Origin of the sequence: Kitasatospora sp. NPDC048286 (assembly GCF_043201735.1) — a bacterium.
In the GTDB taxonomy this organism is placed as follows: domain Bacteria; phylum Actinomycetota; class Actinomycetes; order Streptomycetales; family Streptomycetaceae; genus Kitasatospora.
In genome coordinates, this window is sequence record NZ_JBICZE010000013.1 from 56,586 (window position 1) to 170,432 (window position 113,847).

Here is a 113,847-nt window from a genome sequence, read left to right on the forward strand (position 1 = left end):
GCGGCGCGCTGCTCGACCCGTTCACCGCGCGCACCATCCGTGACACCCCGGCGGATCTGATCAGCCTCAAACTCGGCATCAACGTGGTGAACGCCGACGTGATGCGCCTGCGTGCCTTCACCCCGGCCGTCCACGGCTTCCTGGACACCATCCGGGACGGCCACCCGACCACACCGCTGCTGGTCGTCTCCCCGCTGCTGTGCCCGCTCCACGAAACCGTGCCGGGCCCGCTCGCCCCCGACTTCAGCGGCGGCACCCTGCGCTTCCGCGCCACGGGCGACCCCGCCGATGTCGCGGCGGGTCGGCTGACCCTCACCGTCATCCGTGCCGAACTGGCTCGTATCGTCGCCGACCGCAGAGCCGAGGGCGACCACCACCTGCACCACCTGGACGGTCTCGCCCTCTTCGGTGAGCCCGACCAGGACGCCCACCCGCTGCCCGACGGCCTCCACCCTTCCCAGCGGGCGCACCGGCTCATCGCGGAGCGTTTCACCGAACTCGCCCTCGCCCCCGGGCGGGCGCTGGCGCGGTGAGCGCCCCCGGCCGGCTGGCGGGTGTGTGAAGGCCCGCCCCGCAGTCCTTGGCTCCACCCCCGGAGCGGGGCTGGGTGCGGGGGTGCGGGGCGGGCCTTCGTGGTACGCAAAGGGGGGCACCGTCGATCACGGTGCCGGGTGGGTCAGTTGAGGACGGCGAGCGCGGCGTCGTAGTTCGGCTCGTCGGCGATCTCCGCGACCAGCTCGGTGTGGAGGACGGTGTCGTTCTCGTCGAGGACGACGACGGCGCGGGCGGTGAGGCCGGCGAGGGGGCCGTCGACGATGGCCACGCCGTAGGTGTCGTGGAAGTCGCGGGCGCGCAGGGTGGAGAGGGTCTTGACGTTGTCGAGGCCTTCGGCGCCGCAGAACCGGGCCTGCGCGAAGGGGAGGTCGGCGGAGACGCAGAGCACGACGGTGTTGTCGAGCGAGCCGGCCTTGGCGTTGAACGCGCGCACCGAGTTCGCGCAGGTCGGGGTGTCGACGCTGGGGAAGATGTTGAGGACCTTGCGCTTGCCGGCGAAGTCCTTCAGGGACACGTCGGCGAGTCCTTCGCCGACGAGGGTGAATGCGGGTGCCTGGGTGCCGGTGGCGGGCAGTGCGCCGCCGATCTGTACCGGGTTGCCCTTCAGCGTGACCTGAGCCATGAAAAGTCTCCTACCAGCGGTATACGGGATACAACGCGCCGATCCTACTGCCCGCCCCTGTTCCCGCCAGGGGGCGGCCGCCGATCCGGACACCCTGGTACTCCTGACACCCCGGCCCCGTCGCTGGAGCACCGTCTCCACCCCGCGTTCCACAGCCGCCGGACGGCCGCCTTGGACCACGAGGTCGTGGGCGCCTTCGTCCGGACCACGGAGCGCAACGGCGTCAGGCGGCGCAACCGCTGTGCGGTTCAAGCCAAGTCGGGGTGCCGGCGGCGGTCGGTGGGCGGCTTCGCTTCCACGCGCCGGAGCGCGCGATCTCAGGCATGTCCCTGACAGGGGCGGTGCGGTGATGGTGGCCGGTCCGCTGGGGGAGCGTTCGGTGGCGGGCCCGACGGTGCGGGGATTCCGGCCAAGGTCCCGGCGCGACGACGGCGACGGCGCCGCAGTGGGTCGGGCACTTCACGGTCAACCAGCGGGTGGGCGATCCGGGGCCGGCGCCGACCGACCACCTGGGGCCGGTGACGGTGAACCTGTTCAACGGCAACGCACACGTCGAGGCCGCCGGGCCCGCGTTCCAGACCGTCGGCGGATCGGCCGGGGTGAACCTCGCGTACAACTCCCGGCAGGGCGCCCCGCACGGCGTGCGCGCCTCGTACTTCAACGACTCGCGGCACGCGGGCACCCCGGACGCGATCCCGGTGATGGTGCGCGGCGAGTCCCAGGTCAACCTGGACTGGGGCATCGCGTGGACCGGCAACCCGGACAACCTGCCGTGGCGGGACAACCCGATGCCGCCCGCGCTGGACAAGAACTGGTTCGTCGTGCGCTGGGAGGGTCAGTTCAAGGCCCCGGTGACCGGGGACTTCCGGTTCGCGGGCGCGCACACCGACGGTGCGCGGGTCTGGCTGGGTGACAAGCTGGTCTACGACAACCCCGACCCCGGCGATCCCGGCGACGACTTCCTGCTGCCCGGCCCGCACAGGGCCCAGGAGGTCGCGCTGAAAGCCGGTCAGCTGGTGCCCGTCCGCGTCGAGTTGTACCACCACTCCGACCAGCGCCCCCGCATGGTGCTGTGGGCCAAGAGCAGCATCGGCGCCGACGACCAGCGCAGCCACAACCTCGAACCGCGGATCGTGCCGACGGAATGGCTGCTCTCCTCGGACTCGGAGTCGCTGCCGCCGGGGTGGACGCTGTCGGCCCAGTCCAGCGGCTACAGCCACGCCGAGATGCTGGACGGCTCGGTCGTGCTCACCGATGCCGCCGGCGGCAAGCACACCTGGGCCAAGGCCTCCACGGGCGGCTACACGCCCCCGGTCGGGGAGGACGTTGTGCTCGCCTTCGACAGCGCGGGCCGGATCTCGGTCACCGAGGGCGACACGGTATCGCTGTTCAACCCCGACGGCACGCTGGCCGCCGTGGAGTCGGTGCTGGACGGCACGAAGCCCGCGGCCCTGCAGTACGTCTACAGCGGGACGCCGCCCCGGCTGACCCGGATCAAGGACCCGGTCTCCGGCCGATCGCACCAGCTGTTCTACAACACCGACGGCGGCGACAGCTGTTACGGCGGGGTGCCCCGCCCGCCGGGCTCGGACCCGGCCCCGGCGCAGATGCTGTGCCGGATCCGCTACTGGGACGGCAGCGAGACCCGGCTGTGGTACCAGATGGGCACCCTGGCCCGGATCGAGAATCCCGGCGCGGCCATGCAGGACTTCGACTACGTCGGCCGGGCCTCGGCCAAGGAGCGCTACGACCAGGCCGGCGACAACGAGGAGGAGAAGCAGAAGGCCCTGGACAGCATCGGGCCGCTGGCCACCCTCCGCGGCAGCCTGGCCTACGACTGGGTGGCCCGCCAGGCCCCGTCCGCGGCGAACGGGTGCACCAACACCGGTGACACCGCCGCCGCCTGCACGGTGATCGGCTACGACTCCGTGGTCGAACAGCCCCAGGAACCGTCCGCCCTGCGCGCGGTTCAGGTGCTGGCACCGGCCCCGGACGGCCGGTCGAGCGGGCTGCGGGCCGAGCACTTCTACCAGTACTATCTCGACCGGAAGCAGGCCACCGTGGCGCTGGCCGGGGTGTACGACTCGACCCGTTCGCGCACCGTGACCTACGACGACGCCGGCCGCGCCCTGGTCACCACCGACTTCACCGGGGCGAGCATCTCCGCGGAGTGGAACGCCAAGGACCAGGCCACCGCCGCGGTCGACAGTGCCGGCCGACGCTCCACCACGGTGTACGACCACGCCGACCGCCCGGTCGACAAGTACGGGCCCGCACCGGCGTCCTGCTTCAGCGGACCGACCCCGACGGCCGCGTGTGCGGCGAAGATGCCGCACAGCCACACCACCTACGACGAGGGGCTGACGGGGCTGTCGGCCGCCTTCTACGACAACCCGGAGCTGTCGGGTGTTCCGAAGGTCTTCGCCACCGGGGTCGGCGCCGCTGACGGATCGCTGGCCCGGCCGTGGGGAGCGAGCCCGCCGGTGGCCAACACCGGTGGCTGGTCGGGCCGGTTCACCGGCGAGGTCCGGTTCCCCGCGACCGGGGACTACGGCCTCGGGTTCACCGCGGTCGACGGCGTTCGTCTGTGGGTCGACCCGGCGAGAGCTATCTGCGCAAACTCGCCTCGGCCATGCCCGCCGGCGACATCACCGACCCCGACAAGCGCACCACGACCGTCTACTACGGCGACTCCGAGACCCGTGCCAACCCCTGTGATCCGAGCGCGACGGCCGCCAACCAGGGCGGCATGGCCAAGACCACCACCGCAACCAAACCAGGCAACGGGCCAACCCTCACCGGCGAGACGGTGTACGACGAGGCAGGCCGCGTGGTGGCCCAGCGCGTCAACGACGAGCCGTGGGCCTGTAACAGCTACGACGCACGTGGACGGGTGGTCAAGAAGAGCGTTCCCGCCTACGGGGGCAAGCCGGGTCGTACGGTCATCACGGACTGGGCGGTCGGCGGTGATCCGCTGGTCTCGAAGACGACCGACGAGAACGGGTCGATCACCACGGGGATCGACCTACTCGGCCAGGAGGTCCGCTACACCGACGCCAACGGCGTCACCTCGACCTCCACGTACGACCAGGTCGGGCGGCTGGTCCGCGACACCACCACCGTCAAGGGCGTGTCCAGCACCGTGGCGTACGCCTGGAACGACGCCAACCAGTTGACCAACGTCAAGGTGGACGGGGCCACCGTCGCCACGCCCGCCTATGACGCCGCCACCGAACTGGTCGGCGTCGCCTACGGCAACGGATCCCGCCTGGACTCGCTGACGCGCAACAGCACGGGCAAAGCAACGGCGTTGACGTGGAAGACCGCCGCGTCCACGGTCGTCGACACGGTCACCCGGTCCCGTGACAACCGTGTCACCGACGACGTGGTGACCGCGGACGGGAAGTCCGTCGCGACCTACGCCTACACCTATGACACGGTGGGCCGGCTCGTCGCGGCGAGCGTCCCGCACCACCGGCTCACCTACCGGTTCGACCCGACCGACGGCTGCGGGACAGCGAAGGCCGCCGGGCTGAACACCAATCGCACCGCGTCCACCGACAGCCTCGACGGTGCCCCGGCGGTCGCCACCAGCTACTGCTACGACGGTGCCGACCGGCTGACGTCCACCAGCGGCGGCACCGCACTGTCACTCGGCTACGACAACCTCGGCGACACGGTCAAAGCCGGGGGCGACACCCTGGGTTACGACGCCGCCAAACGGCACGTCCAGACCACGACCGCGTCCGGGACCACGATCTCGTACACCCGGGACCCGGCCGACAGGCTGACCGCCCGCACGGTCACCGGCGCCACGGACGTGTCGAAGAACGGGACCACCCGCTACTCCTACAGCTCCAAGCACGACGACGCGGACCTCATCCTCAGCAAGGACGGCGGACTGCTCCAGCGGATCGTGGCACTGCCCGGCGGCGTGCTGCTGACCAAGAACTACGACCAGAGCGCCAGCACCAACTGGTCCTACCCCAACATCCACGGCGACGTGCTGTTCACCGCGGACGGGGCCGCCACCCGCACCGGTGACATCCGCCTCTACGACCCCTACGGCCAGAACATCGACCCCGCCACCGGCTCCATCACCGACGTCCCGATCCCCGCCACCGCCGCCGGCGGGATGGACTTCGGATGGCTGGGCCGGCACGAACGGCCGGTGGAACACCTGGCCGACCATCAGGCCATCGAGATGGGCGCCCGCGTCTACCTGCCGGTACTCGGCCGCTTCCTCCAGGTCGACCCCGTCGCGGGCGGATCGGCCAACGACTACGACTACGTCAACCCGGACCCGGTCAACGGCCTGGACCTCGCCGGTACCTTCGGCTGGAAGTCCGTCGTCTCCACCGCCACCAAAGCGGCGGAAGTCGTGGCCTACGTGCCAGGCCCGATCGGAACGGTCGCCTCCGGAGCAGCCGCGGCCGGGCAGCTGGCGCAAGGACACTACAAAGAAGCCGCCATGGACGCGCTCGGTGCCATCCCCGGTGGCAAGCTCGCCGGCACTCTCGCCAGAACCGCCGGAAAGGAAGCCTCGACGGTAGGCAAAGCCGTGCAAGCCGCGGAGAAGTGCAACTCCTTCTCCACGGAGACCCCGGTGGTGATGGCCGACGGCTCGACCGAACCCATCAGCGTCATCCAGGTCGGCGACCGCGTCCAAGCCACCGACCCCAGCACCGGCGCAACCCTGGACGAACCCGTCACAGACGTCATCGTCGGCCACGGCACGAAACACCTCATCGAGATCGGTCTCGACGCCCGGACCCCCGGGACCACGATCACCGCGACCGCCAACCACCCCTTCTGGGTGGACGGCCCGGGCTGGACCGACGCAGGGGACCTGAGACTCGGCGACCGCATCCGCAGCGGAGGCCGCGTCGACGTCGTGACCGTCACCAGCGTTCACGATCGCGGTGACGTCGACGGCCAGACCGTCTACAACCTCACCATCGGCCACGTCCACACCTACTACGTACTGACAGGGCCCACCCCCGTCCTGGTGCACAACAACAGTTGCAGCCTGCCGCAAGGGGGCGTCTACGCGTTCAAGGACAGGGCGGACCCGCAAGGGCGAACGTACGTGGGACAGACCAACAACTTCGACCGTCGACTGGACGAGCACGCCAGAAACGGCAGGACGGATAAGGGGGACGACGTCCTGCTCGTCCACGTGCCGGGTGGCAAAGCAGATCGCGAGAAGGCGGAAGCCTCTCTCATCGTCGAACTCGGAGGCAAGGACAACCTTTCGAACAAGGTCAATTCTCCGGGGCGCAGGCCGTAAGGACCCGGCAGGTCACGGCGAAGAGTGCCCGACTCCCCTCGATCGTGACTTCGAGTCGGACGGCCTTTCACGTGATACAGGCGCTACGAAAGGAACGCACCGGTGACAACCGAACCATCAAGGCCGAGACGGACCTTCTGGAGGAGGGCCACCGTCATCGCAGCGGTGTTGTGCGCGGCGGTGGGGATCATGGTGTCCCCTGCCGCCGCACGCGAGGAGAGCGGCGCGTCGGTCACCGCACTGATCCAGCCGACGTTCACCAACGTCAGCAACGGAAGACTGCTGGACGTCCAGAACGGCAGCTACGACGACAACGCGCCCATCTCCGTCAACCCGGCGCCGGGGTCCGCCACGACGTGGCGGATCAACACGGGCACCAGCCTCGGCTCGGGCTTCGCCATCGTGAACACCACCACCGGCAAGTGCATGGACCTGACCACCGCCCGCTACCAACTGCGGCAACAGCCCTGTGACGGACGCGCGTCCGAACAGTGGTACTTCCAACCGGTCGGCGGATCGGCACAGAAGGCGTTCAGGATCCGCCAGGTCGGCGACAACTCCTGCCTGACCGTCCAGATACCTCCCGGCACCGACAACTGGGTGTACACGTACCGCTGCGACAACACGCCGTACCAGCAGTGGACACTGCCCACCGAGGTCTACCAGACGGCGTGGAACACCGCCGTGGACTACGCGGCCGCCCGGTGCAACAAGGACACCTCGACCTGCTCGTGGTCCACGACCAGCCAGACACCGCCGTTCACGCTGCCAGAGGCGTGCGTCTCCCCGATCTGGTTCAACGACACCTCCACCACGATCCCGTGGGAGTTCTCGCTGACCACCACCACGGGGTGGACCAACACCATCGGCTTCAAGCTGGGGGGAAGCCTGAGCGTCGGTGGCGACATCGGTCTCGCCAAGCTCCAGCTCGAAGTCACCGCCGAGGTCAACGGTGCGACCACGGTGGACCTCAAGCAGGAAATGGGCAACAAGCTGACCGTGAGCGTGTCCCCGCGCCAGTACGGGTGGGTCACGCTGTCCGAACTGGCCACCAAGGCCACCGGAACCTGGACGTTCGACGCCCAGGGCTTCCCGTGGACCGCCGACGACACCATCACCGTGCCCCTCAAGTACGACGCCAACGGCGGCGCGAGCATCTACAGCGCCCGCACCCGGCCGACGTTCACCAACTGCGCCGGAACGGCGTAACAGCGCGCCCGAAAGCCGCTGTTCGAGCACGTCGGCCCGACCGACCCGTGGATCGGGTCAACGACACCGGGCTGTCCGGCCGCGACCGGCCGGACAGCCCCGGGACGGGCGTCCTGCGGGCGCTGCGAAGGTGCTCGACGCGGGCGCGCACGCGCCGGTGTTCGGCGCTGGGCGGTCGCTGGGGGTGCTCCTCGGCGGTGGTGCCTCGGGGTGGTGCGCGTCGTCGGCGGGGTGGCGCGCCGTTACGCTGTGGTCAGCTCGGTCAGGTCGGCGATCATCTCGGAGGCGGTCACCGGGTCGAGTTCGGCGAAGGTCGGGAAGGTCCGGCCGCGGGTTCAGTAGTCGCCCGGGCGGACGTCGAGCCACACCGTCTCCACCCGCTGCTCGGGGTACGCGTCGTGCGCGCCGACGGCGATGCCGTCCTCCGGGGCGAGCACCACGTACCGGTTGGGGCCGACCCGGCGGGACAGCCAGCGCTCCACCCCGGCGTCCTGGGGCTCGCCGCGCTGCCAGCCTCGCCGTTCCATGCCGAGCAGCCGGGTGGTGGGCAGGACCGGGCCGTTCTCGAAGCGGGTCAGGCGGTGGCCCGCCCGCTCCTCGTCGCTGAGCGTGTACACGGGGCGGGCGAGCTGACGGAACGGCTGCGGGATCCCGTCGTCGGTGAACAGCTCCGACCAGGCGGCCAGGCCGTCGCCGAGCAGCAGCGGGTGGGCGATCCGGACGGCGGCCCCGGCGGGCAGGGTGAACGCCTCGTCCCGCACGTCCGCCAGGGTGCGGTCCTCGGCGACGCGGAACGCCGTGTCCGTGCCGTTCGTCTCGGCCAGCCACACCAGCCGGCGCACCAGGTGCCACAGCAGCGGGTGCCCGAGGAGGAACTGCTCGAACTCCTGCGCCGTCCACGACCGCCGGGTGACCATGGCGTCCTCCAGGCGGCGGATCTGGTCTGCCGCGACCGTGCGGACGTCCTTCTTCAGCGCGGCGAAGCGCTTGCGCCCGGCCGGCGCCAGCTCGGCGTCGTCCCGCGCGCCCGGGGCCGGCAGGTCCTTGCGACGGACGCCGGCCGCGTCCAGCACGTACGGCTTGAGCTGTTCGTCGAAGCCCACCATGAAAGTCCGGGCGCCGTAGTCGACGACGGTCGTCCCGTCGGCGTCCAGCCCGAGGTCCGGCACCAGGCGGTCGGACAGCTGATCGCCGGAGAGGCCGAGACCGGCGGCCACCTCGGCGATCTTCTCCTGCGCCCGCGCCTTGAGGGCCTTGAACTTCACCCGCTGCGCGACGCCGTGCAGGTGCAGCAGGGCGACGTCGCTGCCGATCCCGGCCAGCACCTCCAGGTCGTCCACCGCGCGGTGGTGCGCCCCCTCGCCCGGCCAGGCGCGGAGCAGCGGTGTCAGCCGGCGGACCGTTTCGTCGTCGCCCAGCCGGCCGAGGGCGTGCAGGGCCCAGCCGTCCTGGGCCGGCATGCCGGCCAGCCGCCACTGCTCGAACACGGCCCAGCCGAAGTCCGTCAGGGACCGGGGTTCGCACTCCTCGGCCACCTGGTCGAGGCCCGGGTAGAACTCCCTGGCCTTGGACAGCGCGAGCATGGTGAGCACGTGCCGGACCGTCTCGGCGGGCAGCGCGCCCTCGCCGCCGCGTACCAGCAGCTGGGGCAGCAGCACCGGATCCGCCCAGTCACCGGGCTGGGGCAGCTTCGTCGGCAGCGTGCTGAGCAGCGGATCGGCCGACAGCAGGGCGGCCACCACCTCCTCCGCCTCCGGTCCGTACTCGGCGGCCACCGTCCGCACCGCCGCGACGCTCTGCGCCGCGACGCTCTGCGCCGCGGCGATCAACCGGAGGGCGTGCTCGGCGTTGCGTCGGGCCGCCCCGGTCTTCCCGGCCGCGGAGGGGACGAGCACCCGGGCGGCGTCCAGCCCGTGCCGGGCGAACCAGGAACGCGCGGTGTCCCCGGCCGCCTTGAGGCGCGGCCGGGTTCTGCAGTGCGGCGGCCCGGATCGGCTCCAGTGCGTCCGGACCGAAGCGGGCGGCGATGCGGCGCAGGGCGTTCTCGGCGTCCCAGATGTGTGCGGCGCCGCGCCACTGCGGGATCAGCGGCCGGCCCAGCTCTTCGTCGCCGTAGGCGAACAGCGCCGCCTCCTCGTGCAGGCCGGAGCGGAACCGGGCGTTGTCGGACTGCCCGCTGCTGGCCCGTATCGTGCCGGCGATCCGCTGCCAGTCGCCGTCCGAGCAGCCGTCGTACCAGGATTCGGCCGCCGCCCAGGCCTCCCGCTCGCCCGGCAGCCACCGCAGCCGCGGCTCCTGCGGCGCGGTGAGTCCGGTCAGCATGCGGGGATTGCCGGTGGAGCGCGGCCGTGTCCACGGCGGGCTGGTGAACAGCTCTGGCAGCGACTCGGTCGGGACGTCCGATACCCGGTCGCCGAGTTCGGTGAGTGGCTCGACCAGGGCCGCCTGCTCCGGTGGCAGCCGCGGCAGCAGGTCGAGCGCGATGGCGCGGTGCGCGGCGACGTGGCCGGTCAGGAGCTGCTGGGCGAGCCGCTGCAGGGCCGGGTCGGCCGGGGCCGCCGCGGTCTCCGCGAGGAGGCGCAGAGCACGCTGGGGGAAGCGGCGCCCGGCGTTCAGCAGGGCCCCGCGGGCGGCCTTGTCGTCGTTCTGATGGGCCAGCAGCCCGCGGAAGCCGTCGTCGGAGGGGAGCTCGGCGATCGCGTTCAGCAGCTGCTTCCGCTTGTCGCTGTAGAAGCAGCCGGTGGCCAGGGTGTGCAGCAGCAGAGGGGCGGCAGCGCCTCCGAGGCCCTCCGCCACGGTGGCGACGATCTCGGCGGACCAGCCGTCCCAGCCCAGGCTCGGCAGCTGGGGGAGCTTCTCCAGCGGCTTGGCCGAGGAGAGCGAGCACAGCAGCATCGACCACTCGGCGGAGCCCAGCCGGACGGCCGACTCCACGCACTCCTCGGCCCAGGCGGACTCGGACGGCACCAGGTAGGCGGCCGCCACCAGGCGGGTCAGGCCGCTCCGGCGGCCGGCCAGGGCCTCGGCCGCCGCGCGGTGGGTCTGCTCGTCGCACGCCGCCAGCAGCGACCGGACCCGGTCCGCGGCGGGACGGTACACCGCGGTCCTGGGGTCGGTCCCGCGACGGACGCGGGGATTGACGCTGCGGGAGTTGTGCCAGTCGGTCTCGACGGACACCGTGAACAGCTCGACGGTGGCCCTGGCCGCGAACGGCAGACCGAACTCCGCTGCCCAGGCGTCCACGGCCGTCCGGATCTTGTTGTCGGCCGGGCTGGAGAACAGCGCGGCCAGCACCGCCGCACCGAGCGGGTTCCGGCTGCCGTACTGGTGGGCACGGGCGGCCTCGACCAGCTCCGCGTCGCTGCGGTCCGAGGTGAGCGCCTGCTCCAGCCAGTCGTCCATCTGCCGCAGCGCGGCGTGGTACGCGTTCACCGCGTCCTTCACCGGCGTGGCCGGCGGGCGCAGGACGCCGCCCCGGCGGGGGATCAGAACTCGACGCCAGGCGTCCGGCAGCACGAAGGTGTCCTCGTCGGCCGGGGCGTGGCCCGCTGCCCCGGCGGCCACGCAGCGCGCCCCTGCCCCGGCGGGCCCGCCGTCGCCCTCTGCCAAGGCGGCCGGTTGGTCTCGAAGCTTCCCGCACACTCCCGGCTTGTACGCTTGCGCTTGCCTGGAAGATCTGCGGTTCTTGGAGGGAGGGCCCGGTGCGCGTCCGTCGGTGGATATGTGGGGTCGCGGGAGCAGTTGCGCTGAGTAGCCCGACGGTCGCCTATGCCCGCGGTGGGGGCGGCGGTCACGGGTTCGGGGGCGGCGGGGGCGGTGGCAGCCATGGCGGTGGCGGCCTCCACGGGTCGACCGGCGGCGGTTTCGGATTCGGCTTCGGAGCCGGTAGCGGTGGGCTCGTCGCCGTGCTGGTGATCGTGGCCGTGGTCCTGCTGATCCTGTGGCTCAGGTCCCGGCGCCGCAAGGCGGCGCTGGCAGGCGACCTGAACACGGTCTCGGACCGTACGGCGCACCGTGCGGACGCGCAGGCGCGGGAGCGCTCTGCCCGGGTCTCTGCCCGGGTCGATGCCATCGCCGACACCGATGCGACCTTCGACCGCGCGGCGCTCGAGCGCCGCGCCGTGTGGCTGTACGAGACGGCCCAGCGGGCCTGGACCGGACACGATCACGCCACGCTGCAGCGGATCCTGTCCCCGGTGCTGTACGGCAAGTGGGCCGAGGAACTGCGCGACTACGAGTCGCGTGGCGAGGTCAACGTCGTGGAGATCGTCGACGGTCCGGTGGTCGAGCTGGTCGACGTCGCCAACCGAGCGGGTGAGGTGAACGACACCGTCACCTTCCGGATCACCGCGATGCTCCGCGACTACGTACGTCGCGGCGACGGCCGGCAGACCACACGCAAGGACGGCTCGACGCGTCCGGTCGAGTACTGGACGCTGCGCAAGAGCGCGGCCGGCGAGTGGATCGTGTCCTCGCTCGAGCAGGCCACCGAGGGGGCGCACCACCTGAGCAGCGCCATCGAGACCGACGGCTGGGACCAGAAGGAGGTCGCCCGGGACGCGGTGCTCGAGGTCGCGCAGAAGAGCACGGTCACCGGGGCGAGCGACATCCTCTCCCTCACCAACATCTCGTGGAGCACGGACGCCGACACCGCCGCCGGCGATCTGAGCGTCGTCGACGGCCGCTTCGACAGAGCGGTTCTCGAGGTCGCCGTCGAGCGGTTCCTCGAGGAGTGGGTCATGAACGACGGCAGCTTGGACTTCACCCCCGTCCGCACGGCCCGTCGGACCGTCCTGCGCGAGGCCGCCGTCACGTCGGTCACGGTGCGCTCGCTGGTCTCACGCGACCCGGTCGTCTTCCGCGTCGCGGTCGACACGCTGGGCGTCTACTACGAAGTCGACCGCCGAACCGAACAGGTACTGCGCGGTGACGCGCACAAGCGCAGGCCGATCGCCTTCACCTTCGACCTGCGGCTGGACGACACCTCGGCCCAGGCATGGACCGTGATCGCCACCGACACGCAATAGCCACACCTCCCACCGCCAGGGTCACCTCCCGCACCGGCGACGTGAAGCTGATCTCGGAGAGAAAGCGGCTGAGCCCGATCGGGCCACCTCCCCGCGGGAGGAGCGGACACCGCGGTGAGCCTCCAGCCTCTGACGCTCCAGCGGGCCACCTCCGCTAGTTCGGAGAAGCTTGTGTCCGTTGCTCGCTGCTCCGCCCAGACCCTGCCCAACGACCCCGTCTCGAAGAGATCCGCGATAACCTCATCGCCCGCATTGCCGAGGCCGAGCGCGAAGGCTGGCTCGGCGAGGTCGAAGGCCTCCGCGTCAGCCTCGCCGGCGCCGAAGCCAAACTCGCCCAACTCGACCGGGTCCCTCCGGCCGCGGTGCCGTCGAACTCGGCATCCCGAGATCACGTCCCCCGGCTCCGCCATCGGACAACCCCGTTCAGCGGAAGCGGACTGACGCCCGTGTCGGAGCAGCGGGTGCACTGCACGGAAATTCAGAGAAGCAAGATGCTCCAATCGCACTTACGTCTCCCCGGCTGTGACGCCTACTGTGAGCGAATGAGTGAGGAGTCGAATCCGCAGGTGTTCTCGAACCGCTGGGCTGAGGCCGCCGGGCCCGGCGGCCTCGGTTCGCCTCTCGATCTCTGCAGGTGCATCCAGCACATCAGCACCAGGCCGCAGCGACCGACCCGCTTCCATCGGGAACGCCAGGACACCACCGCACCGGGATGGATCCGCCTTCTCGAACTGGTTGAAGAGGCGGCAGCCGACGGACGGGAAGTCTTCAAGCCGCTGGCGGAGCTCACAGCGGAACAGCGGCGCCAGGTCGTCACACTCCCACCGACTATCGCCAAACTCACCTCGGTGAAGCACCTCGTGCTGTACGGCAGCAACCTGGTACGTATCCCACCTGAGATCGGCGCGATGAAGAGCCTCGAGGAGTTCACCCCGTACACCTCCTACCGCCTGCACTGGTTCCCGTACGAGATCACCCGGTGCCCCAACCTGCGGCGCAGCACGGTGAGTACCCGTGCCATCTACGGCAATTACAAGACGCGGCCGCCGTTTCCACCGCTGCCCGCCGCAGCAACAACCGGCACTCAAGGCGTTGACTTCGAAAACCTCGACCCCGGCGTACGGGGTGCCGCAGCCATCCGCACATGCAGTGTTTGCGATCAGTGCATCAAGGGCGTGAACCTCCGCCAGGTCTGGATCTCACTATGGACGTCGGGCGCTGACGTCCTGCCACTGCTGGTCAACGCCTGCTCGACCACCTGTGTTGAAGCGCTGCCCAGTCCGGCCGAAGGCTACGTCCAGACACCGCACGCCGGTGGGCTGAGCGTCGGCCAGCCACCAGCTGGCCGACGGCCTCGCTAACCCGGTCCGGATACAGGAGAGCCCATAGTTCAGAGAGGCCACTACCGGAACCGGGAGACATCCACCCGCCCGTCGCCCGCTCCGCCTCCCGCTGCCCTTCCCGAATCACCTCGACGAAGGGAGGATGACCCAGTGGACAACGAGCGACAGCAATCTTGGGACTGGCAATTCGAGTGTGCCCGAGACTTCGACGACAGTTGCGACAACGACCGCACATGGCCGCCTCCGATCCTCAGCGCCCTGGTCACCGCCGTCCACGCCACCACGCTGCGACGACTGCACCCGTTCACCAGCCACGCCAGACTGTGTCTGAGTACCAGTCCGCGCAGCTGGGAACCCGGAGTCAGAAACGCCCCAGCGTTCATCTCCCTGGATCCGGCAGGCCACTACAACATCTGGTCCGGCGATCCCTACACGAACTCGCCGACCTTGGTCCTTGAAACCCGAGATCCAGCACAAGCCGCCGCCCAGCTCGAACAACTACTTGCCGCGTGGGCGTGAGCCGCCGACAAGATCTAAACCTCCGACTGCCGTAGTAGGTCCAGGGTTGGAGCCCGCGTAAAAGGCGAGCATGCAGTAGCTCAGAGAAGGGACGGGACCAGGTGGTTGCGGCGGGACCACTCGGCGCGCTGCACGTGGCCGGCGCCGAGGAGCCGCCGGGAGCCGGCCCCCGGGGCGGGCGGGACGACGTGGCGCCGTGACCGCGGGGGCCCGGGCGCGCGGCAGGGCGCGGGCGACGGCGTGCCCCCCGGCGTCGGCCCGATGCCGGGGGAGGCGGGCCTCCGCTCGACGGCGCCACCCCGGCCGCGGGCCTCGCGTCGGGGGTGCGGGCCGTCCTCCTGCTCCAGCAAGCACGTTCACCTCGCCTGGCGTGAACCTCGCCGCGCCGAACAGCGCATTCTGTCAGCGGTTCTTGGCTGCGGGCTGGGTCTTCTGGTTGTAGATCTCCTTGCCGTCCGCGTTGTAGGCGTGGACGTAGGGGGCCGGGGGGAAGGAGTTCGCGTTGTGGCCGGTGGAGATGGCCGCGGTGTGGACGAACGCGCCGCCTGCCATGACGGCCGGGTACTGCGTCGGGTCGTCGCCGTAGCTGATGGTGACCTTGGCGACGTCGGGTGTGTAGTGTCCGGCGCCCAGCGAGAGGAACTGCCCGGCACCGGTCGGCGCGCTGAAGCTGTCGAAGAACTCGACCAGGTGACCGGTGCCCCACAGGCGATCGTTGATGAACGTCGCGGGCACGGACATGCTGTTGCCCTTGTGGCCCTTCGACTCGCATTGCACGTACTGGTTGGCGGAGTTGACGGCGATGACCACGCCGTCGGTGTCCGACGAGGCGACGGGAGCGCGGACCGCGATCACCGCGTGGTACTGCGACGCCTCGGAGCCCAGGCAGGAGGCCAGGATCTCGGCGGCGGTCCCGGCGTCGATCGGGGCCGTCGTCGTGCTGGTGACGGTGAAAGCGGCCGGGGGGCGGGGGGAAGCGGGCACGGGTGAGGAGTCCGTGGTGGCTGCTCCTTGTTGTGGTCCCGGTGAGTGTTGTGGCCCCGGCGAGTGCAGCACGGACGGGAGGACCAGGCACAGGGCTGCCGCGGTGCAGGCCGCGGTCGCGCCCAGCGCGTGCCGGAGGTGGCGGCGCCGGTCGGCGCGTCGGCGGATCTCCGCAGCGGGCAGGGTCGGTGCTGGCATCTGCGTGCCGAGCAGCCGCAGCCGGTCGGCGAGGGTGTCGTGGATGGGGTCAGACACGGAGCTTTCCTTCCTCGCTGGTCGGGGTTTGGTCAGCGAGTTTGGCCGCGAGCGCGGTCCGGCCGCGGGCGAGGCGGCTCTTGACGGCGCTGACGCTGGCGCCGGTCTCGGCCGCGACCTGCTCGACGGAGAGGTCGCACATGTGGTGCAGGACCAGGGCGCCTCGTTGTGCTTCGGGCAGGTCGCGGAGCGCGGTGACCAGCATCAGGTGCTCCTCGGTGGGAGGCTCGACGGTGGGTGGTTCTTGGCGGTGGTGGCGTCCGGCCAAGTGCAGGCCCCGGGCGAGACGCCGCCAGCGGGAGTGTGCCAGCCGCCGGGCCGTGGTCCGGATCCATGCCTCCGGGGCTTCGTCCGGGTCGAAGGTGCGCCTTCGGTCCCACGCGCGGATGAAGGCCTCCTGGACCACGTCCTGCGCTTCGGACCAGTTGCCGGTTAACGCGTACAGCTGCCCGGTCAGGCGGGAGAAGGACGCTGCGTAGAACGCGTCGAACTCCTGTGGCGTCATCAAGGGCCTCTCTTCTGGGGCTGTCCGTCAGTTCACGGCACAGGCGATGCGCGAGGAGGCACTCCTCGGTCGCGGCGGTGGAGCCGTGCGTCCTGGGCGGGGCCTCCCGCCCTGTACGCACGAGCGCCGTCCCTGGGTCGCACCGACGGCCTATGACCTGGATCACGTGTGCGGGGTGCGACCTGCCGGGCGTCGGGAGGCGTACAAGGGTGCCGGCGTCAACCGGACGCCCGCAGGAAAGGACACGGATTCATGCGCATCCGCCCGATCATGCTCATCGCCGCCACCGCCACCGCCGCGGCCCTCGCGACCGCGGGGGGAATGGCCACTGCCGCGACCGGCACCTCCACGGCTACCCCCACGCCCGCCGCCACGGCCACCCCCACGGCCCACGGCTCCGGCTCGGCCGGCGCCTCGGTGGTCTCCGGCAGCGGCTCGTCCGCTACCCCCGCGCCTGCCACCCCGGCTGCTTTCACCGTCACCAGCACGACGACGGCCCCGATCGACGCCGGGACCGCCGCCGAGATCCTGGCCTCCTGCCTGGGCTCCGAGGCGTCGCAGTACCACGCGGTGATCGCGGTCCGCGCTCCCGTCGCCTCGTCGGACACCGACGGCGTGGTCATCGCCGTCAACTCCGCCAACCAGTACGTGCAATGCGAGTCGAAGGGCCACAAGGGCAACAGCATGTCCGTGCCCGCGACGTTCATCAACGATCGCCTGTGGGGCACCGGTCACCTGGTCGAGTTCTTCGACAGCTTCAGCGCGCCGACCGGTGCCGGACAGTTCCTCTCGCTGGGCGCCGGGCACTACACACCCGACGTCGCCAAGGTCACCATCAGCTACGGCGACGACCCGACGCAGTACCCGGCCGTCATGGCAGGCGGCGCGTTCGTCCACACCGCGGCCATCTCCACCGGCCACAACGCGAACTCCTTCCCCCCGGCCCCCTACGTCCACGCCTACAACGCGGACGGCAAGGAGATCTACAACCAGAAGACCCAGCCCACGGTCAAGGGCGCCGCTCAGTAGGCGTTACCTCAGGCGTTCGGTGGTGGGGCGGTCATCCCCGTGGTAGCGCGAGGTCGCGCGGCGGATGAGCATACGCAGTGTGACGATGAGTGGATCCGCTCCACCGCCACCTCTTGTCGGCCTGGACCGGGGAGGGGACGCCCATGCGGCTGACGTAGAGGATCGCGTTCACGATCTCTAGCAGGGCACGTCGCCGCGGCAGCGCCACAGGGTCTCGCGGTCCGGGTAGACGTGGGCGTTCGGAGAGAGCATGTGGCCGACCCACTGCCGTCCGTTCCCGGCGGCGACGAAGGCCTCCGCCTGGTAGGCGAGCGGTGTGTCGCGGCGGGGGGTGACGCACTCCTCCGGGTCGCTGGTGAAGGTGGCCCCCGGGGCGACGGTGGTGTGCACGACGGAGCGCCCGGGGGCGCAGGAGTGCAGGACGCCCGACCAGAAGCCGGCCACCTTCGCGGTCACCTCGATCGGCGCGTCCGTCGGATTGTCGACCCGGACCGCGAACAGCACCTGGCGGGGCTGCACCATCGCGCAGGCGCGCAGCCAGGTGCCGGACGGCCCGGCCTTCGGCGCCGAGCAGCGGCTGTCCCCGCCGAGCGCGCCGACCTCCACCGCCTGGGCGAGGCCCTCCGCCGACTCCGCCGACTCCGCCGACTCCGCCGACTCCGCCGACTCCGCCGACTCCGCCGGGACCGCCGCCGGCTCCCGCCGGGCCGCGCCCGCGGACGGCGCCGTCACCACCGAGGCGGTGTCGTCGGGGCCGCCGTTCCCTGCCCACAAAGTCCCGCCGGCCACGGCCACGGCCACGGCGGCGGCGACGAGCGCCAGGGCCCCGGACGCCGCACCCCGCCGGCGCCGCCACTGCCGCGCGACCCGCCACACCGCCGGTCGGGCGTCCGGCGGCCCGTCAGCGACCACCGGACGCGCCGGGACCGGTACGGCGGCGGCCGCGGCGGTGGGGATGGTGGCGACGGGGACGGCAGTGGCGGTCCGGCGCGCCGCGCGGCGGTCGCGCAGCCCGTGCTCCGCCGCCAGCCTGGCCTGCCGGTGCCAGTGCTGCCAGCGGGCCAGCTCCGCCGGGTCCGTGCCGAAGATCCTGGCGAGTTCGGCGAGGACGGCGAGGTCGGGCAGCTCGGTGCGGCCCGGGTCGAGGTAGCGGCTGATCGAGGAGGTGCTCAGCCCCCGGACGTTGGAGCCGCTGAGCCGGTCCCGCAGCCGGGCCGCCACCCGGTCCAGGGACAGGCCGCACGCGCCGAGCCCGTCGTTCAGTGCGCCGACGAGCAGGACCCTGGGGTGCTCTCGTTCTTCCGCCGTGGCCCCCGCGGTCTCGTCCGACGGTTCGTCATGCATGCGCTGTTGTCCCAATCGCTGTCCCGGTGTGCATCGTTTCCGCAGGTCGGAGCGGTGGGACGGGAAGTGGGCGAGCTCTGGGACGCCGCGCCGGCCGAGGGGCCTGGTGACGGCCCGGGAGCGTCCGCAGGATGGTTCCCACGACATCGCACCGACTCGCTGACTCGTCGACTCCCGCCGTGCCACCGCCTCCCGGTCCCCGCGTGCCTCCGGCACGCCCGCCGACTGTAGGGCAGGCGACCGGGCGACGGGCAGGACCGGTTCACCCCAACGGAGGAGCTCTCATGAAGCCGTACAGGCGCACCTCGACCGCCGCCGCGCTGGCCGCCCTCACCCTGCTGCCGGTGCTCGGCGCGGCGACCGCCGCTCCGGCCGCGTCCGCCGCCACCGTGCGGGACCGCGTCGTCTCGGCGGCCCGGGGGGAGGTCACCCCCGACGGCGCCTCACCCGAGAAGACCGGTTCCTGCGACAAGTACTTCGCCTACCACAGGAACGGCGGATCCTGCGCGAAGACGCCGTGGTGCGCGGCCTTCGCCGAGTGGACGTGGCACCGGGCCGGGATCGAGGAGACGCCCGACGTCCTCGCCGCGCGCGGCATCGGCAAGTGGGGCAGGGAGAAGGGGCTGTTCCACGCGCGCGGCGCGTACACCCCGAAGCCGGGCGACCTGGTGATCTACGGCGAGCCGGACGGCGGCACGCCCGGCCACGTCGGCGTGGTCGCCGCCGTCCACCCCGACGGGACCCTCGACACCGTCGACGGCAACCTCGGCGACGCGGTCGCCCTCCGCACCGGCCTCGACCCCTCGAAGGTGAGCACCAACCACCAGCCCGTGTCGGGCTACGTCAGCCCGCCCGGCGCCTGAGCCCCCCTCACACCGCCCACCCCTCGAACCGGAAGGACCTCTCGTCATGGAACGCGCCGCCCGTCAGCGCCTCGGCCTGATCGCCTCGCTCGCCGCAGCCGCGGCCGCCCTGCTCGCCGCCCCGCAGCCCGCCTACGCGGGCCTGGACCCGTGGTCGTGCGTGGAGGGGCGCGTCTGCGCCTACAGCGGCCCCGACGGGACGGGACAGGTCTGCGCCTGGCCCTACGACGACCCGGACTGGCAGGCCGGGGACACCTGTAGCTGGTCCGCCACCACCAAGGTCCGCTCGGTCTACAACCACGGCACCTCCGGCAGGCCCGTCGGCTTCTACACCGGCGCCGACTACACCGGCCAGCGCGTGGTGTGCACGGCGGCCGGCGCCAAGGGCAACTTCTCGCAGAACGGCGGCACCGGCGTCCACCTCCGCTCCCACCGCTGGACCTGCTAGCCCTCCGGGGGTGTCCCGGTTCCCACCCCGGCGGGGACCGGAACACCCCCGGCCGCCGCCACGGCTGAGCCGGTCGGAGCCCTGGAGGAAGGTGTGGGTGTCGCGGGCGTAGACCGTCAGCGACCAGTACTGGCTGACGGGGACGTCCGCGGTGACGGTGAGCCGGTAGTTCTGGCCGCCGTCGAGGTCCTGGCCGTCCTGGTCGGCGATGGCCATCAGGTAGGACTGCCCCTTGCCGAAGTGGCGGGCGGAGAAGAGAGCCCCGAGCGCACCGGGTGGAGTCGGGCGCTCAGTCCTGAGGTACCGTCAGGGAGCGCAGCCGGCCGACCAGTTCCTCGGAGCGGGCCCGGTAGCGCGCGACCGATGCCATCTTGATCCCCTCGTAGCCGCGCACGGTGTCGGGCAGTGCGGCGATCTCGACGGCCAGGCCGTGAACGTCCTCGCCGAGGAGCCGGCAGACCTCGGCCACGGTGGTCTCGTACTCGACCACCAGCGCACGTTCCGTGCGTCGCACGCGCGCCGCTCCGAACGGGTCGAGGCGGGTGCCGCGCAGGCCCCGCATCGCCGCGAGGGCGCGGAACGCGGGTCTGAACCAGGGGCCGAGTTCGATCTTGCGGGTCATCCCCAGCGCCCGCAGCACGGGCGGATGAAGACGGTAGGACATCCGTGCGCCGTCCCCGAAGCGGGCTCTCACCTCCCGCTCGACCTCGGGGTCGAGGGAGAGCCGGGCCACCTCGTACTCGTCCTTGTACGCCATCAGCTTGTACAGGTACGTGGCCACGGCCTCGGCGAGTGCGGTCGAGCCGGGCACGCGTTCGTTCTCGACCCGCCGCACCCGTTCGACGAAGCGCAGGTACCTCGTCGCGTAGGCGACGTTCTGGTACGCGATGAGATCCGGGACGCGGACCTCCAGGAGCCGGGCGAGTTCCGACCCGGGGACGGCCCCGGCCGACGCGAGGACGCCGCGGGCCGCGGAGGAGAGGCGCCGTTCCGGCCTCGCCGGAGCGGTACGTCCGGGCAGGACGGCGGCGAAGGCTTCGGGGTCGGCGACGGCTTGACGGCCGAGGCGGAACGCCTTCAGGTTGGCTTCGACCTTGACGCCGTTGAGGGTGATCGCCTCCTCGATGGCGTGCGCCGGGACCGGCAGCCCGCCGCTCTGGTACGCCGCACCCGTCAACAGGAGGTTGGCGAACTGGTCCTCGCCCAGCAGGTCGGCGGCGAGCCGCCGCGCGTCCAGGAAGACGCTGTCCCTCACCCCGGCCCGGATCCTTTCCTTGAGTGGTTCGGCGGGCGGGAAGGACACGTTGGGGTCGATCACCATCCGTCCGGTCGGGACTTCGGTGGTGGAGACGACCGCCACCGTTCTCGCCGGGGCGGTCGCCGACAGGTTTCCGGGTTCCGCGGCCACGAGCAGGTCGCAGCCGAGGTAGAGGTCGCACTCCTCCAGGGCCGCCTTGCCCGCCTGGTCCGTCCGTTCCGTGGTGATCTTGATGTCGGAGACAACCGCACCGCCCTTCTGGGCCAGGCCGGTCTGGTCGAGGGTTCGGACGTGCAGGCCCACGAGCGAGGCCGCGGTGCTGAGGATCTGCGCGAGGGTGACCACGCCGGAACCGCCGATGCCGGTGATCCGGATGGTGTGGGACGCCGGCACGGCGGGTGCCGGATCGGGCAGGGCGGCGGTGTCCGGCATGGGGACGGCGTCCGGCATGGGCGCGGTGGTGAAGGCGCGCTTCCCCCTGGCGGGAACGACGGTGAGGAAGGACGGACAGTCCCCTGCCAGGCAGGCGTAGTCCTTGTTGCAGGAGGACTGGTCGATCCGGGTCTTGCGCCCGAACTCGGTGTCGACGGGTTGCACGGAGAGGCAGTTCGACTGCTGCCCGCAGTCGCCGCATCCCTCGCACACCCGCTCGTTGATCACCACCTGCTCGGCGGGCTCGGGCGCGAGGCCGCGCTTGCGCTTGCGTCGGAGTTCCGTCGCGCACTCCTGGTCGTGAATGAGCACGGTGACCCCGGGGGTCCGGGCGAGCACGTCCTGGGCCTCGGGGAGCCGGTCGCGGTGCCAGACGACGACGCCCTTCGGAAGCGTGACCCGCCGGTAGCGCTTGACGTCCTCGGTCGTGACGATGACGCGTCCGACGCCCTCCGCCAACAGCCCCCGCACGATCGCGGGCACGGGCATGACGCCGACCGGCTGCTGCCCGCCGGTCATCGCCACCGCCGAGTTGTAGAGCAGTTTGTAGGTGACGTTCACCCCGGCCGCGACCGCCGCCCGGACGGCGAGGCTGCCGGAGTGGTGGAAGGTGCCGTCCCCGAGGTTCTGGATCAGGTGGTCGCGGGCGAGGAACGGCTGCATCCCGATCCACTGGGCGCCCTCGCCGCCCATCTGGGTCATGCCGATCACGTCGCCGGCCTGGGCGGGGTCCATGAGCGTGACCATGGCGTGGCAACCGATCCCGGCTCCGACGGCGGCGCCCTCGGGCGCCTTGGTCGAGAGGTTGTGCGGGCAGCCGGAACAGAAGTAGGGGGTTCGGGTCGCCACGGGCAGGAGCGGAAGCGCCCGGCGCCCGGCCGCCGCCGGCCGCCGGGCGTCCGACCAGGCCCGTACGGTGGGGAACTCGCCCAGGCTGTTCAGCCGGCGGGCGAGCCGTGCGGCCACGGTGTCGGGATCGAGTTCTCCGTCGAACGGGAACAGGACCGAACCGTCGGGTGCGCGCTTGCCGGAGACGGTCGGCCGGTTCCCGTGCCCGTAGAGCAGTTCCTTGAGGGCGGTCTCGATCAGCGGCCGCTTCTCTTCCACGACGACGATGTGGCTCAGTCCCCGCGCGAACCGCTCGACGACCGTGGGCTCCAGCGGGTGGATCATGCCGAGGTGGAGCAGGCGCACACCCCGCCGGTTCAGTTCGGCGTCGTCGAGCCCGAGGATGCGCAGGGCCTGGCGGACATCGAGGAAGGTCTTGCCCGCCGCGACGATGCCCATGCGGTCGTCGGGCCCCGAAACGGTGATCCGGTTGAGGCCGTTGGCGGCGGCGTAGCGGCGGGCGATCTCCAGCCGGGCGCCCTCCCGGGTGCGTTCCAGATCGCCGAGCGCCGGCTGCACCATCCGGGCGCCGACGGTGTGGCGGTACGGCGCTCCGTCGACGACGAGGTCCGGTTCGACCGGCGAGATCCGGCCGGCGCTCACGTCGACGGTGCCGGAGCCGTCGGCGACCGCGGTGACGATCTTCAGCGCCACCCACAGGCCGGATGCCCGGGACATCGCCACACCGTGCAGTCCGAAGTCGAGCGCCTCCTGCGGGTCGGACGGGTAGAGCGTGGGCAGACCGAGGTCGGCGAGGAGCAGTTCGGAGGCGCCGGGGACGGTGGACGACTTGGCGGCGGGGTCGTCACCGACCAGGGCGAGCGCGCCCCCGGCCGGGTGGGTGCCCATCAGGTTGTTGTGTCGGATGGCGTCCGAGGCGCGGTCCAGGCCCGGAGACTTGCCGTACCAGACAGCCGTGATGCCGTCGACGCGCTTGTCCGGCTGCGCGGCCGCGAGCTGGGTGCCCTGGACCGCCGTCGCCGCCAGCTCCTCGTTGACGCCGGGGCGGAAGACGATGTCGTACTCGTCGAGGAGGGGGCGGCAGCGCGCGAGTTCCAGGTCGTATCCGGCGAGCGGCGAACCCTCGTACCCGGAGACGAATCCGGCGGTGCTGCGGCCCGCGCGGCGGTCGGCGCGACGGACGTCGAGGGGGAGGCGGGCGAGCGCCTGGATGCCGGTGAGGTGGACGCTGCCTTCTTCGCGGGTGTACCGGTCCTGGAGGGAGGGCCGGGGTCCGGTCGTGTTCTGAGAGGTCACCACTGTGTTCCTCCGGGATGGGGCATCGGTGGGCGGGGCGGGGCGGGGTGGGACGGGGCGGCGCGGGTACGGGCCCGTCGGCCCGCTTGCCGGTCGGCCGGGCCGCTGAGTGGGGGCGAGAGACCGGGGGAGGGAAGGAGAGGGGAGCGCCGGGCTCGGGGCCGGCGCTCCCGCACGAGGTCAGCTCCGGGGCGGGGCCGTGGCCGCGGCCACCGCCGCCGGGGACGGGACCTGAGGAAGCGCTACCGGGCGGGCCGCTCGGCTCCGCGGAGCAGGTCGGTGAGAGCCGACAGGGGAGTCGATCCCTCGGCGCTGTGCCACGCGATGTGACCGTCCGGCCGGACCAGGAGGGCTCCGTCCGCACCGATCCCGAGCAGTTCGAGGCAGCGGCCGTCCGGGCTGGTGACGTCGCGCCCGATGACGACGGTCCGTCGCGCCATGCCGCCCCCGGCCCCCTCGGGCCGCGCGGAGGACTCCTCGGGCCGCGCGGAGGACCCGGGGAAGAACGCCTCGAAGGCGTCCGCGAACGCGTCGGCCCACGCGGCCCCTCCCGGTCCGGCGATGAGGGTGAAGCCCGGTACCAGGAGGTCGTGGGTGGACACCCGCTCCCCGCCGCGTTCGACCCAGGCGTGCGGAAGTCGCGCTCCGCGGAGGGCGATCGGCGTGCGGTCGACGGTCGAGGACGGGGCGCCGCCCGCGCCGTCGGCCCACCGGGCCGCTCCGTAGACGTACCCGATCTCCTGGTTCAACGCGTCGAAGTGCGGGCGCTGCAGGGGGACGGCCTGCGCGATCCGCCGGCGTTCCGCCGCGGCGACCTCCGGGTCCGGGCTTTCGAGGCGTGCGGCGACGGCGGCCGTCCCGGGCCCGATGCCGACCTCGGCCATCTTGACGGCGTTCAGCATGCTGTGGCGGGCGTTGTCGACGGCGACGGGGCGGCGTTCCCGCTCGTAGCTGTCGAGCAGGGCCTCGGAGGCGCGGCCGCTCAGCACGGCGGCGAGTTTCCAGCCGAGGTTGTCCGCGTCGGCGAGGCCGCTGTTCATGCCGAGGCCGCCCGTCGGCGGGAACTGGTGCGCCGCGTCGCCGGCGAGCAGGACACGGCCGCTGCGGTAGGTCCCGGCGGTTCGGGCCGTCATGGTCCACGACCCCACGGAGCGGATGTCCACGTCGAGTTCGGTGGTTCCGACGGCGTCCCGGATGATCCGGGCGCAGCGCTCGGGCGGGTAGTCCTGCGGCGATTCGACGGCCGGGTCGAAGCTCCGCTGGAAGGTCCATCGGCGGGCGCCGTCCATGCCGATGAGCACTCCCGGGGAGACGCTGTTGATCAGCCAGATCAGCAGGGCGGGGTCCTGGCGGGTCCACGGGGAGAGGTCGGCGTGGAAGTAGATGTTCAGTTGGTGGCCGAGGACCGGGGCGCCGTCCATCGCGATGCCGAGCCGGTCGCGCATGCCGCCCGTCGCCCCGTCCGCCGCCACGACGTAGCGGGTGCGCAGGGTCTGCCGCCCGCCCGCTCCTTCCACGGTGACGTCGACGACGTCACCGTGGTCGGCCACCTCCGTGACGGTGGTGTCGTAGTGGACGGCGGCCGCTCCCTGGGCGAGGGCCGCGTCCAGGAGGTGCCGCTGCACCCGGTCCTGTGCGCAGGAGGCGAGTTGCTCGGCCGAGGCGTGCGCCCGCTCCAGGAGCGGGCCCCGGGGGCCTTCGGCGAAGTCGATCCGGCCCAGGGACTCCCCGGCGAGGGTCTGCTTCCACAGGATGGTGCCGGCCTGTGCAGGGTCCACCGCGTCCGCCCGGACGGCGTCCGCGATGCCCCAGGCGCGGAACAGTTCCATGGACCGGGTGTTGACGACGTGGGCCCTGGGATGGGGGTTGATCCCGCCGAACTGTTCGCAGACCACGCTGCGGACGCCGTGCCGGCCGAGGACGAGTGCGGTGGCCAGGCCCACGGGGCCGGCGCCGATGATGACGACCGGCGCGTCGATGTCCTTCATGCGCGCCGGACCAGGTCGGCGGGGGACTCGCCCGACTCGAAGCGGCGCAGGAGGTCGTCGGGGTCGAAGTCGACCCCGATCGGATTGGCCTCGAAGGCCCCGGACCGGAACCACTCGTCGAGGGCCTCCGCGGTGGCGAAGTTGTCGATCTGGAGCTCGATGTGGTTGCCGTCGGGGTCCTCGAAGTACATCGAGGTGGTCGGCCCGTGGTTGATGCACCAGAAGGGGTGGATGCCCTCGCCCTTCAGCCGCCGGTACGTGTCGAGCAGGTCCTTGATCGTCGCGTAGGTGAACGCCACGTGGTGGAGACCGGTGTGCGCCTCCGTCGGACGCTCGGACGCCCCGGTGGCGACCAGCGCGACACGGTGGTGCTCGTCGTCGTAGGTCAGGAAGGCGAGGGCCTCGTTGGCGAAGGCGACACGGCCTTCGAGGACGTTCGCGTACCAGTCGGTCATGACCGGCAGGCGGCCGGTGCGCAGGACGACGTGGGCGAGTTTGTCGGGAGAAGCCATGGGGTGGCGACCTCCTTCTCGGGAGCACGGCAGCCCTCTTGGCTGCCACACAAGAGAAACTTAGGAGTCTCTTGTATGACAGTCAAGAGGTGGCTCAGCGCGCCGCCGCGGCAGCGACCAGCGCTTCCATGAGGAGGTCGACGAGCTCCCCGGTCGGCCGGTCCAGCGTCCGCGTGCTGACCAGCAGCCCTTCGAAGAGCACGTGCGCCAGATCCGCCACCGGCGCGACATCCGCCCCCTCGGGCAGCCGGTCCGCGACGGCCGCGAGGAGGCGGGCCTCCAGCCACTCCTGCATGCGGTCGTAGGTGTCGGCCAGCGCCGGCGACTCGCCCATGCGGTCGTACGCCTCCCGGTGCAGCCCGCGGTAGGCCTCCAGGCCGACGAGGCACGCCACCAGCTCTCGGCGCGGATCGCCCCCGATCGCGGGATCCGCCTCGACGTGCTCCCGCTCGCGCAGGAACCTGCGGTCCAGCGCGGCGGCGAACAGGTCGTCCTTGGTCGGGAAGTACCAGCGCACGGCGTTCGCCGCGACGCCCGCGGCCCTGCCGACCTCGGCCAGGCTGGTCCCCTTGTAACCCTGGGCGGCGAAGAGTTCCCAGGCGCTCTCGACCAGGACGGCCTCGCGCTCGGCTTTCGGGATCTGTTGACGGTTCCTTGGCATGACAGCAAAGCCTAGGCGGCACCGCCGCACCCCCCGTCCGCGGCTCCGGGGCTCTTGGGAGCGGCTCGGGGAGGCGGGCCCGGGGAGTGGCTCCGGGGAACGGGCTCGGGGAACGGGTCCGGCGATCGACGGGCTCTTGACTCCGAAACAAGAAGGCTCTTGACTCTGAAGCAAGAGAAGTCCCTTCCCCGACCCGCGGGAGTCATTGATGCGCCTGTACAGCACAGCCCTGGGCATCGCCAGGGAGGACAGCCCCGGTGAGCTCTCCCTGCTCGACCTCCCCTTCGCCGACCTGGGCGCCCTCCTGCGCGGCCCCGGGATCACAGCGGCCCGCACGGCGGCGGTCGTCCGGCAGGTCGCCCTCGACGAGGTCCGCGTGCACGCACCCGTTCCCCGCCCCGGGAAGATCCTGATCGTCGGACTGAACTACCGCAGTCACGCGCAGGAGGCCCTGGAGATGTTCGCCGCGATGGGCCGGCCCGACATCACCCTGCCCACCGAGCCGAACTTCCAGGTCGTGGCCGGTTCCGCGGTCATCGCCCCCGGCGACGACATCCGCCTCCCGGCGGTCGCGTCCCGGCAGGTCGACTACGAGGGTGAGGTCGCCGCCGTCATCGGCGCGCCCGCGACCGCCGTCGACACCGCGGACGCGATGAGCCGCCTCGCCGGCCTGACCATCGCCAACGACGTCTCGGCCCGCGACATCCAGCAGCGGGCGGTGTCGGGCGATCCGACCGCCTCCATCGGCGTGTCCAAGAGCTTCGACACCTTCAAGCCGCTCGGCCCCTGCCTGGTCACCCCCGACGAATTCCACGAGCCGCTCGACCTGCGGCTGCGTACACGGGTCAACGGCGAGCTGCGCCAGGACGACCGCACCGCAGGCTTCATCCACGGCGTGGCCGAGCTGATCTCCCACCTCTCGCGCTACCAGACCCTCGAACCCGGCGACGTGATCCTCACCGGGACACCGCGCGGCGCCGGCGTCTTCTCCGGCCGCCACCTGCACCCCGGCGATGTCGTCGAGGTCGAGGTCGAGCGCATCGGCACGCTCCGCAACCGCGTGGCGGCCGCCCCCGAGGCGTAGAAGCGCGGGCGCGTGATCGCGGAAGACCACTGGTGCGGGCGGCTCAGGATGGTTCGAGGGGGAGGGGGAGCCGGGCCTCGTGACCCGGCTGCTCGGCCAACTCGGCGTCGGCGAGCTCATGCCACACCAGTTCAGAGGCTGGATGCTCCTGCGCTGTGGCCAGCCGGTGTGGAACGAGACGACGGGTCCTTCCCGGAGCATGGGAACCCTCCGGCCGAAGATCGGCAACCGGTAGCAGTCGGCCACCTGTCCGCTGCCAGCCCGTTCTCCGTGGCGCCCCGACGGGTTCCGGCGGGCAGGGTGGTGCTGATCCGGTGCGGTGTCGGTTCCTCCAGCCGACGCACCGGGTCTGCGGTCCCGGCCGGCCTGTCCCGCAGCGCCGGGGAGGTCGAGGCCTGGATGGCCTCGCTCGCTGGGTCGTGGAACGGTGAAGGGCCAGGCCTCCCGGGCAGCGGGAGGCCTGGCCCTTCGGTGTCAGTGCTGGATGGTGGGGTGCAGGGTGGTGGCGGCGCTGTAGTGGCCGTCGGAGGCGGCGCCGACCTCGATTCCGACGGGCGCGGTGGGGGTCCGCTTGAGGCCGACCCGGAAGGTGTAGGTGACCGGGTTGCCCTTGATCGCGCCGTCCAGTTGGGCCGGTGCGACGCCGAGTCGTCCGTTGCAGTCCTCGGTCACTTCGAAGGACTTCCACTCGTTGCCGACCTTGGCCTCGATCGTGACGTCCTGCCCGGTCAGGCCCTGGCTGGAGGGCAGGGACAGGTACACGGTCGGGCGCAGGCGGCCCGGGCCGTCGGGTGAGGTGATGTTGAAGGTGAACTCGGTGGGGGTTGTGCCGGTGACGAGTGGGGTGGGCTTGGTGGCGGAGGCCACGGTGGGGCGGTGGCTGTCGATGACGGAGGTGGTCACGGTGCCCTTGGTGAGTACCTGGTGGGTGGACGGTGTGACGGCGTCGGCTTCGATGAGCAGTCGGCCCGGGTGGTTGCTCGTGTCGAGGACCATGCGGTACTCGACGGTGCGGCTCTCGCCGGCGGCGAGGGTGAAGGCGGCGTCGTTGCCGGTGCCGGTGTAGTCCGTGCCGCCGCCCTGGCTGAGTGAGGGCATGGCCTTCCAGCCGGAGGCGTCCTTGCGCTCCAGGGTGCCCTTGGCCATGGAGAGTATCCGCTGGCACTGCGCGCCCTCGTACTGCTGGGTGGCGACCACCGGGGCCACGCTGCGGCTGCCGGTGGCGTCGTTGTTCTTCCAGGTGACCGAGAACGAGACCTGGTTGCCGACCTGGATCTTCTGGCCCTGGTGGAGGCCGTTGAAGGTGATCCCGATGCCGCCGGCGGGCTTGGCCGGAGCGGGCTTGGCCGGGGCCTTCGTGGCGGGCTTGGTGTCGGCCTTGGCGGGCACCGCTGCTGCCGCGGGGGCCTGCTCGGCGGGGGCCTCGGCGGCGGGCGTGGCGGTGGTCGGGGTCGCCTCGGTGGTGGTGTCGGCCGGGGCGGGGGTGGTCGGGACGGCGCCCGCGCCGGGGGTGGCCGAGGGGGTGACCGAGGGGGCGGAGGCGGCGACGGACGACCCGCCGTTGGTCGGGCCGCAGGCGGCGACACCGACGGCGGCGACGACGGCCAGCGGGACGATCTTCGCAATACGGGCGATAACGGACGCGTTCATGTGACAGTCCCCCCAAGGACACGGTGATGGTGGTTTCGATCGGATGAGCGGGCGCCTACTGTCGCGCCCCGAGGAGCCGGCCCGAGCCCCCCGGCTTCACCGGCTCGCTCTCCCGGCCTCTCACCCTGATAGACGTCCATCCCGCCGGGGGGTTGCAGCCGGGTTCGAAGAAATTTTTCGCGACCCTCCCCGGAACGAACGCCCCGGCCCGCGAGCGGATGGCTGGTCGGATCGTTGATCGCTCTGCGGAAGGCGTTCTACGGGCTGCGGGCCGTGCAGAGCCCGGCCGGAGATCCAGCAACGAACAAGGGAAAGGAGCGTTGCCGTGAGCGATACCCCTGCAGACCCGAGCCGTGACCCGCACTTGCCGCCGGGCGGCTCGCGGGATGACGCTGGAGGGAAGACGGCAACGGGTGTGGGAGGCGTCGCTTGTGGACGGAGGCGAGCCTGCGGGTCGGTCTGCCAGTGGCCACCGGAGTGTGCCGCACACGGCTGACCTGCGGGTGGAGGCCTGGGCGCCGACGGCCGAGGGCTGTATCGGCGAGCTGGTGTACGGCGTGGTCGGGAGCTTCGCCGACCTCTCCGGTGCGCGGGTCGTGGGCGAGCGGGGCTGCACCGTGCTCGCCGTGAGTGACCCGGACCTGCTCGCGAGCGTACTGGAGGAGGTCGTCTACCGGATGGATGTCGACGGCGAACTGCCCGTCGCCGTCGCGATCGGCCCGATCGAGGGCCTGGACGGTGCCCGTCGGGTGGCGGTCCGCTTCCGGATGGCCGATGCCGCGACGGCCGCGCTGGTCGGCGCGGTGCCGAAGGCCGTCTCACTGCACGACCTGGACCTGAGCGCCGGGCCGGACGGCTGGACCTGCCGGGTCACCGTGGACGTCTGAGCACCGGCCCGGGTAGGGCGGACCGGACCTGCGGGAGCGGGGTGAGCGAGGTGGAGATCGCACTGGCCGAGGCGGGCCGCAACCGCTGGCGGATCGAGCCGCGCCCGCCGATGCGGGTGCCCGGCGTGGTGTTCGCGAACGGCGCGCTGCTGCCGCAGGCCGCCGGGGACAAGGCGCTGGAACAGGTGGCGAACGTGGCGACGCTGCCCGGGATCGTCCGCGCCTCCTTCGCGATGCCCGACGTGCACTGGGGCTACGGCTTCCCGATCGGCGGGGTCGCCGCCACCGACGTCGAACGGGGCGGGGTGGTCTCGCCCGGCGGGGTGGGCTTCGACATCTCCTGCGGGGTCCGGCTGCTGGCGGCCGGCGTCGCCCGGGACGAACTCGACCGGGACCGGATCGGCCGACTGATGGACCTGCTGGACCACACCGTCCCGCGCGGCCTGGGCCGGGGCGGCCTGTGGCGGCTGTCCGGGCCGGAGGAACTGGACGAACTGCTGCTCGGCGGCGCCCGCTACGCCGTCGAGCACGGCCACGGCGTGCCCCGCGACCTGGAACGCTGCGAGGACCGCGGCGTGCTGGCCGGCGCGGCCCCCGGCGAGGTGAGCACCCGGGCCGTCGAACGCGGGCTGCAGCAGGTCGGCAGCCTCGGCTCGGCCAACCACTTCCTGGAGGTGCAGGCCGTCGACCGGGTCCACGACGCCGAGACCGCCGCCGCCTTCGGACTGCGGCCCGGCCAGGTCTGCGTCATGATCCACTGCGGTTCGCGCGGCCTGGGCCACCAGATCTGCACCGACCACGTCCGCGCCATGGATCGCGAACTGCACCGCTACCGGATCGAGGTCCCGGACCGCCAGCTCGCCTGCACTCCGGTCGACTCCCCGCGCGGCCGCGCCTACCTGGGCGCGATGACCGCCGCCGCCAACTACGGCCGGGCCAACCGGCAGCTGCTCTCCGAGGCGGCCCGCCGCGCCTTCGCCACCGCGCTCGGCGTCGGGCTGGAGCTGGTCTACGACGTCTCGCACAACCTCGCCAAGCTGGAGACCCACGAGGTGGACGGCGAACTGCGGACACTCTGCGTGCACCGCAAGGGCGCCACTCGGGCGCTGCCGCCCGGCGACCCCGACCTGCCCGCGGACCTGGCGGACGCCGGGCAACCGGTGCTGGTGCCCGGCACCATGGGCACCGCCTCGTACGTCATGGTCGGCCTGCCCGGCAACGAGGCCTTCCGCTCCGCCTGCCACGGCGCCGGACGGGTGCTGAGCCGTCACCAGGCGCTGCGCACCGTGCGCGGCGAGCGGCTGAAGGACGAGCTGGAGGCGCAGGGGATCGCGGTGCGGCCGGCCTCCTGGCGGGCGCTGGCCGAGGAGACCCCGCAGGCGTACAAGGACGTCGACGCGGTGGCCGCCGTCACCGAGGCCGCCGGGCTCGCCCGGCAGGTCGCCCGGCTGGTGCCGCTGGGCGTGTGCAAGGGGTGACGCACGGGAGACGTGCGCAGGGGTGGGGCGTAACCGCGGGTGAGTTCGCCGGACCGGTCCGGGCGCGTCCCTCGACTCGCCCGGCCGGGCGCGCTTTGATGTCGGACGCGTCCGTCACCGGATCGCAGCCGACACCGCAGCGCATCCGCCACAGGAGGTGGTCATGCCGGGCAACCCGGACCCAGCCGTCGACCGTCGGGGCACCGGAACCGGCCCGGTGATCGAACTGCGCTCGCTCACCAAGCGCTACGGCGAGACGGTCGGCATCGAACGGCTGGACGTGTCGGTCGAGGCCGGCGAGGTGTTCGGCCTGCTCGGCCCCAACGGCGCCGGCAAGACCACCACGCTGCGCTGTCTGGTCGGCCTGCTCAGCCCCAGCGACGGACAGGTGCGAGTGCTCGGCCTGGACCCGGTCGCCGACCACGGCCGGCTCGCCCCCTCCATCGGCTACCTGCCCGGCGAACTGCGCCTCTACCCCGAACTCACCGGGCAGCAGACCCTCGACCTGCTCGCCGCCCTCCAGGGCGCCCCGGTGCCGCGCCGGGACGAGCTGTGCGAGCGGCTGAAGCTCTCCCGGGCCGACCTGGCCCGGCCGGTGGGGGAGTACTCGCGCGGCATGAAGCAGAAGCTCGGGCTCGTCCAGTCGCTCCAGCACCGGCCGCCGGTGGTGGTGCTGGACGAACCGAGCGAGGGGCTCGACCCGCTGGTCCAGGAGGCCTTCTACGAACTGCTCGCCGAGGAGACCGCGGCCGGGCGGACCGTCCTGCTCTCCAGCCACGTGCTGCCCGAGGTGCAGCGGACCTGCGGCCGGGTCGCCATCGTCCGCCACGGCCGGCTGGTCACCGTCCGCTCGGTGGCCGAGCTGCGCCAGGCCCGGGCCCGCCGGGTCCGGCTGCTGTTCCGCGACGGGCGGGGCGCCAGGGCGCTCGGCGCCGCCGAGCGGTGGTCCCCGCGCTGGGACGGCCCACGGGTCGAGCTGCTGGTGCCGCCGGACGACGTGGTCGAGGCGGTGCGCACCCTGCTCGCCGAACAGCCGGTGGCCGACCTGACGGTGGAGGAGGCGGGGCTGGACGAGGCCTTCCTCGACCTCTACCGGTCCGTCGGCGACGAGGTGCTTCCGGACGGCAGCGGCCCGCCGGAACCGAGTGGGCTACGGGAGGCGAGCGGGTTGTCGGAACCGAGTGGTCTGCCGGAACCGAGCGGCGCGCCGGGACCGAGCGGCCTGCCGGAACCGAGTGGTCCGTCGGAACCGGAGGAGAAGCCGTGAACCCGGGCACCGCCAACCGCCGCCTCCCGCTGGTCTGGCTCGCCCTGCACCGGCGCCGCCGGATGCTGCTCTCCCTGCTGTTCGGCATGGTGGTCTTCGAGACCCTGATCGTGGTGATCGCCGGAACCGTCCCGACCAGTGACCTGTTCGGCGAACGCCGCACCCCGCCCGGCGCGTTCAAGGCCTTCAGCGGCTCCAACGGCGACATCTCCATCGCCAGCTACCCGGGCCTGCTCGGCGCCGGACTCACCCACCCGTTCTGGATCGCCCTCCAACTGACCGTGATCGGCTCGCTCGGCGCCGCCGCCGTCGCGGCCGACGTCGAGTCCGGCACCATCGAGCTGCTGATGACCCGCCCGGTCTCCCGCCGCCGGCTGCTCGCCGAGCGGGCCGGCGCCCTGATCGCCGCCACCGTGCTGCTCAACGCCGCCGCCACCCTGACCCTCGCGATCGGGGTGGCGGCCTCCCCGAAGCTGCGCGCGGCCGTGCCGGAGAGTGCGGTGTTCACCGCCGGACTGCTCGGCTGCGCCCTCGCGTTCTGCCTGACCGGACCGGTGCTGGCGGTTTCCGCGATGAGCCGGCGGCGGGCCCATGTGATCGGTGCGGCCGTCGCGTTCGGCGCGGTCGGCTTCGCGCTCAACTTCGTCGCGCTGGCCTGGTCCCCGGCCAGGTCGCTGCGCTACCTCAGCCCGTTCCACTACTACGCGCCGGGCGACGTGCTCGGCCACGGCGGGGTGCCGTGGGCGGCCTTCGGGGTGCTGCTCGGGGTGGGACTGCTCGGACTGGCGGCGGCCTTCGTGCTGTTGGAGCGGCGGGACCTGGCCGTTTGAGGTGGGGACGTGGCAGACCGTGGCGGTCCGCGGCTGGCAGCCCGGTCAGCCCCAGGTATGGGCCGCGGCCAGCAGGCGCTCGCGGACCAGGGCCACGTGCGGGTTGGCCGAGCCGGCCGGGCGGCGGACCAGGTAGGCGGTGTTGATCGGCGGATCGGCCGGCTCGTGCAGCAACCGCAGGGCCCCGGAGGCGAGTTCGGCCCGGCACAGGTAGCCGGGCAGCACGCTCCAGCCCGCGCCCGCCGTCACCGCCGAGAGCACCGCCCGCAGGTCCGGCACGGTGACCGCCGCCCGGGCGTGCAGCCGCCGGTCGAAGACGTGTCGCCAGTAGCGGCGGGCGATCGGCAGGTCCTCGGCGTAGCTGAGCAGCGGGACCTCGGCCAGCGCGCCGGGCAGCTCCCGGCCGGCCAGCCGCTCGGCCCAGACCGGGGCCGCGACCAGGACGAACTCCTCGTCGGCCAGGGGATCGGCGAGCAGCGTCCGGCCGCGCGGACGGCGGGTCGCGACCACCAGGTCGTGCTGCCCGGCCCGCAGTTCCGCCAGCAGCGGGTCGGTCAGCCCGGCCGTCACCCGCAGCCGGACGCCCTCCGCGACCAGCGGGGCCAGCTCCGCCAGCAGGACGGTGCCGAGGAACTCGGCGGGCCCGGCGAGGTGGACCGGCTCCGGTACGCCGTCGCCGTGCCCGTCGGCGAGGCCCGCGAGCTGGTCCAGCGGTACGGCCAGGCGCCCGGCGAGCTCGTCGGCGTACGGCAGCGGGCTGACCCCGCGGGCTCGGCGCTCGAAAAGCTCCCGGCCGAGCCGCTGCTCCAGCGCCCGTATCTGCGCCGTCACCGTGGACTGGGACAGGCCCAGCAGGTGCGCGGCCGCGGTGAGGGAGCCCGCCCGGTGCACGGCGAGGAAGGTCCGCAGCTGGTTGAGGTCCAGCGGGCCTGATCCGGTGGTCAGCCGATCGCTCATGCCGCCGAGCGTACGGGATTCCGATGGCCGGACGGCGGCTGGACGATCCGGGTGAGGTATCGGAATCCCGATGCCTCGCATCGCGTGGCCCATTGGTTTCCGGGGGCCGGGCGCGTCTAGCGTCTCCGGCGTGAGCGCCGCGGCGGACCGTCGCGGCGAGGACCGCGGCACCCTTGGAGGCACATCTCATGGCCGACATCCTGTTCGTCGTGACCGGCGCGAGGTTCTGGACCCTGGACGACGGCACCGCGCACCCGACCGGCTTCTGGGCGGAGGAGGCGGTCGTCCCGTACCGCGCCTTCACCGAGGCGGGCCACCGGGTCACCGTCGCGACCCCGGCCGGAGTCGTCCCGGTCGCGGACGGGGCCAGCCTGACCGACCCGGCGATGGCCGAGGAAGTGGAGAAGATCGCCGAGTTCCGGCAGCCGCTGGTGCTGGCCGAGGTCGACCCGGCCGACTACGACCTCGTGTTCTACCCCGGCGGCCACGGCCCGATGGAGGACCTGGCGGTCGACCCCGACTCCGGCCGGCTGCTCACCCGGGCTCTCGCCTCCGGGCGCCCGCTCGGGGTGGTCTGCCACGGCCCGGCCGCGCTGCTCGCCGCGCGGGCCGAGGGCAGTGGCTCGCCCTTCGCCGGGTACCGGGTGACCGGTTTCACCAACGCCGAGGAGACCCAGGCCGGCCTGGCCGACCGGGCGCCGTGGCTGCTCCAGGACCGGCTGGTGGAGCTCGGAGTGGACTTCGAGGAGGGCGCGCCCTGGGCGCCGCACGTGGTGGTCGACCGCAACCTGGTGACCGGTCAGAACCCGGCCTCCTCGGGGCTGGTGGCCGCCGAGTTGCTGAAGCTGCTGGACGCGTCGGCGGCGTAGCGGCCGAACGGGCCCGCCGTTCGGCTGCCACGCCATCGGTGTCCGGACCTGCCACGCCAAGGGTGTTCGGGCGGCCCGCACCGCGGGCCGGTGCCCGCCGTCAGGGGAGGTCGTAGGCGGTGAGGGGGTGCCCCGCCCAGATCCGGCGGGCGGTCTGCTCCGGGTAGTGGACGGTCTCCGAGTGGGCGTCCAGCACCCGGGTGAGCTGCCCGTCCGGCTCGAAGGCGGGCCACCCCGGGTCGCCGGTGGTGGCGAACCGGACCCAGGCCTCCCGTAGTTCCGCAGAGACCCGGACCGCCTCCGGCGGGGGCGGGTCGCCGAGGAAGTGCCGCGCCGCGGGGCTGTCCAGGGTGCCGAAGGCGAGCGGCACGTCCAGGCCGTGGCAGGCGCCGAAGACGCCGCCGAGGGCGGGGGCGGGCAGGGCGAGCTCGAAGAGGTACGAGGTGCCGCCGGCCGCCGCGTTGACCTCGGCGAGCCGGAGGGACGGCACCCGGAACAGGGCGTCGGAGCTGACGGCTTCGAGGAGGTCGGAGGGTGTCGCCCCCGGGAGGGCGGCCCGGTAGGCGTCCGGGCCGCCCGGCGGCGGGGCGAACAGCTCGAGCGCCAGCCGGGCCTCCTCCTCGGTGAAACGGCCGTGCCGACCGCTGAGGACACCGAACAGCCGGAACTCGTCCCGGGTGTGGCTGACCAGCAGGTCGACGCCCTCGGTGAGCGCCGACCAGGGCGAGCCGGGCAGCACCTCGCCGTCGACCACCGGGACGGTGGCGAGGCCGCTGTGCGCCAGCCGGCCCCAGCGCGCGAGATGTTCCGGCAGCGCGGCGCCGAGTTCCGTGACGGCCGAGGCCAGGCGCCGGGGGTGCACCTCGGCCAGCGCGGCGGCGGTGGGGGCCGTACCGACCAGCTTCGCGAGCTCGGCGGTGACCTCGGCGGCCAGGGCGGGGGTGCAGTGGGTGCCCGGCACGGTGTGGGCGACGGCCCGCCGGAACAGGCCGCGGGCGGAGTCCGTCGCCAGCAGGGCGGCGACCGACCCGGCGCCCGCGGACTGCCCGGCGACGGTCACCAGGGCCGGGTCCCCGCCGAACCGGGCGATGTTGCGCCGCACCCAGCGCAGGGCGGCGATCTGGTCGAGGAAGGCCCGGTTGGCCGGGGCGCCCTCCAGCAGGGCGAAGCCCTCGGCGCCCACGCGGTAGTTGACGCTCACCACGACCAGCCCGGCGGAGGCCAGCGCGGTCGGGTCGTACAGCGGGTCGTTGGCGCTCCCGGAGATGAACCCGCCGCCGTGGATCCAGACCAGGACCGGCAGGCCGGCCGCGCCGGGATCGGGCGTGCAGACGTTGAGGGTCAGCCAGTCGGAGTCCTCGGAGACGACGGCGCCCTCGCCGGATTCGCCGGATTCGCCGGATTCGGGGGACTCGGCGGGCAGCGGTCCGGACTGCGGGACCATCGGGCCGAAGGCGGTGGCCTCGCGGACGCCGTCCCAGGGCTCGGGCTCGGCGGGTGCGGCGAAGCGGAGGGCCCCGACGGGCGGCTGGGCGTAGCGGATGCCGCGGAAGACCGCGAGCGCGCGGCCCGCCGGCTGTTCCTGCCGCTGTCCGTGCTGCTGTTCCGGTCCGCGCGGCCGCTCCCAGCGGCCGCGGACGAGTCCCTCGGTGGTGCGGATGACGGGTTGCTCCGACATGTGGACGCTCCTCCCTCGGAAGGCTTTCCACGTTATAGGTCAGCTGTATTGTGTCAACTGTATGGAAAAGACTCCGCCGGGTGCGGGGAGAGCCGAGGAGCCGCCGCCCATGCCGAAGCAGGTCGACCACCGGGAGCGCCGGGAGGCGATCGCCCGTGCGCTGTGGCGGGTCGTGGAGCGGCGCGGCGCCACCCACCTGACGATGCGCGAGGTCGCGGGGGAGGCCGGCATCTCGCTCGGCCAGCTCCAGCACTACTTCGGCTCCCGGGCGCAGATGCTCACCTTCGCGATGGACTTCGCCGCCGAACAGGGCGCGCTGCGGGTCGGCCGGGCGCTGGAAGCGCTCGGCGAGCGCCCGCACCCGCGTGACGTGCTGCGGGCGATGCTGGTCGAGCTGCTGCCGCTGCACGCCGACGCGCGGGCGACCAGCCGGATGAGCGCCGCCTACGTGCTGGAGGCGCTGCACGACGAGGACGTGCACGCGCGGGCGCGCGGCGGCCTGATCCAGGGGCGGGCGATGGTCGAACAGGTGGTCCGGCAGGCGATCGCCGACGGGCACCTCGCGGCCGACCGCGACCCGGCGGTGGAGACGGACCTGCTGCTCGCGCTCACCGGGTTCACCACGCTGCTGGAGCTGGGCGTGGTCGAGCCCGCCGCCGTGCTCGCGGCCGTCGACCGGCACCTGGAGCGGCTGTTCGCGGCGCCGGGCGGCGCGGGCGGGACTGCCGGCGCTGCCGTCGGCCGTGGGTGAGGCGGCCGGTGGGGCGGCGGCCCGCCCGGGGAGCGGGTCGGGGAGCGAGCCCGGGCGTGGCACGCTACCCGGGTAGCACCGCCGTCCGCGATCAGGAGCACCGCCATGGACCGACCCGCAGCCCTCCGTCTCGACGCCACCGCCTCCGGACACCCGGCGGGGATCCTGGACGCCGCCGAGCGGGCCGAACGCCGGGGCATGGACCGGCTGGTGGTCGCCGAGACCGCGTACGACCCGTTCCTCCAGCTCGCCCGCGCGGCCGACCGGACCGAGTCGATCGAACTGGCCACCGGCATCGCGGTGGCCTTTGCCCGGACCCCGATGACGCTCGCCTACCAGGCCTGGGGGCTGCACGCCGCCTCCGGCGGACGGGCCGTCATCGGGCTGGGCTCGCAGGTCAAGCCGCACATCGAGAAGCGCTTCGGGATGCCCTGGGACCGTCCGGCCGCCCGGATGCGCGAGTACGTGCACGCGGTGCGGGCGATCTGGCACAGCTGGCAGACCGGCGAACGGCTCCGCTTCCGCGGCGAGTTCTACACCCACACGGTGATGACGCCGGTGTTCTCGCCGGACCCGGTCCCGTCCGGGGTGCCGCGGATCCTGCTGGCGGGCGTCGGACCGCTGATGACCCGGACCGCCGGGGCGGTGGCCGACGGCTTCCTGAGCCACCCGTTCTCCTCCACCGCCTACCTGGCCGAGCAGGTGCTGCCCGGCCTGACCGAGGAGCGGGCCCGGGCCGAGGCGGAGGGCGCCGCGTGGACGGAGCGCCCGTTCGAGATCGTCGGCAACGTGCTCACCGCCGCCGGCCGCACCGAGGAGGAGCTGGCGGCGAACCGCGCGGCCACCCGCGAGCGGCTCGCGTTCTACGCTTCCACGCCGGCCTACCGCCCGGTCCTGGCGCAGCACGGCTGGGAGGGGCTCCAGGAGGAGCTGCACACCCACTCGGTGCGCGGACGCTGGGCGGAGATGGCCGCGCTGATCGACGACGAGGTGTTCGACACCTTCGCGGTCTGCGGTCCGGTGGAGGAGGTCGCCCGGGAGATCCACCACCGGTACGCGGGCCTGGTCACCCGGCTGTCCGTCAACCTCCCCGAGGAGGCCGACCCGGAACTGGGCCTGGACGTCCTGGCGGCGGTACGGGCGCTGGGCCGACCGGAAGCGGACGCCGGGTGATCGTGGTGGGCGGTCGACCGGACAGGGGGTGACGAAGTCCGGGCAGATTCGCGCAATGCGTTTCCGGTGGTGAGGGCGGGCGGCAGGATCGCGGTGGCGGGCAGGGGTGTCCGGCGAGGGTCGGCGCCCCGGGGCCCGCCTCGTTCCGGGGCCTGTCGCGCCGTGCGGTCCGTCGCACCGTACGGCCTGCCGTGCCCCGGCCACCCGTTGCCGATCGTGGGGGGTGCCCGCGTGCCCGTGTCCGACGACCGCCCGGCCGACTACGACCTGGCGGAGTGCTGGGACCCCGTCGCGAACAAGTACGTCGACGCCCTGGCCGACCTGGACGAGTTCCTGCGCGTCTGCGCCGAGCTGACCGGCTTCGACGTGCCCGAACTGCGCTCCACCGGCATGGCGGACGAGCACCACCGCACGACGCTGGCCCACCAGGTGCGCGACGAACACGCCCTGGTCCACCTCTGGTACGTCGGCGCCTGGCCGGGCGAGGCGCCCTCCTCCGCCCGCGCCCACGACCAGGGACTGGTCTGGCGGACCTTCCACGCCGCCCCGCCGGGCGCCACCGCCCCCGGACACGGCAGCTGGGCCGCGGCACCCCGAGGGGCCGAGGACCGGGGAGGTGCCGGGGGCCTGGGAGGTGCCGGGTGCCTTGAGGCCGTCGACGCACCCGACGACGACCTCGAGGGCCGATGAGCCCCCGCTGGGACGCCGTCGTGGTCGGCGCGGGCTTCGCCGGGACACTGGTCGCCCACCGCCTCGGCGCACAGGGCTGGCGGGTCCTCGTCCTGGAGGCCGGACGCGCCGCGCCCACCGGCGCCGAGGCCTCCGCCGCCCACCGCGCGGCCGGCGGCGGACCACCCACCTCGCCCTACCCGCACAGCCCCGAGGCTCCGTCACCCGACGTCACGGACCTCACCGGAAGCCCGGACGGCGGCTTCACCGCCACCGGCCACCTCCGCCAGTACGGTCCGCTGCCCTACGCCAGCGGCTACCTGCGCGCCAACGGCGGCACCGGACTGCTCTGGACCGGGCTCACCCCGCGCATGCACCCCGAGGACTTCCGCACCGGCGACCTCGGCCACGGCCGCAACTGGCCGATCGGCTACCACGACCTGGAACCCCACTACCGCGAGGCCGAACGGGAACTCGGTGTCGCCGCCGACGCCCGGGAGCAGCGCCACGCCGTCGGACTGCCCATCCCGGACGGCTACGACTTCCCGATGCGGGCCGTCCCGGCGAGCTACCTCGACCGGGAGCTGGCCCGCGCCCTCGACGGCCGGACCGTCCGCGACCCCGCCGTGCCCGGCCCCGCCCGGCTCGCCGTCACCGCCACCCCGCACGCCCGCAACGGCGTGCCGACCAGGCCCGGCTCCGCCGACGGGCCGCTCTGTGCGGGCAGTGCCGGCTGCGTCCCGGCCTGCCCGAGCGGCGCCAAGTACACCCCGCTGCGCACCCAGGCCCGCTGGGCGGCCGGCGTCGAACTGCGCACGGAGGCCGTCGTCAGCCGGGTGCTGGCCGACCCGCAGACCGGGCGGGCCCGGGAGGTCGAGTACGTCGCGGGCGGCACGACCCACCGGGTGACGGCGGACCTGGTCGTCCTCGCCGCGCACGCGATCGAGAACGCCCGACTGCTGCTCCTCTCCGGTCTGGCCGAGCGCAGCGACCAGGTCGGCCGGAACCTGATGGACCACCCGGCCCTGCTCACCTGGGGGCTGATGCCCCGCCCGGTCGGCCCCTACCGGGGGCCCGGGTCCACCAGCGGCCTGGAGGCGTTCCGGTTCGGCCCCGGGCGCGCCCGCCGGGCGCCGTTCCGGATCGAGATCGGCAACTGGGGCTGGTCCTGGGCGGGCGGAGCGCCGGAGGCCGAGGCGGCGGCGCTGATCACGGCGGGCCTGCGCGGCAAGGAGCTGCGCGAGCGGCTCGGCGACCGGCTGGGCCGTCAGTTCTCGCTCCAGTTCGAGCTGGAGCAGCCCGCCGACCCGGCCAACCGGGTCACCCTCGACCGGGACCGGCGCGACCCGCTCGGTCTGCCGGGACCGGCCGTCCGCTACGACCTCTCGGAGTACGTCCGTGAGGGGATGGCCTCCGCCCGGGTCGTCTCCGACCAGCTGTTCGCGCTGCTCGGCGCCGAGGACCACACCGCCTATCCGGCGACCGGGTGGCCGGGGAGGCTCGAACACCGGGGGACCGTCCACGGCTACCGGGGCGCCGGTCACGCCGGCGGCACCCACATCATGGGCGACTCGCCCGCGAACTCGGTGGTCGACCACTGGCAGCGCTGCTGGGACCACCCCAACCTGTACGCCGTCGGCTGCGGCTCGATGCCCTCCCTCGGCACCTCCAACCCCTCGCTCACCATGGCCGCCCTCGCGCTGCGCAGCGCCGAACGGATGCACCGCGACCTGCTGGAGCTGCATCGCCCGGCGACCGTCCTGCCCCGCTCGCCCAACTCGTCGTCCTCGTCGCTCTCCTCCTCGTCCCCGGAGCCCTCATGACCGGCCTGCCGCTGCCTCCCGTACCGGAGCCGTACCACCTGCCCTTCCACTACGGGGCGCTGCACAACATCGGCGTCGACTACCTGGTCGACCGCGTGCGGGCGCGCGAGCTGCTCGCCAAGCGCCACCCCGGACTGAGCGTCGCCGCCTTCGACGGCGGGGCCTGTGTCTCGCTCAACTACCAGCTCTACTTCGCCCAGTACCCGAACGGCGGCGGTATCACCCAGGAGCTGGAGATCAACCTGATCGCCCACCCGATCTTCGCCGAGGACCGGATTCCGGTGGTCAACTACGGGCAGTACGCCCGGGGTTACGACCAGACCAAGCTGCTCGGGATCGCCCGGCTGCACGTGCTCTGCGACAACCCCCATGCCATCGACGCCGGGCGCCGGCTGTACGCCGAGCCCAAGCACCCGGGCTGGTTCGAGACCACCCTGCCCTCCCTCAACGCGCCCGCCGTGCGCGAACGCTGGTCGGTGTCCTGCCGCCGGGCCACTCTCGGGCCGGACGGACTGAGCCGCCACGACGAGGAACTCCTCGCCCTGGACGTGAACCTGATCGGCCTCACCCCCGAGTCCGTCAGCAACACCCCGATCACCGGCTACGGCACCGACGAGGAGGGCCAGCTGCTGGCCGGACCGCTCAACGTCCACCAGCCCTACCGCTACTACGCCCTGGACGACCGCACCGCCGACCGCGTCCGGCTCGACCTCGGCAACCCCGCCGAGGAGTCCGCCCGCGACCTCGCCCACCTGATCGCCGACGCGCCGGCCGCCGGAGTCTGGACCTACCAGTCCCCGCCGGTCGCCGCCCACAACCGGGCCTACTACGTCCGATGACGGCGCCGGTCTTCGCTCCGGGCGACACCGCGGTGCGGCGGGACGTCACCCACGGCCAGGTCTGGTCGGCCATGCCCTACACGGTCCTCGGGGACGACGGTGCGACCCTGACGCTGAGCGCCCGCCCGGGGACGGAGACCCTGGCCCCGGCCGGCTGGACCGCGGCCGCGCGCGCCGGAGACGACGCCGCACGCCTGCACTGCATCGCCGACCTCGCGGCCGGCCGGTGGGAACTCGACCAGTGGACCTGGCGCGACACCGTGGTGCTCAGCCGCTTCACCGCCGGAGCGCCGTTCAGCGTGCACCGCTTCCTGACGCCCACCGGCCGACCGCTGCACTGGTACGTCAACTTCGAGCGCCCGTACCGCCGGACGGCCATCGGCCTCGACATCGACCTCTTCCTGGACCTCGTGATCACCCCCGATCTGTCGGAGTACAGCTGGAAGGACGAGGACGAGTACGCCCATGCCCGGCGCCTCGGCGTCGTCGACGAGGCCACCCACCGGCAGATGGCCCGGGCCCGGGACCTCGCCCTCGCCCAACTCCAGGACCGCACCGGACCGTTCGCCCCGGATCCGGCCGCCTGGACGCTGCCGCCCGAGAGGCCGCTGCCTGTCCTCCCGGTCACCGCCCTCAGCACCCCCGTCGCCGTGGACCGGTTCGGACCGGCCGCCGGTTAGGGGCGTGCCCTGCACCGGCCCGGCGGCCTGCCCGGGGCTTCGGCCAGGCCGCGCAGGGGGATCACCCGGGCGCCGGTGGAGCGCCCGGGCCGGTGAGCGCGGCCGGGGCCGCGCCCGGCGGGGCACCGGCCGTCGGTGCCCGCGACCAGCGGCCGGCGAGGACGGTGCCGACGATCAGCTGGAGCTGGTGGTAGAGCATCAGCGGCAGCACCATCAGCCCGGCCTGTGCTCCGAACAGGACGGTGGCCATCGGCAGGCCGTTGGCCAGGCTCTTCTGCGAGCCGCACAACACCGCCGCGATGGCGGCCGACCGGTCGAGGCCCAGCAGCCGCGCGCCGAGCCCGGTGGCCGCGAGGGCGGCGGCGAGCAGGGCGAGCAGCACCGCGAGCAGCCCGAGCAGGGCGAGGGGAGTCGCCAGACCCCAGATGCCCTGGGACACCGCCGCGCTGAACGCCGTGTAGACGACCAGCAGGATCGAACCGCGATCCACCGGGGTGAGCACCCGCTTGTGCCGGGACAGCGGACCGCCGAGCCACGGCCGCAGCACCTGCCCGAGCAGGAAGGGCGCGAGCAACTGGAGCCCGATCCGAAGCAGCCCGTCGGCGGACAGTTCGGTGCGCGAACCCAGCAGCCAGGCCGCCAGCAGCGGCGTCAGCACCAGCCCCGCCAGGCTGGAGTAGGTGCCCGCGCAGATCGCCGCGGGGACGTTGCCCCCGGCGGCGCCGGTGAGCGCCACCGAGGACTGCACCGTCGAGGGCACCAGGCAGAGGAACAGCACCCCGGTCTGCAGCGGCCCGGTCAGCGGGACGGGCGTGAGCAGCGCGGTGGCCACGCCGAGCAGCGGGAACAGGACGAAGGTGGCGGCCAACACCAGCCCGTGCAGCCGCAGGTGACGCAGCCCGGCGAGCGTTTCGCGGGTGGAGAGCCGGGCGCCGTAGAGGAAGAACAGCAGCGCCACCGCGAGCTCGCAGGCCACCTCGGCGACCCGTGCCGAGCCACCCGAGGCCGGGAACAGCGCGGCCAGCCCGACCGTCCCGGCCAGCGCCGCCATGTACGGGTCCAGCCAGCGAGGCAGCAACCTGCGGGAGCGGGGCCCGGGACCGGACGGCGGCGTCGGCGTGCCTTCCCCGCGCGCCCGCTCCCCGAACGCCTGTTCCCGGTTCCTCTGGTCCCCGCGCGCCCGGAGCCCTGGTGGCTGCTCCGGGCGCGCCAGGCGGTCGGTCACGGGCCGTCTTCCGCTGCCGGGCGGACCGTGTGCCCGGACGAGGAACCGGGCCCGATCAGTCCGCCGACCAGCGAACCCTCGCCGTCGTGGTCGCTGCCCGCGGAACCGCTGCCGTTCTGGAGGTTGGCCGTCCGGTCGACCTCCAGCCAGGAGTCGGCGTGCGAGTTGTCCACGACCGTGATCAGCCCGCCACCGGCCGCCGCGGGCGACGCGGCTCCCGCGAGCAGGGCGCAGGCACCGGCCAGCCCCAGCGCGGTGGCCCGCAGCGCGGCGGCCGGCGACACCGGCGCGAGCCCGCGTGGCCCGCCGCTCATGCCGTCACCGCCATCAACCCTCGGGAGCGCGAGATGTTCCGCTCCAGCAGCTCGGTGGACTCCCGCACGCCGACCTGCTCCCGGCCCCCGACCGGGGCCGGCAGCCGCCCGTCGGCGTTCTTCAGCCCGGCCAACGCCTCGTCCATCGCCCGGTGCGCGGCGAACAGGCACGGGGTGCTGTAGATGGCCACGTCCACCCCCAGGGCCGACAGCTCCGAGAGCGACAGCCGGGGCGACTTGCCGCCCGCGATCTGGTTGAACAGCAGGGGCTTGTCGCCGACCACCCGGCGGATCCGGCGGATCCACTCCTCGCTGCGCACGCCGTCCACCAGCACCACGTCGGCGTCGGTGGCGGCGAGCGCCCGGGCCCGGCGCAGGATGTCGTCCTCCTCGGTGGCGTCCGTGCGCGCGACCACCACCAAGTCCGTCCGGTTGGCGAGGACGAGTTCCAGCTTCTCCAGGTACTCCTCCAACGGCAGCACCAGCTTGCCGTCCGCGTGCCCGCAGCGGCGCGGACGCTTCTGGTCCTCGAGGATCACGCCCGACGCGCCGATCCGTTCGAGCCTGCGCACGACGTGGCAGGCGACCTCCGGATCGACGTAGCCGTCGTCGATGTCGACCAGGAGGTGGTGCCGGGGGAAGGCCCCGCGCAGCCGTTCGACGAAGCCCACCATGTCGGGCCAGGCGATGAAGCCGATGTCGGGCAGCCCGTAGTAGGAGGCCGCGAAGCCGAAGCCCGAGACGAACATGCCGTCGTAGTGATCGGCCGCGATGGAGGCCGAGTACATGTCGTAGACGCCGATCAGCGGCGTCGTCCCCGGGCCCGCGATCTCCGCGCGCAGCCGCTGCCCGGGGTTGTCCGATGCCGTGTTTCCGTGGAACAAGGTCTTCTCCTCACTGGGGATGACTTTGCCTGAACTTGGTGTTCACCAGACCGAACTGAGGTGTCATCACTATGCGCCCTTTAACGTTCCGTGGGCAAATCTTTAAATGAGATTCCCTCGTTAGAGTGAAACGGTGTTGATAATAGGAAAGGCCTAAAAATGAAAGTCAGATGAACGAGCTGACTCGTCGACAGTTCGGCAGGACGGGGTCGAACACGCCAAGACGGCGCCGGGGCCCGCCCGGTGAGGGGCGGGCCCCGGCGCTGGGGTCCGGTGTGCGGTCCGGTGTGGACTCAGGGGGCCAGGGGGCCAGGGGCTCAGGGGCTCGGCACCGGGGGCACGGCGCGGCGCTCGCGCAGCGTCCGGAGCATCCGCCGGGTGGCCTTGGTCGCGACCGGCGGCAGCAACTCCAGGGCCAGCCGACGCGGGACGGAGCGCTGGACCGGAGCCTTGACCCGGTAGTTGAGGCGCATCACCCGGGCGCCGGCGATGGTGTCCTCGTCGGCGGTGTACCCGTCGGCCTGCCAGTCGCGCTCCCGCAGGACCGCCTGGGCGGCCGCCGCGTCGCCCCAGGTGCCGTAGAACTTCATCGGGGTGAGCAGCACCGGCCGCAGCCCGCCGGTGAAGACCGCCTCCCAGACCGCGGCGGCGACGCCCGGGGTGTGCTCGGAGCGGTAGTCGTCCAGGGCGACCAGGCCGTTCTCGGAGAGCGCGGCGCGGGCCACGGCGATGTCCCCGGCGACGTGCTCGTAGAGGTGGGAGGCGTCGACGTGGACGAAGCGGCAGCTGTGCGCCCGGATCCGGCCGTCGGCCAGTACCGCGGTCGGGGCCTGCACTATCTCGGGCAGCTCGCCGTGGAAGGCGAGGTAGTTGGCCTCGAAGGCGCTGCGGGTGAGGGTCTTTCGGTAGGACAGGTCCATCTCGGCGGCGTTCTCGGCGTCGCCGGCCTCGGAGTCGAACAGGTCGCAGACCGTCAGCCGCTCGCCCGGCCGCAGGTGGTCGCCGAGCAGGACGGCGCTGCGGCCGAGGTAGCTGCCGAGTTCCAGGATGTCGCCGGTGACGCCGGCCGAGGTCTGGGCGGACAGCAGGTGGCTGAAGGCGGCTCGGTCGAGGCTGAAGAACCAGCCGGGGATGTCGTCCCGCTTCAGCGGCGCGGAGTGGACTGCGGCCTCGACCGCGGTCTCGGAAGTGGGCACGGCGGCCTCCAGGGGGACGGCGGGGCGCGGTGGCGGGTCACGCCGCGGAGGGGGCGCCGAGGACGTGAGGCGGATCATCATAGCGATGCCGGGGCCGGGGAGAGCCAGGTGTGGAACGGCCCAAATCCGCTTCTTCGCTCTGCTGTTCGGCAGGGACGTGCGCCTTCGTTTCCGCCTTCGGTCCGCCTGTCGGCCTAGCGTTCCGAGGGCTTCGGCTCCGCCGGTGCACCGGGGGTTTCCGAGGGTGCCGCGCCGCCCGGCCGTTCCAGTTCCGCGATGGTCTCGGTCAGCCAGGCGCGCTCGGCGGCCGTGGAAGCCCGGGCGACGAGCAGCATCCCGCGCCGGAAAGGGTTCGGCTCGCGTTCGGCGGTCAACGGCCGGCCCGCCCCGTCGTGGAAGAAGCTGCTCGGTGCGTCCAGGAAGCCCAGTCGGCGGCGGAGGACGGCGGCCTGTCGGGGCGGATCGGTGAGGTGGTGCAGGAAGGCGGTGACGGTGAAGAAGCGGATCTGGTCGGTGATCTCGACCTGCTCCGGATCGGCCAGCCGGCGCAGCAGTTCGGCCCGGCCCTCCGTCGTCAGCTCCAGCGTCTGCCGCGGAACGGCGCCGCTGCCCGGTTCGGTGCGCCGGAGCAGCAGCCCGGCCTTCTCCAGTCGGGCGATGGCGGGGTAGAGCGCGCCGTCGCTGACCGGCCGGACGTGGCCGGTCAGTCCGGTGATCCGGGACTTGAGCTCGTAGCCGTGCAGCGGCTGGTCGTACAGGAAGCCGAGGATCGCGAGCGTCAACACGGCTGGAGCCCTTCGGTCGGAGTGCGCCCTGTGGAGCAGCAATGCTACCTCTTGTCGATGTGCCTCGAAACGATGTATCTCTATTCGAGGCTTCGGTGGCAGGTCGACGCTGAGCCGAGGCCGAGTCGACGCCGACCGATCCCGAGCAGGAGCGCCACAGCGGAAGGGGGAGGGCCATGCGCGGACAGTCGCGCCGGCTCACGGCACTGGCGGTACCCGTCTACGCGGAGCTGTTGTCCGGGGTGGTCGCCTCGGTGATCGGCACGTTCTGGGTGGCCGGTCTCGGCGGGGCCGCGGTCGCCGCCGTCACCCTGGCCGGCACCGTGGAGAACCTGCTGCTCGGACTGGTGCTGGTGGTCGGCTCCGGCACCAGCGTCCGGCTCTCCCACGCCCTCGGAGCCGGCGACCGGGCCGAGGCCGCCCGTACCGCCCGCGCGGCGGGGTGGCTCTGCGCGGCGGGCAGCGTGGCGCTCGCCGTCCCCGGCTTCCTGCTGCGCGACCGGCTGGCGGGCGCCTTCCTGGACGGCGAGGCCGCCGCGCACGCCGCCGGGTACTTCACCGTCGCGTTCCCGGCGTTCGCGCTCTTCTTCGGCCAACGCGTCGCCGACGAGCTGTTCAAGGGCACCGGCGACACCCGCACCCCGATGCGGATCGCCCTGCTCTCCAACGCCCTGCTGCTCCTCCTCGACCCGCTGCTCATCCTGGGCCCGGGGCCGCTGCCCGCCCTCGGCGTGCCGGGCGCGGCCCTGGCTCTGGCCCTCTCCCGGGCGATCGCCCTCGCCGGCACCCTGCACCTGCGCCGGAGGCCACGACGATCGGCGGGGCAACCGGCGGAGCGGCGTACGGGGCCGCAGCCGCGGACCGCCGACGGAGCGGCCGGGGGAGTGGGCGCGGCAGCGGTACGGATCCTGCGCGCGGGCGCACCGTTCGGCCTGGACTTCACCGCCCGGATGGCTGTCGGAGCCGCCCAACTCGGCCTGGTCGCAGGCTTCGGCGTCGCCGCGGTGGCCGGGTACGGCCTCGGCTACCGCGTCCTGCTCGTCGTCACCATGGTCTTCTACGCGCTGCGCCAGGCCGCCGCGATCGAGGCCGCCCGCCTGGCCGGCGCGGGGGAGGGCGCCGCGCTGCGCACCCTGAGCCGGGCCACCGGCCGCCTCGCCGCACTGCTCGGCGCGGTGTCGGCCGTGCTCTCCGTGACGCTGGCCGGACCGCTGACCGCGCTCTTCGCCGAGGATCGGGCGGTGGCCGCGCAGTCCATCGGCTTCCTGCGGATGGCGGCGCTCTACCTGCTGCCGTACGCCCTGGTGGTGGCCCTCGGCGGGGTGCACCAGGCGGCGGGCGCAGGCCGACCGCTGGCGGTCTCCGTACTGCTCGGCCTCGGGGCCCAACTCGCCGCCTCGGCGGCCCTGTCCGGGCCGCTGGGAGTGTCGGGGGTGTGGCTCGGCCCGGCGGTGGGCGCGGCCGTGCAACTCGCGCTGCTCGCCGTACTGACACGGTCCCGGTCGGCGTGGGAGACGCGCGGGGGCGTGTGCCAGAGTGGGGGCCATGGCACTCACCCCGGACGGGCGGCCGATCCCGCCCCCGCACGCCGCTGAACGCGCCATGCTGGAGAGCTGGTTGGACTTCCAGCGGGCCACCCTCGCCCGGAAGGTCGACGGGCTCGACGACCGGCAGGTACGGCTGGCGTCCGTCCCGCCGTCCACGATGACCCTGCTGGGCCTGGTGCAGCACCTCGCCGAGGTCGAACGCAACTGGTACCAGCGGGTGTTCGACGGCCGGGAGGTCCCGCCGGTGTACGGTCCGGAGAACGCCGGCGGCTACGGGCTGGACCCTGCGCGCGGAATGGCCGAGGCGCTGGCGGACTGGAAGGCGGAGATCGACCGGGGCCGGGAGCTGACCGCGGACGAGTCACTGGACGCGGCCGGCGCGCTCTCCCCGCAGGCCGCGGCGGTGCTCGGCGCGGACAGCGTCTCGCTGCGCTGGATCCTGGTGCACCTGATCGAGGAGTACGCCCGCCACAACGGCCACGCCGACCTGCTCCGGGAGCGCATCGACGGCGTCACCGGCGTCTGACGGCACGGGCGCCGCTCACGGACGGCGCCACCGAAGAGGCCCGGCCGGGTACCGGGCCCGCGGCCCGGCCGGGCAGCCGCGTGGCGAGCAGCGTCCCCGCGCCGGCCACCACCGCCATGGTCAGCGCGGTCGGCGCGAGCGCCGCGCCGGGGTCGGTACGGCCGGCGGCGGTGGTGGCCAGGGCGATGCCCAGCGCCGGGCCGATGTTCAGCACGGTCTGCTGCAGACCTCCCGCGACCCCGGCCCGGGCGGCGGACGCACCGCGGACCACCACCGCGGTGGCGGTGGCCATCACCGTGCCGAAGCCGGTGCCGAACAGCGCGAAGCAGCCGCCGATCGCGGCCGTGCCGGAGCCGGGCCCGAGGCCCGCGGTGAGCAGCGCCCCTGCGGTGAGCAGGGTCATCCCGGACAGCACCACCGCCCGTTCGCCGTGACGCTTCGCCAGCCAGACGGAGCCGGGGGCCGCGAGGATCATCATCGCCGCGAGCGGCACCGCCCGCAGGGCGCTCTGCCAGGGGTCCAGCCCGAGCACGTCCTGGAGGTAGTAGGTGGCCGGGAAGAGCGCGCCCTGGAGCGCCGCCGAGGCCGCGAGCAGGACGGCGAGCGGCGGAGCGACCGCCGGTGAGCGGAGCAGAGCCGGCGGCAGCAGGGGGTCGGCGGTGCGGCGTTCGTGCCGGACCAGGGCCAGGGTGAGGACTCCGGTCGCGGCGAGGCCGAGCAGCGGGCCGGCCGACCAGCCGGAGTCCGGCAGCGCCACCAGGCTCTGCACCAGGCAGGCCAGCGCGAGCGCGAGCAGGGCCGCCCCGGGCAGGTCGAGTCCGCCGCCGCGACGCCCGGCTTCCGTCGGATCGGCCCCCGCCGGACCGGTCCCCGGCGCACCCGTCCCGGCCGGTACCAGGAGGGCCGCCAGGAGCGCGGCCGCGGCGGGCGGCAGGCCCAGCAGGAAGACCGACCGCCAGCCGAAGTGCGCGGTCAGCGCCCCGCCGACCAGCGGTCCGGCCGCCGCCGCGAGCCCGATGGCGGCGGTGCGGACCGCGATCGGCCCGGCCAGCCGGTCGGCGGGCCAGGCCGCCCGCAGCATGCCCAGGGTGGCCGGTTGCAGCAGCGCGCCCGCCACGCCCTGGACCACGCGCAGCGCGACGACCCAGCCGATGTCGGGTGCCAGGGCGATCCCGAGCGAGCCGGCGGCGAAGCCCGCCACACCGAGCGCGAAGAGCCGCCGGTGTCCGTATCGGTCGCCCAGCCGGCCGGCGAAGACCAGCAGGGCCGCCACGGTGACCAGATAGCAGGTGCTCGCCCACTGGACGGCCGTGACCGAGGCGTGCAGGTCGTGCCGGAGGGCGGGCTGGGCGACGGTCAGGGCGGTGCCGTCGACGGCGACCAGGACCGCGCCGGTGGTGCTCGCGGCGAGGACGAGCCCACGGCGCAACGGCGGCCTCACCGGACACCCGGACCGAGCCGGGTATCCGGGCCGAGCGGGGCATCCTGACCGCGCCGGGCATCCGGGCCGAGCGAGGCGCCCTGGCCGGCAGCGGCGCCCGGGCCGAGGTGGGCATCCAGCACGGCGCGCAGCAGCGGCTCGACGGACTCGTCGCCGGTGATCAGCCGCAGGCTGCCCCAGGTGCGCAGCTGGGCGAGGCCGTGCAGGTTGGACCAGAGGGCGGCGGTGGCGGCGGCCGGATCGTCGGACCGCGGGTGCACCTCGGAGACCAGCCCGACGAAGGTCTGGAACAGCGGCAGGGTGGTGCGGCGCAGTTCGACCCCGCTGCCCTCCAGCAGGTCGTGACGGAACATCAGCTCGAACATGCCGGGGTTGGCGGCGGCGAAGCCGAGGTAGGCGCGGGCGAGCGCGTCGAGGCGGGCACGCGCGTCGGCGCCGGTGCCGGCGGCGAGGGCGTCGGCGCCCGCGAGGGTGTCGGTGAGCCTGCCGAAGCCCTGTCGGGCGATGGCGGCGAGCAGTTCGCGGTGGGTCGGGAAGTAGCGGCGGGGCGCGCCGTGCGAGACCCCGGCGCGGCGGGCGATCTCGCGCAGGCCGAGCGCCTGTACGCCGCCCTCGGCCACCAGCTCGACGCCGGCGGCCACCAGTCGGGCCCGCAGGTCCCGTTCCTGTTCGGTCATGAAGACACTGTCTACCAGGCATCCGTAGACAGTGTCTACTCGCGCCTGCGAGAGTCCGCCCGGCAGAATCGGTCGTATGGACGAAGGCGGCGAGTCGGCCTGCTGGCTGGACCGGGTGTGCCCGGAGTGCGGACGGCTGCGCGAGCGGCCCGGGCCGGGGCCCTGCGAGAGCTGCGGTGCCGACGGCGAGAGCGGGGGCGAACCGCCCGGAGCGGCGGAGCCGCTGGAGACGGAACCCCCGGACGCGTGACCCCCAGGTACGAGGCCCCGGACGCGTAGCCCCAGGTACGAACCCCCGGCTGCCGAACCCCGGCGCGACGAACGCTGAACCCCGGCCCGACCGGGCGGCCGGGCCGGGGTGGCGAGCCGGTCGGACGGCGCCGGGCGCGGCGCCCCGCGGAGTCGCTCCTACTGGGGCGGCTGGTCGCGGAACTGGTTCTTGAGCTGCTCCTGGGTGGCGTCCACCTGACCGCTGTACTTGCCCTCGGTGCGCTGGTCGACGGCGTCGCCCGCCTTGTCGACGGCCTTGTCGGCCTGCTCCTCGTGGCCCTTCAGCAGGTTCTTGAGCTTATCCATCATGGACATCTGGTCACACTCCTGGATGAGACACCCCCCACCTCTCCAATATCACCGGGCGCGTCGCGGTCCGCATCTCGCAAGGTCTGCGTAAAGGCTTGGCAACGGGATTCCGGTCATGTCAAATCATGACCCTCACGGCCCGTCGGAAGGAGTTGCCTTGATGCTGCGCACCCGTCGCTCCACCTCCCCGCTCGACCGTTCCACCCCGTACGACCACGACACCCCGTACGACCACGACACCTCCCCAGGACGCCCGCGAACCGCCGTCACCCGGCGTGGCGCGGGCGCCGCCCTGACCGTCGCCGCCCTGGTCGCCCCGCTGCTGCTGGCCGGCGCCGGCAGCGCCTCGGCCGACCCGGACCCGGCGCGCAAGGGCGCCAAGCTGGCCTCCCGGCTGGTCGAGGCGAGCAGCGCCCGGGACGCGCGGGCCACGCTGGCCGCCCTCCAGCTGATCGCGGACCGCAACGGCGGTACCCGGGTGGCCGGTTCGAAGGGGCACGACCAGTCGGCGCAGTACGTCTACGAGCAGGCGCGGCGGGCCGGGCTCAAGGTGTCCAAGCAGGAGTTCGTGTACACCTTCTTCGAGGCCCGCTCCGAGCACCTCGACGTGCTCTCCCCGAAGGCCGAGTCGGTGCCGGTGATCGCCATGACGTACTCGGTGAGCGGCCCGGAGGCGGGCCTGACCGCGGACCTGGTGGTCGCTCCGGTCAGTGCCACCACCGGCTGCACACCGGCCGACTACCCGGCGGGCGCCTTCACCGGCAAGATCGCCCTGATCCGGCGCGGCGGATGCACCTTCGCCGAGAAGCAGGCCGCCGCGGCCGCCGTGGGCGCGGCCGGGGCGATCGTCTACAACAACACCGAGGGCACCCTCAACGGGACGCTCAGTGAGCCGACGGCGGGGAGGATCCCGACCGGCGGGATCACCAAGGCGGCGGGCGAGGCCCTGGCCGCCGAGGCCGCCACCGGGCCCGTCCGGGTGACACTGGACATCCGCACCTTCATGGAGCAGCGCAGGACCTGGAACGTCATCGCGGAGACCCGCGGCGGCGACCCCGACAACACCGTGATGGTCGGCGCGCACCTCGACTCCGTCCCCGAGGGGCCGGGCATCAACGACAACGGCTCCGGCACCGCCGGCATCCTGGAGGTCGCGAAGAACCTCGCCGTCCACCCGGTGAAGAACAAGGTCAGGTTCGCCTGGTGGTCGGCCGAGGAGTTCGGCCTCAAGGGCGCCGAGGCGTACGTGAAGTCCCTCTCCGACGCGGAGAAGAAGAAGATCGGCCTCTACCTCAACTTCGACATGATCGCCTCCCCCAACTACGCGCAGTTCGTCTACAACGGCTCGGGCAGCGCCGGCGGCGACGCGGGCCCCGAGGGCTCGGCGCAACTGGAGCGGGACATCAACGGCTACCTGGACGGCCGGGGCCTGCCGCACGACCCGACCCTCTTCGACGGCCGCTCCGACTACGGTCCGTTCATCGACGCGGGCATCCCGGCCGGCGGCACCGACACCGGCGCCGAGAAGGTCAAGTCCCCGGAGCAGGCCGCCCGTTACGGGGGTACGGCCGGCGCCGCGTACGACGCCTGCTACCACCAGGCCTGCGACGACCTGGGCAACATCGACATGGGTGTCTTCGACGTCAACATCGACGTGATCGCGAACGCCGTCGGCACCTACGCCTGGGACCTCTCCTCGCTCCACCGGCCCGTCCCGGCCCAGCGCCAGGCCGTGAAGGCGGCGCCCGGCGCGGGCGCGACGGGTATGAGCGGCACGAGCGGCGGGAGCACCCACGGGGTGACGGCCTGACCCCCGGGTGGGCCCGCCGCCGGCCGGCGGGCCCACCCGACCGCCGTACCCGACTGCTCCGTCCGATGCTGCTCCATCCGGGACCTCCCTCCGCCAACGCCTCCGGTGGCTGCGGGTGCGGCCACCGTAGTGGAGGCCACTGACAATCCGGCCGTGGGCCGGTACGGTGCCGCGCGGAGCGCATCCACCGAGACCCGGTGGGTGCGCGGAGCCCGGTCCTGACACCATGGGACCGAGATCACGACACGGTGACATCCTCGGAGGAGTCAGCAACATGAGCACGCACTACGACGTCGTCGTCCTCGGCGCGGGCCCCGGCGGCTACACCGCCGCCGTCCGCTCGGCCCAGCTGGGCCTGAAGGTCGCGGTCATCGAGGCCAAGTACTGGGGCGGCGTCTGCCTCAACGTCGGCTGCATCCCCTCCAAGGCCCTGCTGCGCAACGCCGAGCTCGCCCACATCTTCACCAAGGAGGCCAAGACCTTCGGCATCAAGGTCGAGGGCCAGGTGACCTTCGACTTCGGCGAGGCCTTCCGGCGCAGCCGCTTGGTGGCCGACGGCCGGGTCAAGGGCGTCCACTACCTGATGAAGAAGAACGGCATCACCGAGTACGACGGCTGGGGCACCTTCGTCGACGACCACACCCTCCAGGTCGCGCTGAGCGGCGGCGGCTTCGAGGTCGTCACCTTCGGCCACTGCATCATCGCCGCCGGAGCCACCACCCGCCTGCTTCCCGGCACCAGCCTGAGCGACCGCGTGGTCACCTACGAGGAGCAGATCCTCACCGAGCAGCTGCCGGAGAGCATCATCATCGCGGGCGCCGGCGCGATCGGTGTCGAGTTCGCCTACGTGCTGCACAACTACGGCGTGAAGGTCACCATCGTCGAGTTCCTGGACCGCGTGGTGCCGCTGGAGGACGTCGAGGTCTCCACCGAACTCGCCAAGCAGTACCGCAAGCTGGGCATCGAGGTGCTGACCTCCACCCGGGTCGAGTCGATCGACGACAGCGACCCGAACGCCAAGGTCCGCGTCACCGTCACCAAGGACGGGCAGCAGCGGGTACTGGAGGCCGACAAGGTGCTCCAGGCGATCGGCTTCGCGCCGCGGGTCAACGGCTACGGCCTGGAGAACACCGGGGTCAAGCTCACCGACCGCAACGCCATCGCGGTGGACGGCCGCGGCCGCACCAGCGTCGAGCACATCTTCGCGATCGGCGACGTGACCGCCAAGCTGATGCTCGCGCACGCCGCCGAGACGATGGGCGTGATCGCCGCCGAGACCATCGGCGGGGTGGAGACGATGGAGGTCGACTTCGTCATGATCCCGCGCGCCACCTACTGCCAGCCGCAGATCGCCTCCTTCGGCTACACCGAGGCCCAGGCGCGCGAGCTGGGTCACGACGTCAAGGTCGCCAAGTTCCCGTTCACCGCCAACGGCAAGGCACACGGCCTCGGCCACCCGATCGGCTTCGTCAAGGTCATCAGCGACAACGAGCACGGCGAGCTGCTCGGCGCCCACCTGATCGGCCCCGAGGTCACCGAGCTGCTGCCGGAGCTGACGCTGGCCCAGCAGTGGGACCTGACCGTCCACGAGGTCGCCCGCAACGTGCACGCCCACCCGACCCTGGGCGAGGCGGTCAAGGAGGCCATCCACGGCCTCGCCGGGCACATGATCAACATGTGACGCGGCCGTCCCGGGCAGATGTGCCGCGCCCCCGTCGAGCAGTCGCTCGGCGGGGGCGCGGCGCGGTTCCGGCGACCGTCAGGAGCGCCCGGCGATCAGGCCGAGCCGGCCGTCGAAGCGGCGGTAGAGCACCCGGCCCCGGCCGCTGTCCGGGTGCGCGAAGAACAGGAACGGCAGCTCCGCGCCCGCCAGCCGGTCGACGGCCTGCGCCTCCGTCAGCCGGGGCGCGCCGTACGGGCTGAGGGTGATCGGCGAGGTGCGGCGGCCCGCCGGCCCGGCGGGGACGGTACGGGCGAGGCGGTAGCCGGTCGGCCCGACCCGGTAGACCACGGCGTCGGTCTCGGTCGCCGGATCGGTGAACAGGTGGATGTCGTAGTCCATCGCGTCCATGGTCCGGGCGGCGGCCTCCGGCGAGCACCAGACCAGCGAGGGCTCCTTGCGCCGGACCACCCGGAGCCCGGGGACGCCCACGCCGCCCGAGCCGGTGGACGCCGCCGTACGGAGGCCCGACCAGGGGCGCGGCGCCCAGGCCCCGGTGACGGCCCGAATCCTGCCGCGCAGCGCCTCGCTCACCCGGTCCAGCGAGTCGCCCAGCCCGGAGGCGGCCTCCTGGACGCGGATCCGCCGGCCGTCGACCTCGGCGTTCACCTGTGCCAGCACGCCCCCGGCCACGGCCGCGAACCGGACCCGCAGGGCCTCGACCAGCGTCCCCACCCCCGGAGCCGCCGCCGCCGCGGCCACCCGGGCCCGCGCCTCGGCCAGGACCTCGCCGGTCAGCCCCTCGAACGCCCTCACCGTGACCAACTCGCCCATCCCAGGCCCTTCCACTCCCAACCGGCGCATACCGGCGACCAGGATCCCGGGCCACCCGACCACGCGGCCAGGGCCCAACGGCCCCACCTCGGTGGGCCGCCCGGACCAGCCGCGGGCCGGGGGAGTCGGTGCGGCCGGATCAGTACAGCTGGGTGCGCAGCCAGCCCTTGACCTCCGGGGTGACGGGGTCGGTGATGTCGGTGAACTCCTCGTGCTTCAGCAGGAACTTGGCGACGTACGGGCAGATCGGCACGATCCGCTTCCCGGCCGCGCGCACGTCCGTCAGTGCCTCCTGGACCAGGTGCGAGGCGAGGCCCCGGCCGGCGAAGGCCTCGTCGATCTCCGTGTGGTAGAAGACGCGCTGCTCCTCGTGGTCCCGGTACTCGGTGAAGCCGGCGAGTTCGCCGTCGATGGAGATCTCGTACCGGTTCCGGTCGTCGGCCCGTTCGACGGCGACGGTGCTGGGAGTGGACACGGGGTGGCCTTTCGGTCGCGGGGCGTGCCGCAGGAGCGGTGAGTGGCTCCTTCGGCACCGGTCAGCGGGAATCCTGCCAGGTCACCCGGGCCGCGGGCCATTCCGGCCCGAGGTCGCCCGGCCGCTGTTACGGAGCGCCCGAGCCGGGCAGCCGCCTATAGGGCCTGTCTCTTGGATCCTTGCCGGGGCCGCGACAAAATCCAAGAGACAGGCCCTACGTGCCGGGGGACCGGAGGTGACGGCCATGGACGGGCCCGGGCTCTCCCGCGAGGAGCTGAGGCTCCTGCTGGAGATCGAGGACGACCTGCGGGCGGACGAACGGCTCGACCGCGCGATGCGCACCATGCGGCGCCGGCCCGGCCCGCTGCTGGTCCGGGCCCTGGGCGTCGCCGCGCGGGTGCCGTCCGCCGTGCTGGCGGTGCTGCTGGCGCTGTCGGCCGGCCTGCTGCTGGTCAGCGCCGACGCGCACTCACCCGCCGTGCTGGTCGGCTTCGCCCTGGTCTGGGCGCCGACCTTCGTCCTCGCGGTGGCCCGACAGGTCGCCCGCCGCAGGGGGCTGCGCCCGTGAGCGGCCGGGTCCGCCCCGGGAGCGCAGCTCGGTGAGCACCGCCCAGCCGACCGACACCACCGGCACCGCCACCACCGCGCCCAGGACCCCGGCCAGCACGGCGCCGCCGGCCACCGAGACGGCGATGACCACCGGGTGGATGCGGACGGACCAGCTGAGCACCAGCGGATGCAGCAGGTGGCCCTCGATCTGGCCGATGACCACGATCAGCGCGAGCACCAGCAGCGCGATCACCGGGCCGCGGGCGGCGAGCGCGACCACGGCGGCGATCGCCAGGGCGATCGGGGAACCGATCAGCGGGACGAGGGTCGCCGCGAACTCCAGCACCATCAGCGGCAGGACCAGCGGAACGCCCAGGATCGCCAGCGCGATGCCCACCAGCACGGCGTTGGAGGCCGCCACGATCAGCACCCCCCGGGTGTAGCCCGCGAAGGTGCGCCAGGCGGCGCGACCGGCGCCGTCCCACGTCGCCCGGCTGCGGGCCGGCAGCTGCTGCTGCGCCCAGGACCACATCCGGTCGCCGGAGTGCACGAAGAACACCGAGCAGAACACCGCGAGCGCCAGCCCGGTGACCAGCTCGACGACCCGGCCGGCGCCGCTGAGCGCGGTGCTGAGCAGGGCGGAGCGGTGGGCGGAGATGAAGTCGCCGATCTTGGAGCGCAGATCGGTGACGGTGCCGGGCCGCAGGTGGAAGGGGGCGCCGGTGAGCCAGTGGTCGATCCGGGAGAGGCCGCCGCGCAGTTCGTTGCCCAGCCGGGTCCATTCGTCGGCGACCGTCGTGCCGACCAGCGCCAGCACCCCGCCGACGAGCGCGAGGGTGCAGAGGAAGGAGAGCAGGACGGCCAGTGAGCGCGGCGTCACCCGGGCCAGCAGGTCGACCGGCGGGCGCAGCACGGAGGTGATGACCAGTGCCACGAACACGGCGATGACCGGTAGCTGGAGGCGGGCGAGGACGTGGACGACCAGGTAGACGGCGAGTCCGAGCAGCGCCAGCCGCCAGGTGTACCCGGCCGTCGTCCGCAGCCCGGAGGGGACGCGGTCCCCGGACGGGACCCGGTCTCCGGAAGGGCCGGGGCCCGCCGCTCCCGGTCGGCTCCGGCCCGCGGACACCCGGGGACGGCGGCTGCCCAGCGGCGCGGACCGCCGGTCGGGTCCGGCGCCGTTGTCTCCCACGGGCGGTCTCCTCGGGCTCGGCCGTGTCCTCTCAGTCACGATGACCCATGCCGCGACGGTTCGCTCTGCGGCGTCGACCCGATCCGGTCTGTGGCGTCGACCCGATCCGCTCGTCCGGTCACCGGGATTCCCGGCATTCCGGTGTGTGAGCGCGCCGGGCGGGGGTAGACGCGCCGGTTGGCACCGGTCTCCCGGGCGGACCAAGGTCCTCCGTGTACAAGCGGTTGGACGTGGGGAGAATCGATGACGCAGGGTGGGAGAGAAGGAGGCCGAGATGAGAAGCCTCACGCGCCGTTACGCGGTGACGCTCCCCGGCCCGATCGGCGGGCACGCACCCCCGAGCGTGGTCGTCGTGCACGAGACGCAGACCGTGGGGCCCGACGGGGGCCTGGTCTGGGAGAGCGCGGACGGCGGCCTTCGCGTGGAGATCACCGGCGAGGTGGCCACCGTCCTGGCTGACTCCGGAACCGGCAGCCGGCACCCGTGCCTGATGGCGGTGCCGCTGCCCTGAGCATGCGGTGAAGGAGAGCAGGCGACGAGGCGGGCGTCGCGAGGGACGGTCAGCGCGCGCTGGCGGCCAGGGCCTCGCGCACGGTGACCAGGCAGGGGTCGCAGTACCGGTCCGGCCCGGCGGTCGAACCGGTGTCGTCGGCTGCCGGGACGACGCGCTGGGAGGGTTCCAGGAATCGTCCGCAGAGTGAGGACGACGCGTCGTCCTTCGCTATCACGTGCCACACCACGGCGGGCGGGGTCACCGCCGGGTCGTGTTCGGCCCACATCTCGTACACGGCGCTACCTCCGGATCGCTGGGGGCTCGGTGAGTCCATGCAAACCCGGGGTCTGCCGAACGGCCACCGGGCCAGACCCGGTGGGATGATTCTGGGCCGGAAGCGGTTGGGACGTGCGACCACCGGATTCGCCCGGGAACCCAAGGGACCGAGCGCACGGGCGGCCGGGCGGTGCTCCGCGGTTCGGAAACCCTGCGCTCAGGAACCCTGCGCTCAGGAAACCCCGGGCCCGGGAAAATCCCCGGCCCGGGAACCGCCGCACCCGCTCAGCTCCGCCGGTCGGCATCCGGCCGCGCCGCGCTGCCGAGCCCTGACCTCGTGCCCGGGGCATCGCCCCGGTCGCGGCCCTGCCCGGCGGCCAGGCGGCGCCTGATCACCACCAGGTCGAGCCCGGCGAGGCCGGCGAACCCGCCGCACAGGGCGGCGAAGAAGGCGTAGGTCCCCTGGTTGGGCACGGGGCCAGGGGCGGCCAGTGCGGCCAGTACGGCGAAGGCCACCGCCCCGGCGGCGAACAGGACCAGGAAGATCCGGGACAGCAGCCGCCGCAGCTCCAGGTCGGAACGGGCGGTCACCGGCTCGGTGCCCCGGCGCACCGTCTTCTGGGGCCGGAGCTGCGGCGTCGTCCGGCCGGGGCCCTGTGGGGTGTGCGGGAAGTCGTGGCGCTCGCCGCTCGGGCGGCGCGCCCCGCTCCCGTGCTGCATGTCCGGTCTGCGCTGTACGGCCATGACGGCCCCCGAACGGAGTCAGCCGGTTTGTCTTCCGTCGGCGCGACTACCCGGGTCCGGCGCCGGCACACGCCGGTGGGCGCTCGGTCGCGCCGGCACACGTCGATGGGCGTTCAGCCGCGTCGGTCGCGCGGGTCGAGCCGCAGCCGGACCGCCAGCTGGGGCCCCTGCCGCTCGCGGCCCTCCTCGCGCGTCCGGCAGAGGGTGGCGAGTACGAGCAGCACCCGCTCGACGTCCTCGGGGCCGCCGAGCAGGTCCGCGGCCAGCCCGCCGGACAGCGTGACCGGCGGCCCCGGCGAGCCCGCCCGGTGGGCGTCGAAGGACTGGGAGAGCCTCGCCGACGGGCTCGGCGCTGGGGCGGAGGGGGTGCGGTGGATCCGGGGCGCGGCGACCACCCGGACGCCCTCCGAGGTCACGGTGGCGGGATCCTCCCAGACGTTGCCCATCAGGGTCCGGCCGCGCCCGGTGTGGGTCGGAAAGGCGGCCTCCAGCGCGTCGAGCACCGCCTCGGCCGCGTCCTGCAGGCCCTCGCCGAGCCGTACCAGCACGTGCCCGGCCGCCAGGGGCAGTCCCATCGCAGCCACCTCCTCCGTCCCGGCGGCACTCGCCGGCGGGCTCCTTCCGTTCTACGGCCGGTCCGTGCGGGCACGCACTCCGGGCGCCCCGGTCGGCGGGGCCGCCGCCCCGGCGCCGTCCGTCGGATTCGGCCGCTGTTCAACGGGGCGTGGCCCGGCCGATGATCCACGACCGATTCCGGTACCTACCGTCAGGGCCCACACCACTTCCGGGAGCGAAACATGCACGACATCCAGGCGACCGAGCACGAGTGCGGCTGCCCGCGGACCGCCGACCTCGACGGGGAGGGGCCGGCCGCGGCCGGCCGGCGCCGGTTCCTGCGCGGGGCCGGTCTGGTGGGGGCCGGGGTCGGCACCGCCGGGCTCGGTCTGCTCGGTGCGGCGCCCGCGCGGGCGGCCGGGCCCGGTACGGCGGCCGGGTCCGAGCCGACGGGCGGGGCCGGTACGGCGGCCAAGAAGCCCAGGAAGGGCAAGGGGAACGGGCGCTGGCAGCCCGACCCGGACGCCCGGCAGTTCACCGTCGTGGTCCTGCCCGACACCCAGTACCTGTTCGACCAGGACCGGATCCACCCGGCGCCGCTGGAGGCCTCGGTCCGCTACGTGCTGGACGGCGGGGTCAACCGGGAGGACGGGACGGACGACAACATCGTCTTCCTGTCCCACCTCGGCGACGTCACCGAGAACGGGCTGGCCGTCGAGTACGCCGCCGTCACCAAGGTGTTCGGCCTGCTGGACGACGCGGGCGCGGCCTACGGGGTGCTCGCCGGCAACCACGACGTCCGCTCCTCGACCGACGACCAGCGCGGCAGCACCCCGTACCTGGAGACCTTCGGCAAGGCCAGGGCTGCCCGCACCGCCGGGTACCGCGGCTCCAGCCCGGACGGCTACAACACCTGCCACGTGTTCCGGGCGGCCGGCCGCGACTGGATGGTGCTCTCGTTGGACTGGCGGCTCTCCGACGCGGGGTTCGCCTGGGCGAACTCGATGATCGCGGCCAACCCGAAGGTCCCGGTGATCCTGACCACCCACGACCTGGCGTACGCCGACGACAGCGGCCGCGCCGAGCTGTCCGACAACGGGAAGCGGCTCTGGGAGCGGCTGATCGACGGCAACGACCAGATCTTCCTCACCGTCAACGGGCACTACTGGCCGCCCGGGCGCACCGTGCTGAAGAACCGGGCCGGCCACGACGTGCACGTGCACATCACCAACTACCAGGACCGCTACTACGGCGGCGCGGCGATGATCCGGGCGTACCGCTTCGACCTCGACCGCGACACCGTCGACGTGTCGACCTTCTCGCCGTGGATCCAGCAGATCGCGGCCGAGGAGCGCAACACGCTGGCCGCCCAGCACGCCGAGCTGACCTCGGACGTGGACCGCTTCTCGCTGGCGATCGACTTCGAGCGCCGCTTCGCCGGCTTCGCCCCCGTCCCGCCGCGCCCGGCGCGCCGGGCGAGCGAACTGCTGGTACGGGACACGGCGGCCTACTGGCGGTTCGACGGCGGCGGGGACGGTACGGCCGTCGCCCCGCAGCAGGTCGTCAAGGACCTGACCGGGCAGGGCAACGACCTGCTGTGGCAGAGCGCCCCGGGCACGCCCGACGGCGCGCTCGGCTGGTCCGCCGAGCACCACCCGGACCAGCCGGGCCACGGCAGCCTGCTGTTCAGGGGCACCCGCTCGCCGGTGCGCGGCAGTTACCTCCAGACCGTGCCCACCGCGCCGCTGAACCGGGAGACCTTCGAGCGCGGGTTCACCGTCGAGGCCTTCTTCAAGCTGCCCGCCGACTGGGACTCCGCGCAGAGCCGCTGGTCCGCCCTGCTCAGCCGGTGGGGGATGAGCAGTGAGGCGGGCAGGAGCGGGCCGGGCACGGACGCCGACGAGCCGGTCGTGACGCTCAGCCTCTCCGAGGCACCGGCCCTCCAGTGGTGCGTCTACCCGCTCAACCAGACCGGGGCGTCCACTTGTTGGGGCCACCAGCTGCCGCTGGACCGGTGGTGGCACGTCGCGGTGGTCAACGACGGGAAGCTCAGCCGGATGTACGTCGAGGGCTGCGAGGTGGCGCGCAACCCGGCGACGCCCGCGGTCGGGCTGGCCACGCTGGGACGGCCGTGGATGCTGGGCGGCTACGCGTACGCGGGGGTGCTGGACAAGGTCTTCCACGGGTACATCGGGGACGTCCGGATCGTGCGGCGGGCGCTGCGGGTGGGCGAGTTCATGACCGCCTGACCGCTCCTGCGCGTGCGGACGCCGCCGGGCCCCCGTACGGGCCCGGCGGTTCCGTTCTCAGCCGAGCAGGGTGGCCTCGACCCCGGCGAGCACCGCCGCCAGGCCCTGTTCGAAGCCCTCGTCGAAGTCCTGGAACATCACCCGGCCCGACTCGGCGGCCAGCGGGTGGGCGGCCAGGCGCTCGGCGCGGGCGTCCACGTCGTAGCCCTCCTCGCCGTCGAAGGGGTTGGGGCCCATCGCCTGCTCCTCGATGACGTAGCCGATGGTGTAGCTGTAGGCGGTCTGCCAGGCCCGGGCGGCGGAGGCCGGGGTGAAGCCGGCCTCGACCAGCACGTGCAGCGAGGCGTCCAGGCCCGCCGCGTAACTCGTGTCGGTGAACCGGGCGCCGCTGTAGACCTTCGCGCCGTCGCGGTAGCGCAGCAGCTCGGCGCGCAGGGTGCGCATGGTCCTCAGGTAGGCCTCCCGCCAGTCGCCCCGCCGGCCTTCCCCCACCTGGCTGGTCATCCGGCGCATCATCTCCGTCGCCATCTCGTCCAGCAGCGCCTGCTTGTCCTTGAAGTGCCAGTACAGCGCGGGCGCCTTGACGTCGAGCCGGGCGGCGATGGCGCGCAGCGTCAGGCCGTCCAGACCGGCCTCGTTCAAGAGGTCCAGGGCGGCGTCGACGACCTGGCCGCGGTCGAGCTTGGGGGTTCTCTGCGTTCTCTGCGAGGTCACGGTTGACAGTTTAACGCCGTTAAGTGCAGGCTGTCGACAACGGCTACTTAACAACGTTAAGGAGGTTGCCGTGACTTCTCGCGGCATGCACACGGACGTCCTGGTCATCGGCGCCGGCCCCACCGGACTCGCCCTGGCGGCGGACCTCGCCCGGCACGGCGTCACCGCCCTCCTGGTCGAGCGCGGCACGGAACTCTTCCCCGGCTCGCGCGGCAAGGGCCTGCAGCCGCGCACGCTGGAGGTGCTCGACGACCTCGGCGTGCTCGACCGGGTCCGCGCGCTGGCCGGCCCCTACCCGCCCAACCTGTTCTGGCGGGACGGCGAACCGCAGGGCGAGCAGTCGATGTACGACCCGACCGAGCCCTCCGAGGCCGAGCCGTACACCGAGACGCTGATGCTGCCCCAGTGGCGCACCCAGCAGGTGCTGTACGGGCGGCTGCGCGAGCTGGGCGGCGAGGTCGCGTTCGGGCGCGAACTGGTCGGCCTGGCGCAGGACGAGGAGGGCGTGACCGCCGAGTTCGCCACCGGCGGCCCGGTCCGGGCGCGGTACCTCGTCGCGGCGGACGGCGGGCGCTCGACGGTGCGGCGGCTGCTCGGCATCGGGATGACCGGCGAGACCGTCGACCCCGCCCCGATGCTGGTCGCGGACGTCCGGGTCGACGGGCTGGGCCGCGACCACTGGCACGTGTTCCCGGCCGAGGAGGGGGTGCTGGCGATCTGCCCGCTCGGCGGCACCGAGGACTTCCAGCTGGTCGCCGGGTTCCCCGAGGGGACGGTCGTCGACCACACCCTCGACGGGCTGCGCGAGCTGGTCGCGGCCCGCTCCCACCTGACCGCCGAGCAGGTCACCGAACTGCGCTGGATCTCCGAGTTCCGCCCGCGCGCGGCGCTCGCCGACCGCTTCCGCGCGGGCCGGGTGTTCCTCGCGGGCGACGCCGCGCACGTCCACTCGCCGGCCGGCGGGCAGGGACTGAACACCAGCGTCCAGGACGCCTACAACCTGGGCTGGAAGCTGGCCGCGGTGCTGGCCGGCCGAGCGGGCGGGGAACTGCTGGACAGCTACGAGGAGGAACGCCGCGCCAACGCGGCGCAGATGCTGGCGCTGTCCACCCGGGTGCACCGCGGCGAGCAGCGCCGCGGCCGGGCGACCCAGCAACTCGGCGTCGGCTACCGGGAGTCCGCGCTCTCCGTGGAGACCCGACCGGATCTCCCGGCGGACGCGCTGCGGGCCGGCGACCGCGCGCCGGACGGCCGCCGGGGCGGAACCCGGCTGTTCGACGCCTTCCGCGGGCCGCACTGGACGCTGCTCACCGTCGGCACGGACGCCCCGCTGCCCGCCCTCACCGCCCCGGTGGTCCGCATCCCGGCCTACGAGGTGTACGGCACCGGCGTGTTCCTGGTCCGACCGGACGGGTACGTCGGCTGGGCCGGCGCGACGGCGGACGGCCTCGCGGCCTACGCGGGCCGGCAGGGACTGCTCGCCCGCTGAGCGGGCTTCCATACGCTGGGCCCGCCGGTCCGGTCCGGCAGTTCCTCTACGCGCCGGACTCGGCGGCGGCCTTCAGGTCGTGCAGCCAGCCCTCGAGGCCCTGGCGGAGGATCCCGGTGGCGGCGGGGACGTTCGCGTCGACCTGGGGGCCGGTGTGGGTCTCCTCGGTGCGCACCAGGACGCCGCCGGGCACCTCGGTGAAGTTCCACACGTGCACGCCGTCGATCCGCAGCCCGGCCGCGACCGCCGGGCCGGTCCAGCGGAGGCAGGAGCCCGGCCGCACCTGCCGGACGGCGGAGGTGATCTCCAGGGTGGGGTCGGTCGACGCGGGGTTCGGCGGCAGCGGGGTGGTCCACCGGAACGCCGAACGCGCGCGCAGCGGGCCGCCGTCGAGGCGCTCGGCGCTGCGCACCGTGGCCTGCCAGTCGGGCCAGCGCGCCACGTCGGTCTGGAGCCGCCAGACCGTCCGCAGCGGTGCGTGGATCAGGGTCTCGGTCCGGTAACGGACCCGGGCGGAGGGGTCGACGCCCGCCCCGTGGCAGGTGAGCGAGGAGCCGGCGCGGTGGCCGGTGGCGGCCCCGGCCGGCGCCACCGCGGCGCCGAGCAGGCCGAGGGCGAGCGGGACGGTCAGGAGGGCGGTGCGGATGCCGGTGCTGCGGGTGGCGGACATGGGACTCCCCATTCACGGTCGGCCGCCGGGGCGGCGTGGTCGGCGTGGTCGGCGCGAGCTAGAGGCTCACGCCTTCGTTAGAAGTTGTAACTCCGCGAGGGGCGAGCGGTCAACCGGTGCAGTGATACCTTCTAACGGAAGCGTGAGTATCTAGTCGGGCGAAGCGGGGAGTGGGCGAGGGCGATGGCGACAACGGGCGCGGACACCCCGCGCGAGCGCTACCGGGCCCAGGTGCGCGAGGAGATCAAGGCGCACGCCTGGGAGCAGATCGCCACGGCCGGCGCCTCGGCACTGTCCGTCAACGCGATCGCCAAGCGGATGGGCATGAGCGGCCCCGCGCTCTACCGCTACTTCGCCGGCCGCGACGAGCTGATCACCGAGCTCGTCCGGGACGCGTACCGCAGCCTCGCCGACACCCTCGGCGCGGCCGCCGCCGAGGGCGCCGACCTGGCCGGGCTCGCCCACGCCCTGCGCGGCTGGGCCCTGGCCGACCCCCAGCGGTACTTCCTGGTCTACGGCACCCCCGTGCCCGGCTACCACGCGCCCGAGGACACCACCGCCATCGCCGACGAGGTGATGCGGACGCTGGTCGACGCCTGCGCTGCGCTCACTCCGGCCGGGCCGCGGGCCCCGGACGTCCAGGAGACGGCGTTCACCACCCACCTGCTGGGCCACCGGGACTGGGCCGGCGAGCGGCCGGCCCCGCCCGAGGTGCTGCACCGCTTCCTGGCCTTCTGGACCCGCCTGCACGGCGTGCTGTCACTGGAGCTCGCCGGGCACTTCACCGGCATGGGCTTCCGCCCCGCGCTGCTCTTCGAAGCCGAACTGGACGGCCTGCTGGCACCGGGGTTCTGACGGCCGCCGCGCCGCGCCGCCCGGCCGGGCCGCTTGCCGGCGCCGGGCAGACCGGACGGCGCCGTCAGGCCTGCCCGGGGTGCGGCTGCGGAAGCGGTGCCGGATCGGGGTCCGGAATCGGCTCCGGCGGCGGGACGGGCGGGAAGGGCGGGATCGGCGGCGGCGCCGGATCGGGCTCGCGCGGCCCCGGCGTCGGGTCGGGGCCGGGTATCGGCCGGGTGTCCGGATCGGGGGGCATCGGGACGGTCATCGGGGCACCTCCTCGGGCGGCACGCGCCGCTCGGTGGCCGAGTGCGTGGGCCGGCCGGCGCTTGTTCGTCTTCGAGCGGCGTTCGGGTCGTCGCGCAGCCGCGTGTACCCGCCGAAGCCGTCGCGAATCCGGCCGCGAGGCCCTCCGGTGGCCCGCCCGGGGACCGTCGACCGGCCCGCCCGGGGACCGTCGACCGGCCCGCCCCGCGGCCGCCGAGGTCGGCACGCGCGGGGTGACGGGGCGTGTACGGCCGGTCGTGCTCCGGTTCGGACGGGTGTGCCGGGTGTGGCGCGTTCGTCGCAGCGTCACTCCGGGTAGTTGAAGGGCTGCACGATGGTGACGGAGGGGGTGGGGTCAGGGAGTCGCGATGACGGAACACGAGCAGCTCGGCGCGCCCGCCGGCCCGGAAGGACACCCCACCCGGCCCGAACGGGTGCCGCCCCAGGCCCCCGCGCCCGGACGGCGCGAGCCAGGCGCCCGTCCCGGCCCCGAGGGTGACGCCACCGCGGCCCCCTGGCCCGACATGATGCTGCCACTGCTGCGCACCCCGACGGCCGACCGGAGGCCCGCGCCGGAGGGCGCCGGCGCGGATCCGCCGGCGGGTGTCGAGCCGGCTCAGGTGCTGGACCTCGCGCTGCTGGTCGGCGAGCTGCTGCTGGCCAGCGGCGAGGCGGCGGAGGACGTCGAGGCCGCCATGCTGGCCGTCGCCCACGCCTACCGGCTCCACCCGTGCGACCCGCAGGTCACCTTCACCCGGGTGGCGATCTCGTACCAGCCCGGGCCGTCGGAGCCCTCGCTGACGGCCGAGTGCTCCGTCCGCCGCCCGTCCGTCGACTACGCGCGGCTGGCCGCCGTGTTCCGGCTGGTCACCGGGATCGCCGTGGGCGGGATGACCGTCCCCGAGGCGCACCGACACCTGCTGGCGGCCCGCCGGAACAGCCGCCGCTACTCCGGGCGGCTGTTCGTGCTCTCCTGCGGGGGGATGGCCGGGGCCGCCACCCTGCTGATCGGCGGCCGGGCCGACGCCCGGGCCTGGCTGGTGTTCGCCAGCGCCGTCGTCGCCGCGCTGACGGGCGAGCGGTGCTCGGCGCTGGTGGCACGCCACGACCTCCCGGCGTTCTACCAGTTCGTGGTGGCGGCGGTGCCCGCCGCCGTGATCGGCATCCTGCTCTCGTTCAACGGGCTGCACCTACGCGGCTCGGTGGTGATCACCGGAGGGCTGTACGCGGTGCTGCCCGGGTGGCCCATGGTGGCCGCGGCCCAGGACGGCCTGGCGGGCTTCTACCTCACCGCCGCCGCCCGGCTGCTCGAGGCGCTGTACCTGATGGCCGGCGTGGTCATCGGGGTGATGACGGTGCTCTACGTCGGCGTCAACAACGGCGCCGACCTCGCCGCCCAGGACGTCCCGCCCGGGGCGGTGAACCCGCCGCTGCAGCTCGCCGCCGCGGTGCTGCTCACCCTGGCTTTCGCCGTCATGCTGAACACCGAGCCGGCCACGCTGCCGGCGGTCCTGCTGAACAGCGCGGCCGGCTGGACCACGTACGGGGTGCTGGTGAACGCGGGCGGCCAGCCGATCCTGGCCACCGGCCTGGCCGCCGGGCTGGTGGGCCTCTCCGGCCAGCTCATGGCGCGCTGCCGGGGCAGCTCGGCGCTGCCGCACATCACCGCCGCACTGGGCCCGCTGCTGCCCGGCTCGGTGCTGTACTTCGGGATGCTCGCCTTCGTCCGGGGCGAGCCCGAGGCCGGGCTGAGCCTCATCGGCCGGGCCGGCGCGATGGCGATGGCCCTCGCCATCGGCGTCAACCTGGGACGCGAGCTGGCCCGGCTCTTCCTGCCCGCACCCCGGGTGGCCGCCCCGCCCCGCCGCCGGGGCGGCCGCCACCGGCGCTGAGCCGCCACCGGCGCTGAGGGGAGTGGCCGCCCGGTTTGCCCCAGCCGTACCGCGGTACACGCGTGGGGTGTGGAGACGGGCCGGCGAGACCGGCCCGGTTTCCCGGGGACGGCCCGGCCGGTTCGAGCCGACGAGGGCCGCCCCCGCCGCCAGCCACCCGTCAACCAGGGAGACCCTCGTGATAATCCTCGGCGTCATCCTGCTCGTCATCGGCTTCGTCACCGGCATCGCGATCCTCTGGACCATCGGCATCGTGCTGGTCGCCATCGGTCTGGTCCTGTGGGTCGTCGGGGCGCTCGGACACGCCGTCGGCGGCCGCCGCCACTACTACTGACCCGGTCTGACCCCTGTTCAGCGCCGTGAGTCGTCCAGTGCCGTGAGTCTCAGGACCGCCCCCGATCAGGGGCGGTCCTCGTGCAGTCCGCAGAGCCAGGCCAGTGCCCGGTGGACGCCGAGCACGTAGCTGTGGTCCGAGCCCTGGGCGCGGACCCGGTGGAGGTGGACGGCGGCGGCCTGGCACTCGGCCAGCAGCTGGGCGTGGCACGGGCCGGTGGCGCCGTCGGTGGCGGCGGCCGTGGCGGCGGCGGTGACCGGTGCCGCGATCTGGGCGCCGGCGGCCCACCGGTAGGCGCCGAGCACGCCGTGCTCGAAGCCGCTCCAGGGCCGGGGCCGCCGGTTGACCTTGTCGATCGCGGCGAACACCTCGTCCACCGGGCGCACTCCCACGGCCGGGACCGTCTCGTCACTGGTCATGTCGGCAACCTACGTCCGGCCGCCGGTACCCGCCCCCGGGAAGGACGGCCCGGTGCCGCGCCGTCGTCCCGTGCCACCCGAGCGGCCGAGGGGGAGGCACCCACCGCCGCCGGGCCGCGGACCCGGGAAGGGTAGGCTGACCAGGTCGTGTCCGGCCGGAGAGGTGGCCGGGCCGGAGGAACGGTGCGGGCCGGCGGCCCGCCGGTGGAGACCCCTGATGACTCGTCGTTTTGACTGCTCGAACCCGTCCGAGCGCGCGGCCGGGCTGCGCGAGGCCGTGGCTGCGGTGCGCCGCGGTGAACTCGTGGTGCTGCCTACGGACACCGTGTACGGGGTGGGCGCGGACGCCTTCGCGCCGGAGGCGGTCGACCGCCTGCTGCGGGCCAAGGGCCGGGGGCGGAACATGCCCTCGCCGGTGCTGGTCGGCTCCCCGGAGGCGCTGGACGGGCTGGTCGAGGTGACGGAGCGCGCGCGGGACCTGGTCAAGGAGTTCTGGCCGGGCGGGCTGACGGTGGTCGCCCGCCACCTGGCGTCGGTCGAGCTGGACCTCGGCGAGACCGGCGGAACGGTCGCGGTGCGGATGCCCGCGCACCCGGTCGCCATCGAACTGCTCGAAGCCACCGGGCCGTTGGCCGTCTCCAGCGCGAACCTGACCGGGCAGGACTCGCCGCAGGACTGCGACGCCGCCCAGGGCATGCTCGGCGACTCGGTGGCCGTCTACCTCGACGGGGGCCCGACCGCGGCCGCCGTGCCCTCCTCGATCGTGGACATCACCGGCGAGGTGCCGGTCCTGCTGCGGGCGGGCGCGATCGGCGCCGAGCGCCTGCGCGAGGTGGTCCCCGACCTGCGGGAGCGCTGAGCCCGACGCGCCCCCGGGGACGGCGGCGCCACCCGGTCGAAGGTACCGCGTGGCGCCCCGGCCGCCGGGGCCGCCGCCGCTAGGGTCGGCGATGGCGTGCGAGGGCGGGCCCTCCGCCGTTCCGGGGAGGGGTCGGCGCCGTGACCGGGGGCGTCACCGGCTCCGTAGCGGAGGTTCCATGAGCGCTTCGTCCACCGCGCCGCCCCGTGCGCAGGACCGCACCCGGGCGCGGGTCCGGCAGGGCAGCACGCTGCTGCGCTGGCTGTTCACCACGGACCACAAGGTCATCGGGAACCTCTACCTGGCGACGGCCTTCGGCTTCTTCCTGGTCGGGGGCGTGCTCGCGCTGCTGATGCGGGCCCAGCTGATGGGGCCGGACACCGGGCTGCTGTCGAACGAGCGGTACAACCAGCTGTTCACCATGCACGGCACGATCATGCTGCTGCTGTTCGCCACCCCGACCTTCGCCGGGTTCGCCAACGCGATCATGCCCCTGCAGATCGGCTCGCCGGACGTCGCCTTCCCCCGGCTGAACGCCTTCACCTACTGGGCCTTCCTGCTGGGCGGGCTGATGGTGCTGAGCGGCTTCCTCACCACCCAGGGCGCGCCCTCGTTCGGCTGGTTCGCGTACGCGCCGCTGAACGGTCCGCTGTTCTCGCCCGGGGCGGGCGGGGACCTGTGGGCGTTCGGGCTGGTGGTGGCCGGCCTCGGCACCATCCTGGGCTCGGTCAACTTCGTCACCACCATCACCTGCCTGCGGGCGCCGGGCATGACGCTGTTCCGGATGCCGATCTTCACCTGGAACGTGCTGTTCACCTCCGTCATGGTGCTGCTGGCCTTCCCGGTGCTGACCGCCGCGCTGCTCTGCCTGGAGGCGGACCGCAAGTTCGGCGCCCACGCCTTCGACGCGGCGAACGGCGGGGCGCTGCTGTGGCAGCACCTGTTCTGGTTCTTCGGCCACCCGGAGGTGTACATCGTCGCGGTGCCGTTCTTCGGCATCATCAGCGAGATCATCCCGGTGTTCAGCCGCAAACCGCTGTTCGGCTACTACGGGATGATCGGCGCGACGATCGCCATCACCGCGCTGTCCATGTCGGTGTGGGCGCACCACATGTTCGCCACCGGCCAGGTGCTGCTGCCGTTCTTCGCGCTGATGTCGTTCCTGATCGCGGTGCCCACCGGGGTGAAGTTCTTCAACTGGGTCGGGACGATGTGGAACGGCTCGCTGTCCTTCGAGACCCCGATGCTCTGGTCGATCGGTTTCATGGTGACCTTCCTGTTCGGCGGGCTGAGCGGGGTGCTGCTGGCCGCGCCGCCGATCGACTTCCACGTCACCGACAGCTACTTCGTGGTGGCCCACCTGCACTACGTGCTGTTCGGCACGGTCGTCTTCGCGACCTTCGGGGGCTTCTACTTCTGGTGGCCGAAGCTCACCGGGAAGCTGCTCGACGAGAGGCTCGGCAAGATCCACTTCTGGATCCTGTTCACGGGGTTCCAGACCACCTTCCTGGTGATGCACTGGCTCGGCGCCCAGGGGATGCCGCGCCGCTACGCCGGCTACCTGCCGGTCGACGACTTCACCGCCCTGAACGTGTGCGCCTCGATCGGCTCGTTCCTGCTCGGGGTCTCCAACCTGCCGTTCTTCTACAACGTCTGGCGGACCACCAGGTACGGCCAGAAGACCGCCGAGGACGACCCGTGGGGCTGGGGCCGGTCGCTGGAGTGGGCCACCTCCTGCCCGCCGCCGTCGCACAACTTCCACGCGCTGCCCCGGATCCGCTCCGAGTCGCCCGCCTTCGACCTGCACCATCCGGAGGTGCCGTCGGAGGAGGCCTCGGGCGGCGGCTCCGGTGCGCTGCGGGGCCGCGGCGGCGAGTGGGGGAGCGGTCGGTGAAGGCGGAGGGGTGGCTGTTCGCCGTCATGACGGCGTTCTTCGCGGTGACCGGACTCGTCTACGGCTTCTGGGCCCGGGAGCCGGCCGGCAAGGCGATCCTGACGGTGGCGTTCCTGATGTCCGGTCTGGTCGCGCTGTTCTGGTTCGTCCAGCACCAGCGGCTGGGCGGCGGCCGGGCGCAGGACCGCAAGGAGGCCGAGATCGCGGAGACCGCCGGGCCGGTGGGGTTCTTCCCGGCCCGCAGCGGCTACCCGGTGCTCGCGGCGGTCGGGGTGACGGTCTTCGCCCTGGGGCTGGTCTTCGCCCGGTGGCTGATCGTCGTCGGCGCCCTGGTCCTCGCGCTCGCCGTCGCCGGCTTCATCTTCCAGTACCGCGACCACGGCGCGGGCTGAGCCGGCGCAGCACCCGTCGGAGCGGGCCGCCCGGGGTGGGCTCGGGCGCCCGGACGGCCGGGGGAGCGGGGTGGGCCGGGGCGGTGAGGACGGCCGTCATCCGCTCCGACTCCCGTTCGGTGGAGGGGAGTTCGACCCGGTCGCGGTGGAACCAGGAGCTCGCCGCGGCCCGGACCCGCTCGTGCCGCGGCGCCCCCTCGGCGGCGGTGACCGGCTCGTCCGCGGCGCGCGCCAGCAGCACGTACCGCTCGGCCTCGGGCACCGGGCGGTGGTGGCCGGAGAAGCCGCCGTCCTGCGACTGGTCGATCCGGCCGGTCTCGTCGCCGTCCAGCAGCCGGGCGCGGTCCCTGGCCTGCAGGGCCAGGCAGAGGCGCCGGGTGAGCAGGAAGACCACCGGCGGCAGCACGATCAGCGCCGTCCGCAGCGCCACGGTGAGCGCGTTGACGGAGACCTCGAAGGTGTACGCGATCACGTCGTTGCCGCCGGCGACCAGCAGCACCGCGTAGACGGTGATCCCGGCGGTGCCCAGCGCGGTGCGGGTGGGCCGGTTGCGCGGACGGTCGCACAGGTGGTGCTCGCCGGTGTCGGCGTCGAGCCACCGCTCGACGAAGGGGTAGGCGTACAGCGCCGCGAACAGCAGGCCGGGCACCACCAGGGCGGGCAGGAAGACGTTCCAGGACACGGTGTGCCCGAACACCCTGGTCTCCGCGGCCGGCATCAGCCGCAGCGCCCCCTCGATGAAGCCGATGTACCAGTCCGGCTGCGCGCCCGTCCCGACCACGTCGGGGCGGTAGGAGCCGTACCGCCAGATCGGGTTGACCTCGGCGAGGAAGGCCGACAGCGCCATCACGCCGCCCACCGCGAACATCAGACCCACCGTACGGGTGAGGAACTGGGGGAAGAACGGCATCCCCACCACGTTGCGGTTGGTGCGGCCGGGTGCGGCCCAGTGGGTGTGCTTCAGCACCACCACCAGCGTCAGGTGCGCCCCGACCAGGGCCAGCAGCAGGCCCGGGACCAGCAGGACGTGCACGGTGAACAGCCGGGGGATGATCTCGGTCCCGGGGAACTGGCCGCCGAACGCGAACAGGGTGAGGTGGCTGCCGACCAGCGGCACCGAGAGCAGCACGCCCTCGGCGATCCGCAGTCCGGTGCCGGAGAGGGTGTCGTCGGGCAGCGAGTAGCCGGAGAACCCCTCCAGCAGCGCGAGGTTGAACAGCGTCACCCCGATCACCCAGTTGAGCTCGCGCGGGCGGCGGAACGCCCCGGTGAAGAACACCCGCAGCAGGTGCACGCCGATCGCCGAGGCGAACAGCAGCGCCGACCAGTGGTGGACCTGGCGGATCAGCAGTCCGCCCCGCACCTCGAAGCTGATCCGCAGGGTGGACGCGTACGCCTCGGACACCCGTACGCCGCTGAGCGGCAGGTAGGCACCCTGGTAGACCACCTCGTTCATGCTCGGCCGGAAGAAGAACGTCAGGTAGACGCCGGTCAGCAGCAGCACCACGAAGCTGTACAGCGCGAGTTCGCCGAGCAGGAAGGACCAGTGGTCCGGGAAGACCTTGCGCAGCAGCTCACGGCCCGCCTCCGTGACCGGCAGCCGCCCGTCCAGGCGGGCCGTGAGGCGCTCGCCGGCGGACGGTTCGCGCCCCTTCGAAGCCCTGGTTTCGTCCACGGCAGGAACCTAGTGGGCCGCGCGGCGCGCGGGGCGGCCGAGTGCTGCGGTTGCCGCGCCGGGCGTCGGCAGAGCACTCCAACGGCGGAACGGGCGTGGTCGGCCGCGCGGTGCGGGCGCGCGGTGCGAAGGGGTGACGCGGGTCGGCCGGCCGGGGCATCATCGCGGGATGACGACGATCAGGACCCGGCGGGGGCGCCTCGGCATACCGGCACTGGCGGCGCTCGCCGTGCTGGCGGCGGGGTGCGGGACGAGACACGTGGGTGCCGGCGCCCAGGACGCGGGCACCGGCACGCCGACGACGGCCGCGACCCTGGCCCAGGGCAAGCCGGTCGACTTCCCCTGCCCCGGCGAGACCCCGACCCCCACCCCCACCCGTACGGCGGGCTCCACGGCCGCGCCCACCCTGCCGCCCGACCACTACGCCGAGAACCACGGCTTCAAGATGCCCCTCCCGCTGCGCGGTCAGAGCCGCTGCGACGGACTGGCGGCCGCCCAGCGCGTCAAGGAGGCGCTCGAACCGCTGCGCATGGGCAACGACTACACCCCGGAGGGCACCCGCGGCCGGCTCGCCGGCCTCGGCTACCCGGCGGAGAAGACGAACGTGTACGCCGTCTCACGCACCGCGGTCCGTTTCCTCGTCGAGGCCCCCGGGATGTGCCTGACCGGGACGATGATCCCCGACTCCACCCGGGTGGAGGCCTTCAACGGCTACCCGGATCACCGCGGCTGCGACGAGCCGAGGGGCGGCCACTGACACCCACCAGCCGCACGGTAAACGGAAGTCGACGACGGGCTGCGGAGTCGATCCGGGCCGGAGAGGACAGGGTCCGACATGGTGCGACCGAGGGACGTCATCGACTGCGGGGCCTTCGCGCTGCGACGCTGGCAGGGGCAACGCGACTTCACGGCGGCCTTCACGCTGATCGAGGAGTCCCTCGACCACCTGCGGCCCTGGGAGTCCTGGGTGGCCGGGCACGACGAGGAGCACACCCGGGCCCTGCTCGCCAGGTGCGACACCTGGTGGGTGAGCGGCGAGGTTTACACCTACGCCATCGCCGAGGACGGCACCCCGGTCGGCATGTGCCAGACCGTCCGCGCGGACGAGCCCGGCGTCCGGCGCGTCGGCTACTGGCTGCACCCGGCCGCCACCGGCCGGGGCCTCGCCACCCGGGCGGTGGCCGCACTGGCCGAGGAGATGTTCACCCTGCCGGACGTGGCGTACCTGGAGGTCGTGCACGACCGGGCCAACACCGCCAGCGCCGCCGTCCCGCGCCGCCTGGGCTTCACCGAACTCCGGCAGGAGCCGGCGGCACTGCCCGTCGCCCCGGCCGGCAGCGGGACCGCCGTGGTCTGGCGGCTGGACCGCCCGGGGCGCGCGGCCCGCTGACCGGCCCCGCGAACCGCCGGGGAGACGAGACGGAGTAGCCGACGCGGACGCCCACCGCAATGACGACCTCCGACAAGCGCGGGCGGCATCTTCGTGACGGCAGGGCAGCGGTGGCGCCCGCCGGCGCGGATAGGCTCCGGACGACCGACACCATGATCACGATCTTCGGATCGGAGAGGGCGCCACCGCGTGAGCAACCAGCAGATCACCCCCAAGCAGCGGGGCTACCTGATCGTCAACTCCCACCCGGCCGGCAGCGAAGCCACCGTCGACCGCCAGTGGCGGCGCATCGAGCCCGCGGCGCCGGCCGGCCGGGCCCCGGTCGCCCTGGTCCTCGGCGCCAGCGCCGGCTACGGCCAGGCGATCCTGCTCGCCGGGCTGCGCCGCCAGGGCATCCGCGGCATCGGCGTCGCCTACGAGGCCGCCGCCACCGAGCGGCGCACCGCCACCGCCGGCTGGTACCGCACCGCCGCGACCTCCGCCCTGGTCGAACGCGACGGGGGCGACTTCACCTTCGTCAACGCCGACGCCTACGCCGACGCCACCCGCGCCGAGGTGCTCAAGCTCCTCACCGAGCGCTACGGCCCGGTCGACTACCTCGTCTACTCGCTCGCCTCGCCCCGGCGCACCGACCCGGCCACCGGCGAGGTCCACCACTCGGTGCTCAAGGCGATCGGCGCCCCGTACACCTCGCCGTCCCTGCTCTTCGAGGACGGCGCCCCGCTGATCGGCACCGTCGACCTCGCCCCGGCCGACGAGGCCGAGCGGGCGGCGACCGTCAAGGTGATGGGCGGCGAGGACTGGCAGCTGTGGGTGCGGGCCCTGGCCGAGGCGGACCTGCTCGGCCCCGACTTCACCACCGTGGCGCTGTCCTACGTCGGCTCCGAGCTCACCGCGCCGGTCTACCGGCAGGGCACGATCGGCGCCGCCAAGGAGCACCTGGAGGCCACCGCCGGGCAGCTGCGGACCGGGCTGCTCGCCGACCGCGGCCGGGCGTTCACCGTCGTCGCCGGCGCGGCCGTCACCCAGGCGTCCACCGCCATCCCCTCCATCGCCCTCTACACCTCGCTGCTGCGCAACGTCCTCGGCGAGGACGGCTGGCGCACCACCGACGACCAGGCCGTGGACCTGTGGGAGCAGCTGACCGGCGCGAAGGAGCTCACCCTGGACGACCAGGGCCGCATCCGCCTGGACGACTGGGAGCTCGACGCCGCCGTGCAGGACCGGGTGCGGGAGCTGTGGGCCGACCCGGCGGCCGCGCTGGCCGCCGACCCGACCGGATCGGCCTGGTTCTACAACCAGTTCCGGCAGCTCTACGGCTGGGACGTCCCCGGCGTCGACTACACCGCCGCGGTCGAGACCTCGGTGCCCTGGCCCGGGCAGCAGCGGTAGCCGGTGCCCGGCCCGGCGACCGGGCCGGGTCAGGGGGTGGCGGGTTCGTCGAGGAGCAGTTCCAGGAGGGGGAGGGCTGCCTCCAGGGCGCGGCACTGTTCGGGGGTGAGCCGGGTGCTGCGGCGGGCCAGCAGGGCGGTGCGCTCGCGGCGGATCCTGGCGAGGGTCTCCAGCCCGAGCGGGGTGGGGGCGAGCAGCTGGGAGCGTCCGTCCTGCGGGTCGGGGGTCTTGGCGACCAGGCCGTCGGTGACCAGCGGGGCGACGGTGCGGACCATGGACGGGACGGCCACGCCCTCGCGGGCGGCGAGTTCGCCGAGCCGCAGCGGCCCGTGCTGCTCCACCCGGGCCAGGGCGGAGAGCTGGGCGGCGGTGAGGTCCTGGTCTCCGGAGGCGCGGACCAGCTGGCGGTTGAGCCGGCCTATCGCCAGCCGCAGCCGGACCACGGCTTCGGCGGAGAGGCCCTCGCCGGAGAGCCCTCCGTCGTCCGCGCTCACGGTCCGTGCTCCTCGGTCGGCGAGGTCGGTGGGGTCGGCGGGGTGGTGGGGGCCGGTCGCTTCGTCGCCGCCGTCGCCCCGGCGGCGGGCGGTGCCGAGGCGGGTGCGGCGGAGGCGGGCGGCGGGTCGGCGGCTTCCCCGGTGGCGGGCCGGGGCCGCCCGCGGACCAGCGAGGCGGCCGCGGCGACCAGCGACATCGCGATCGCCAGCCAGAACACCACCACCAGCCCGTCGTGGAAGGGGCCGGAGATCAGCTGGGGGAAGAACTCCCGGCCGGTCAGCGTCCGGACGTTGTCCGGCGGCAACTGGCCGAGCACGTGCGGGCCGAGGAGTTGCTGGATCGGGTTGTAGCCGAGGAAGGCCGCGAACAGGGTGCCCACCGGCGGCAGCGAGGCGATGGTGCGGGCGTCGGCGGCGGGTACGCCCTGGGCGGTCAGTCCGGCGGTGAGGGTGTGCGGCAGCGAACCGGCCAGGCCTGCCACCATCAGGGAGAAGAAGACGCCGATCGACAGCACCATGCCGGCGTTCTGGAAGGTGGCCCGCATGCCGGAGGCGGCGCCGCGGGCCGCGGCCGGGACGCTCGACATGATCAGCGAGGTGTTGGGGGCGGCGAACAGGCCGCCGCCCAGGCCGTTGAGGAACACCAGCAGGGCGAACCACGGGTAGCCGAAGTCGGTGGGCAGCAGGAGCAGCCCGGCGAAGGAGAGCGCCATCACCACCAGCCCGCCGGCGGCGAAGAGCCGGGCCCCGGCGCGGTCCGACAGGTAGCCCGAGATCGGCCCGGCGGCCAGGAATCCGACGGTCAGCGGGACGAGGTAGATGCCGGCCCACAGCGGGGTGTCGGCGTAGTCGTAGCCGTGCAGCGGCAGCCAGATGCCCTGGAGCCAGATGATCAGCATGAACTGCAGCCCGCCGCGGGCGATCGAGCCCAGCAGGGTGGCGGCGTTGCCGCCCGCGAAGACCGGGTCGCGGAAGAGCGAGAGCGGGAACATCGGCTCGGCGGTCCGGGACTCGATCAGGCAGAAGCCGGCCAGCAGTGCCACCCCGCCGAACAGCCCGGCCAGTACCCAGGGGCTGGTCCAGCCCATGGTGTGGCCGCCGTACGGCTGGATGCCGTAGGTGATCGCGGCGAGCAGGGCGGTCAGTCCGACGGCGAAGGTGATGTTGCCCCACCAGTCGATCCGGGCCGGCTTGCGCACTCCGGTGTCGCGTAGCGACCGGTAGGCCCAGACCGTGCCGAGCAGGCCGATCGGCACATTGACCCAGAAGATCGACCGCCAGTTCCACTCGGCCAGGAGCCCGCCGAGGACCAGTCCGATGAAGGAACCGGCGATGCCGGCGACGATGTTGACGCCGAGCGCGGTGCCGCGCCGGTCGGCCGGGAAGGCGTCGGTGATGATCGCGGCGGAGTTGGCCATCAGCATCGAGCCGCCGACCGCCTGCACCACCCGCCAGCCGATCAGCCACAGTGCCCCCGCCGCGCCGTGCAGCGGGTCGAGGGAGAGCGCCACCGAGGTCAGGGTGAAGACCAGGAAGCCGGCGTTGTAGATCCGCACCCGGCCGTGGATGTCGCCCAGCCTGCCGAGGGTGACCACCAGGACGGCGGTGACCAGCATGTAGCCCATCAGCATCCACAGCAGGTAGCTGACGTTGCCCGGCCGGAGCGGGTCCAGGTCGATGCCGTTGAAGATCGCGGGCAGCGAGATCAGCACGATCGAGGCGTTGATGGTGGCGATGAGGGTGCCGAGCGTGGTGTTGGACAGGGCCACCCACTTGTACCGGGGGTGGTCCGGTGCCACCCCGGTACGGGCCGGGCGCAGCCGCCCCGTCCTGCCGCTGTCGGAGAGTCGTGTCGCCACCGCTGCCTCCTGCCGGCCGCCCGGGCCTGGGCCGGGCCCGGCCGCTCGGCGGGCCGCCCGGTCGGAGTGGGGATTTCGATAGCTTCCGCCAACTAACGATAGTCCGAAGGCCGTTCGACCGGTAGGCCGCCGACGGTGGGCGAGCGGGTGCGGCCCGTCATCCCGCCGCGGCCCCGGACGGCTGCCGACGGGTGCGGGCCCGGTCCAGCAGCACGACGACGACCGCGGCCAGCAGCGCCGCGCCCAGCGCGTAGACCGGCAGCCAGAGCGTGGTGGTGGCGGCCAGGCAGTCGGCGACGGCGTGACCGGCCTGCTGCTCCTGGGCGGCGGCGAGCGCGGCGCCGTCCCGGGCGGCCAGGTCGCCGAGGGCGGCCTGGGCCTGCAGCCGCGCGTAGTCGCCCAGGTGGGGACAGTCACCTCGGGTGCCCGGCATCGGGAAGAGCCAGGGCCAGCGCTGCATCGCGGGGGCCAGCGTGAGGGCCACGGTCAGGCCGATGACCAGCGTGTAGGCGGCCAGGTTCCGGGCGTAGCCGGCCCCGGCGTCCGTGGCGCGGCTCGGTGGGTGGGTGGAGGAGAGCACCACGGCGAGGAGGGTCAGCCCGATGTAGCTGGAGAACCACTGCCAGGAGCCGGAGGAGAGCGAGAAGGCGAGCACGGCGGCCAGGGCGGTGCCCAGGACCCCGGCCCGGGGGCTCACTCCGGGGATCGGAGCGGGCTCCCGGGCGGTTCGGCGGCTGCGGTCGCGGTCGTCCATGCGTTCTCCCCTGGCCGGCGGCGGGCCACCGGTCCCGGCGGCGGCCACCAGTCTCCGGGCCCGGGCGGCCAGGGTCCTCGCACCATGCCGGGCCGCCCGCCGCCTCGCCCGGTTGGCGGGCGCACTGCCCCCGGCCCGGGCCCTCGGGCCGGTTCGGGCAGCCGGGCCCTCGGACAGGCTCGGGCCCTCAGGCCGGTTCCGGCGCCCCGACCGGCTCGGGCGTCCGGACCGGCTCGGGCGGCCACGGGCCGTGCGCCGCCACCTGGGCGCGCAGCCCGCGCAGCGCCCGGGCGGAGGCGATCCCCACCGCGCCGCTGACCAGGCCGTCCTTGACGCAGACGGCGGCGAAGCGGTGTTCCGCCAGGCTGCCGTCGACCACCTCGAAGTGCTCGGCGCCGCCGGGCCGGCCGAACACCTGGACCCGCAGCCCGTACTGGTCGGTCCACAGGTACGGGACCGGCCGGTAGGCCTGGCGGGCGCCGTCCGGGCCGGCCAGCAGGTTCCGGGCCGCGTGCATGGCCTGCTCGGAGGCGTTGGTGCGCTGTTCGACGCGCCGGTGCCGACCGGTGCGCGGGTCGGGCCAGGAGGCGGCGTCCCCGGCCGCCCAGACGCCGGGGCCGGCGGCGCAGTAGGCGTCGCAGACCACGCCGTCGTCCAGCGGGACGCCGCTGCCGGCCAGCCACTCGGTGGCCGGTTCGGACCCGACGGCCATCAGCACGGCGTCGGCCGCCAGTTCGGAGCCGTCGGCCAGCCGGACGCCCGCGGCCCGGCCGCGCCGTTCGAGCAGCGCGGTGGCCACGCCCCGGTGGAGCCGCACCCCGTGCTCGCGGTGCAGGCCGGCCAGCAGCGCGGCCGTCTCGGTGCCCAGGACGGCGGCCAGCGGCGTGGCGGTGGAGGTCAGCCAGGTGACCTCGGCGCCGAGCCCGACGGCGGTGGCCGCCGCCTCGGCGCCGAGCAGCCCGCCGCCGACCACCAACAGCCGTACGCCCGGGTTCAGTTCCTCGCGCAGGGCGAGGGCGTCGGCGAGGGTGCGCAGCACGTGCGCCCCGGGCCGCGGCGCGTCGGCGCCGGGCAGCCGGCGCGGGCGGACCCCGGTGGCCAGGATGACGGCGTCGCAGCGCACCGTCCGGCCGTCGGAGAGCAGCACGGTCCGTTCCCGGCGGTCCAGCCGCTCGGCCCTGACCCCGAGGCGCAGGTCGAGCCTGAGCTCGTCCAGCGCCTCGGGGCCGCGCAGGGCCAGGCGCTCGGGCTGCCACTCGCCGCCGAGCACGTGCTTGGACAACGGCGGCCGGTCGTACGGCGGTTCGGGCTCGGCCCCGATCAGGGTGAGGCGGCCGTCGTAGCCGGACCGGCGCAGCGCCTCGACGGCGTGCAGCCCGGCCGCGCCCGCGCCGACCACGGCCACCTCCCGCAGTGCGGTCACACCTGCTCCAGCTGGATCGCCGAGGCCGGGCAGACCGCGGCGGCGTCCCGGACGGCCTGGTGGAGCCCGGCGGGCGGCCGGGCGTCGAGCAGGACGACGATGCCGTCCTCGTCGCGCTGGTCGAAGACGTCGGGGGCGGCGAGCACGCAGCTCCCGGCGCCGCAGCACTTTTCCTGGTCGATCCGGACGAGCATGGTCTTCCCTTCGGAACGGGTGCCCCGGTTGCGGCGGACTCCGCGGCGGGGCAGGTGGGTCGGTGCGGTCGTGGCGGCTCCCCGGGGGAGCCTGGTCACCAGGAGACGGGCAGTTCGTGGAGGCCGTAGACGAGCATCTCGCCGCGGAAGGGGACCTCCTCGAACGGTACGGCCAGGCGCAGTTCGGGCAGCCGCCGCAGGACGCTGGTCAGCGCGATCTGCAGCTCCAGCCGGGCCAGCGGCTGTCCCAGGCACTGGTGGACGCCGAAGCCGAAGGCCAGGTGGCGGCGCGCGTCGCGGGTGAGGTCGAGCTCGTCCGCGCCCGGGAACTCCTGCTCGTCCCGGTTGGCGGTGTTGACCATGCAGATCACGCCCTCGCCCGCCGTGATCCGCACGCCGGCCACGTCGACGTCCTCGGTGGCGACCCGGGTCAGGCCGGAGTGCACGATGCTCAGGTAGCGCAGCAGCTCCTCGACCGCGCCGGGCACGGACTCGGGGTGCTTGCGCAGGTGGTCGAGCTGGTCGGGGTTGCGCAGCAGGGCGAGCACGGAGAGCGAGGTCATGTTCGCCGTGGTCTCGTGTCCGGCGACCAGCAGCAGCCGGCCCATGCCGGCGATCTCCTCGGTGCTCAGCTCGCCGCGCTCCACCAGGCGGCTGAGGATGCTGTCGTCGGGCCGGGCGCGCTTGGCCTCGGTGAGCTCGACCAGGTAGGCGGCCAGCTCGGCCTGGGCGGTGGAGACCTCCTCGGCGGTGGAGGCGCGGCGCAGCAGGACGCGGCTGCAGCCCTGGAAGAAGTCGTGGTCCTGGTAGGGGACGCCGAGCAGCAGGCAGATGACCAGCGAGGGCAGCGGCAGCGCGAACTCGCGGACCAGGTCGGCGCTGGTGCGTCCGTCGGTCATCCGGTCCAGCAGCTCGTCGGCGATCCGCTGGATCTCGGGGCGCAGCGCCTCGACCTTCCTGACCATGAACTCGCCGGTCAGCATCCGGCGGAAGTGGGCGTGCTCGGGGTCGTCCATCCGGATGATGGTGGGCCGGCCGGTGTTCAGCTGCCGGGCGCCTTCGCTGACGAAGGGGAAGCCGGGGCGGGTGGAGTCGGCGCTGAACCGGGGGTCGGAGAGGACGGCCTTGATGTCCTCGTGGCGCGTGACCAGCCAGCTGGTGGAGCCGTCCCACAGGGTGACGCGGCTGACCGGCTCCTCCCGCCGGGCCTCGTCGTAGGCGGGCGGCGGGGCGAACGGGCAGGCGCCGCGGGCGGCGGGGTGGGTGAACCGCGGGGTCTTCTCGGCGGTGGCCATCGGTGAATCCCCTTCCGGGAGTTGAGTCGGGTCCATATTTACGTGCCCAAAGCAACTAACTGAACGTCACGCTAACTCGCGTTCCGTGGTGGCGAAAGGGGTGCGCGGACGTCGGCCGAAACTGTCCGAAATCCGGCCGTGGCTCCCCGTTGCTGCCACGGCCGTCCCGGATCGCTAAGGTTCCCCCATGTCGGACGAAGAAGACGCCGAGGACGGTCGGACCGCCGCCACCGAACCGGGGGGCCTGGACGGACTGGAGGACGTCCTGGACACCCTGGCCTACCTGCTGACGCGCTCACAGGAGCACGAGCGCCGGATGGCGAGAGCCGGTGTCACGGCCGCGCGCTCGGACGTCTACCTGCTGCGCGCGCTCGTCGAGACCGACGGGCCCAGCCGGGTGAGCGACCTGGCCGCCCGGCTGATGGTCAAGTCCTCCCACGTCACCAGGCAGATCGACCGCCTCCAGGGGCAGCGGCTGGTGGAACGCACCCAGGACACCCAGGACCGACGGGCCCGCCGGGTGGCGATCACGGCCGACGGACGGGAACTGATCGACCGTCTGAAACAGGCCAACCTCGCCTCCCTGGGCAACGTGCTGGACGGGGTCCCCGAGCCGGACGTCGCCGCCACCGTCAGCGTGCTGCGCCACCTGATCGACCGGTACGTGCACCGGGTGCGCATCGGCCTCACCGAGGACGACCCGCTCCCGGACCGGGCGGACGCCGCCGCCCCCCGGCCGGCGGCCCGACTCGGCACCGCCGCGTACGACGGCGGTTGAGCCGGGGGAGCACCCGGGTACGTCACCCGGCATGTCGGACGAGAAGAACCGCGCCGTGGCCGAGGCGATCCTCCCGCTGGTCGGTGGCGCCGCCAACATCCGCTCGGTCGCCCACTGCATGACCCGGTTACGGCTGGGCCTGGCGGACCGCTCCCTGGTCGACACCGAGGCGCTCCGGGCGCTGCCGGCGGTCCTGGGAACGGTCGAGGACGACACCTACCAGATCGTGCTCGGGCCCGCCGCCGTCGCCGGGGTCACCGCCCAGCTGAACCGCCTCCTGGAGTCCCCCGGCGCGCCGGCCGGGGTGGGTGGAGCGGCCGGAGCGGCCCGGGCGGGCGAACGGGAGCGACCGGGGCCCGCCCCCACCGCCGAGGAACTCGCCGCCCGCGGCGAGCGCATCCGGACACGGGCCCGGGTGCGCAACGCGACCCCGGTGAAGCTGGCGCTGCGCCGGATCGCGAACATCTTCGTCCCGCTGATCCCCGCCCTGATCGGCTGCGGGATCGTCGCCGGCCTCTCCGGGGCCCTCGCCAACCTCGGCTGGGCGCCGGCGCTGGTCACCGCCCTGGGGCCGGTCTCCGCCGGATTCATGTCCCTGATCGCCGTCTTCGTCGGCTACAACACGGCGAAGGAGTTCGGCGGCACGCCCGTGCTCGGCGGAGCCGTGGCCGCCGTGATCGTCTACGCCGGGGTCGCCAAGGTGGAGGCCTTCGGCCACCACCTCACCCCCGGGCAGGGCGGCGTGGTCGGCGCGCTCGGCGCCGCGCTGCTCGCGGTGTACCTGGAGCGCTGGACCCGCCGGCTGGTCCCCGCCGCCCTGGACGTCCTGGTCACCCCCACCGTCACCGTCCTGCTCGGCGGGCTGGCCGCGCTGTTCGGTCTGATGTTCGTCGCCGGGGAGATCTCCACCGCCATCGGCCACGGCGCCACCTGGCTGCTCGCCCACGGCGGGCTGCTCGCCGGGCTCGTGCTCGGCGGCCTCTTCCTGCCGCTGGTCATGCTCGGCCTGCACCAGGCGCTGATCCCGATCCACACCACCCTGATCCAGCAGCAGGGCTCCACCGTCCTGCTGCCGATCCTCGCCATGGCCGGGGCCGGGCAGGTCGGCTGCGCCGTGGCCGTCTACCTGAGGCTGCGCCACAACGCCTCGCTGCGGGCCACCATCAGGTCCGCGCTCCCGGCGGGCCTGCTCGGCGTCGGCGAGCCCCTGGTCTACGGCGTCACCCTGCCGCTGGGGCGCCCCTTCGTCACCGCCTGCGTCGGCGGCGCGGCCGGCGGCGCCTTCGTCGGGGTGGCCGGCCAGTTCGGCGGCGCCGTCGGCTCCACCGCCATCGGCCCCTCCGGCTGGGCCCTCTTCCCGCTGCTGGCCGGTCCGCACGGACTGCTCGCGGCCGCCGCCGTCTACGGTGGCGGGCTGCTGACCGGCTACCTGGTGGGCTTCCTGGCCACCTACTTCTTCGGCTTCACCCGCGAGACCCTCGCCGAGTACGACTCCGCCGGCGGCGCGGACGGGAGCCCGGAAGCGGACCGGGCCGCCGCCGAGCGGGTCGGCGACGGCCCGGTCAGGTGAGGCCGGGGGGAGCGGTGCGGGCGGTCAGGTCGCCAGGAAGCGTTCCCGGTGCACCTGCTCGGGCGGCACCCCGGCCGAGGCGGCGGCGTGCAGCACCGCGTCCACCATGGCCGGCGGCCCGCAGACGTACAGGTCCGGTGCGGCGCCGCCGAGTTCGGGCAGAGCGGCGGCCAGCAGGTCGGCCGGGGTGCCGGTCGGCCCGGACCAGCCGGGGCCCGGCCTCCACACGCAGACCTCGTACCGGAAGCCGGGCAACTCGGCCGCCACGGCGGCGAGTTCGTCCAACCCGTAGACGTCCTGCGGCTCGTTGACGCCGAGGAACAGCCGGGCCGGCTGCGGATCCTGCCACTCGGCCATCCGGCGGACCATCGCCAGCAGCGGCGCCAGGCCGGTGCCGCCGGCCACGAACCAGCGCGGACGCAGGCCGGTCTCGTGCAGACCGAAGGCGCCCTGCGGGCCGTGCACGGTGAGCCGGTCGCCCGGGCGGGCCCGGTCGGCGAGGTAGGACGAGAAGTGCCCGCCCTCCCGCAGCCGGACGTAGAACTCCAGCCGGCCCTCCCAGTTGCCGGTGTTGGCGAGCGAGTACGCGCGCCTGACCTCGTCGCCGGGGGCCTGGAGCTCCACGAACTGGCCCGGGTCGAACTGGCAGTCCGGGTCGTCGAGGTGCAGCTCCAGCCGGACGGTGTCCGGGGTCACCCGGTCCAGCGCCGAGACGACGGCCTCGCGGACCGGGATGCCGCCGTACAGGATGCGGGACTGCTCGTACGGCAGGACGGCCGTCAGCGGCCCGCACGGGAAGGTGCGGCAGAGCAGCACCTCGCCGCGCTCGCGCGCGCCCGGCGGGAGGGCCTGCTCGCTGTGCGGGCCGAGTTCGTACGGCCCGCCGGTGACCGAGGCGTGGCAGGAGCCGCAGGTGCCCTGGCGGCAGGAGGCCGGCAGAGCGGCGCCGGCCTCCGCCGCGGCCTCCAGGACGCTGCGGCCGGGGGCGCAGTCGAACTCCAGCCGGCCGCCGTCGCTGGTGGTGAGGGCGACCGGGTGCGATCCGGCCGCGGCCGGCGGGGCGTCCGTGCCGACGAGGCTCTCCGTGCTCACGACGCCGTCCGTTCGAGGGCCGCGGCCAGGTCGGCGGCCGGGTCGCCGATCACCCTCAGGTCGAACCGCTTCACCAACTCGTCGACCAGGGCGGGGGTGAGGAAGCCGGGCAGCGAGGGGCCGAGGTGGATGTTGCGGATGCCCAGCGCGAGCAGGGTGAGCAGCACCGCGACGGCCTTCTGCTCGGTCCAGGACAGCGCCAGGGTGAGCGGCAGGTCGTTGACCTCGCACTCGAAGGCGTCGGCCAGCGCGGTGGCGATCCGGATGGCGGAGTAGGTGTCGTTGCACTGGCCGAGGTCCAGCAGCCGGGGGAGGCCCGCGATCTCGCCGAAGTCGTGCCGGTTGAAGCGGTACTTGGCGCACCCGAGGGTGAGCACCACGCTGTCCCGGGGCGCGCCGAGGGCGAAGTCGGTGTAGTAGTCGCGCCCGGGAGTGGGCCCGTCGCAGCCGCCGATCAGGAAGAAGTGCCGGATGTCGCCCTGCCGTACGGCGTGGACGACCTGGTCGGCGACGGCGAGCACGGCGTCCCGGCCGAAGCCGACGGTGACGGCCTCCTCCTCGGCCGCGGTCTCCGGGTACCCGGGCAGGGCGTGGGCGGCCTGGATCAGCGGGCGGAAGTCGTGGTCGGCGAGGTGCCGCACGCCGGGCCAGCCGACCGGTCCGGCGGTGAAGATCCGGCGGCGGTAGCTGACGTGCGGCTCGATGATGCAGTTGGAGGTCATCAGGATCGGGCCGGGGAAGGCGGCGAACTCCTGCTGCTGGTCCTGCCAGGCGCCGCCGTAGTTGCCGACCAGGTGCGGGTGGGCCTTGAGCAGCGGGTAGGCGTGGGCGGGGAGCATCTCGCCGTGGGTGTAGACGTTGATGCCCTGGTCCCTGGTCTGCACCAGCAGGGCCTCCAGGTCCCGCAGGTCGTGGCCGCTGACCAGGATCGCCTTGCCGGCGACCGGGGTGGTGCGGACGGCGGTGGGCTGCTGGGGGCCGTAGGTGCCGGTGTTGGCGGCGTCGAGCAGTTCGATCGCCGCGAGGTTCAGCCGGCCGAGGCCGACGGCGCGCTCCAGCAGCTCGGCGGGGTCGGTGGGGTCGCCGGCGAGGTAGGCGAGGGCCTCCTCGACGCCGCCGAGCACCTCGGGGCTGCGGCGGCCGAGCACGTCGGCGTGGTGGGCGTAGGCGCAGATGCCCTTGAGCGCGTAGAGGTGGAGCGAGCGGAGCCCGACCACCTCCGGCCCCACCAGCGGGAGCCCGATGTCCACCCGGACGCCCGGCGCCTGGCCGACCAGCGTGGCGGGGTCCGCCCCCGGGGTCCACGCGGCCGGCCCGGTGAGCGTCTGCGGCTCCTGCCCGGCGGCCCGCGCGGCCCGCTCGTACCGCTCCCGCGCCCGGTCGCGGACGCCGACGGCCAGCTGGATCAGGGCGGCGAAGCGGGTCGGGTTGAAGTTCACGTTGGTGAGCGTGGTGAAGACCGCGTAGAGGACGAAGGCCGCCGCCTCGTCGTCCGGGTCGCCGAGGGCGCGCGTCTTCGCGGCGTACTGGGAGATGCCCTTGACCGCGTGGATCAGCAGGTCCTGGAGGTCCGAAGTGGGGGAATCCTTACCGCAGTTGCCGATCGGACCGGCGCATCCGGGGGTGGCGCCGGTGCGGTCGGTCTGTTCGCACTGGAAGCAGAACATGCGGGTCCTCCGGGACTCGTGGTGTCGTTCGGGCGAGGCGGCGGGACGGGGCCTCGACGCGTCCAGGATGGGGCCGCCGCCGATGGCGCATCAGGGCCGGAGGGCCCTGATCCGGGGCCGGGAGACCCTGCGGCCGCGCGGCCGCCGCATCGTGTGCACCCGATCGGGTGCAACGGGCGCCGCGTTCAGCGGACACCGTGTGCGCGTCGCACGCGCCCGGCGCGCCGGCTGATCACACTCCGAGGGCCACATTGTGTTCGAACGATGAAAGGACCGAGGTGAAGCCCAGTCAGGATCCGGTGACGACGCTCACCTGGAGACGCCGATTCGGCAGGGCGGTGGGCACCGCCCTGGCCCTGACACTCGTCCCCTTCGGAATGTCCCTCGTCTCACCGACGGCGGCGCAGGCGGCCGGCCTCCCGGGAGGCCTGGGGCCGTGCCTGGGCGCCGACTGCCCGGCGACCTTCCCGCCCGTCAACAACGGGCCCTTCGCGGGCCGCGACGCCGGCGTGAACATCTTCGTCGGCGGCGACTTCCACGTGAGCGAGTCGGCGGCGGAGGCCGAGGGACACGTGGTGACCCTCGGCAGCTTCGACGTGAACAAGGCCGCCGGAGTCAGCTCCGTCTACAACATCGGCATCGTCGGCGTCGGCTCACGCGTCCCCCCGCCGGACGGGGCCGACTTCCTCACCGCCGGGGGCGACGTCACCGTGGCCCCGGGGCAGTCGCTGCTGGCCGAGGGCGGCGTCGTCCGCTACGCGGGCACGGCCACCGGCACCATCACGGGCACGAAGATCCAGGACGCCCAGGCGGTGGCCGCCTACACGCCGCTGCGCGGGGAGCTGCAGACCGCGAGCCAGTGCTACGCCGGGGTCAGCGCGCCCCGCCCGGCCACCGGAACCGCCGTCAACCAGGGGTTCCAGACCCTGTTCACCGGTGACGGCACCTCCGCACTGCAGGTCTTCAACGTCGACTTCGACCTCGTCGGGCGCGGCGGCTCCACCCAGGGCATCGCGTTCGCCGGGATCCCCGCGAACGCGACCGTGCTGGTCAACCTGGTGGGCGACGCCCGCACCGTCAACACGTACAGCGGCAGCCTCGAGGACACCGACCCCTGGAACCAGCTGCGCGAGCGCCTGCTGTGGAACTTCCCCACCGCGACGACCGTCACCCTCACGGGATCGGGGCAGTTCCAGGGCAGCGTGCTCGTCGGCAACCCGGCCAGCACCGCTTCGATGAGCCTGCCCGGCCTGAACGGACGGTTCTTCACCACCGGCACGCTGCTGCACAACTCCGGCGGCGGCATGACCGGGACCGAGTTCCACGCCTACCCCTTCGACGGCGACCTCCCGGACTGCAACCCGCCGGCCCCGACCGGCTCGACCAGCGTCACGAAGGTCGACTCCGTCACGGGCCAGACCCTGGCGGGCGCGACCTTCCAGCTGTGGCGCGAGACCAACGGCGTCGCGGGCCTGCAGACTTCGGGGACCACCCCGGACACCAAGGTCGGCGCCCCCTGCACAACGGCGAGGAACGGCCTCTGCTCCGTCGCCGACCTCCCGCTGGGCACCTACTACTGGGAGGAGACCCAGGCGCCTCCGGGCTACGACCTGCCGCAGCCCGCGGTGACGACGGTGGTCCTCGACACGGCCGGGCAGAACGTCCCGGTCACCGTCAGGGACACCCTGAGCCCGGTCGAGGAGACCGGGTCCACCAGCGTGACCAAGGTGGACTCGGCGACCTCGCTGCCGCTGGCGGGGGCGACCTTCCAGCTGTGGCGTGAGACCAACGGTGTCGCGGGCCTGCAGACCACCGGGGCGACCCCGGACACCGCCGTCGGCTCCCCGTGCGTGACCCCCGCGTCGGGTGTCTGCTCGGCGACCGGCCTGCTGCTGGGCACCTACTACTGGCAGGAGACGGCGGCGCCTCCCGGCTACGACCTGCCCGAGCTCAACGTGACCACGGTCGTGCTGAACACCAACGGGCAGAACGTCCCGGTCACCGTCGCCGACACCGAGACGGCCGCCCCGACGGCGTCCACCAGCGTGACCAAGGTGGACTCGGCGACCTCGCAGCCGCTGGCGGGGGCGACCTTCCAGCTGTGGCGCGAGACCAACGGCGTCGCGGGCCTGCAGACCACCGGGGCGACCCCGGACACCGCCGTCGGCTCCCCGTGCGTGACCCCCGCCTCGGGTGTCTGCTCCGCGACCGGCCTGCCGCTGGGCACCTACTACTGGCAGGAGGTCTCGGCCCCCGACGGGTACGAGCTGCCCGACCTCAACGTGACCACCGTGGAACTGGACGCCAACGGGCAGAACGTGGCGGTCACCGTCGCCGACGCCAAGACCGTCGCTCCGACCGGTGCCACCAGCGTCACCAAGGTCGACTCCGTCACCGGACAGCCGCTCGCCGGAGCCTCCTTCCAGCTGTGGCGCGAGAGCAACGGCGTGGCCGGCCTCCAGACCTCCGGGGCGAACCCGGACACGGCCGTGGGTTCGGCGTGCGTGACGCCCGCGTCGGGTCTCTGCGTCGCGGACGGCCTGCCGCTGGGCACGTACTACTGGCAGGAGACGCAGGCGCCTCCTGGCTACGACCTGCCGCAGCCCGCGGTGACGACCGTGGTGCTGGACACCGACGGGCAGAACATCCAGGTCACGGTGAAGGACGTGAAGTCGGTCGTGCCGACCGGGTCCACCACCGTCACGAAGGTGGACGCCGAGACCGGCCACCCCCTGGCAGGTGCGGTCTTCCAGCTGTGGCACGAGACCAACGGCGTGCCCGGTCTGCAGACCAACGGGGCGAACCCGGACACGGCCGTCGGCTCCCCGTGTGTCACCCCGGCCACGGGCGTCTGCTCGGCGGACGACCTGGCGCTGGGTACGTACTACTGGCAGGAGACCGTCGCGCCTCCCGGCTACGAGTTGCCGCAGCCGGCGGTGACGACGGTGGTGCTGGACGCGGCCCGGCCGGACGTCCAGGTGACCGTCAAGGACGCGAAGTCGTCCACCCCGACCGGGTCCACCTCCGTCACGAAGGTGGACGCCGACACCGGGAAGCCGCTGGCGGGGGCGACCTTCCAGCTGTGGCGCGAGACCAACGGCTTCGCGGGCCTGCAGACCGACGGGACCAACCCGGACACCCCCGTGGGCGCTCCGTGCGTGACCCCCGCGTCGGGTGTCTGCTCCGCCGCCGACCTGCCGCTGGGCACGTACTACTGGCAGGAGACGCAGGCGCCTCCCGGCTACGAGTTGCCGCAGCCCGCGGTGGCCACGGTCGAGCTGACCGAGGACTGCCCGCGCGTGGAGATCACGGTCAAGGACAGCAAGGAGTGCCCGCCGCCCCCGTGTCCGCCCACCCCCTGCCCGCCGGACGACGACTGGCGTGCGGCCGCGCGGTACACCCCCGTACCGGGCTTCCTCTGGGCGAAGAACGCCTGAGGTGACCAACCGGCCGGAGGAGTCGCGAGCGGCTCCTCCGGCCTCGTCGTGCCGGTCCGGTGCCACGGCCGCTTCGGCAGGCGGCGCCGGGGGCCCTACGATGTCGCCATGAGCGGGAGCCTTCGGATATCAGGTGCACACCATGCGCAGGAGCATCGGGACGACGAGCGGCTGGACGCCGCGGCCGGCATCCTGGCGCTGCTAGCGGACCGCACCCGGCTCGCCCTGCTCCAGCGGCTGAGCGCCGGTGAGGCGGACGTGACCACGCTCACCGAGGCGACCGGAGCCCCGCGGACGTCGGTCAGCCAGCACCTCGGCAAGCTGCGGCTGGCGGGGCTGGTCACGACCCGCAAGGACGGCCGGCGCGTCGTGTACGCGCTGCGCCACGGCCACCTGCGGCGGCTGGTCGACGAGGCGCTGAGCGTCGCCGACCACCAGATCGGCGGGCTCCCGCCGCACGACTGACCCTCGCTCGACCCGATTCTCCGGCCCGTGCCCTTCTGGGTGCGGGCCGCTTTCCGGTCAACATGTGCACATGCGTGCACATGTTGACCTATCCTGATGGTGTCGTCCTGCCGCGCCCAGTCGAGCGGGGTCCTCCATGCTGTCCGTGCTGCGCAACCGCACCTATCTGCACCTGTTCGCCGCCCAGATCGTCGCCCTGGTGGGCACCGGCCTCGCCACGGTGGCGCTCGGCCTCCTGGCGTACGACCTCGCCGGAGCGGACGCCGGATCGGTGCTCGGCACCGCGCTGGCGATCAAGATGCTCGCGTACGTCGGCATCGCCCCGGTGGTCTCCGCGCTGGCCCACCGCATCCCGCGGCGACGGCTGATGGCCGCCTCCGACCTCACCCGGGCCGCGGTGGCCCTCACCCTGCCGTTCGTCACCGAGGTGTGGCAGGTCTACGTCCTGATCTTCGTCCTGCAGTCCGCCTCGGCGGCCTTCACCCCGGCCTTCCAGTCGGTGATCCCCGAGGTGCTGCCCGCGGAGCGCGAGTACACCCGCGCCCTGTCGCTGTCCCGGCTCGCCTACGACACCGAGAGCCTGGTCAGCCCGGTCCTGGCGGCCGCCCTGCTCGCCCTGGTCAGCTACAACTGGCTGTTCTGGGGCACCGCGGCCGGGTTCCTCGCCTCCGCGGCGCTGGTGGTCTCCGCCGTCCTGCCGAAGCCGGTCCTGCGCAAGCCGGTCCGCCCGGGGCCGGACCGCCCGGAGTCGGCCCGCCCGGAACGGGCCGGTGTCCTCGCGAGATCCGGGCGCGGCACCCGGCTGTTCCTCGCCGTGCCCCGGCTGCGCGCGATGCTCGCCCTGGACCTCGCGGCGGCCGCCGCCGGGGCGATGGTGATCGTCAACACCGTCGTCTACGTCCGCGGCCAGCTCGGCCGACCGGCCGCCGACGTCCCGATCGCGCTCGGTGCCTACGGGGCCGGGTCGATGGCCGTGGCGCTGCTGCTGCCCCGGGTGCTGGACCGGGTCCCGGACCGGATCGTCATGCTCCCGGCGGCCTTCGGCATCGTCGGGCTCTTCGCCCTGCTCGCCGCGCTCACGGCCGCCGGGCCGGGCGCCTGGCGCTGGCCCGTCCTGCTCGCCGTCTGGGCCGCCTTCGGCGCGGCCGGCTCACTGATCCTCACCCCGACCGGCCGCGTCCTGCGCGACTCGGTGGCCAAGGAGGACCTCCCCGCCGTCTTCGCCGCCCAGTTCTCGCTCTCCCACGGCTGCTGGCTGCTCACCTACCCCCTGGCCGGCTGGCTCGGCGCCACGCTGGGCCTCGGCGCGGCCTCCGTCGCCCTCGGCGGTGTCGCCCTCGCCTCCGGTGCGCTGGCCGCCCGGGCCTGGCGCGCGGTGCCCGGGGCGGGGAGCGTGACCGGCCGGGCCGCCGGCTCCGCTCCCGTCGGGCCTGCCGGTCGGAGGGTACGGCCGCGCGGCCTGAGCGGAGTGCCGCGGAGTGCGGGGGCCGGGAGGCGGTTGCCGGGGTAGGGACTGTCCGGCGGGACGGTCACGGCTGCTCCCCGGCCCGCAGTTCGGTGGCGATCTGACGCCGGCCGGCGACCAGTGCCTCCGCCAGCACCCCGAGCCCGACCAGCAGGGCCAGGCCCGCGGTGGGCAGCAGCACCGGCAGCAGGGTGGGGGCGACGACCTCCCCGACCCTGACGCCGACCAGCGTCGAGATGTCGAACGCGCCGCCCAGCAGAGCGACCGCCGCGGCCGCGACCAGGCCGCCGCCGACGGCCGTGGCCAGCGTCCGCGGCAGCGCCTCGGTGACGATCAGTGCCAGCCCCTGGCGGGGCCGCAGACCCATGGTGCGCAGCCGGGCGAGCAGGGCCGTACGGTCGGCCGCGGCCCGGACCAGCGTCAGCAGCACGGCGAGCAGGGCGTACCCGGCGCTGGCCGCCGCCGCGTACCAGAACAGCCGCTCGGCGGCGTGCTGCAGCGGGTCGTCGCCGAGCGCGGCGGCGGTCTCCCGGCTGCTGTGCACCGTGAATCCGGCGGGCAGGCCGTGGGTGTCCTTGCCGACGGCCGTGGCGCTGTCCGCGATCAGCTTGGCCAGACCGACCGGCCGGGCGCCGCTGTTGTCCCGCAGGGCGGTCCTGACCCCTTCGGGGTCGATGTCACCGACGGCGAACCACTGGTTCGGTCGCCGGGCGTCCGGCAGCCGCTCCCAGGCGGCGCCGGCCGAGACGACGGCGAACGGCTTGCCCGGGTCCGGCAGCGCGGGGGTGGCGGCGACGATCCCGGCGACGCCGAGGCGCAGGTCGTTGCCGTTGGGCGTGCGGACCTGGGACGGCCCTGCGGCCAGGCGCTCCGCCAGGTCGCGGCTGACCAGCGCGGGCACCGGGGTGTCCCGGCCGCCGGGCGTCCCCGCCAGCTTCGCCGCGTCGAACCCGTCGACCCCGAGGGTCCGGGCGATCTCCGCGTACGCCGCCGGATCGGCCACCATCACCAGGTAGGCCTCGGTGGCACTCCGGTCGTCGTCGATGATGCGGACCTTGGGCTGGATCTGGACCGCGGTCGAGGCCCGGACGCCCGGCAGGGCGGCGGCGGCCTCGGTGAACGACCCGGTCAGGGTGGCGTAGTCCGGGAGAGAGACGGCGATGTCCCCGCCCGTGGCGATGCGCGCCGCGTGGGTCCGTACGTGGTCGACGGTGTCGAGCACGGTGGCGCCGAAGCCGGTGGTGGTGACGGCGATCAGCAGGGCGAGCAGCGGCAGTACGGAGGGCTTGCGGCGGCCCGAGCCGTCGCGGGCGGCCCGGGCGAGGCCGAGGAAGCCGATCAGGCCGCGGCCCCGGCCGACGAGGGCGGCCAGCCGGCCGACCGCCACCGGCTCGATCCGGGCCAGCACCAGTCCGCCGGTGACGGCGAGCAGGAGCGGCGCGGCGACCAGCAGCGGGTCCACCCCGGCCCCGGGGTGGCCGACGCCCCGGCGCCGGACCTCCGCCACGGCAGCGACGGTGCCCGCCAGGACGGCGAGTTCGCCGACCAGTCGGCGCCGGCCGCCGACCGGCCGCCGCCGGGACCACAGCAGGGCCGCGCGGACCGGAAAGGCCAGCAGCGCGACCAGGGTCGCGACCAGCGCCGCCAGCACCGCGCGCTCCCACCGGGCGGTGGGCAGCAGCACCAGGGCGAGGGCCGTACCGAGCACGGCGGCGGGCAGTACGGTGACCGCGCCCTCGGCGAGCAGCCGTCGCAGCACCCCGGCGCGGGAGCCGCCGCGGGCCTGGAGCAGCCGGATCTCGGCGGCGCGCCGGTCGGTGGTGAGCGCGGCGGCCAGGAACAGCACCACGGTGGCGACGCCCGCGACACCGGCCGGGCCGATCGCGCTGAGCGGCAGCGTGGCCCGGTGGCGCCGGTCCGCCTCGGTGAGGATCTCGGGCAGGCCCGAGACGGTGTGCAGGTCGGCGCGCCTGGTCCGGTCGACCAGGGCGGTGGCGTCGCGCCCGGTCAGGAAGGACGTGATGACGCCGCGGGTGTCGGCGATCCGGTCGGTGCGCAGCGAGGCGGGGTCGACGGACAGCCGCCAGAAGTTCTCGGCGTTCGAGCCCCAGCGGATCATCGCGGGCAGGCTGCCGCCGTCGACGAAGCCGCTGGTCGACCAGTGCTCGTGGTCGGCCTGGGTGTTCAGGCAGGCACGGGCCGGGCAGCCGAGCTCGTCCCAGAACGGGTCCTGGGGGTCGTCGACTTGGTAGAGGCCGACCACCACGGTGGTCCGCTTGGCACCCGAGTTCTCGGCGCCGTTGTCGATGACGTCACCGAGCTTGATGTGGATGGTCTCCGCGGCCTGCTTGCTGACCACGATCGGCAGCGGGCCGCCGACGGTGCCGGGGGTGGGCCAGGTGCCCTCGGTGAGGGTGGCCCGGGAGGCCAGGTCGTGCAGGTAGAGCAGGCCGAGGGCCGGGTAGGGCTCCTTGTCGGAGATGTGGGCGTACCCCGGATTGGCCATGGAGTGGTCGCTCAGGGCGCGGGCGCCGTAGGCCTGGTTCCGCTGGGCCAGCGTCAGCTGCCCGCCGACCTGCTCGACGAGCTGCTGCTGCACCCGGTCGAGTGCGGCGGCGGTGTCGTCGTCCCGCGTCTTGGAGGTGGTCTGCAGGCTGGTCGGGTGGAGGCCCTTCTGCCGGACGAATTCCTGGAGCGCCGTGTCCGCGCCCCGGTCCGTGACGCGGGGGAAGGCCGTCGCCAGGAAGACGGTGACGAACGTGAGGGCCGCCATGAGCAGCGCGGCCAGCGGGTTCGCCCGCAGTCTGGTGCGGACCCAGGGGGCGGGGCGGTGGGCGTGGGCGTGGGCGGAGTCGGGGGTGGGCGCGGGGGTGGGCGCGGTGGTGCCGGCCTGGATGGTCACATCTCCCCCTCGTCCTTCTGCCGCTCCCCACGGGCATACCGGCGCGGTGATCACCGGCCTTCGGTCGCCGGATAGCGGACGATGCTGTCAGATTCGGTCGGCGAGCGGAAGGGATTCGCGCCGATCGAGTAAGTAACGGAATCTTTCCTTGAATTGGCGGCATCGGTGCCAGGGGAGAAGCCCCTGAAAGGGCGTGCACATTTCACAACTCCGGCTTCAGTGCACTCCTTTGACCTGGGAACTTCCCTATCGGGACAGGGTGATGGGCGCGCCCGCGTAGGCGAAGTGGGCCAGGGTGACGGTGCCGGCGAGGGCGGCGACGGCGACGGCTATGGTCTTCGGGGACATGCGCGGGGGCTCCTGGTGCTCGGGTGGTTCCTCCCGGGCCCCCAGCCTCCCGGGACCGGCGGGGCCCGGCAATCCCGGTGCGCCGAGCAGGGCCATCACCCGTGGTGACGGGCCCTCGGCGTTCCGCCGTGCCGTGGGGAGGTCAGCCGAGCTCGTTCCTGTGGACGACGCCGCCCCTGACGATGAGGCGCAGGTTGCGTACGGGGTCGGCGAGGACGGACAGGTCGGTGGTCGGGTCGCCGTCGACGACCAGGAGGTCGGCCCAGGCCCCCGGTGCGATGACTCCGAGCGGCGCCGCCCGGTAGGGGTCGCGGCGGCCGGACAGGCGGAAGAGTTCGGCGTTGCCGGAGGTGGCCAGCTTCAGGGCCTCGACGGGGCTGAGGTGTTCGCCGAGCCGGACGAGCATCTCGTTCTGTCGGTGGGCCTTCCCGGGATCGAACACCAGGTCGGTGCCGAAGGCGAGCCGAACGCCGTGCCGCAGCGCCCAGCCGAAGGTACGGGCGACGCCCTCGCACACCTCGCGGTTCTTGCGGTCGCTGTCCGGGGAGGCGTAGTGGTGGTCGTCGACCTCGAACGGCTGGGTGCTCAGCCACACGTTCTTCTGCGCGAGGTAGCGGACGGTGTCCTCGTCGACGAGGTGTCCGTGCTCGATGCAGCGCACCCCGGCGTCCACCGCGCGGCGCACGCCCTCGGAGGTGTAGACGTGCGCGGCCACGTAGGTGCCCCAGTCGGCGGCCGCGGCCGCCGCCGCCTCGAGTTCCGCGGTGGTGAACTGCAGGACGTCCAGCGGGTCGAACTCGGACACGACTCCGCCGCCGGCCATCAGCTTGATCTGCGCCGCGCCCTTCCTCAGCTGCTCGCGCACCGCGGCGAGCACCCGCTCCGGCCCGTCGGCCACCCGCGTGAACCCGAGCTGTTCGGTGCGGGCCTGCGGACCGCCCAGGGCGGTCGGGGTGTCGTAGGCGGTCCCGAAGTCACCGTGGCCGGAGGTCTGGGACACGGCCGCCTGGCTCGGGTAGATCCGCGGGCCGGGGAACAGCCCGCGGTCGAGGACCCGCCGCAGCGGCTCGGTGTCGCCGGCCATGTCCCGGACGGTGGTGAAGCCGCGCATCAGCATCTCGCGGGCCGAGGTCAGCGCCTGGTAGTAGACGGCGCCGGTCGATCCGAGCTGCAGGTCCGCCATGGTGCCGCCGATCGCGAACAGGTGGACGTGCGCGTCGGTGAGCCCCGGAATGAGCGTGCGGCCGCCGCCGTCGAGCACCGTCGCCCCGTGGGCGCTTCGCGGGGGCTGGGCGCCCGGCAGCACCTCGGCGATCCTGTCCCGCTCGATCCGGACGTGTCCCGGCACCGCCTCCGGGCCGATCCCGTCGAAGACACGCACGTTCGTCACCAGCAGCCCGGCAGCGGAGCCGTCGACACCCATGCCGCCATCCTCGCCCGGCCGGGGAACCGTCACCAGACGGCACACCCGGGCGGAGGCGGTCAGGCAACCGGCTCAGCCCCGCGGGCGCCCAGCACGCCGGGCTGGTGAGCTGTGCGGGGAGCCCGCGGCTGGACCGGTCTTCCACAGCTTCCGGAGGAGGAACCCGTGCCGGACCCGACGAAGTCGTACGCCGACCTGCGCGCCCTGGTGATCAACTGCACGCTGAAGCGCTCCCCGGAGCGCAGCAACACGCAGGGCCTGATCGACGTCAGCACCGGCATCCTGGAACGCCAGGGCGTCGCCGTCGACGTCCTGCGGGCGGTGGACCTCGACATCGCGACGGGCGTGTGGCCGGACATGACCGAGCACGGGTGGGAGACGGACGAGTGGCCGGTGATCTACTCCCAGGTCATGGCCGCCGACATCCTCACGCTGGCCGGGCCCGTGTGGTTGGGAGACAACTCGTCGGTGATGAAGAAGGTCATCGAGCGGCTGTACGCCTGCTCGTCGATCCTCAACTCCGAAGGCCAGTACGCCTACTACGGGCGGGTCGGCGGCTGTCTGATCACCGGGAACGAGGACGGCGCGAAGCACTGCGCGATGAACGTCCTCTACAGCCTCCAGCACCTCGGCTACACCGTCCCGCCCCAGGCCGACGCCGGCTGGGTAGGGGAGGCCGGCCCCGGGCCGTCCTACCTCGACCCGGGGTCGGGCGGCCCGGAGAACGACTTCACCAACCGCAACACCACCTTCATGACGTGGAACCAGCTTCACCTGGCCCGCATGCTGAAGGACGCCGGCGGCATCCCGGCGCACGGCAACCAGCGCTCCGAGTGGGACGCCGGCTGCCGCTTCGACTTCGAGAACCCCGAGCACCGCTGAACTGGCTCTGTCCCGTAATCGGTGGTAGCACTGGGTAGTGATCACTGGAGGAGGATGCGATGACGGAGCAGGGAGAACCCGGCTCGGCCGTGCATCTGCCTCATGATCTTCTTGGTTCGTGTGTTGACTCCCTCGGTGCGGCCGTTGTGGTGCGGGGTGGTGAGTCCGGCGTCGACGGCGGCACGGTCCAGTTCCAGGCCGTTCGTGAAGGAGCGCAGGTGGGGCAGGTCGGCGGAGCGAACTGACGTGATCCAGTCGGTGAGCTTGGCGTCGTTGCCCTCCGCCGGCGTCAGCAGTTTCGCGAACTCGCTTGTCAGGCGGGCGAGTTCGGTCATCTCGGGGCAGGTTTGGGTGAGTTCTCCCATCAGTGCGGCGTCCCTGTCGCGCAGGTTGTCGGGACGGGTGAGGAGGAGGCGGGCGAAGCGCTGCGGCGTGGTGACGGGCTTGTCGCCCTCGGCGCGGCCCTGGGTGATGTATCGGGCCAGGAGGTTCGCGCTGCGGGTGTAGCCCAGTTCCTTGATCTCGCGCAGGAGGTGGGTGACGGGCACCGCGGGGTCCTCGGCCGGGCGCCGGCGCAGGTGGTCGCGGTAGGGGTCGACGAGCGTGGGTTTGTAGCGGGGTGCGCGGCGGTCGCCGGTGGGCTCCTTCATGCGGACGTACCGTTTGACGGTGTTCAGGGCGACGTCGAGGCGGCGGGCGCATTCGAGCCGGCCGACGCCCTGGTCGAGCAGATTGTGGACCTGTTGTCAGCGCTCACGGGTGGTCTGCTCGCGGATGCCCCCGGGTCGGGCCGGGTTCACGGCGGTGGCCCAGCAGGCGGCGTGGGAGCGGACCTCGGCCAGGACCTTCCCGCACAGGTTGCTCCACAAGTGCCACCTGTCACTGACCTGTTCCGCTTCGGGCAGGGTCTGGCGGATCGCCTCGCCGTAGGATCCGGAGCCGTCGCGGCAGACGTACTCGGCCCCGGGGTGTTCGCGCAGCCATGCGGCCAGCGTCTGGGTGGTGCGGTCGGGCAGGACGTCGATCCGTTCGCCGGTCTCGGCGTCGATGAGCACCGTGGCGTAACGCTGACGCCGACGCAGGGCGAAGTCGTCGACACCGAGCACACGCGGCACACGCAGTTCTCCCGTTCGGCCTGCGGCGCGCCGAACAGGTCGAAGACCACCGCGAGTGGCAGCGGCAGCGCGAACTCGCTGATCAGCTCGGCCGATTCGAGCCCGTCCAGCTGGTCCAGCAGTGCGCCGACGTGGCGCTCGACCATCGGTCGTAGGGTCGCCACTTGCCGCCCGGTGTAAGCCTGTTGGACTAGCTTGCGAAGTCGGGTGTGCTCCGGGGGGTCGGAGTTGAGCATATGCGTCATCAGGTCGCGGCCCGGGTCGCCCTCGGAGTTCCCGACGTGTTGGGCGAACGCCTCGGTGACGGCCTTCTTGCTCAGCCGGGGGTCGGCGAGGGCGGCCCGACACTCGGCGTGGCCGGTGACGACCCAGCCTTCGAGTCCGGCCGCGCCGCCGAACCGGACCTTGCGGGCGCCGCCCTCGGTGCGCCGGCGGCGGTACGCGGCGTGCGGGTCGGCGTAGAACTGGCCGTCGGCGAACTCCGAGTCGGTAGCGCTGTGTTCGGTATCCCCGTGCTCGGTGTGCATGTGATCAGTGTGCATCGCGTGCCTTCAGGACGCGGACCTCGCTGACGCCGAGCAGACCGAGCAGTGGCACCTTGGCGGTCCGCTGCTCGGGGTCGACGACCAGGCCGGCTGCCCGGATCTGGTCCAGCAGCAGTTCGGCGAGCGGCATCACCATGTGCCGGCCCCAGCAGCGTTCGGAGGAGTGCCCGAACGGCAGGTAGCCGGGAGTGCTGTCCGGGTCGAGGTGGTCCCAGCGCTCCGGGCGGAACTCGTCCGGGTCCTCCCACAGCGTCGGGTCGCGATGTGAGAGCAGCGGCAGGACGAGGATGTCGTCGCCCGCGCCGATCCGCGGATCGAGCGCGGGGTACTCGGGCGATGCGCGGCGCAGGATGTTCCACGACGGCGGCAGCAGGCGCAGTGACTCGAAGATGATGTTCCGGTTCGGCGTGCTGTCGTCGAACGGCGAGCCGAGCCAGAGCGCGTTCGCGACCAGGGTGGAGATGGTGAAGCAGACGGGTGCGGCGGCTCGGCGGTACATGCCCAGCGCGTACCGTCGGTCCTGGTAGTTGGCCGCCTTCGCGGTGAGCTTGCCGAGTTCGGTGAGGTCGTCGCCGGGCTTGGGCCTACCGGGCAGTGCGGCGCCGGCCGAGATCACCAACCAGGTGAGCAGTGGCGTCAGTTCGAGATTGCGGCTCATCAGGATCCGCAGCCGGCGCGGGTCCCGACCGAGGATGAGGTCGCGCAGGAAGAGGTGTCCGGTGAGCGGCCACGGACCGGACAGGTCGATGTTTTGCGGCAGCGGGGCCTTCAGCGCCTCGCGCACGTCGCTGCCGATCGTCCGCGTCACCGAGGACGCCTCGGTGCGGGTGATCGAACGGCCGTGCAGCGGTTTGAATGTGGGCCGTTCGATCTCGGTGGCGCGCCGGGCGGCGAGGATCCGGTCGGTGAGCTCGGGCCCGGCGACCCCGATCGTGTCGGGTTCGAGCCGGACGGCGTCCTTGCCTAGATGGTCCCTGAGCAGGGCCTCAAGTCGGGGGGAGAGCACGGTGTTTCGCGAACGGGCGGAGGCGGGGGAGAGTGCCATGTGATGTCTCCGAGACTTTGCCGGGGCCGGTCTCCGCCCCCGCCCCGGGCCCGATCTCTCGGCGGAGGCCGCGAGGGGGCAGGGGCGGGGGCGGATCAGCTGTTCAGGTACCGGAGGTACCGATCAGCCGGCTTAGTACCAGATGTACCAAGCGCTGGCCTTCAGGCTCTTCTTGGCGAAGGACGCGTCACGGATGGCGAACAGGATCTTCATCTTTGGGTCTCCCTTTCGTTACCAGATGGCTGAGTGAACATAAGGCCACCCTGCAGTTGCCCTACAGACGTATCCACGCAGCCGGGTCCCCATCAGGTTCACCTCTGGGGGCGGCTCTTGCCGAGGGACTTGGGGATATGAGGGGTTTGCGAGTGAGTGGTGCTCGGCGGGCAGCACCCGTCCCGATGTCGTGGGCCGCTGCCGGCTGCGGTCAAAGCTTCGCCGGGGAAGGGTGAGGATTCGATGAGAGGCAACGTGGCGTCAGATGGCTTATCTGGTCCGCCATGAGGAGCGTGGGCGCAGCCTTCGTGGAGCCGGTCGTCGGGGAGGGCGGCGAGGTGGTGCCGGCTTCGGTCGCCGAGGAGGTGTGACGGACCGGGTGCGTGGCAGAGGCGGCGGCCGTTCGGGAATCAGCTGAGTCGATGAAGCATGCCCGGGACCGCTTCCCGTGACGGAGACCAAGCGCTTCCACCGCTGTGCACCCTGTGCCAGGAGCTTGCCTGTCTTCCAGTGGTTCTGGCGGCTCAGGGGGACGTCGATGACGAGGCCCGGTCCGAAGTCGGTGGCGCGGGCGGGGAATCCATCTCATCAAAACCTCATTCCTTTCCCCGGCAAGCTGGTTCGGCATCAGCGAATCGTGAAGGGAAGCCCCCGACTTCGTCCAGCCGTGGTGGTGGCACTCGTTGCGGGCCGCACCAGGTCCCGAGGCCTGGCAGCGTCTGACATGCCGGGGTGACGGAGCTCATGAGCAACAGGGGAAAGGCAGTACGGCGGATCTCCGTCCTGTCCGGCCGGCACGAACTGACGGTGCACGCGTTGTCGAGGTCGACGGATTCCTTCACTGTGAGCTACTCGATCGAGCCGCCGCTGCCCGACGACGAGGTCAACCCCACTACCGGGGCCCTCCGCACCGCGCTCGGCGCGCAGGGCGTTCCCGACGCTCACGCCCGAGGCGGCGTCCGTCCTGGAGGGCGGACGTGGCGTCCCCGGGCGAGAGCGCTCCTGAAGAATCGAGGACCGATGTCGCATTCCTGGTCAAAGCCTGGGGCAGCCCCGGAAGGGATCGGAAGCGATCGCCGACCGATAGGCGCCGCATCACGGACAATCGCCGCCATGGAACCGCTGTACCTGGTAGCCGGGCAGGCCGAGGCGGTTGTGAACAGCCTCGGCCTGACTGACGCTTACCGGATCGATGTCGTGACCGTGCCGATCGGGCACTGCGCTCCGCCATCTCCCCCGACCGGGACCGGGGTCTACCGCTCCAGCCTCTCCTTCGGTCCGCCGGACGAACCGCCGCTGGACCCCGGCGTGTATGTCGTGGTCGAGCTCGGCGACGACGGGACCCGGATCCAGTTGACGCCCGAGATGCAACCCCTCGACGCCCTGGTCCATCTGGCCGACAGGCTCCAGGACTGGGTGATCGAGCTGACCCATGGCGCGGCTCGACCCCGGTGTCCCGGACATGCGCATCCGATGCGCGCGAGCGTGGTCGGCGGCAGCGCCGCATGGACCTGCCCGGCCCGGCCGGATCACGCGATCGCCTCGATCGGCTGACCGCGTCCGTCCTGTCGAGTCACCGCGCCGGAGTTCGATCAACTCGCTTCGCCGCCATCGCCACCTCTGCTTCCAGGCGGAGAAGGTGGTGACGCGGGCGGAGCTGACCGAGCGGCGCTGGGACGGTCTGGCCGAGCCGCAGTCCAACGTGGTCGACGTCTTGATGTCCCAGGTGCGCCGCAAGCTCGGCACCCCGCCGCTGATCGACACCGTGCGCGGAGCGGGCTTCCGGCTGACGGGTACCGACGGTCCGCGCTGACCCACCGCCGGCGCCGCGAAGGGGCCCTCGCCCTCGTCCTCGTCCTGGCGCTCCGGAAACACCTTCACCCTCACCGAGTCCGACACCACCCAGGGCTGGAGCAAGACCTTCACGAAGACCGGCGACGTCGAACTCTCCTCCGCCGAGGCGATCGTCGAGGACCTGGGCTTCAGCATCCCGGCCGTCGCCGGGTTCGAGCCGATCAACTTCACCGATGTGATCGTCAACGGCAGTCCGCTCGCGAGCGCCGGCACGGTCGAGTCCACCGACATCGAGCGCGGCACCACGCCGCTGACCCGGAACTCCGCGCTGAGCGGCGGGAACTTCAGCCTCAGCTGGCTGCACGCCTGACAGTGAGGGGTTCACGAGCGGTTCCCGGACAGGTCGGCCCCAGGACCTGACCCTCCACCGACGGACCGCCGCCCATGCCACCGTCTCGGGCACCGGTGAGGTGCCCGGGGCGGCGGCATGTCGGCTCTCCTCGGGGCAGGTCAGTCGCGGGTCCGCCGAGCACGGTTGCGCCGGTGCAGGACGAGGAGGGCGGCGGCCGTTCCCACGACGAGCGCGGCCGCGCCACCCAGGGCGAGTGGGAGGGTGTCACTGTGCCGGGTGGCCGTGTGGGTGACCGGGTGGGGGCTGCGCGGTGAGGTGGTGGGGGAGGGCGCCGTGGTCGGGACGCCGTCGGTCGGGACGCCGGTCGCGGGGGCGCCGTCGCGGGCGGGGACGCTCCATGCCTGGTCCGTGCTTCCTGGCGTGCAGGGCCGCGTGACGGGTGCACTGTCGGGGGCGGCGGTGAGGCACTGCCCGGACTTCTTGTTCTGCAGGGTTCTCGACGTGGTGTCGTAGGCCCACTGCTTGGTGGGGTCGGTGACCTTGCCGTCGTCGGTGGCGCCGGCGCAGTCGCGCACGACGGTGGTGGAACTCTGTTCGGTGAGGCAGTAGTTGGAGGGCAGGCGCAGGGTCTGGTCGGGGGCAAGGACCCAGGCGCGGTCGGCGGTGGGCGTGCAGTCGGCCATCGCGAGCTTGGTGCCGTCGCCGGGGGTGCCCTTGGCGGTGAGGCAGGTGCGGCCGTTCTGCAGCGGTCCCCGGGCGCTGTTGCCGATGGCGTTGCGGTGCGTGCTGCCCTGTGCGGTCAGTTCGGCCTTGGCCTGCGGCTTGCAGAATTCGCGCAGTTCGGTGGAGGTGGCCGCGGCGGTGACGGTGCCCGCGTTGGCGGTCGGCAGGCCGAAGGTGACGGCCGAGTTGGGCTGGTCGTAGCAGGTGGGCCGAGGGTCGTTCCACTCGAAGTACTCGGTCCAGTCGACCATGTTGTCGGGGGAGATGCCGGTGGCAGCGGTCCTGATGCTGCCCAGGTCGATGGTGGTGCCGGTGGTCTTGTCGGTGACGGTCGCGTTGAACCAGCCGCCGGTGGTGGCGGCGACCTTGAACTGGTAGGTGTGGCCCGCCTGCCAGTCCAGGGCGGCCGAGCACTGCCGGCCGGTGCCCTCGCCGCCGAACGGCTTGCAGCTGCTGCCGGGGCCGCCCTGCTTGGTCTCGGTGGTGTCCCAGGCCGAGAAGAGCACTTTGCGCGGGGAGCCGCCGTTGCTCTGCACGCCGATGTAGCCGGTGTGCTGGTTGTCGAAGTCGAACTGGTGGCTCCAGAAGATCTCGGCGGTGTAGCCGGGGTCGTAGGCCGGGGTGGTGGTCCAGCTGACATCGTGCAGGGAGCCGGTGCCCTTCGGAAAGGTGTAGTAGGTGTACGTGCCCGGCGTATGGCCTTCGTCGGCGGCGCCGGCCTGACCCGCACCGACCAGCGCGATGGCCATGGCGCCGAGCCCTCCGGCCAGGCCGAGGCGGCACGCTCCGCTGAGTCGTCGGAAGCCGGTCGGTCGGTTGTCCATGCGGGCTCTCCTGCGGGCTGTGGTCGATTCGTCGAACCGTCGTGCGTCCCAGGAGCATGGCGGGCGGGTCGTGAGGCTTTGATGAAGGAGGCCCGGCCGGGGCCGCCGTCGGGCCGGCAGCCGCGGACGCCGGCGAGGAGGTCGTGACACGGTGGTGCGCGGTGGGCCCTTGATCGGTCGGCTGTTCGCGGGTCAGCGGGCAGCCCGAGGGTGCACCAGCACAGGCGGTCGCACCCGCGTTCCCCTGCGCGCGGACGCGCCGACCGCGCACTGCCGCCGCAGCGCCGAACAGAGCGGCCGAAGTCGTGTCACGGTCGCGTCCACCGTGCTCATGCGGCCGACCGGCGCGGGCTCCTTCGGGTTCGCAGTGGATGAGCTGAGCCCCACGAGGAAAGTGCAGAGGACGGCAGTGGCGAGCAGGACGATGGCACCGCGCTGGCAGATGGCGGAATTCACGGGGATCCCCTCTCGGTCGTCCGCGCAGGCTGCCCGGAGCAGCGTGAGGATTCCGTGAGGAGTGAGGGGGAGCCCGAGATGTCCTTCCGCCAGGGGTCACGGCCGCCGTTTCGCCGGGATCGTCAACGTGAAGCGGGCGCCGCCGCGTTCGCTGGTGGTGACGGTCAGGGACCCGCTGTGGGTGCGGGCGATCCAGGCGGTGATGGACAGGCCGAGGCCGGTGGAGTCGGAGCCGCTGCGGAATCGCTGGAACAGCGAGTCGGCCAGGTGGGGTGGGACTCCCGGTCCGGCGTCATCCACGGCGAGGGTGCCGTCGGCGGTGACGGTGAGCTCGACTGCCGCGGACAGCCCCGGCGCGTGGCCGTGGGTGAGCGCATTGGCGAGCAGGTTGGTGACGGCTCGGCGGAGCAGGTCCGGGTCGGCGTCGACGACGGTGGGATCGGTGTGGAGGGTGATGCGGTGTTCGCCGGTGTGCGTGTCGTCGACGACGGCTTCGACGAGCTGGTCGAAGCGCAGGGGCTCGGTCGCGAGGGTGGTGACGCCGGCGGTGAGGCGGGCGCGGGTGAGCAGGCCGTCGACGAGGTCGCCCGTGCGGGTGGCGAGGCTCACGGTGCGCTTGAGTGCCTCGGTGCGGGTGGCGTCGTCGCGCAGGGCGGTCTCGGCGAGCAGGCGGAGCGAGGCGGCGGGGGTGCGCAGGTCGTGGGCGCCGCGCAGCGCCGCCGTCACGGCGAACCGAAGGTCATCGTTGTCCTCTACAACCAATATGCGCACAGCGGCCAGGATAGTCCCACCGGTCTCATCAAAATCTCACGGTGCCCCGGCCAGGCTTCTGCGACGTACCCGACAGCCGACGTGGGATGGGACCTCGCAGTGCAGCGTTTTCTCCGGAGCAAGGCCATCACGCAACCGGAGGGTCACACCCCCCAGACCCCAGGCGCGAGGGCGCCGCGTCGTACCCCCGAACGCCGCGTCGCCCTCGCCCTGGCACTGACCGTGCTGGGCGCCGTCCCGCTCGCCGCCTGCTCTCCGGACACGACGATCACGCCGGTGTCGCCGGTCCCGGAGACAGCTGCCGAGCCGTCCGCCCAGTCGGCGCTGCGGTCCTTCTACCGGCAGAAGCTCGACTGGACGAAGTGCGGCGAGCTGCGGTGCGCCACGCTGACCGTCCCCATGGACTACGCGCACCCGGAGAACGGGAAGACCTTCGCTCTTCCCGTGGTCAAGGCGGCCACCGCGATGCCGGACAAGCGCATCGGATCGCTGGTCTTCAACCCGGGCGGCCCGGGCGCCTCCGGCGTTCAGTAGATGAAGTCCGGCGGCGCCGACTCCTTCACCAAGCAGGCCCGGGCGCACTTCGACATCGTCAGCTTCGACCCGCGCGGCGTCGCCGGCAGCAAGCCCGCCCTCGACTGCACCACCCCGGACGACGCGCCCGACCAGGGCGGCGGCAGCGACGCCGTGCAGCCGCTCTACCCGCGCACGGATGCCGAGCGCCAGGCCGCCCTCGCGGAGGCCGACCGCACCGCCGCCGCCTGCCAGGCCCGCAGCGGCGAGATCCTCCCGCACGTCGGCACCCTGGACGCCGCCCGCGACCTGGACGTGCTGCGCGCCGCCCTCGGCGACGACAAGCTGACCTACGTCGGCTGGTCCTACGGCACCTACCTCGGCACGATCTACGCCGAACAGTTCCCGCAGCGGGCGCGCGCCCTCGTCCTCGACGGGGCGATGGATCCCGCCCTCGACTGGTCCGAGGAGGCATTGAGCGGCGGCCGGGCGTTCCGCAAGGCCGTCGACGACTACGCCGACAACTGCGCCAAGATCGTCCAGAAGGCCTGCCCGGCTACCACGCCGGACGGCATCCGCACGCTCGTCTCGGACCTCTTCGCGAGGACCGCCCGCCACCCGTTGCCGATCAAGGGCAGTACCAAGCGACTCGACGAGAACATGCTGCACAGCGCCGTCACCGCGTCGATGTACACGCCGGAAGTTCAGTGGCAGGCGCTCTCCGAGGGCCTGACCGCCGCCCGCAAGGGCGACGGCACCAAGCTCGCCGACATCGCCGACCATGGCCAGGGCCTCCAGGACGACGGCTCCGCTGACCCGGGCGCCTCGGACACCCCCACCGACGCCGGAACCGCCGACGCGGCACCCCGCGACAACAGCAGCGACGCCCTGATGGCCGCCAACTGCCTCGACAACCCGCACCCCAAGGACCCGCAGGCGTACTGGCAGGTCCTCGACCGCGCCTACCAGGAGTCCGGAGCGTTCGGCGCCTCCACCGTGCTCGCCGACCTCACCTGCCGCACCTGGCCCACCGGTCCGCTGCAGCCGCACCGCGTCAAGGCCGACGGCCTGCCGCCGGTCCTCGTGGTCGGCACCACCGGCGACGCGGCGACCCCCTACCAGGACGCCCAGAGCCTCGCCGCCCAACTCCCCGGCGGCATGCTGCTCACCTACAAGGGTCTCGGCCACACCGCCTACGGGCGCAGCAACGCCTGCGTGACCGATGCCGTGGACGGCTACCTCGTCGACCTCAAGCCCGTGCAGCCCGGGGCCAGTTGCTGACCTCGCACTACTGACGCTTCCCGTCAGAGGGTCGGGAGCAGCAGCTCCCGATCGCCCAACCATCATGGGGGACTCTCCACTTGTCCACTCGCACCATCGCGCTGTCCGCGATCGCGGCATCCGTCGTGCTCGCGGTCGGCGCCATCACCCCGGCCGCGTCGGCAGCCGAGCCGGCCGCTCCGGCGACGACGAGCCTGCCCGTCGTCGTGGCCACCACCGACACGCCGAACGTCGCGCTGGCCACCCCGTCCGACTCCGGAGCGCCCGCCCAGTCCACGACCTCGGACCTCAAGCTGGACTCCTACGACCAGCAGAGCGGTCAGGCCGTTCTGGCGCCCACCGGGAACGCCGTCGCTGATTCCGGCACGGCAGCGGCCGCCACGGCGAGCGTCCAGCCCGGCCAGCTCATCGACAGCCCGCCGACTGACGCTGCACCGCACGGTGCCCTGGTCAAGGTCACCGACGTCCGGCCGACCGGCGACGGCAAGGTCGCGGTCAGCACCCGCCCGGCCGCGCTCACCGAACTGCTGGGCCAGGTCAAGGCCGCCGGTCACACCTTCCTCGACCCGCGCAACATCAAGGTCGAGCCCCTGGCCAAGGACCTGAACGTCTCCTTCACCGGCGACACCAGCGGTGGTACCGGCTCCGCCTCGGCCGCACTGCAGCTGAAGGCGCACGCCTCCGTCCCGGTGCCCGACCAGAGCTGGGCCGACGGGGCCGTGACCGCCAAGTCCACGGTCGACGTCGACGGCACGATCGAGCTCAAGCCCGTGGTCGACCTCGACTACCAGGGCGCCACCCTCGGCCTCATCCCCCAGCACATCAACGTGGGCTTCGACCTCGGCGCGCACGCCGACTGGCGGGTCACCGCCGGACTCCACGCCGGCCTGACCCCGGTCAAGGTGCCGCTGGCCAAGCTCTTCGCCCACCCGGTCGTGCTGGTCGGCCAACTGCCGGTGGTGCTCAGCCTGGAACTCACCCTCACCGCCCAGGTCTCCGCCGACGGTGACATCACCATCGACACCGAACAGGCCTTCGACGGCGCCTGGGGCATCCACGCCGACTACACCAAGGGCACCGGCTGGGCCACCACCACCGACCCCGGCACCGCCACGGTCTCCCCGGTCAGCACCAAGCTCTCCGGCAACGCCGGCGTGCGTGCCGGCCTGCTCGCCGAGGCCGGGGTCTTCCTCTACGACACCGTGGGCATCAAGGCCGGCATCGAGCCCTACCTGCGGGGCGCCGTGAACGGCAGCATCACCGTCGACACCTCCGGCGCGCCGCCGAAGATCGACGGCCAGGCCTCCCTCTACGGCGGATTCGACGTCAACGGCTCCCTCGCGGCGCGCCTCCCGTTGCTGGGATCGGCCTTCGAGAAGGACCTGACGTTCCCGGTCTTCAACCACGAATGGCTGGTCGCTCAACGGGGCACTGGCAGCGGAACCCCCGCGGACCAGCCGAGCACCTGACCCGTCACGTGACTGGTAGCCACTGACCCCTGCGGGGCCCGCCGAACCCTCGGGCCCCGCAGGCACACCGACCGGCAGGCGACGCGCCGGACCAATCGATACGAAGGGGAGGGTGCGACCACGATGGTGCAGCATTTTACGAGACTCCGAGGCCTCGGTCTCGTTCCCGCTGTAGGCCTGGTGGCCGCCACCCTGCTGACCGCGGGGTGCAGTGCCGACGCGCCCCCGCGCCCGGGGCCCTCGCCGTCCGCTTCGACGCCGTCCGCTTCTTCTCCGTCCGTCCGGGACGTCACGCTCGCCGCTACGCCGTCCGCGGGGGCGGAGCAGAAGCGGCTGGCCACCGACTTCCACCCGGACGACGCCCAGCCCACCGGCCTGTACCTCCCGCCCCACATGTCCGTCTCGGTCAGCGTCGACCGCCCCTCGGGGGCGCCGGTGCCCGAGCTGCTGGTCGGGACGTACGGCCTCGACGGAACCGACGAGGGCGAGGAGGAGAAGCCTCGCGCCCATCCGCTGCCCGGCCCCACGAACACCGTCAGCGACGACGCGGGCGGAATGCTCCACATCCGGTACGTCAAGGACTCCCCGGGAGAAGTGCCCGCCGTGACCCTGCACTTCGGGGAGGCCGCCCGGCCGGTCCCGTACCACGTCCTGGGCCGCTCGCCGGTCGCGGACTGGCGCTCGCAGCTTGCTGAGGCGAAGGACGTGCCGGTCGCTCAGCTCGTCGGCGAGCACGTTGTGCTCACCGTCCACCTCGACTCCGCCCGCCGCAACGCCGGCCAGGACCCGGACGCCCTGCTGCAGGCCTACGAGCGCATCCTCGCAGTCGAGGACGCGATCAGCGGACTGGACGGGCACGACCCCCGCGACCGGCGCAGCCCGCTGCGCTACTTCGTCTCGGAAGCCAAGGCGGGCATCAACCCCAATGCCTCCGTCGACCGGGTCGCCTACCCCTCCGACTCGATCGACGAAGCCCTGAACGCCGAACAGCTGATGAAGAGTTGGGGCATGTGGCACGAGCTCGGCCACATTCACCAGCAGTCCTCCTGGCTCTGGGAGAGCGTCACCGAGGTGACGGTCAACATCTACAGCCTCGCCGTCCAGCGTGACCTGGGCCGGCCGACCAGGCTCGCCGAGGACGGCACCCCCGCGGCGGTCCGCAAGCACCTGGCCTCGTCGGCGGCCACGAAGGACTTCAACGCGGAGGGCGCCGACCCCTTCGTCCAGCTGGCCATGTTCGAACAGCTCCGCTTGGCGTTCGGCGACCGCTTCTACCCCGAACTGCACAAGCTGGCCCGCCGGGCCGAGAAGGCGGGCGATCCCCAGCAGTTCTTCATCCTGAACGCCTCACGCGTGTCGGGCCGGAACCTGATCGGCTTCTTCACCGCGTGGGGCCTGACGGTTGCCCCGCAGACCCGGGTCGAGGTGACTGCCCTCGCCCTGCCCGCCCCGGACAAGGACCCGTCGACCCTCGACTTCACCAAGGCGTCGTAGAGTCCGTGCACGCTGCCGAAGCAGGCGCCGATCGGCAGGTAGCGGGTCATGTCGTGCTGTGGGGGCGTTGCCGCCCAGCTGCTGGCGATGGCTTCGGCCTCGGCGACAGTGGAGTAGACCCGCGGCACCTGGCCGGCGCCGCTCGGCCGACGAGCGCCGAAGGTCGGGTGGCCTGGCGGTGAGAGCCCCCGGGCACCCGACCCGCCCCTTGTGGCGCGTCCGTGCTCGGACTGCCACGCATGGGTGGGTATGTCAGGAGGTGAGTATGGAGATGCCGTCTCCGAGCAGTTTCAGCCCGAGGACGAAGAACAGGACGGCCATCACGGCGACATTGTGCTGAGCTGCCCAGTCTTTCCAGCTTCCGAGCGTGGTCTGGGCCCGCTCTCCACCGAGCAGGAACACTCCCAGTGGGGCCAGCAGGCCGAGGCTGGCGATCACAACGAAGATCACCAGCGATGCGATCTGCTGCCCGATCGGCAGTCCGGCAGAGCCGATCGTGGCGCCCGCGGCGATGGTCAGTGGGGCGTTCTTGGCGTTGAGCGCGGCCAGAGCCAATCCGAGTGCGAAGATCTTGACCGGAGTTAGGCGGTCGAGCGCGCTCATCCACTTCGGCAGCTGCGCTTGCGAGGGGTCCTTCGGCCGTCGGTGCCATTGCCGGGCGCCGAAGACGGCGAGGAGCACGCCGAGGGCGAGTTTGAGAGCTCCCACCCAGGCGGCCGGGTGGTTGCGGGCGGAGGCACCTGCGGGGGAGGCGATCGCGAGCATCACCGCGCCCAGTACCGAGAGCCCCAGGATCCAGCCGACGGTGAAGAGGAGCCCGTTGAGTCGGCCTCGGGGCGTGGCGAGGATGAGGATGACTGCGATAATCGGGAGCGGGCTGACCGCGACGCCGGCCGCAAGACCGAGGACGTCACCGAGAACTTTGCCCATTGTTGCCTCCGGGTGGGAGTCGGGGCGGCGATCCAGGTGGGCGAGGCTTGGCGGAAGTAGGTGCCCCGGCCGCCTCCGGCGCGACGGGACGACCCGCGATCGGCTGCGCCGTTGTTCCCAGGGCCGCGCGGATGTGATTACCCGAACGGAGCGGATGTGATTGCCCGAGAGGGCGACGGCGGCGCATGTCCTCCCATCTTCCTGCGCCTGGCCGTATCTGTCCTCGGGAGTCTTCTCCAGGCCAGGCCACCTGCATGAGCCTGCGGGATCCGCGTTCCTGCCTTCCCGGACGTGGCGTCGAGGTCATCGGTCAGTGTGATCAAACGGGTGCCCTGAGCGTCTGCATCGCTCAGGGGTGAAGATGCGAGGCAGCGCATCCACGGTGACGATGAACAGGTGAGGGCGATGGCGCCCC

General features: G+C 73.2%; 98 protein-coding genes and 4 pseudogenes (1 of these 102 cut by a window edge). 53 read left to right on the forward strand and 49 right to left on the reverse strand.

Annotated elements, in window-relative coordinates; all coding sequences use genetic code 11:
- Positions 1-533: the 3' end of a GDSL-type esterase/lipase family protein gene (locus ACGF13_RS28620; protein ID WP_392880411.1), read on the forward strand. The gene continues 616 nt to the left of window position 1, outside the view; only the last 533 of its 1,149 coding nucleotides appear in the window; its start codon lies off the left edge, out of view; it ends in the stop codon at positions 531-533.
- A 143-nt stretch (positions 534-676) separates the two neighbouring features.
- On the opposite strand, the gene tpx is transcribed toward ACGF13_RS28620, so the two are convergent.
- Positions 677-1,177, reverse strand: a complete 501-nt coding sequence (gene tpx, locus ACGF13_RS28625) for a thiol peroxidase (protein WP_392880414.1) — start codon at positions 1,175-1,177, stop codon at positions 677-679.
- 641 nt (positions 1,178-1,818) lie between these two features.
- On the opposite strand from tpx, the pseudogene ACGF13_RS28630 reads away from it, so the two are divergent.
- The 3 genes and pseudogenes from ACGF13_RS28630 to ACGF13_RS28640 form a co-directional block, all read left to right on the forward strand.
- Positions 1,819-3,729, forward strand: a pseudogene (locus tag ACGF13_RS28630) (PA14 domain-containing protein); the annotation flags it as partial.
- A 35-nt stretch (positions 3,730-3,764) separates the two neighbouring features.
- Positions 3,765-6,467: a polymorphic toxin-type HINT domain-containing protein gene (locus ACGF13_RS28635; protein ID WP_392880416.1), complete on the forward strand. Its 2,703-nt coding sequence runs from the start codon at positions 3,765-3,767 to the stop codon at positions 6,465-6,467.
- Between the two features lie 189 nt (positions 6,468-6,656).
- The gene (locus ACGF13_RS28640) at positions 6,657-7,676 is read left to right on the forward strand and encodes an RICIN domain-containing protein (protein WP_392880418.1); all 1,020 of its coding nucleotides are present in this window, start codon (positions 6,657-6,659) and stop codon (positions 7,674-7,676) included.
- Positions 7,677-8,011: 335 nt separating this feature from the next.
- On the opposite strand, the gene ACGF13_RS28645 is transcribed toward ACGF13_RS28640, so the two are convergent.
- A complete protein-coding gene (locus ACGF13_RS28645) occupies positions 8,012-9,460 on the reverse strand; it encodes a DUF4132 domain-containing protein (protein WP_392880420.1) in 1,449 nt (482 codons plus the stop codon).
- Complete coding sequence (locus ACGF13_RS28650; RefSeq protein WP_392880422.1) at positions 9,348-11,240, reverse strand: hypothetical protein; 1,893 nt, start codon at positions 11,238-11,240, stop codon at positions 9,348-9,350. The genes ACGF13_RS28645 and ACGF13_RS28650 overlap by 113 nt, the downstream gene beginning before the upstream one ends.
- 137 nt (positions 11,241-11,377) lie before the next feature.
- Here ACGF13_RS28650 and ACGF13_RS28655 point away from each other — a divergent pair, with 137 nt between their 5' ends.
- The 3 genes from ACGF13_RS28655 to ACGF13_RS28665 all read left to right on the forward strand — a co-directional run bounded on the left by ACGF13_RS28655 (position 11,378) and on the right by ACGF13_RS28665 (position 14,565).
- Positions 11,378-12,703: a Tim44-like domain-containing protein gene (locus ACGF13_RS28655; RefSeq protein ID WP_392880424.1), complete on the forward strand. Its 1,326-nt coding sequence runs from the start codon at positions 11,378-11,380 to the stop codon at positions 12,701-12,703.
- Positions 12,704-13,245: 542 nt separating this feature from the next.
- Positions 13,246-14,064 (forward strand): leucine-rich repeat domain-containing protein, encoded by an 819-nt coding sequence (locus tag ACGF13_RS28660; protein ID WP_392880426.1) that lies wholly within the window; start codon positions 13,246-13,248, stop codon positions 14,062-14,064.
- A gap of 132 nt (positions 14,065-14,196) precedes the next feature.
- Positions 14,197-14,565 (forward strand): DUF6193 family natural product biosynthesis protein, encoded by a 369-nt coding sequence (locus ACGF13_RS28665; RefSeq protein ID WP_392880429.1) that lies wholly within the window; start codon positions 14,197-14,199, stop codon positions 14,563-14,565.
- A 402-nt stretch (positions 14,566-14,967) separates the two neighbouring features.
- Here ACGF13_RS28665 and ACGF13_RS28670 read toward each other — a convergent pair whose 3' ends face one another.
- Together ACGF13_RS28670 and ACGF13_RS28675 are read right to left on the reverse strand one after the other, a co-directional pair.
- On the reverse strand, positions 14,968-15,804 hold the full coding sequence (locus ACGF13_RS28670; RefSeq protein ID WP_392880432.1) for a hypothetical protein: 837 nt from the start codon (positions 15,802-15,804) through the stop codon (positions 14,968-14,970).
- Entirely contained in the window at positions 15,797-16,309 is a 513-nt protein-coding gene (locus ACGF13_RS28675) for a SigE family RNA polymerase sigma factor (RefSeq protein WP_392880433.1), read from the reverse strand. Before ACGF13_RS28675 ends, ACGF13_RS28670 begins: the two co-directional genes overlap by 8 nt.
- A gap of 252 nt (positions 16,310-16,561) precedes the next feature.
- On the opposite strand from ACGF13_RS28675, the gene ACGF13_RS28680 reads away from it, so the two are divergent.
- Positions 16,562-17,338: a hypothetical protein gene (locus ACGF13_RS28680; RefSeq protein ID WP_392880434.1), complete on the forward strand. Its 777-nt coding sequence runs from the start codon at positions 16,562-16,564 to the stop codon at positions 17,336-17,338.
- 3 nt (positions 17,339-17,341) lie between these two features.
- On the opposite strand, the pseudogene ACGF13_RS28685 reads toward ACGF13_RS28680, so the two are convergent.
- Both ACGF13_RS28685 and ACGF13_RS28690 read right to left on the reverse strand, forming a co-directional pair.
- Positions 17,342-17,492, reverse strand: a pseudogene (locus tag ACGF13_RS28685) (IS5/IS1182 family transposase); the annotation flags it as partial.
- A gap of 23 nt (positions 17,493-17,515) precedes the next feature.
- Positions 17,516-18,682, reverse strand: coding sequence for a helix-turn-helix domain-containing protein (locus tag ACGF13_RS28690; RefSeq protein WP_392880437.1), 1,167 nt, complete (start codon positions 18,680-18,682; stop codon positions 17,516-17,518).
- A gap of 284 nt (positions 18,683-18,966) precedes the next feature.
- On the opposite strand from ACGF13_RS28690, the gene ACGF13_RS28695 reads away from it, so the two are divergent.
- A complete protein-coding gene (locus ACGF13_RS28695) occupies positions 18,967-19,545 on the forward strand; it encodes a CHAP domain-containing protein (RefSeq protein WP_392880440.1) in 579 nt (192 codons plus the stop codon).
- A 46-nt stretch (positions 19,546-19,591) separates the two neighbouring features.
- Positions 19,592-19,993: a peptidase inhibitor family I36 protein gene (locus ACGF13_RS28700; RefSeq protein ID WP_392880443.1), complete on the forward strand. Its 402-nt coding sequence runs from the start codon at positions 19,592-19,594 to the stop codon at positions 19,991-19,993.
- A gap of 84 nt (positions 19,994-20,077) precedes the next feature.
- Here ACGF13_RS28700 and ACGF13_RS28705 read toward each other — a convergent pair.
- From ACGF13_RS28705 to ACGF13_RS28725, 5 genes and pseudogenes are all read right to left on the reverse strand, one after another.
- A pseudogene (locus tag ACGF13_RS28705) lies at positions 20,078-20,209 on the reverse strand (DUF1214 domain-containing protein); the annotation flags it as partial.
- A 73-nt stretch (positions 20,210-20,282) separates the two neighbouring features.
- Positions 20,283-23,828 (reverse strand): indolepyruvate ferredoxin oxidoreductase family protein, encoded by a 3,546-nt coding sequence (locus ACGF13_RS28710; RefSeq protein ID WP_392880446.1) that lies wholly within the window; start codon positions 23,826-23,828, stop codon positions 20,283-20,285.
- Positions 23,829-24,070: 242 nt separating this feature from the next.
- Positions 24,071-25,816 carry an FAD-dependent monooxygenase gene (locus ACGF13_RS28715; RefSeq protein ID WP_392880449.1) on the reverse strand — a complete coding sequence of 582 codons (1,746 nt, stop codon included), beginning with the start codon at positions 25,814-25,816 and terminating at the stop codon, positions 24,071-24,073.
- Entirely contained in the window at positions 25,813-26,328 is a 516-nt protein-coding gene (locus ACGF13_RS28720) for a VOC family protein (protein ID WP_392880451.1), read from the reverse strand. The genes ACGF13_RS28715 and ACGF13_RS28720 overlap by 4 nt, the downstream gene beginning before the upstream one ends.
- 94 nt (positions 26,329-26,422) lie before the next feature.
- Positions 26,423-26,989, reverse strand: coding sequence for a TetR/AcrR family transcriptional regulator (locus ACGF13_RS28725; protein ID WP_392880453.1), 567 nt, complete (start codon positions 26,987-26,989; stop codon positions 26,423-26,425).
- Positions 26,990-27,197: 208 nt separating this feature from the next.
- On the opposite strand from ACGF13_RS28725, the gene ACGF13_RS28730 reads away from it, so the two are divergent.
- Complete coding sequence (locus ACGF13_RS28730; RefSeq protein ID WP_392880456.1) at positions 27,198-28,073, forward strand: fumarylacetoacetate hydrolase family protein; 876 nt, start codon at positions 27,198-27,200, stop codon at positions 28,071-28,073.
- Positions 28,074-28,547: 474 nt separating this feature from the next.
- Here the strand turns inward: ACGF13_RS28730 and ACGF13_RS28735 are convergent, their stop codons facing one another.
- Entirely contained in the window at positions 28,548-29,723 is a 1,176-nt protein-coding gene (locus ACGF13_RS28735; RefSeq protein ID WP_392880459.1) for a hypothetical protein, read from the reverse strand.
- A gap of 479 nt (positions 29,724-30,202) precedes the next feature.
- On the opposite strand from ACGF13_RS28735, the gene ACGF13_RS28740 reads away from it, so the two are divergent.
- The 4 genes from ACGF13_RS28740 (at position 30,203) to ACGF13_RS28755 (ending at position 34,185) form a co-directional block, all read left to right on the forward strand.
- Positions 30,203-30,610 carry an archease gene (locus ACGF13_RS28740; protein ID WP_392880462.1) on the forward strand — a complete coding sequence of 136 codons (408 nt, stop codon included), beginning with the start codon at positions 30,203-30,205 and terminating at the stop codon, positions 30,608-30,610.
- 50 nt (positions 30,611-30,660) lie between these two features.
- On the forward strand, positions 30,661-32,088 hold the full coding sequence (locus ACGF13_RS28745; RefSeq protein WP_392880465.1) for an RtcB family protein: 1,428 nt from the start codon (positions 30,661-30,663) through the stop codon (positions 32,086-32,088).
- A gap of 163 nt (positions 32,089-32,251) precedes the next feature.
- Positions 32,252-33,355 (forward strand): ATP-binding cassette domain-containing protein, encoded by a 1,104-nt coding sequence (locus tag ACGF13_RS28750; RefSeq protein WP_392880468.1) that lies wholly within the window; start codon positions 32,252-32,254, stop codon positions 33,353-33,355.
- Positions 33,352-34,185, forward strand: a complete 834-nt coding sequence (locus ACGF13_RS28755) for an ABC transporter permease subunit (protein ID WP_392880471.1) — start codon at positions 33,352-33,354, stop codon at positions 34,183-34,185. Before ACGF13_RS28750 ends, ACGF13_RS28755 begins: the two co-directional genes overlap by 4 nt.
- A gap of 45 nt (positions 34,186-34,230) precedes the next feature.
- Here ACGF13_RS28755 and ACGF13_RS28760 read toward each other — a convergent pair whose 3' ends face one another.
- Positions 34,231-35,142: a LysR family transcriptional regulator gene (locus tag ACGF13_RS28760; protein ID WP_392880474.1), complete on the reverse strand. Its 912-nt coding sequence runs from the start codon at positions 35,140-35,142 to the stop codon at positions 34,231-34,233.
- A gap of 188 nt (positions 35,143-35,330) precedes the next feature.
- Between ACGF13_RS28760 and ACGF13_RS28765 the strand changes: the two genes are divergently transcribed.
- The gene (locus tag ACGF13_RS28765) at positions 35,331-36,011 is read left to right on the forward strand and encodes a type 1 glutamine amidotransferase domain-containing protein (protein ID WP_392880476.1); all 681 of its coding nucleotides are present in this window, start codon (positions 35,331-35,333) and stop codon (positions 36,009-36,011) included.
- Between the two features lie 100 nt (positions 36,012-36,111).
- Here the strand turns inward: ACGF13_RS28765 and ACGF13_RS28770 are convergent, their stop codons facing one another.
- Entirely contained in the window at positions 36,112-37,689 is a 1,578-nt protein-coding gene (locus ACGF13_RS28770) for a carboxylesterase/lipase family protein (RefSeq protein WP_392880478.1), read from the reverse strand.
- 109 nt (positions 37,690-37,798) lie between these two features.
- Here ACGF13_RS28770 and ACGF13_RS28775 point away from each other — a divergent pair, with 109 nt between their 5' ends.
- The 6 genes from ACGF13_RS28775 (at position 37,799) to ACGF13_RS28800 (ending at position 43,624) form a co-directional block, all read left to right on the forward strand.
- Complete coding sequence (locus ACGF13_RS28775) at positions 37,799-38,440, forward strand: TetR/AcrR family transcriptional regulator (RefSeq protein WP_392880480.1); 642 nt, start codon at positions 37,799-37,801, stop codon at positions 38,438-38,440.
- Positions 38,441-38,545: 105 nt separating this feature from the next.
- Entirely contained in the window at positions 38,546-39,613 is a 1,068-nt protein-coding gene (locus tag ACGF13_RS28780; RefSeq protein WP_392880482.1) for a TIGR03617 family F420-dependent LLM class oxidoreductase, read from the forward strand.
- Between the two features lie 231 nt (positions 39,614-39,844).
- Positions 39,845-40,303 (forward strand): hypothetical protein, encoded by a 459-nt coding sequence (locus ACGF13_RS28785; protein WP_392880485.1) that lies wholly within the window; start codon positions 39,845-39,847, stop codon positions 40,301-40,303.
- Positions 40,300-42,105 carry a GMC family oxidoreductase gene (locus ACGF13_RS28790; protein ID WP_392880487.1) on the forward strand — a complete coding sequence of 602 codons (1,806 nt, stop codon included), beginning with the start codon at positions 40,300-40,302 and terminating at the stop codon, positions 42,103-42,105. Before ACGF13_RS28785 ends, ACGF13_RS28790 begins: the two co-directional genes overlap by 4 nt.
- A complete protein-coding gene (locus ACGF13_RS28795; protein WP_392880490.1) occupies positions 42,102-42,944 on the forward strand; it encodes a hypothetical protein in 843 nt (280 codons plus the stop codon). The genes ACGF13_RS28790 and ACGF13_RS28795 overlap by 4 nt, the downstream gene beginning before the upstream one ends.
- Positions 42,941-43,624 carry a DUF402 domain-containing protein gene (locus tag ACGF13_RS28800; RefSeq protein ID WP_392880492.1) on the forward strand — a complete coding sequence of 228 codons (684 nt, stop codon included), beginning with the start codon at positions 42,941-42,943 and terminating at the stop codon, positions 43,622-43,624. The genes ACGF13_RS28795 and ACGF13_RS28800 overlap by 4 nt, the downstream gene beginning before the upstream one ends.
- Before the next feature lie 61 nt (positions 43,625-43,685).
- Here the strand turns inward: ACGF13_RS28800 and ACGF13_RS28805 are convergent, their stop codons facing one another.
- From ACGF13_RS28805 to ACGF13_RS28825, 5 genes are all read right to left on the reverse strand, one after another.
- Positions 43,686-44,702: a bile acid:sodium symporter family protein gene (locus ACGF13_RS28805; RefSeq protein WP_392880495.1), complete on the reverse strand. Its 1,017-nt coding sequence runs from the start codon at positions 44,700-44,702 to the stop codon at positions 43,686-43,688.
- 143 nt (positions 44,703-44,845) lie between these two features.
- The gene (locus ACGF13_RS28810) at positions 44,846-45,163 is read right to left on the reverse strand and encodes a hypothetical protein (RefSeq protein ID WP_392880498.1); all 318 of its coding nucleotides are present in this window, start codon (positions 45,161-45,163) and stop codon (positions 44,846-44,848) included.
- Positions 45,160-46,047, reverse strand: a complete 888-nt coding sequence (locus tag ACGF13_RS28815) for an oxaloacetate decarboxylase (protein ID WP_392880500.1) — start codon at positions 46,045-46,047, stop codon at positions 45,160-45,162. The genes ACGF13_RS28810 and ACGF13_RS28815 overlap by 4 nt, the downstream gene beginning before the upstream one ends.
- 317 nt (positions 46,048-46,364) lie before the next feature.
- Positions 46,365-47,243: a class I SAM-dependent methyltransferase gene (locus ACGF13_RS28820; protein WP_392880503.1), complete on the reverse strand. Its 879-nt coding sequence runs from the start codon at positions 47,241-47,243 to the stop codon at positions 46,365-46,367.
- 194 nt (positions 47,244-47,437) lie between these two features.
- Positions 47,438-48,028: a PadR family transcriptional regulator gene (locus ACGF13_RS28825; RefSeq protein WP_392880504.1), complete on the reverse strand. Its 591-nt coding sequence runs from the start codon at positions 48,026-48,028 to the stop codon at positions 47,438-47,440.
- 176 nt (positions 48,029-48,204) lie between these two features.
- On the opposite strand from ACGF13_RS28825, the gene ACGF13_RS28830 reads away from it, so the two are divergent.
- Both ACGF13_RS28830 and ACGF13_RS28835 read left to right on the forward strand, forming a co-directional pair.
- Positions 48,205-49,623 carry an MATE family efflux transporter gene (locus tag ACGF13_RS28830; protein ID WP_392880506.1) on the forward strand — a complete coding sequence of 473 codons (1,419 nt, stop codon included), beginning with the start codon at positions 48,205-48,207 and terminating at the stop codon, positions 49,621-49,623.
- The gene (locus ACGF13_RS28835) at positions 49,574-50,101 is read left to right on the forward strand and encodes a DinB family protein (protein ID WP_392880508.1); all 528 of its coding nucleotides are present in this window, start codon (positions 49,574-49,576) and stop codon (positions 50,099-50,101) included. The genes ACGF13_RS28830 and ACGF13_RS28835 overlap by 50 nt, the downstream gene beginning before the upstream one ends.
- On the opposite strand, the gene ACGF13_RS28840 is transcribed toward ACGF13_RS28835, so the two are convergent.
- A complete protein-coding gene (locus tag ACGF13_RS28840; RefSeq protein WP_392880511.1) occupies positions 50,088-51,530 on the reverse strand; it encodes an MFS transporter in 1,443 nt (480 codons plus the stop codon). The two genes, ACGF13_RS28835 and ACGF13_RS28840, sit on opposite strands and share 14 nt — an antisense overlap.
- An 8-nt stretch (positions 51,531-51,538) precedes the next feature.
- A complete protein-coding gene (locus ACGF13_RS28845; protein WP_392880513.1) occupies positions 51,539-52,219 on the reverse strand; it encodes a TetR/AcrR family transcriptional regulator in 681 nt (226 codons plus the stop codon).
- A 76-nt stretch (positions 52,220-52,295) separates the two neighbouring features.
- Here ACGF13_RS28845 and ACGF13_RS28850 point away from each other — a divergent pair, with 76 nt between their 5' ends.
- On the forward strand, positions 52,296-52,469 hold the full coding sequence (locus tag ACGF13_RS28850) for a hypothetical protein (protein ID WP_392880515.1): 174 nt from the start codon (positions 52,296-52,298) through the stop codon (positions 52,467-52,469).
- Between the two features lie 158 nt (positions 52,470-52,627).
- Here the strand turns inward: ACGF13_RS28850 and ACGF13_RS28855 are convergent, their stop codons facing one another.
- Complete coding sequence (locus ACGF13_RS28855; protein WP_392880517.1) at positions 52,628-52,804, reverse strand: antitoxin; 177 nt, start codon at positions 52,802-52,804, stop codon at positions 52,628-52,630.
- A 154-nt stretch (positions 52,805-52,958) separates the two neighbouring features.
- Between ACGF13_RS28855 and ACGF13_RS28860 the strand changes: the two genes are divergently transcribed.
- Together ACGF13_RS28860 and lpdA are read left to right on the forward strand one after the other, a co-directional pair.
- Positions 52,959-54,608 carry a M28 family peptidase gene (locus ACGF13_RS28860; protein WP_392880519.1) on the forward strand — a complete coding sequence of 550 codons (1,650 nt, stop codon included), beginning with the start codon at positions 52,959-52,961 and terminating at the stop codon, positions 54,606-54,608.
- Between the two features lie 274 nt (positions 54,609-54,882).
- A complete protein-coding gene (gene lpdA, locus ACGF13_RS28865) occupies positions 54,883-56,289 on the forward strand; it encodes a dihydrolipoyl dehydrogenase (RefSeq protein WP_392880521.1) in 1,407 nt (468 codons plus the stop codon).
- A gap of 78 nt (positions 56,290-56,367) precedes the next feature.
- Here the strand turns inward: lpdA and ACGF13_RS28870 are convergent, their stop codons facing one another.
- Positions 56,368-57,102, reverse strand: a complete 735-nt coding sequence (locus ACGF13_RS28870; RefSeq protein WP_392880523.1) for a sigma 54 modulation/S30EA ribosomal C-terminal domain-containing protein — start codon at positions 57,100-57,102, stop codon at positions 56,368-56,370.
- A 139-nt stretch (positions 57,103-57,241) separates the two neighbouring features.
- Complete coding sequence (locus tag ACGF13_RS28875) at positions 57,242-57,577, reverse strand: GNAT family N-acetyltransferase (protein WP_392880525.1); 336 nt, start codon at positions 57,575-57,577, stop codon at positions 57,242-57,244.
- A 244-nt stretch (positions 57,578-57,821) separates the two neighbouring features.
- Between ACGF13_RS28875 and ACGF13_RS28880 the strand changes: the two genes are divergently transcribed.
- Positions 57,822-58,145 carry a hypothetical protein gene (locus ACGF13_RS28880; protein ID WP_392880528.1) on the forward strand — a complete coding sequence of 108 codons (324 nt, stop codon included), beginning with the start codon at positions 57,822-57,824 and terminating at the stop codon, positions 58,143-58,145.
- Here the strand turns inward: ACGF13_RS28880 and ACGF13_RS28885 are convergent.
- Complete coding sequence (locus ACGF13_RS28885; RefSeq protein ID WP_392880530.1) at positions 58,047-59,318, reverse strand: AI-2E family transporter; 1,272 nt, start codon at positions 59,316-59,318, stop codon at positions 58,047-58,049. The genes ACGF13_RS28880 and ACGF13_RS28885 overlap by 99 nt on opposite strands.
- A 274-nt stretch (positions 59,319-59,592) precedes the next feature.
- Between ACGF13_RS28885 and ACGF13_RS28890 the strand changes: the two genes are divergently transcribed.
- Positions 59,593-59,829 carry a DUF6296 family protein gene (locus ACGF13_RS28890; protein ID WP_392880533.1) on the forward strand — a complete coding sequence of 79 codons (237 nt, stop codon included), beginning with the start codon at positions 59,593-59,595 and terminating at the stop codon, positions 59,827-59,829.
- Positions 59,830-59,878: 49 nt separating this feature from the next.
- Here ACGF13_RS28890 and ACGF13_RS28895 read toward each other — a convergent pair whose 3' ends face one another.
- The 3 genes from ACGF13_RS28895 to ACGF13_RS28905 form a co-directional block, all read right to left on the reverse strand.
- The gene (locus ACGF13_RS28895) at positions 59,879-60,106 is read right to left on the reverse strand and encodes a hypothetical protein (protein WP_392880536.1); all 228 of its coding nucleotides are present in this window, start codon (positions 60,104-60,106) and stop codon (positions 59,879-59,881) included.
- 266 nt (positions 60,107-60,372) lie between these two features.
- Complete coding sequence (locus ACGF13_RS28900; RefSeq protein ID WP_392880539.1) at positions 60,373-60,831, reverse strand: DUF6343 family protein; 459 nt, start codon at positions 60,829-60,831, stop codon at positions 60,373-60,375.
- Positions 60,832-60,944: 113 nt separating this feature from the next.
- Positions 60,945-61,406, reverse strand: a complete 462-nt coding sequence (locus tag ACGF13_RS28905) for a hypothetical protein (RefSeq protein WP_392880542.1) — start codon at positions 61,404-61,406, stop codon at positions 60,945-60,947.
- A gap of 222 nt (positions 61,407-61,628) precedes the next feature.
- Between ACGF13_RS28905 and ACGF13_RS28910 the strand changes: the two genes are divergently transcribed.
- A complete protein-coding gene (locus ACGF13_RS28910) occupies positions 61,629-63,635 on the forward strand; it encodes a LamG-like jellyroll fold domain-containing protein (RefSeq protein ID WP_392880544.1) in 2,007 nt (668 codons plus the stop codon).
- A 57-nt stretch (positions 63,636-63,692) separates the two neighbouring features.
- Here ACGF13_RS28910 and ACGF13_RS28915 read toward each other — a convergent pair whose 3' ends face one another.
- Positions 63,693-64,349, reverse strand: a complete 657-nt coding sequence (locus ACGF13_RS28915; protein ID WP_392880547.1) for a TetR/AcrR family transcriptional regulator C-terminal domain-containing protein — start codon at positions 64,347-64,349, stop codon at positions 63,693-63,695.
- An 85-nt stretch (positions 64,350-64,434) separates the two neighbouring features.
- Here ACGF13_RS28915 and ACGF13_RS28920 point away from each other — a divergent pair, with 85 nt between their 5' ends.
- On the forward strand, positions 64,435-65,838 hold the full coding sequence (locus ACGF13_RS28920) for an FAD-dependent monooxygenase (protein ID WP_392880802.1): 1,404 nt from the start codon (positions 64,435-64,437) through the stop codon (positions 65,836-65,838).
- A 46-nt stretch (positions 65,839-65,884) separates the two neighbouring features.
- On the opposite strand, the gene ACGF13_RS28925 is transcribed toward ACGF13_RS28920, so the two are convergent.
- A complete protein-coding gene (locus tag ACGF13_RS28925) occupies positions 65,885-66,508 on the reverse strand; it encodes an SRPBCC family protein (protein WP_392880549.1) in 624 nt (207 codons plus the stop codon).
- 183 nt (positions 66,509-66,691) lie between these two features.
- Here ACGF13_RS28925 and ACGF13_RS28930 point away from each other — a divergent pair, with 183 nt between their 5' ends.
- From ACGF13_RS28930 to ACGF13_RS28940, 3 genes are all read left to right on the forward strand, one after another.
- Positions 66,692-67,363, forward strand: coding sequence for a TetR/AcrR family transcriptional regulator (locus ACGF13_RS28930; protein WP_392880550.1), 672 nt, complete (start codon positions 66,692-66,694; stop codon positions 67,361-67,363).
- Between the two features lie 617 nt (positions 67,364-67,980).
- The gene (locus tag ACGF13_RS28935; protein ID WP_392880552.1) at positions 67,981-69,504 is read left to right on the forward strand and encodes a threonine/serine exporter family protein; all 1,524 of its coding nucleotides are present in this window, start codon (positions 67,981-67,983) and stop codon (positions 69,502-69,504) included.
- A gap of 178 nt (positions 69,505-69,682) precedes the next feature.
- Entirely contained in the window at positions 69,683-69,838 is a 156-nt protein-coding gene (locus ACGF13_RS28940; RefSeq protein ID WP_392880555.1) for a DUF6131 family protein, read from the forward strand.
- A 65-nt stretch (positions 69,839-69,903) separates the two neighbouring features.
- Here ACGF13_RS28940 and ACGF13_RS28945 read toward each other — a convergent pair whose 3' ends face one another.
- Positions 69,904-70,257: a hypothetical protein gene (locus ACGF13_RS28945; RefSeq protein WP_392880557.1), complete on the reverse strand. Its 354-nt coding sequence runs from the start codon at positions 70,255-70,257 to the stop codon at positions 69,904-69,906.
- Between the two features lie 217 nt (positions 70,258-70,474).
- On the opposite strand from ACGF13_RS28945, the gene ACGF13_RS28950 reads away from it, so the two are divergent.
- The 3 genes from ACGF13_RS28950 to ACGF13_RS28960 all read left to right on the forward strand — a co-directional run bounded on the left by ACGF13_RS28950 (position 70,475) and on the right by ACGF13_RS28960 (position 73,402).
- Complete coding sequence (locus ACGF13_RS28950; RefSeq protein ID WP_392880560.1) at positions 70,475-71,116, forward strand: L-threonylcarbamoyladenylate synthase; 642 nt, start codon at positions 70,475-70,477, stop codon at positions 71,114-71,116.
- Between the two features lie 178 nt (positions 71,117-71,294).
- Positions 71,295-73,010, forward strand: a complete 1,716-nt coding sequence (ctaD, locus tag ACGF13_RS28955) for a cytochrome c oxidase subunit I (RefSeq protein WP_392880562.1) — start codon at positions 71,295-71,297, stop codon at positions 73,008-73,010.
- The gene (locus tag ACGF13_RS28960) at positions 73,007-73,402 is read left to right on the forward strand and encodes a cytochrome c oxidase subunit 4 (RefSeq protein ID WP_392880565.1); all 396 of its coding nucleotides are present in this window, start codon (positions 73,007-73,009) and stop codon (positions 73,400-73,402) included. Before ctaD ends, ACGF13_RS28960 begins: the two co-directional genes overlap by 4 nt.
- On the opposite strand, the gene ACGF13_RS28965 is transcribed toward ACGF13_RS28960, so the two are convergent.
- A complete protein-coding gene (locus ACGF13_RS28965; RefSeq protein ID WP_392880567.1) occupies positions 73,368-75,077 on the reverse strand; it encodes a cytochrome bc complex cytochrome b subunit in 1,710 nt (569 codons plus the stop codon). The two genes, ACGF13_RS28960 and ACGF13_RS28965, sit on opposite strands and share 35 nt — an antisense overlap.
- Before the next feature lie 169 nt (positions 75,078-75,246).
- Between ACGF13_RS28965 and ACGF13_RS28970 the strand changes: the two genes are divergently transcribed.
- The 3 genes from ACGF13_RS28970 (at position 75,247) to ACGF13_RS28980 (ending at position 77,859) form a co-directional block, all read left to right on the forward strand.
- On the forward strand, positions 75,247-75,834 hold the full coding sequence (locus ACGF13_RS28970; protein ID WP_392880570.1) for a hypothetical protein: 588 nt from the start codon (positions 75,247-75,249) through the stop codon (positions 75,832-75,834).
- 78 nt (positions 75,835-75,912) lie between these two features.
- Complete coding sequence (locus ACGF13_RS28975; protein ID WP_392880572.1) at positions 75,913-76,467, forward strand: GNAT family N-acetyltransferase; 555 nt, start codon at positions 75,913-75,915, stop codon at positions 76,465-76,467.
- Positions 76,468-76,656: 189 nt separating this feature from the next.
- Positions 76,657-77,859: an enoyl-[acyl-carrier-protein] reductase FabV gene (locus ACGF13_RS28980; protein ID WP_392880575.1), complete on the forward strand. Its 1,203-nt coding sequence runs from the start codon at positions 76,657-76,659 to the stop codon at positions 77,857-77,859.
- Between the two features lie 29 nt (positions 77,860-77,888).
- Here ACGF13_RS28980 and ACGF13_RS28985 read toward each other — a convergent pair whose 3' ends face one another.
- The 6 genes from ACGF13_RS28985 to ACGF13_RS29010 form a co-directional block, all read right to left on the reverse strand.
- On the reverse strand, positions 77,889-78,353 hold the full coding sequence (locus tag ACGF13_RS28985; protein WP_392880578.1) for a MarR family winged helix-turn-helix transcriptional regulator: 465 nt from the start codon (positions 78,351-78,353) through the stop codon (positions 77,889-77,891).
- On the reverse strand, positions 78,350-80,212 hold the full coding sequence (locus ACGF13_RS28990) for an MFS transporter (RefSeq protein ID WP_392880580.1): 1,863 nt from the start codon (positions 80,210-80,212) through the stop codon (positions 78,350-78,352). Before ACGF13_RS28990 ends, ACGF13_RS28985 begins: the two co-directional genes overlap by 4 nt.
- Positions 80,213-80,369: 157 nt before the next feature.
- Positions 80,370-80,966 (reverse strand): hypothetical protein, encoded by a 597-nt coding sequence (locus tag ACGF13_RS28995; protein ID WP_392880582.1) that lies wholly within the window; start codon positions 80,964-80,966, stop codon positions 80,370-80,372.
- Positions 80,967-81,153: 187 nt separating this feature from the next.
- On the reverse strand, positions 81,154-82,389 hold the full coding sequence (locus tag ACGF13_RS29000) for an NAD(P)/FAD-dependent oxidoreductase (protein ID WP_392880585.1): 1,236 nt from the start codon (positions 82,387-82,389) through the stop codon (positions 81,154-81,156).
- Positions 82,386-82,583: a ferredoxin gene (locus ACGF13_RS29005; protein WP_392880804.1), complete on the reverse strand. Its 198-nt coding sequence runs from the start codon at positions 82,581-82,583 to the stop codon at positions 82,386-82,388. Before ACGF13_RS29005 ends, ACGF13_RS29000 begins: the two co-directional genes overlap by 4 nt.
- Positions 82,584-82,678: 95 nt before the next feature.
- Complete coding sequence (locus tag ACGF13_RS29010) at positions 82,679-83,878, reverse strand: cytochrome P450 (protein ID WP_392880587.1); 1,200 nt, start codon at positions 83,876-83,878, stop codon at positions 82,679-82,681.
- 187 nt (positions 83,879-84,065) lie between these two features.
- On the opposite strand from ACGF13_RS29010, the gene ACGF13_RS29015 reads away from it, so the two are divergent.
- Together ACGF13_RS29015 and ACGF13_RS29020 are read left to right on the forward strand one after the other, a co-directional pair.
- Positions 84,066-84,656 carry a MarR family winged helix-turn-helix transcriptional regulator gene (locus ACGF13_RS29015; RefSeq protein WP_392880588.1) on the forward strand — a complete coding sequence of 197 codons (591 nt, stop codon included), beginning with the start codon at positions 84,066-84,068 and terminating at the stop codon, positions 84,654-84,656.
- A 31-nt stretch (positions 84,657-84,687) separates the two neighbouring features.
- Entirely contained in the window at positions 84,688-86,226 is a 1,539-nt protein-coding gene (locus ACGF13_RS29020) for a PTS transporter subunit EIIC (RefSeq protein WP_392880591.1), read from the forward strand.
- Between the two features lie 24 nt (positions 86,227-86,250).
- Here the strand turns inward: ACGF13_RS29020 and ACGF13_RS29025 are convergent, their stop codons facing one another.
- Entirely contained in the window at positions 86,251-87,318 is a 1,068-nt protein-coding gene (locus ACGF13_RS29025; RefSeq protein WP_392880593.1) for an FAD-binding oxidoreductase, read from the reverse strand.
- Positions 87,315-88,985, reverse strand: coding sequence for a hydroxylamine reductase (gene hcp / locus ACGF13_RS29030; protein WP_392880595.1), 1,671 nt, complete (start codon positions 88,983-88,985; stop codon positions 87,315-87,317). The genes ACGF13_RS29025 and hcp overlap by 4 nt, the downstream gene beginning before the upstream one ends.
- Before the next feature lie 377 nt (positions 88,986-89,362).
- On the opposite strand from hcp, the gene ACGF13_RS29035 reads away from it, so the two are divergent.
- The 3 genes from ACGF13_RS29035 (at position 89,363) to ACGF13_RS29045 (ending at position 94,397) form a co-directional block, all read left to right on the forward strand.
- Entirely contained in the window at positions 89,363-92,422 is a 3,060-nt protein-coding gene (locus ACGF13_RS29035) for a SpaA isopeptide-forming pilin-related protein (protein ID WP_392880598.1), read from the forward strand.
- A 108-nt stretch (positions 92,423-92,530) separates the two neighbouring features.
- Positions 92,531-92,887, forward strand: coding sequence for an ArsR/SmtB family transcription factor (locus ACGF13_RS29040; RefSeq protein ID WP_392880600.1), 357 nt, complete (start codon positions 92,531-92,533; stop codon positions 92,885-92,887).
- 136 nt (positions 92,888-93,023) lie between these two features.
- Positions 93,024-94,397, forward strand: coding sequence for an MFS transporter (locus ACGF13_RS29045; RefSeq protein WP_392880602.1), 1,374 nt, complete (start codon positions 93,024-93,026; stop codon positions 94,395-94,397).
- Positions 94,398-94,416: 19 nt separating this feature from the next.
- Here the strand turns inward: ACGF13_RS29045 and ACGF13_RS29050 are convergent, their stop codons facing one another.
- Both ACGF13_RS29050 and ACGF13_RS29055 read right to left on the reverse strand, forming a co-directional pair.
- Positions 94,417-97,254, reverse strand: a complete 2,838-nt coding sequence (locus ACGF13_RS29050; protein WP_392880604.1) for a hypothetical protein — start codon at positions 97,252-97,254, stop codon at positions 94,417-94,419.
- A gap of 490 nt (positions 97,255-97,744) precedes the next feature.
- Positions 97,745-99,025, reverse strand: coding sequence for an amidohydrolase family protein (locus ACGF13_RS29055; RefSeq protein WP_392880607.1), 1,281 nt, complete (start codon positions 99,023-99,025; stop codon positions 97,745-97,747).
- Positions 99,026-99,190: 165 nt separating this feature from the next.
- Between ACGF13_RS29055 and ACGF13_RS29060 the strand changes: the two genes are divergently transcribed.
- The gene (locus ACGF13_RS29060) at positions 99,191-99,907 is read left to right on the forward strand and encodes a flavodoxin family protein (protein WP_392880610.1); all 717 of its coding nucleotides are present in this window, start codon (positions 99,191-99,193) and stop codon (positions 99,905-99,907) included.
- Between the two features lie 41 nt (positions 99,908-99,948).
- Here ACGF13_RS29060 and ACGF13_RS29065 read toward each other — a convergent pair.
- From ACGF13_RS29065 to ACGF13_RS29075, 3 genes and pseudogenes are all read right to left on the reverse strand, one after another.
- Positions 99,949-101,075, reverse strand: a pseudogene (locus ACGF13_RS29065) (ISL3 family transposase); the annotation flags it as partial.
- A gap of 478 nt (positions 101,076-101,553) precedes the next feature.
- Entirely contained in the window at positions 101,554-102,612 is a 1,059-nt protein-coding gene (locus tag ACGF13_RS29070; RefSeq protein ID WP_392880612.1) for a cytochrome P450, read from the reverse strand.
- Positions 102,613-102,744: 132 nt separating this feature from the next.
- Complete coding sequence (locus tag ACGF13_RS29075; protein WP_224285092.1) at positions 102,745-102,825, reverse strand: tryptorubin family RiPP precursor; 81 nt, start codon at positions 102,823-102,825, stop codon at positions 102,745-102,747.
- 1,113 nt (positions 102,826-103,938) lie between these two features.
- Here ACGF13_RS29075 and ACGF13_RS29080 point away from each other — a divergent pair.
- The 3 genes from ACGF13_RS29080 (at position 103,939) to ACGF13_RS29090 (ending at position 104,989) form a co-directional block, all read left to right on the forward strand.
- Positions 103,939-104,379: a hypothetical protein gene (locus ACGF13_RS29080; protein ID WP_392880615.1), complete on the forward strand. Its 441-nt coding sequence runs from the start codon at positions 103,939-103,941 to the stop codon at positions 104,377-104,379.
- On the forward strand, positions 104,288-104,638 hold the full coding sequence (locus ACGF13_RS29085; RefSeq protein WP_392880618.1) for a winged helix-turn-helix domain-containing protein: 351 nt from the start codon (positions 104,288-104,290) through the stop codon (positions 104,636-104,638). Before ACGF13_RS29080 ends, ACGF13_RS29085 begins: the two co-directional genes overlap by 92 nt.
- Positions 104,639-104,854: 216 nt before the next feature.
- Positions 104,855-104,989, forward strand: a complete 135-nt coding sequence (locus ACGF13_RS29090) for a hypothetical protein (RefSeq protein WP_392880620.1) — start codon at positions 104,855-104,857, stop codon at positions 104,987-104,989.
- A 140-nt stretch (positions 104,990-105,129) separates the two neighbouring features.
- On the opposite strand, the gene ACGF13_RS29095 is transcribed toward ACGF13_RS29090, so the two are convergent.
- Both ACGF13_RS29095 and ACGF13_RS29100 read right to left on the reverse strand, forming a co-directional pair.
- Complete coding sequence (locus tag ACGF13_RS29095) at positions 105,130-106,518, reverse strand: DUF3472 domain-containing protein (protein ID WP_392880623.1); 1,389 nt, start codon at positions 106,516-106,518, stop codon at positions 105,130-105,132.
- A 552-nt stretch (positions 106,519-107,070) separates the two neighbouring features.
- Entirely contained in the window at positions 107,071-107,745 is a 675-nt protein-coding gene (locus ACGF13_RS29100) for a sensor histidine kinase (protein ID WP_392880625.1), read from the reverse strand.
- Positions 107,746-107,844: 99 nt separating this feature from the next.
- Between ACGF13_RS29100 and ACGF13_RS29105 the strand changes: the two genes are divergently transcribed.
- The 4 genes from ACGF13_RS29105 to ACGF13_RS29120 all read left to right on the forward strand — a co-directional run bounded on the left by ACGF13_RS29105 (position 107,845) and on the right by ACGF13_RS29120 (position 112,502).
- Positions 107,845-108,279, forward strand: coding sequence for a hypothetical protein (locus ACGF13_RS29105; protein WP_392880627.1), 435 nt, complete (start codon positions 107,845-107,847; stop codon positions 108,277-108,279).
- Positions 108,280-109,539, forward strand: coding sequence for an alpha/beta hydrolase (locus ACGF13_RS29110; RefSeq protein WP_392880629.1), 1,260 nt, complete (start codon positions 108,280-108,282; stop codon positions 109,537-109,539).
- Between the two features lie 80 nt (positions 109,540-109,619).
- Positions 109,620-111,008 carry a hypothetical protein gene (locus ACGF13_RS29115; RefSeq protein WP_392880631.1) on the forward strand — a complete coding sequence of 463 codons (1,389 nt, stop codon included), beginning with the start codon at positions 109,620-109,622 and terminating at the stop codon, positions 111,006-111,008.
- A 180-nt stretch (positions 111,009-111,188) separates the two neighbouring features.
- A complete protein-coding gene (locus ACGF13_RS29120) occupies positions 111,189-112,502 on the forward strand; it encodes a M60 family metallopeptidase (RefSeq protein ID WP_392880633.1) in 1,314 nt (437 codons plus the stop codon).
- Positions 112,503-112,754: 252 nt separating this feature from the next.
- On the opposite strand, the gene ACGF13_RS29125 is transcribed toward ACGF13_RS29120, so the two are convergent.
- Positions 112,755-113,432, reverse strand: coding sequence for a GAP family protein (locus tag ACGF13_RS29125; RefSeq protein ID WP_392880635.1), 678 nt, complete (start codon positions 113,430-113,432; stop codon positions 112,755-112,757).
- Positions 113,433-113,847 lie beyond the last annotated feature (415 nt).

Coding starts and splice junctions, on each gene's coding strand:
- tpx (WP_392880414.1), bottom strand. CDS start 1,177: ATGGCTCAGGTCACGCTGAAGGGCAACCCGGTACAGATCGGCGGCGCA.
- ACGF13_RS28640 (WP_392880418.1), top strand. CDS start 6,657: ATGGTGTCCCCTGCCGCCGCACGCGAGGAGAGCGGCGCGTCGGTCACC.
- ACGF13_RS28660 (WP_392880426.1), top strand. CDS start 13,246: ATGAGTGAGGAGTCGAATCCGCAGGTGTTCTCGAACCGCTGGGCTGAG.
- ACGF13_RS28675 (WP_392880433.1), bottom strand. CDS start 16,309: ATGACGCCACAGGAGTTCGACGCGTTCTACGCAGCGTCCTTCTCCCGC.
- ACGF13_RS28680 (WP_392880434.1), top strand. CDS start 16,562: ATGCGCATCCGCCCGATCATGCTCATCGCCGCCACCGCCACCGCCGCG.
- ACGF13_RS28690 (WP_392880437.1), bottom strand. CDS start 18,682: ATGCATGACGAACCGTCGGACGAGACCGCGGGGGCCACGGCGGAAGAA.
- ACGF13_RS28695 (WP_392880440.1), top strand. CDS start 18,967: ATGAAGCCGTACAGGCGCACCTCGACCGCCGCCGCGCTGGCCGCCCTC.
- ACGF13_RS28700 (WP_392880443.1), top strand. CDS start 19,592: ATGGAACGCGCCGCCCGTCAGCGCCTCGGCCTGATCGCCTCGCTCGCC.
- ACGF13_RS28715 (WP_392880449.1), bottom strand. CDS start 25,816: ATGAAGGACATCGACGCGCCGGTCGTCATCATCGGCGCCGGCCCCGTG.
- ACGF13_RS28720 (WP_392880451.1), bottom strand. CDS start 26,328: ATGGCTTCTCCCGACAAACTCGCCCACGTCGTCCTGCGCACCGGCCGC.
- ACGF13_RS28725 (WP_392880453.1), bottom strand. CDS start 26,989: ATGCCAAGGAACCGTCAACAGATCCCGAAAGCCGAGCGCGAGGCCGTC.
- ACGF13_RS28730 (WP_392880456.1), top strand. CDS start 27,198: ATGCGCCTGTACAGCACAGCCCTGGGCATCGCCAGGGAGGACAGCCCC.
- ACGF13_RS28735 (WP_392880459.1), bottom strand. CDS start 29,723: ATGAACGCGTCCGTTATCGCCCGTATTGCGAAGATCGTCCCGCTGGCC.
- ACGF13_RS28750 (WP_392880468.1), top strand. CDS start 32,252: ATGCCGGGCAACCCGGACCCAGCCGTCGACCGTCGGGGCACCGGAACC.
- ACGF13_RS28760 (WP_392880474.1), bottom strand. CDS start 35,142: ATGAGCGATCGGCTGACCACCGGATCAGGCCCGCTGGACCTCAACCAG.
- ACGF13_RS28765 (WP_392880476.1), top strand. CDS start 35,331: ATGGCCGACATCCTGTTCGTCGTGACCGGCGCGAGGTTCTGGACCCTG.
- ACGF13_RS28770 (WP_392880478.1), bottom strand. CDS start 37,689: ATGTCGGAGCAACCCGTCATCCGCACCACCGAGGGACTCGTCCGCGGC.
- ACGF13_RS28775 (WP_392880480.1), top strand. CDS start 37,799: ATGCCGAAGCAGGTCGACCACCGGGAGCGCCGGGAGGCGATCGCCCGT.
- ACGF13_RS28780 (WP_392880482.1), top strand. CDS start 38,546: ATGGACCGACCCGCAGCCCTCCGTCTCGACGCCACCGCCTCCGGACAC.
- ACGF13_RS28790 (WP_392880487.1), top strand. CDS start 40,300: ATGAGCCCCCGCTGGGACGCCGTCGTGGTCGGCGCGGGCTTCGCCGGG.
- ACGF13_RS28795 (WP_392880490.1), top strand. CDS start 42,102: ATGACCGGCCTGCCGCTGCCTCCCGTACCGGAGCCGTACCACCTGCCC.
- ACGF13_RS28800 (WP_392880492.1), top strand. CDS start 42,941: ATGACGGCGCCGGTCTTCGCTCCGGGCGACACCGCGGTGCGGCGGGAC.
- ACGF13_RS28810 (WP_392880498.1), bottom strand. CDS start 45,163: ATGAGCGGCGGGCCACGCGGGCTCGCGCCGGTGTCGCCGGCCGCCGCG.
- ACGF13_RS28830 (WP_392880506.1), top strand. CDS start 48,205: ATGCGCGGACAGTCGCGCCGGCTCACGGCACTGGCGGTACCCGTCTAC.
- ACGF13_RS28835 (WP_392880508.1), top strand. CDS start 49,574: ATGGCACTCACCCCGGACGGGCGGCCGATCCCGCCCCCGCACGCCGCT.
- ACGF13_RS28845 (WP_392880513.1), bottom strand. CDS start 52,219: ATGACCGAACAGGAACGGGACCTGCGGGCCCGACTGGTGGCCGCCGGC.
- ACGF13_RS28850 (WP_392880515.1), top strand. CDS start 52,296: ATGGACGAAGGCGGCGAGTCGGCCTGCTGGCTGGACCGGGTGTGCCCG.
- ACGF13_RS28855 (WP_392880517.1), bottom strand. CDS start 52,804: ATGTCCATGATGGATAAGCTCAAGAACCTGCTGAAGGGCCACGAGGAG.
- ACGF13_RS28860 (WP_392880519.1), top strand. CDS start 52,959: ATGCTGCGCACCCGTCGCTCCACCTCCCCGCTCGACCGTTCCACCCCG.
- lpdA (WP_392880521.1), top strand. CDS start 54,883: ATGAGCACGCACTACGACGTCGTCGTCCTCGGCGCGGGCCCCGGCGGC.
- ACGF13_RS28870 (WP_392880523.1), bottom strand. CDS start 57,102: ATGGGCGAGTTGGTCACGGTGAGGGCGTTCGAGGGGCTGACCGGCGAG.
- ACGF13_RS28880 (WP_392880528.1), top strand. CDS start 57,822: ATGGACGGGCCCGGGCTCTCCCGCGAGGAGCTGAGGCTCCTGCTGGAG.
- ACGF13_RS28890 (WP_392880533.1), top strand. CDS start 59,593: ATGAGAAGCCTCACGCGCCGTTACGCGGTGACGCTCCCCGGCCCGATC.
- ACGF13_RS28900 (WP_392880539.1), bottom strand. CDS start 60,831: ATGGCCGTACAGCGCAGACCGGACATGCAGCACGGGAGCGGGGCGCGC.
- ACGF13_RS28905 (WP_392880542.1), bottom strand. CDS start 61,406: ATGGGACTGCCCCTGGCGGCCGGGCACGTGCTGGTACGGCTCGGCGAG.
- ACGF13_RS28910 (WP_392880544.1), top strand. CDS start 61,629: ATGCACGACATCCAGGCGACCGAGCACGAGTGCGGCTGCCCGCGGACC.
- ACGF13_RS28920 (WP_392880802.1), top strand. CDS start 64,435: ATGCACACGGACGTCCTGGTCATCGGCGCCGGCCCCACCGGACTCGCC.
- ACGF13_RS28925 (WP_392880549.1), bottom strand. CDS start 66,508: ATGTCCGCCACCCGCAGCACCGGCATCCGCACCGCCCTCCTGACCGTC.
- ACGF13_RS28930 (WP_392880550.1), top strand. CDS start 66,692: ATGGCGACAACGGGCGCGGACACCCCGCGCGAGCGCTACCGGGCCCAG.
- ACGF13_RS28935 (WP_392880552.1), top strand. CDS start 67,981: ATGACGGAACACGAGCAGCTCGGCGCGCCCGCCGGCCCGGAAGGACAC.
- ACGF13_RS28945 (WP_392880557.1), bottom strand. CDS start 70,257: ATGACCAGTGACGAGACGGTCCCGGCCGTGGGAGTGCGCCCGGTGGAC.
- ACGF13_RS28950 (WP_392880560.1), top strand. CDS start 70,475: ATGACTCGTCGTTTTGACTGCTCGAACCCGTCCGAGCGCGCGGCCGGG.
- ctaD (WP_392880562.1), top strand. CDS start 71,295: ATGAGCGCTTCGTCCACCGCGCCGCCCCGTGCGCAGGACCGCACCCGG.
- ACGF13_RS28970 (WP_392880570.1), top strand. CDS start 75,247: ATGACGACGATCAGGACCCGGCGGGGGCGCCTCGGCATACCGGCACTG.
- ACGF13_RS28975 (WP_392880572.1), top strand. CDS start 75,913: ATGGTGCGACCGAGGGACGTCATCGACTGCGGGGCCTTCGCGCTGCGA.
- ACGF13_RS28995 (WP_392880582.1), bottom strand. CDS start 80,966: ATGGACGACCGCGACCGCAGCCGCCGAACCGCCCGGGAGCCCGCTCCG.
- ACGF13_RS29005 (WP_392880804.1), bottom strand. CDS start 82,583: ATGCTCGTCCGGATCGACCAGGAAAAGTGCTGCGGCGCCGGGAGCTGC.
- ACGF13_RS29010 (WP_392880587.1), bottom strand. CDS start 83,878: ATGGCCACCGCCGAGAAGACCCCGCGGTTCACCCACCCCGCCGCCCGC.
- ACGF13_RS29015 (WP_392880588.1), top strand. CDS start 84,066: ATGTCGGACGAAGAAGACGCCGAGGACGGTCGGACCGCCGCCACCGAA.
- ACGF13_RS29020 (WP_392880591.1), top strand. CDS start 84,688: ATGTCGGACGAGAAGAACCGCGCCGTGGCCGAGGCGATCCTCCCGCTG.
- hcp (WP_392880595.1), bottom strand. CDS start 88,985: ATGTTCTGCTTCCAGTGCGAACAGACCGACCGCACCGGCGCCACCCCC.
- ACGF13_RS29035 (WP_392880598.1), top strand. CDS start 89,363: ATGTCCCTCGTCTCACCGACGGCGGCGCAGGCGGCCGGCCTCCCGGGA.
- ACGF13_RS29040 (WP_392880600.1), top strand. CDS start 92,531: ATGAGCGGGAGCCTTCGGATATCAGGTGCACACCATGCGCAGGAGCAT.
- ACGF13_RS29045 (WP_392880602.1), top strand. CDS start 93,024: ATGCTGTCCGTGCTGCGCAACCGCACCTATCTGCACCTGTTCGCCGCC.
- ACGF13_RS29055 (WP_392880607.1), bottom strand. CDS start 99,025: ATGGGTGTCGACGGCTCCGCTGCCGGGCTGCTGGTGACGAACGTGCGT.
- ACGF13_RS29070 (WP_392880612.1), bottom strand. CDS start 102,612: ATGGCACTCTCCCCCGCCTCCGCCCGTTCGCGAAACACCGTGCTCTCC.
- ACGF13_RS29075 (WP_224285092.1), bottom strand. CDS start 102,825: ATGAAGATCCTGTTCGCCATCCGTGACGCGTCCTTCGCCAAGAAGAGC.
- ACGF13_RS29080 (WP_392880615.1), top strand. CDS start 103,939: ATGGAACCGCTGTACCTGGTAGCCGGGCAGGCCGAGGCGGTTGTGAAC.
- ACGF13_RS29085 (WP_392880618.1), top strand. CDS start 104,288: ATGCGCATCCGATGCGCGCGAGCGTGGTCGGCGGCAGCGCCGCATGGA.
- ACGF13_RS29095 (WP_392880623.1), bottom strand. CDS start 106,518: ATGGACAACCGACCGACCGGCTTCCGACGACTCAGCGGAGCGTGCCGC.
- ACGF13_RS29110 (WP_392880629.1), top strand. CDS start 108,280: ATGAAGTCCGGCGGCGCCGACTCCTTCACCAAGCAGGCCCGGGCGCAC.
- ACGF13_RS29125 (WP_392880635.1), bottom strand. CDS start 113,432: ATGGGCAAAGTTCTCGGTGACGTCCTCGGTCTTGCGGCCGGCGTCGCG.